Annotated in this window: 95 protein-coding genes (2 of these 95 only partly in view); 60 read left to right on the top strand and 35 right to left on the bottom strand. The window is 68.4% G+C overall.

The window, feature by feature from the left end:
- Positions 1-660, bottom strand: the 5' portion of a protein-coding gene (locus NL241_RS24195) for a BTAD domain-containing putative transcriptional regulator (RefSeq protein ID WP_494395268.1). 468 nt of this gene lie to the left of the window's left edge; 660 of the gene's 1,128 nt are visible here — the first part of the coding sequence; it begins with the start codon at positions 658-660; its stop codon lies beyond the left edge, outside the window.
- A gap of 174 nt (positions 661-834) precedes the next feature.
- On the opposite strand from NL241_RS24195, the gene NL241_RS24190 reads away from it, so the two are divergent.
- Together NL241_RS24190 and NL241_RS24185 are read left to right on the top strand one after the other, a co-directional pair.
- Positions 835-2,877: an NAD(+) synthase gene (locus NL241_RS24190; protein WP_487686924.1), complete on the top strand. Its 2,043-nt coding sequence runs from the start codon at positions 835-837 to the stop codon at positions 2,875-2,877.
- 177 nt (positions 2,878-3,054) lie between these two features.
- Positions 3,055-4,395 carry a TrpB-like pyridoxal phosphate-dependent enzyme gene (locus NL241_RS24185; RefSeq protein ID WP_487686927.1) on the top strand — a complete coding sequence of 447 codons (1,341 nt, stop codon included), beginning with the start codon at positions 3,055-3,057 and terminating at the stop codon, positions 4,393-4,395.
- 79 nt (positions 4,396-4,474) lie between these two features.
- Here the strand turns inward: NL241_RS24185 and NL241_RS24180 are convergent, their stop codons facing one another.
- The 3 genes from NL241_RS24180 to NL241_RS24170 are packed head-to-tail and all read right to left on the bottom strand — an operon-like array spanning position 4,475 to position 6,797.
- Positions 4,475-5,290, bottom strand: a complete 816-nt coding sequence (locus NL241_RS24180) for an enoyl-CoA hydratase/isomerase family protein (RefSeq protein ID WP_487686929.1) — start codon at positions 5,288-5,290, stop codon at positions 4,475-4,477.
- 32 nt (positions 5,291-5,322) lie between these two features.
- Entirely contained in the window at positions 5,323-6,180 is an 858-nt protein-coding gene (locus tag NL241_RS24175) for a ribokinase (protein ID WP_487686932.1), read from the bottom strand.
- Complete coding sequence (locus NL241_RS24170; RefSeq protein ID WP_494395267.1) at positions 6,177-6,797, bottom strand: maleylpyruvate isomerase N-terminal domain-containing protein; 621 nt, start codon at positions 6,795-6,797, stop codon at positions 6,177-6,179. Before NL241_RS24170 ends, NL241_RS24175 begins: the two co-directional genes overlap by 4 nt.
- A 79-nt stretch (positions 6,798-6,876) precedes the next feature.
- Here NL241_RS24170 and NL241_RS24165 point away from each other — a divergent pair, with 79 nt between their 5' ends.
- From NL241_RS24165 to NL241_RS24130, 8 genes are all read left to right on the top strand, one after another.
- Positions 6,877-8,124 carry a glutamate-5-semialdehyde dehydrogenase gene (locus NL241_RS24165; protein ID WP_487686937.1) on the top strand — a complete coding sequence of 416 codons (1,248 nt, stop codon included), beginning with the start codon at positions 6,877-6,879 and terminating at the stop codon, positions 8,122-8,124.
- An 8-nt stretch (positions 8,125-8,132) separates the two neighbouring features.
- Complete coding sequence (locus NL241_RS24160) at positions 8,133-9,008, top strand: AAA family ATPase (protein WP_487686939.1); 876 nt, start codon at positions 8,133-8,135, stop codon at positions 9,006-9,008.
- Positions 9,008-10,453, top strand: a complete 1,446-nt coding sequence (locus NL241_RS24155) for a vWA domain-containing protein (RefSeq protein WP_494395266.1) — start codon at positions 9,008-9,010, stop codon at positions 10,451-10,453. Before NL241_RS24160 ends, NL241_RS24155 begins: the two co-directional genes overlap by 1 nt.
- A 121-nt stretch (positions 10,454-10,574) precedes the next feature.
- Positions 10,575-11,222 (top strand): nicotinate-nucleotide adenylyltransferase, encoded by a 648-nt coding sequence (nadD, locus tag NL241_RS24150; protein WP_487688078.1) that lies wholly within the window; start codon positions 10,575-10,577, stop codon positions 11,220-11,222.
- Positions 11,219-11,608: a ribosome silencing factor gene (rsfS, locus tag NL241_RS24145; protein WP_487686943.1), complete on the top strand. Its 390-nt coding sequence runs from the start codon at positions 11,219-11,221 to the stop codon at positions 11,606-11,608. Before nadD ends, rsfS begins: the two co-directional genes overlap by 4 nt.
- The gene (gene gpgP / locus NL241_RS24140) at positions 11,605-12,300 is read left to right on the top strand and encodes a glucosyl-3-phosphoglycerate phosphatase (protein ID WP_494395265.1); all 696 of its coding nucleotides are present in this window, start codon (positions 11,605-11,607) and stop codon (positions 12,298-12,300) included. The genes rsfS and gpgP overlap by 4 nt, the downstream gene beginning before the upstream one ends.
- Positions 12,290-13,027, top strand: a complete 738-nt coding sequence (gene octT / locus NL241_RS24135) for a diglucosylglycerate octanoyltransferase (protein WP_487686947.1) — start codon at positions 12,290-12,292, stop codon at positions 13,025-13,027. Before gpgP ends, octT begins: the two co-directional genes overlap by 11 nt.
- Position 13,028: 1 nt before the next feature.
- The gene (locus tag NL241_RS24130; RefSeq protein ID WP_487686950.1) at positions 13,029-13,853 is read left to right on the top strand and encodes a DegV family protein; all 825 of its coding nucleotides are present in this window, start codon (positions 13,029-13,031) and stop codon (positions 13,851-13,853) included.
- Positions 13,854-13,887: 34 nt separating this feature from the next.
- Here NL241_RS24130 and NL241_RS24125 read toward each other — a convergent pair whose 3' ends face one another.
- The gene (locus tag NL241_RS24125) at positions 13,888-14,946 is read right to left on the bottom strand and encodes an NAD(P)H-dependent amine dehydrogenase family protein (RefSeq protein WP_487686952.1); all 1,059 of its coding nucleotides are present in this window, start codon (positions 14,944-14,946) and stop codon (positions 13,888-13,890) included.
- A gap of 168 nt (positions 14,947-15,114) precedes the next feature.
- On the opposite strand from NL241_RS24125, the gene NL241_RS24120 reads away from it, so the two are divergent.
- The 5 genes from NL241_RS24120 (at position 15,115) to NL241_RS24100 (ending at position 21,461) form a co-directional block, all read left to right on the top strand.
- Positions 15,115-15,939, top strand: a complete 825-nt coding sequence (locus NL241_RS24120; RefSeq protein WP_494395264.1) for a ComEA family DNA-binding protein — start codon at positions 15,115-15,117, stop codon at positions 15,937-15,939.
- Entirely contained in the window at positions 15,936-17,486 is a 1,551-nt protein-coding gene (locus NL241_RS24115; RefSeq protein WP_494395263.1) for a ComEC/Rec2 family competence protein, read from the top strand. Before NL241_RS24120 ends, NL241_RS24115 begins: the two co-directional genes overlap by 4 nt.
- Complete coding sequence (gene holA / locus NL241_RS24110) at positions 17,483-18,454, top strand: DNA polymerase III subunit delta (protein WP_494395262.1); 972 nt, start codon at positions 17,483-17,485, stop codon at positions 18,452-18,454. Before NL241_RS24115 ends, holA begins: the two co-directional genes overlap by 4 nt.
- A 104-nt stretch (positions 18,455-18,558) precedes the next feature.
- Positions 18,559-21,189, top strand: coding sequence for a LuxR C-terminal-related transcriptional regulator (locus NL241_RS24105; protein ID WP_494395261.1), 2,631 nt, complete (start codon positions 18,559-18,561; stop codon positions 21,187-21,189).
- 77 nt (positions 21,190-21,266) lie between these two features.
- Positions 21,267-21,461 (top strand): hypothetical protein, encoded by a 195-nt coding sequence (locus NL241_RS24100; RefSeq protein WP_487686963.1) that lies wholly within the window; start codon positions 21,267-21,269, stop codon positions 21,459-21,461.
- An 11-nt stretch (positions 21,462-21,472) separates the two neighbouring features.
- Here NL241_RS24100 and rpsT read toward each other — a convergent pair whose 3' ends face one another.
- Positions 21,473-21,733, bottom strand: a complete 261-nt coding sequence (gene rpsT / locus NL241_RS24095) for a 30S ribosomal protein S20 (protein ID WP_487686966.1) — start codon at positions 21,731-21,733, stop codon at positions 21,473-21,475.
- 297 nt (positions 21,734-22,030) lie between these two features.
- Here rpsT and NL241_RS24090 point away from each other — a divergent pair, with 297 nt between their 5' ends.
- The 4 genes from NL241_RS24090 to NL241_RS24075 all read left to right on the top strand — a co-directional run bounded on the left by NL241_RS24090 (position 22,031) and on the right by NL241_RS24075 (position 25,805).
- Entirely contained in the window at positions 22,031-23,620 is a 1,590-nt protein-coding gene (locus NL241_RS24090; protein WP_494398378.1) for a circularly permuted type 2 ATP-grasp protein, read from the top strand.
- Entirely contained in the window at positions 23,620-24,600 is a 981-nt protein-coding gene (locus NL241_RS24085; protein ID WP_487686968.1) for an alpha-E domain-containing protein, read from the top strand. The genes NL241_RS24090 and NL241_RS24085 overlap by 1 nt, the downstream gene beginning before the upstream one ends.
- Positions 24,601-24,629: 29 nt before the next feature.
- Positions 24,630-25,469, top strand: a complete 840-nt coding sequence (locus NL241_RS24080) for a transglutaminase family protein (RefSeq protein WP_487686970.1) — start codon at positions 24,630-24,632, stop codon at positions 25,467-25,469.
- A 132-nt stretch (positions 25,470-25,601) separates the two neighbouring features.
- Positions 25,602-25,805 (top strand): cold-shock protein, encoded by a 204-nt coding sequence (locus NL241_RS24075; RefSeq protein WP_487686973.1) that lies wholly within the window; start codon positions 25,602-25,604, stop codon positions 25,803-25,805.
- Between the two features lie 66 nt (positions 25,806-25,871).
- Here NL241_RS24075 and NL241_RS24070 read toward each other — a convergent pair whose 3' ends face one another.
- The 3 genes from NL241_RS24070 to NL241_RS24060 form a co-directional block, all read right to left on the bottom strand.
- Positions 25,872-26,369 carry a DUF5994 family protein gene (locus NL241_RS24070; RefSeq protein WP_494398377.1) on the bottom strand — a complete coding sequence of 166 codons (498 nt, stop codon included), beginning with the start codon at positions 26,367-26,369 and terminating at the stop codon, positions 25,872-25,874.
- Positions 26,370-26,666: 297 nt separating this feature from the next.
- Positions 26,667-27,515: a ribonuclease Z gene (locus NL241_RS24065; protein WP_494395260.1), complete on the bottom strand. Its 849-nt coding sequence runs from the start codon at positions 27,513-27,515 to the stop codon at positions 26,667-26,669.
- Between the two features lie 45 nt (positions 27,516-27,560).
- A complete protein-coding gene (locus NL241_RS24060; protein WP_494395259.1) occupies positions 27,561-28,553 on the bottom strand; it encodes an aldo/keto reductase in 993 nt (330 codons plus the stop codon).
- Positions 28,554-28,697: 144 nt separating this feature from the next.
- Here NL241_RS24060 and NL241_RS24055 point away from each other — a divergent pair, with 144 nt between their 5' ends.
- Entirely contained in the window at positions 28,698-29,126 is a 429-nt protein-coding gene (locus tag NL241_RS24055) for a CBS domain-containing protein (RefSeq protein WP_487686981.1), read from the top strand.
- A gap of 61 nt (positions 29,127-29,187) precedes the next feature.
- On the opposite strand, the gene NL241_RS24050 is transcribed toward NL241_RS24055, so the two are convergent.
- Positions 29,188-29,826, bottom strand: coding sequence for a type II toxin-antitoxin system PemK/MazF family toxin (locus NL241_RS24050; protein ID WP_487686983.1), 639 nt, complete (start codon positions 29,824-29,826; stop codon positions 29,188-29,190).
- Between the two features lie 116 nt (positions 29,827-29,942).
- Between NL241_RS24050 and lepA the strand changes: the two genes are divergently transcribed.
- On the top strand, positions 29,943-31,802 hold the full coding sequence (gene lepA, locus NL241_RS24045) for a translation elongation factor 4 (protein WP_487688086.1): 1,860 nt from the start codon (positions 29,943-29,945) through the stop codon (positions 31,800-31,802).
- 2 nt (positions 31,803-31,804) lie between these two features.
- Positions 31,805-32,485, top strand: a complete 681-nt coding sequence (locus tag NL241_RS24040; RefSeq protein WP_487686985.1) for a sensor domain-containing protein — start codon at positions 31,805-31,807, stop codon at positions 32,483-32,485.
- 8 nt (positions 32,486-32,493) lie between these two features.
- Here NL241_RS24040 and NL241_RS24035 read toward each other — a convergent pair whose 3' ends face one another.
- The 6 genes from NL241_RS24035 to NL241_RS24010 all read right to left on the bottom strand — a co-directional run bounded on the left by NL241_RS24035 (position 32,494) and on the right by NL241_RS24010 (position 38,204).
- A complete protein-coding gene (locus tag NL241_RS24035) occupies positions 32,494-33,444 on the bottom strand; it encodes a PDR/VanB family oxidoreductase (protein WP_494395258.1) in 951 nt (316 codons plus the stop codon).
- Complete coding sequence (locus NL241_RS24030) at positions 33,431-34,456, bottom strand: Rieske 2Fe-2S domain-containing protein (RefSeq protein WP_494395257.1); 1,026 nt, start codon at positions 34,454-34,456, stop codon at positions 33,431-33,433. Before NL241_RS24030 ends, NL241_RS24035 begins: the two co-directional genes overlap by 14 nt.
- Positions 34,457-34,485: 29 nt before the next feature.
- Entirely contained in the window at positions 34,486-35,250 is a 765-nt protein-coding gene (locus NL241_RS24025; protein WP_494395256.1) for an SDR family NAD(P)-dependent oxidoreductase, read from the bottom strand.
- On the bottom strand, positions 35,247-36,761 hold the full coding sequence (locus NL241_RS24020; protein ID WP_494395255.1) for a C45 family autoproteolytic acyltransferase/hydrolase: 1,515 nt from the start codon (positions 36,759-36,761) through the stop codon (positions 35,247-35,249). Before NL241_RS24020 ends, NL241_RS24025 begins: the two co-directional genes overlap by 4 nt.
- A complete protein-coding gene (locus NL241_RS24015) occupies positions 36,758-37,588 on the bottom strand; it encodes a polysaccharide deacetylase family protein (protein WP_494395254.1) in 831 nt (276 codons plus the stop codon). The genes NL241_RS24020 and NL241_RS24015 overlap by 4 nt, the downstream gene beginning before the upstream one ends.
- A gap of 154 nt (positions 37,589-37,742) precedes the next feature.
- Entirely contained in the window at positions 37,743-38,204 is a 462-nt protein-coding gene (locus tag NL241_RS24010) for an Lrp/AsnC family transcriptional regulator (RefSeq protein ID WP_494395253.1), read from the bottom strand.
- Positions 38,205-38,435: 231 nt separating this feature from the next.
- Between NL241_RS24010 and NL241_RS24005 the strand changes: the two genes are divergently transcribed.
- On the top strand, positions 38,436-39,905 hold the full coding sequence (locus NL241_RS24005; RefSeq protein ID WP_494395252.1) for an APC family permease: 1,470 nt from the start codon (positions 38,436-38,438) through the stop codon (positions 39,903-39,905).
- Positions 39,906-39,912: 7 nt separating this feature from the next.
- On the opposite strand, the gene NL241_RS24000 is transcribed toward NL241_RS24005, so the two are convergent.
- A complete protein-coding gene (locus NL241_RS24000) occupies positions 39,913-40,308 on the bottom strand; it encodes an antibiotic biosynthesis monooxygenase family protein (RefSeq protein ID WP_494395251.1) in 396 nt (131 codons plus the stop codon).
- 222 nt (positions 40,309-40,530) lie between these two features.
- Between NL241_RS24000 and NL241_RS23995 the strand changes: the two genes are divergently transcribed.
- From NL241_RS23995 to NL241_RS23975, 5 genes are all read left to right on the top strand, one after another.
- Positions 40,531-40,782, top strand: coding sequence for a hypothetical protein (locus NL241_RS23995; protein ID WP_487686989.1), 252 nt, complete (start codon positions 40,531-40,533; stop codon positions 40,780-40,782).
- Between the two features lie 63 nt (positions 40,783-40,845).
- Complete coding sequence (locus NL241_RS23990; protein ID WP_487686991.1) at positions 40,846-42,078, top strand: acyl-CoA dehydrogenase family protein; 1,233 nt, start codon at positions 40,846-40,848, stop codon at positions 42,076-42,078.
- Positions 42,075-43,466 (top strand): NtaA/DmoA family FMN-dependent monooxygenase, encoded by a 1,392-nt coding sequence (locus tag NL241_RS23985; RefSeq protein ID WP_494395250.1) that lies wholly within the window; start codon positions 42,075-42,077, stop codon positions 43,464-43,466. The genes NL241_RS23990 and NL241_RS23985 overlap by 4 nt, the downstream gene beginning before the upstream one ends.
- 123 nt (positions 43,467-43,589) lie before the next feature.
- A complete protein-coding gene (locus NL241_RS23980) occupies positions 43,590-45,152 on the top strand; it encodes an APC family permease (RefSeq protein ID WP_487686995.1) in 1,563 nt (520 codons plus the stop codon).
- Positions 45,149-46,120, top strand: a complete 972-nt coding sequence (locus tag NL241_RS23975; protein WP_487686998.1) for a GNAT family N-acetyltransferase — start codon at positions 45,149-45,151, stop codon at positions 46,118-46,120. The genes NL241_RS23980 and NL241_RS23975 overlap by 4 nt, the downstream gene beginning before the upstream one ends.
- 118 nt (positions 46,121-46,238) lie before the next feature.
- Here NL241_RS23975 and NL241_RS23970 read toward each other — a convergent pair whose 3' ends face one another.
- From NL241_RS23970 to NL241_RS23960, 3 genes are read right to left on the bottom strand one after another with little or no spacing between them, the layout of a single operon-like run.
- Complete coding sequence (locus NL241_RS23970) at positions 46,239-48,254, bottom strand: glycoside hydrolase family 15 protein (protein WP_487687000.1); 2,016 nt, start codon at positions 48,252-48,254, stop codon at positions 46,239-46,241.
- A gap of 34 nt (positions 48,255-48,288) precedes the next feature.
- Positions 48,289-49,743, bottom strand: a complete 1,455-nt coding sequence (locus tag NL241_RS23965) for a cytosine permease (protein ID WP_494395249.1) — start codon at positions 49,741-49,743, stop codon at positions 48,289-48,291.
- Positions 49,743-49,907: a hypothetical protein gene (locus tag NL241_RS23960; protein ID WP_487687005.1), complete on the bottom strand. Its 165-nt coding sequence runs from the start codon at positions 49,905-49,907 to the stop codon at positions 49,743-49,745. The genes NL241_RS23965 and NL241_RS23960 overlap by 1 nt, the downstream gene beginning before the upstream one ends.
- Positions 49,908-50,033: 126 nt before the next feature.
- Between NL241_RS23960 and NL241_RS23955 the strand changes: the two genes are divergently transcribed.
- From NL241_RS23955 to NL241_RS23935, 5 genes are all read left to right on the top strand, one after another.
- Positions 50,034-51,431: a flavin monoamine oxidase family protein gene (locus NL241_RS23955; RefSeq protein ID WP_494395248.1), complete on the top strand. Its 1,398-nt coding sequence runs from the start codon at positions 50,034-50,036 to the stop codon at positions 51,429-51,431.
- An 8-nt stretch (positions 51,432-51,439) separates the two neighbouring features.
- Positions 51,440-53,488: an acetate--CoA ligase family protein gene (locus tag NL241_RS23950; protein WP_494395247.1), complete on the top strand. Its 2,049-nt coding sequence runs from the start codon at positions 51,440-51,442 to the stop codon at positions 53,486-53,488.
- Positions 53,485-54,294, top strand: coding sequence for an SDR family oxidoreductase (locus NL241_RS23945; protein ID WP_494395246.1), 810 nt, complete (start codon positions 53,485-53,487; stop codon positions 54,292-54,294). Before NL241_RS23950 ends, NL241_RS23945 begins: the two co-directional genes overlap by 4 nt.
- 37 nt (positions 54,295-54,331) lie before the next feature.
- Positions 54,332-55,495: an acyl-CoA dehydrogenase family protein gene (locus tag NL241_RS23940; protein WP_494395245.1), complete on the top strand. Its 1,164-nt coding sequence runs from the start codon at positions 54,332-54,334 to the stop codon at positions 55,493-55,495.
- Between the two features lie 75 nt (positions 55,496-55,570).
- Positions 55,571-56,164, top strand: a complete 594-nt coding sequence (locus tag NL241_RS23935; RefSeq protein WP_494395244.1) for a TetR/AcrR family transcriptional regulator — start codon at positions 55,571-55,573, stop codon at positions 56,162-56,164.
- Here NL241_RS23935 and NL241_RS23930 read toward each other — a convergent pair whose 3' ends face one another.
- Positions 56,165-57,412, bottom strand: a complete 1,248-nt coding sequence (locus tag NL241_RS23930; protein WP_494395243.1) for an FAD-dependent oxidoreductase — start codon at positions 57,410-57,412, stop codon at positions 56,165-56,167.
- A gap of 35 nt (positions 57,413-57,447) precedes the next feature.
- Here NL241_RS23930 and NL241_RS23925 point away from each other — a divergent pair, with 35 nt between their 5' ends.
- The 5 genes from NL241_RS23925 to NL241_RS23905 all read left to right on the top strand — a co-directional run bounded on the left by NL241_RS23925 (position 57,448) and on the right by NL241_RS23905 (position 61,788).
- Positions 57,448-57,651 (top strand): hypothetical protein, encoded by a 204-nt coding sequence (locus tag NL241_RS23925; RefSeq protein WP_487687024.1) that lies wholly within the window; start codon positions 57,448-57,450, stop codon positions 57,649-57,651.
- A gap of 351 nt (positions 57,652-58,002) precedes the next feature.
- Positions 58,003-59,046 (top strand): sulfate ABC transporter substrate-binding protein, encoded by a 1,044-nt coding sequence (locus NL241_RS23920; protein WP_494395242.1) that lies wholly within the window; start codon positions 58,003-58,005, stop codon positions 59,044-59,046.
- On the top strand, positions 59,043-59,918 hold the full coding sequence (gene cysT / locus NL241_RS23915) for a sulfate ABC transporter permease subunit CysT (RefSeq protein WP_494395241.1): 876 nt from the start codon (positions 59,043-59,045) through the stop codon (positions 59,916-59,918). Before NL241_RS23920 ends, cysT begins: the two co-directional genes overlap by 4 nt.
- A complete protein-coding gene (gene cysW / locus NL241_RS23910; protein ID WP_487687030.1) occupies positions 59,915-60,727 on the top strand; it encodes a sulfate ABC transporter permease subunit CysW in 813 nt (270 codons plus the stop codon). The genes cysT and cysW overlap by 4 nt, the downstream gene beginning before the upstream one ends.
- Positions 60,728-60,735: 8 nt before the next feature.
- On the top strand, positions 60,736-61,788 hold the full coding sequence (locus tag NL241_RS23905; protein ID WP_494395240.1) for a sulfate/molybdate ABC transporter ATP-binding protein: 1,053 nt from the start codon (positions 60,736-60,738) through the stop codon (positions 61,786-61,788).
- Positions 61,789-61,792: 4 nt separating this feature from the next.
- On the opposite strand, the gene NL241_RS23900 is transcribed toward NL241_RS23905, so the two are convergent.
- On the bottom strand, positions 61,793-62,728 hold the full coding sequence (locus NL241_RS23900) for a sterol desaturase family protein (protein WP_494395239.1): 936 nt from the start codon (positions 62,726-62,728) through the stop codon (positions 61,793-61,795).
- 2 nt (positions 62,729-62,730) lie between these two features.
- Positions 62,731-63,366: a TetR/AcrR family transcriptional regulator gene (locus NL241_RS23895; RefSeq protein ID WP_487687036.1), complete on the bottom strand. Its 636-nt coding sequence runs from the start codon at positions 63,364-63,366 to the stop codon at positions 62,731-62,733.
- A gap of 229 nt (positions 63,367-63,595) precedes the next feature.
- On the opposite strand from NL241_RS23895, the gene NL241_RS23890 reads away from it, so the two are divergent.
- Positions 63,596-64,672, top strand: a complete 1,077-nt coding sequence (locus NL241_RS23890; protein ID WP_487687039.1) for a class I SAM-dependent methyltransferase — start codon at positions 63,596-63,598, stop codon at positions 64,670-64,672.
- Between the two features lie 6 nt (positions 64,673-64,678).
- Here the strand turns inward: NL241_RS23890 and NL241_RS23885 are convergent, their stop codons facing one another.
- From NL241_RS23885 to NL241_RS23870, 4 genes are all read right to left on the bottom strand, one after another.
- Positions 64,679-65,434 (bottom strand): sirohydrochlorin chelatase, encoded by a 756-nt coding sequence (locus tag NL241_RS23885; RefSeq protein WP_487687042.1) that lies wholly within the window; start codon positions 65,432-65,434, stop codon positions 64,679-64,681.
- Complete coding sequence (locus NL241_RS23880; RefSeq protein WP_494395238.1) at positions 65,431-66,144, bottom strand: phosphoadenylyl-sulfate reductase; 714 nt, start codon at positions 66,142-66,144, stop codon at positions 65,431-65,433. The genes NL241_RS23885 and NL241_RS23880 overlap by 4 nt, the downstream gene beginning before the upstream one ends.
- 27 nt (positions 66,145-66,171) lie before the next feature.
- On the bottom strand, positions 66,172-67,857 hold the full coding sequence (locus NL241_RS23875) for a nitrite/sulfite reductase (RefSeq protein WP_494395237.1): 1,686 nt from the start codon (positions 67,855-67,857) through the stop codon (positions 66,172-66,174).
- A 120-nt stretch (positions 67,858-67,977) separates the two neighbouring features.
- Positions 67,978-68,073, bottom strand: a complete 96-nt coding sequence (locus NL241_RS23870; protein WP_487687050.1) for an Ms4527A family Cys-rich leader peptide — start codon at positions 68,071-68,073, stop codon at positions 67,978-67,980.
- A 102-nt stretch (positions 68,074-68,175) separates the two neighbouring features.
- On the opposite strand from NL241_RS23870, the gene hemW reads away from it, so the two are divergent.
- Positions 68,176-69,348 carry a radical SAM family heme chaperone HemW gene (gene hemW / locus NL241_RS23865; RefSeq protein ID WP_494395236.1) on the top strand — a complete coding sequence of 391 codons (1,173 nt, stop codon included), beginning with the start codon at positions 68,176-68,178 and terminating at the stop codon, positions 69,346-69,348.
- A gap of 51 nt (positions 69,349-69,399) precedes the next feature.
- Here the strand turns inward: hemW and NL241_RS23860 are convergent, their stop codons facing one another.
- A complete protein-coding gene (locus tag NL241_RS23860; RefSeq protein WP_494395235.1) occupies positions 69,400-70,116 on the bottom strand; it encodes an SDR family oxidoreductase in 717 nt (238 codons plus the stop codon).
- A 126-nt stretch (positions 70,117-70,242) separates the two neighbouring features.
- Between NL241_RS23860 and NL241_RS23855 the strand changes: the two genes are divergently transcribed.
- Both NL241_RS23855 and NL241_RS23850 read left to right on the top strand, forming a co-directional pair.
- Positions 70,243-71,064 (top strand): helix-turn-helix transcriptional regulator, encoded by an 822-nt coding sequence (locus NL241_RS23855; RefSeq protein ID WP_494395234.1) that lies wholly within the window; start codon positions 70,243-70,245, stop codon positions 71,062-71,064.
- Between the two features lie 128 nt (positions 71,065-71,192).
- Complete coding sequence (locus NL241_RS23850) at positions 71,193-76,286, top strand: type I polyketide synthase (protein ID WP_494395233.1); 5,094 nt, start codon at positions 71,193-71,195, stop codon at positions 76,284-76,286.
- 34 nt (positions 76,287-76,320) lie between these two features.
- On the opposite strand, the gene NL241_RS23845 is transcribed toward NL241_RS23850, so the two are convergent.
- The gene (locus NL241_RS23845) at positions 76,321-78,051 is read right to left on the bottom strand and encodes a (2,3-dihydroxybenzoyl)adenylate synthase (protein ID WP_494395232.1); all 1,731 of its coding nucleotides are present in this window, start codon (positions 78,049-78,051) and stop codon (positions 76,321-76,323) included.
- 101 nt (positions 78,052-78,152) lie between these two features.
- Between NL241_RS23845 and NL241_RS23840 the strand changes: the two genes are divergently transcribed.
- From NL241_RS23840 to NL241_RS23805, 8 genes are read left to right on the top strand one after another with little or no spacing between them, the layout of a single operon-like run.
- Entirely contained in the window at positions 78,153-81,656 is a 3,504-nt protein-coding gene (locus NL241_RS23840; protein WP_494395231.1) for a non-ribosomal peptide synthetase, read from the top strand.
- On the top strand, positions 81,653-82,384 hold the full coding sequence (locus NL241_RS23835; protein ID WP_487687066.1) for a thioesterase II family protein: 732 nt from the start codon (positions 81,653-81,655) through the stop codon (positions 82,382-82,384). Before NL241_RS23840 ends, NL241_RS23835 begins: the two co-directional genes overlap by 4 nt.
- Positions 82,384-83,718, top strand: a complete 1,335-nt coding sequence (locus tag NL241_RS23830; protein ID WP_494395230.1) for a beta-ketoacyl [acyl carrier protein] synthase domain-containing protein — start codon at positions 82,384-82,386, stop codon at positions 83,716-83,718. The genes NL241_RS23835 and NL241_RS23830 overlap by 1 nt, the downstream gene beginning before the upstream one ends.
- Positions 83,718-86,708 carry a mycobactin polyketide synthase MbtD gene (gene mbtD / locus NL241_RS23825; RefSeq protein WP_494395229.1) on the top strand — a complete coding sequence of 997 codons (2,991 nt, stop codon included), beginning with the start codon at positions 83,718-83,720 and terminating at the stop codon, positions 86,706-86,708. Before NL241_RS23830 ends, mbtD begins: the two co-directional genes overlap by 1 nt.
- Positions 86,705-91,930, top strand: coding sequence for an amino acid adenylation domain-containing protein (locus NL241_RS23820; protein ID WP_494395228.1), 5,226 nt, complete (start codon positions 86,705-86,707; stop codon positions 91,928-91,930). Before mbtD ends, NL241_RS23820 begins: the two co-directional genes overlap by 4 nt.
- Before the next feature lie 29 nt (positions 91,931-91,959).
- Positions 91,960-96,399: an amino acid adenylation domain-containing protein gene (locus NL241_RS23815; protein ID WP_494398376.1), complete on the top strand. Its 4,440-nt coding sequence runs from the start codon at positions 91,960-91,962 to the stop codon at positions 96,397-96,399.
- Positions 96,396-97,700 (top strand): NADPH-dependent L-lysine N(6)-monooxygenase MbtG, encoded by a 1,305-nt coding sequence (gene mbtG / locus NL241_RS23810; RefSeq protein WP_487687076.1) that lies wholly within the window; start codon positions 96,396-96,398, stop codon positions 97,698-97,700. Before NL241_RS23815 ends, mbtG begins: the two co-directional genes overlap by 4 nt.
- Positions 97,678-97,890, top strand: coding sequence for an MbtH family protein (locus NL241_RS23805; RefSeq protein WP_487687079.1), 213 nt, complete (start codon positions 97,678-97,680; stop codon positions 97,888-97,890). Before mbtG ends, NL241_RS23805 begins: the two co-directional genes overlap by 23 nt.
- A 15-nt stretch (positions 97,891-97,905) precedes the next feature.
- Here the strand turns inward: NL241_RS23805 and NL241_RS23800 are convergent, their stop codons facing one another.
- Positions 97,906-99,015: a DUF1214 domain-containing protein gene (locus NL241_RS23800; RefSeq protein ID WP_487687082.1), complete on the bottom strand. Its 1,110-nt coding sequence runs from the start codon at positions 99,013-99,015 to the stop codon at positions 97,906-97,908.
- A 61-nt stretch (positions 99,016-99,076) separates the two neighbouring features.
- Between NL241_RS23800 and NL241_RS23795 the strand changes: the two genes are divergently transcribed.
- A complete protein-coding gene (locus NL241_RS23795) occupies positions 99,077-100,324 on the top strand; it encodes a sulfotransferase family protein (protein WP_494395227.1) in 1,248 nt (415 codons plus the stop codon).
- Positions 100,325-100,327: 3 nt separating this feature from the next.
- Here NL241_RS23795 and NL241_RS23790 read toward each other — a convergent pair whose 3' ends face one another.
- Together NL241_RS23790 and NL241_RS23785 are read right to left on the bottom strand one after the other, a co-directional pair.
- Positions 100,328-100,774: an STAS domain-containing protein gene (locus tag NL241_RS23790; protein ID WP_487687087.1), complete on the bottom strand. Its 447-nt coding sequence runs from the start codon at positions 100,772-100,774 to the stop codon at positions 100,328-100,330.
- A 559-nt stretch (positions 100,775-101,333) separates the two neighbouring features.
- The gene (locus NL241_RS23785) at positions 101,334-101,966 is read right to left on the bottom strand and encodes a TIGR03086 family metal-binding protein (RefSeq protein ID WP_494395226.1); all 633 of its coding nucleotides are present in this window, start codon (positions 101,964-101,966) and stop codon (positions 101,334-101,336) included.
- 45 nt (positions 101,967-102,011) lie between these two features.
- Here NL241_RS23785 and NL241_RS23780 point away from each other — a divergent pair, with 45 nt between their 5' ends.
- Together NL241_RS23780 and NL241_RS23775 are read left to right on the top strand one after the other, a co-directional pair.
- Complete coding sequence (locus NL241_RS23780) at positions 102,012-102,443, top strand: MarR family winged helix-turn-helix transcriptional regulator (protein ID WP_494395225.1); 432 nt, start codon at positions 102,012-102,014, stop codon at positions 102,441-102,443.
- Between the two features lie 29 nt (positions 102,444-102,472).
- Complete coding sequence (locus NL241_RS23775) at positions 102,473-103,288, top strand: GntR family transcriptional regulator (RefSeq protein ID WP_487687094.1); 816 nt, start codon at positions 102,473-102,475, stop codon at positions 103,286-103,288.
- Between the two features lie 5 nt (positions 103,289-103,293).
- Here the strand turns inward: NL241_RS23775 and NL241_RS23770 are convergent, their stop codons facing one another.
- Positions 103,294-104,052, bottom strand: coding sequence for a maleylpyruvate isomerase family mycothiol-dependent enzyme (locus NL241_RS23770; protein ID WP_494395224.1), 759 nt, complete (start codon positions 104,050-104,052; stop codon positions 103,294-103,296).
- 32 nt (positions 104,053-104,084) lie between these two features.
- Positions 104,085-104,783 carry an HAD family hydrolase gene (locus NL241_RS23765; RefSeq protein ID WP_487687098.1) on the bottom strand — a complete coding sequence of 233 codons (699 nt, stop codon included), beginning with the start codon at positions 104,781-104,783 and terminating at the stop codon, positions 104,085-104,087.
- Between the two features lie 91 nt (positions 104,784-104,874).
- Between NL241_RS23765 and NL241_RS23760 the strand changes: the two genes are divergently transcribed.
- The 3 genes from NL241_RS23760 to NL241_RS23750 all read left to right on the top strand — a co-directional run bounded on the left by NL241_RS23760 (position 104,875) and on the right by NL241_RS23750 (position 110,768).
- Positions 104,875-107,286, top strand: coding sequence for a GcvT family protein (locus NL241_RS23760; protein ID WP_494395223.1), 2,412 nt, complete (start codon positions 104,875-104,877; stop codon positions 107,284-107,286).
- Between the two features lie 86 nt (positions 107,287-107,372).
- Complete coding sequence (locus tag NL241_RS23755) at positions 107,373-108,293, top strand: phosphotransferase (protein WP_487687104.1); 921 nt, start codon at positions 107,373-107,375, stop codon at positions 108,291-108,293.
- Positions 108,294-108,302: 9 nt separating this feature from the next.
- On the top strand, positions 108,303-110,768 hold the full coding sequence (locus tag NL241_RS23750; protein WP_494395222.1) for a GcvT family protein: 2,466 nt from the start codon (positions 108,303-108,305) through the stop codon (positions 110,766-110,768).
- A 186-nt stretch (positions 110,769-110,954) separates the two neighbouring features.
- On the opposite strand, the gene NL241_RS23745 is transcribed toward NL241_RS23750, so the two are convergent.
- Entirely contained in the window at positions 110,955-111,269 is a 315-nt protein-coding gene (locus tag NL241_RS23745; RefSeq protein ID WP_487687109.1) for a type II toxin-antitoxin system VapB family antitoxin, read from the bottom strand.
- Between the two features lie 195 nt (positions 111,270-111,464).
- Between NL241_RS23745 and hrcA the strand changes: the two genes are divergently transcribed.
- The 4 genes from hrcA to NL241_RS23725 form a co-directional block, all read left to right on the top strand.
- Positions 111,465-112,508, top strand: a complete 1,044-nt coding sequence (gene hrcA, locus NL241_RS23740) for a heat-inducible transcriptional repressor HrcA (RefSeq protein WP_487687112.1) — start codon at positions 111,465-111,467, stop codon at positions 112,506-112,508.
- Between the two features lie 75 nt (positions 112,509-112,583).
- Entirely contained in the window at positions 112,584-113,732 is a 1,149-nt protein-coding gene (gene dnaJ, locus NL241_RS23735; protein ID WP_487687114.1) for a molecular chaperone DnaJ, read from the top strand.
- 15 nt (positions 113,733-113,747) lie between these two features.
- Entirely contained in the window at positions 113,748-114,479 is a 732-nt protein-coding gene (locus NL241_RS23730; protein WP_487687118.1) for a 16S rRNA (uracil(1498)-N(3))-methyltransferase, read from the top strand.
- 92 nt (positions 114,480-114,571) lie between these two features.
- Positions 114,572-115,343 carry the 5' portion of a PhoH family protein gene (locus NL241_RS23725; RefSeq protein WP_487687121.1) on the top strand. 254 nt of this gene lie beyond the right edge of the window, so 772 of the gene's 1,026 nt are visible here — the first part of the coding sequence; the start codon lies at positions 114,572-114,574; its stop codon lies beyond the right edge, outside the window.

The raw sequence follows: 115,343 nt of genomic DNA, 5'->3' as shown, positions 1-115,343 counted from the left end.
CCCGTAGGTCTCGAGCGCGTCGCTTTGCCGCTCGGTGAGGTAGTAGGCGCTGATCAGCTGGGCCCACAGCGGTTCCCGGTACGGATGCTCGGCGGTCAGGGTCTCCAGGTCGGCGATCACGTCGCGGGCCCGCCCGCACACGATCTCGGCCTCGGCGAAAGCGGTGGCGGCCATCAGGCGGTCCTCGGTCAGTGCGGTGGCCAGCCCGTCGACGAAGCCAAAATCCTGCAGGTCTTCGAGCACGGGCCCACGCCACTCAGCCAGCGCCGCGGCCAGGTGCCGGCTGGCCAGGCTGAACTCCCCGGCCGCCGCCGCGCGTACGCCGGCGGCTTTCTCAGCGGCGAATCTGCCCAGGTCGAGTGCGGTCTCGGCGATGGTGAGCCGGTAGCCGGGCGGCGCGCTGGCCAGCGCGGCGTCCTCGGTCGGCAGCAGCTTGCGCAGATTGGACACATAGGAGTGCAGGCTCGCCCGCGCACCGGACGGGGGGTCATCCGGCCAGGCCGCGGCCAGCAGCGACTCGACCGCCACGGGCCGATTGCGGTTCATCAGCAACATCGCGAGCACCGCTCGCTGCTTGGGGGTGCCCAGCGCGACCGGGGTGCCGTCGAGGGTGATCTGCAGCGGGCCGAGCACACCGAACTGCGCAGATCTGCCCGTCATCACGCGTGTCCGTGTCCTTTGCCGTCGCCGCCGCTGTGCCCCCTGATTGTGCCGTGTGGCCGCGGCCGATGAGCGAACCGGGCGTGGATTTCATCGCTGCGTGGGCGCGAGATCGCCGGAATCGCCGGATCGGTGGCCATACTTCGGGGCACGGCGGGGAACAATGACACGGTGATGGACTTCTACAGCGCCTACCACCACGGATTCGTTCGGGTCGCCGCCTGCACCCTGCACACCACGATCGCCGACCCAGGCACCAACGCCGAGGCGGTGCTGCAGACCGCACGCGAATGCCACGACGACGGCGTCGGGCTCGCCGTGTTCCCCGAACTCACCCTGACGGGATACTCCATCGAGGACATCCTCTTGCAGGACACGCTGCTCGACGTGGTGGAAGACGCGCTGCGCGACGTCATCGCCGCGTCCGCCGACCTGCTGCCGGTACTGGTGGTGGGTGCACCCCTGCGCTACCGACACCGGATCTACAACTGCGCGGTGGTGATTCACCGTGGCGCCGTGCTCGGTGTGGCGCCGAAGTCCTATCTGCCGACCTACCGCGAGTTCTACGAACGACGACAGATCGCCCCGGGCGACGACATCCGCGGCGAGATCACCTTCAGCGGAGTGACGGCGCCGTTCGGTCCGGACCTGCTGTTCGACGCCTCCGATGTGCCCGGCTTCGTTCTGCACGTCGAAGTGTGTGAGGACATGTGGGTCCCGGTTCCGCCCAGCGCGCAGGCAGCGTTGGCGGGCGCCACCGTGCTGGCCAACCTGTCCGGTAGCCCGATCACCATCGGCCGCGCCGATGACCGCAAGCTGCTGGCCCGCTCGGCATCCTCACGCTGTCTGTCCGCCTACGTCTACGCCGCGGCCGGTGAGGGCGAGTCCACCACCGACCTGGCGTGGGACGGCCAGACCATGATCTACGAGAACGGGGTGCTGCTCGCGGAATCGGAGCGTTTCCCGAAAGGGGCGCAGCGCAGCGTCGCCGACGTCGACGTCGATCTGCTGGTCGCGGAGCGGTTGCGGATGGGCACCTTCGACGACAACCGGCGCCACCATGCGGCGTCGGTGGACGGGTTCCGGCGCATCGAGTTCACCCTCGACCCGCCGGCCGGCGACATCGGCCTCAAACGCAGTATCGAGCGTTTCCCGTTCGTACCGTCGGATGCCGCACGCCTGCAACAGGATTGCTACGAGGCCTACAACATCCAGGTGTCCGGACTGGAACAGCGACTGCGGGCGCTGAACTACCCGAAGGTGGTCATCGGCGTCTCCGGCGGGCTGGACTCCACCCACGCGTTGATCGTCGCCGCCAGGGCGATGGACCGCGAGGGGCGGCCACGCAGCGACATCCTGGCCTTCACCCTGCCCGGATTCGCCACTGGCGACCGCACCAAAGGCAACGCGATCGCGTTGAGCAACGCGCTGGGGGTGACGTTCGAGGAGATCGACATCCGCGACACCGCCAAGCTGATGCTCACCGAGATGGGGCATCCGTTCGGCCGCGGTGAGAAGGTCTACGACGTCACCTTCGAGAACGTGCAGGCCGGGTTGCGCACCGACTACCTGTTCCGGATGGCCAACCAGCGTGGCGGCATCGTGCTGGGCACCGGTGATCTGTCCGAGCTGGCGCTGGGCTGGTCCACCTACGGGGTGGGCGATCAGATGTCGCATTACAACGTCAACGGCGGCGTCCCGAAGACGTTGATCCAGCATCTCATTCGCTGGGTCATCTCCTCGGGTCAGTTCGACGACGACGTCGACCGGGTCCTGCAGTCGGTGCTCGACACCGAGATCAGCCCCGAGCTGGTGCCCGTCGGCGAGGACGAGGAGATCCAGAGCAGCGAAAGCAAAGTCGGACCGTATGTGCTGCAGGACTTTTCGCTGTTCCAGGTGCTGCGGTACGGGTTCCGGCCGTCGAAGGTGGCGTTCCTGGCCTGGCATGCCTGGCATGACGCCGAACTCGGCCACTGGCCGCTGGGGTATCCGCTGGACAAGCGGCCGCAATTCTCGCTGTCCGAGATCCGGCACTGGATGCAGGTGTTCGTGCAGCGGTTCTATTCCTTCAGCCAGTTCAAGCGGTCGGCGCTGCCCAACGGGCCGAAAGTCTCTGCCGGGGGCGCGCTCTCACCGCGCGGCGACTGGCGGGCCCCGTCGGACATGTCGGCCCGCATCTGGCTCGACGAGATCGAACGCGAGGTACCCGCCGAGTAAGCGGGCCGGCCCCGTGTTTTGGGCCGGTCGACGAGCCCGAGGGACGAGGGGGAGAGAGGGCCGGCCCCATGTTTCGGGCCGGTCGACGAGCCCGAGGGACGAGGGGGAGAGAGGGCCGGCCCCGTGTTCGGGACCCGCTAGGCTGGCGCGGTCCCCGGGAACGAAAGGTCATTCGGTATGAGTGAGCAGGTCCGCTATGTGTTGGATGAGTCGGAACTGCCGACCCATTGGTACAACATCGTCGCCGACCTCCCCACGCCGCCGCCTCCGCCTCTGCACCCCGGCACCCACGAACCGGTCGGACCCGATGATCTCGCGGCGCTGTTCCCGCCGGAGCTGATCGCCCAGGAGGTCAGCGCCGAGCGCTACATCGAGATCCCGGAACCGGTGCGCCAGGTCTACCGGCAGTACCGGCCGTCCCCGCTGGTGCGCGCCCGCCAGTGGGAGAAGGCGCTGGGCACCCAGGCCCGCATCTACTACAAGTACGAGGGTGTCTCGCCGGCCGGCTCGCACAAGACCAATACCTCTGTGCCGCAGGTGTATTACAACGCCCTGCACGGCACCACCCGGCTCACCACCGAAACCGGGGCCGGGCAGTGGGGCACCGCACTGGCGTATGCCTGCGCGCTGTTCGGGCTCGAGTGTGAGGTGTGGCAGGTCGGTGCGTCCTTCGACGGCAAGCCGCAGCGGCGCACCCTGATCGAGGTGTTCGGCGGCACGGTGCACCGGTCACCGAGCCGGCTCACCGAGTTCGGCCGCACCCTGGCCCAGGACCATCCCGGCTCGCTCGGCATCGCCATCTCCGAGGCCGTCGAGGTCGCCGCCCAGGATGAGGCCACCAAGTACGCGCTGGGGTCGGTGCTCAACCATGTCCTGCTGCACCAGACCGTCATCGGCGAGGAGGCCCTCAAGCAGCTGGCCCTGGCCGGCGAGTCCGGCGCCGATCTGGTGATCGGCTGCGCCGGGGGCGGTTCCAACCTGGCCGGGCTGACGTTCCCGTTCCTGCGCGAGAAGCTGGCAGGCACGCAGTCGCCCCGGCTGCTGGCGGTCGAGCCCGCGTCGTGCCCGTCGTTGACGCGCGGTGAATACCGTTACGACTTCGGCGACACCGGCGGCATGACCCCGCTGATGAAGATGTACACCCTGGGCCACGACTTCGTGCCCTCGCCGATTCATGCCGGCGGGCTGCGCTATCACGCGATGGCGCCGCTGGTGTCGCATGTGGTGGCCGAGGGCCTGCTCGAGGCCGTCGCGTTGCCGCAGAGTGAATGCTTCGACACGGCAATGCAATTCGCCCGGACCGAGGGCATCGTGCCGGCTCCGGAGTCGGCGCACGCGCTGGCGCAGGCGCGGCGGGCGGCCGCAGAGGGCGGCGAGCAGGTGATCGTGATAGGCCTGTCCGGGCACGGCCTGCTGGAACTCGGCGCCTACGACGCCTACCTCTCCGGTGGGCTCTCCGATGATCCGCTGTCCGAGGATGCGCTGCAGACGGCGCTGGCCGGCGTTGTGCAGCTGTGATGGGTGAGAACGCCGAGCTTGCGCCCGGGGCTGTTGCGGCGCGCGTTCAGCAGCCCGCAGTGCAATCTCGAGAACTCATTTAGAGCCGGCCGTCCACCCGCAGCTGCGGATGCACCCACTCCGGGGAACGCCGGGCCTTGAACGCCCGGAATCCCTCGACGGCTTCGTCGCCGCTGTAGCTGGCCTTCATCCCGATGCGGTCGAACAGGCCCATGTAGTTGTCCAGGCTCGACTTCACCACCGACCGGGCCTTCGGGGCGGTGCGACAGCACTGCGCCAGGACTTCGCGGGCGGCGGACGGCAGGTCGTCGTGCGCCACCACGCGCGCCACCATGCCCCAGTCGACGGCTTCGTGCGCGTCGAGGGTGCGGCCGGTGAACATCAGGTCGCGGGTGCGCACGGGCCCGATCATCCGCGCCAGCATCTGGCTGTAGTAGGTATCGGCGATTCCTCGGTACAGCTCCGGCACCCGGAACGTGGCGCGGTCGCTGACCACCGCCATATCGCTGCACATCGCGATCTGCAGACCGCCGCCCTGACACAGCCCGTTGACCGCCGACACCACCGGTTTCACCGACTGCCGCAGCGTTTCGAACGGAGTGACGTCCATGGACAACGCCGAACCGAAAGTCAGCCAGTTGTCCGAGCCGTCTCCGCCGCCGAGGTCGCCGCCGGGGGCGAACACGTCGCCGGTGCCGGTGATCAGCAGCCCCGCCAGGCTGTCGTCGGCTTCCACCAGCCCCACGGCGTAACGGATCCCGAAGTACATCGCCGGGGTCATCGCGTTGCGGGCCTGCGGCCGGTCGAGGGTGACGACGGCGAACGGTCCCTCGCGTTCGAAGCGCAGGTATTCGGTGCCCAGCCAATCGCCTTCAGGAGGTCGCGGGGTGCTCATGAGTGCTGACTATAACCACAACGGTATGGGTTTCAGTCGCGCGCCAGCGCATCCTCGATGGTCTCGTCATTCGGCGCGCAATCACCGGCGCCGGGTACCAACGTCGCCAACGCGCCCGCCGCGCAGGCCCGCCGCAGAGCGTGATAGCGGTCCGCCAGCCAGCCCGCCGCCAGCACCCCGGCGAATACATCACCCGCGCCGGTGGTGTCGACCGCTTCGACCGCCGGCGCCGGCACTTCGAACTCCTGGTCCTCGCCGATGTAGGTGGCACCACGCCCGCCACGGGTGATCACCAGATGGGCAACGGGCCACTGCCAGTGCTGGTACTCGGATTCGTTGACGATCACCACATCGGTGGCCGCGGCCAGTTCGGCCAGTCCATGCGGGTCGGCTCCGGCAGGTGAGGCATTGACGACCACCGTTGCGCCCGCGGCCTTGGCCACCCGCGCCGCCACCAGCGCCGTGGGCAACGGGATCTCGAGCTGCAGCAGCACGATATCGGCGTCGGCGACCAGGTCGCGCAGGTGGGGCGAGTCCAGTGTCAGATGACCGTTGGTACCCGGGGCCACGACGATCATGTTCTCGCCGTCGGCGTCGACGACGATGGCGGCCGTTCCGCTGGGGCCCGGCAATGTGACCACACCCTCGAGCCCAACGTCGTTGGCGGCCAGGTGCTCTCGTAGGTGCTCGCCGTTGGCGTCCGGGCCGATCGCGGCGATCAACTGCACCTCGGCCCCGGCGCGCGACGCTGCGATGGCCTGGTTACCGCCCTTGCCGCCGGGCACCAACCGCACCCCCGACCCCAACACCGTCTCCCCGGGCCGGGGCAAGGCGGCCACGTCGAACACCACGTCCATGTTGACGCTGCCGACCACGGTCAAGCGGCTCATGCCGTCACCGAGAAGGGTTGCGGCAACGGGGCCCGGCCGGTCAGCGCGCGCAACACGACCTCCCCGTGACCCATCGCCACCGCGATCCGCGCGCCCAGCGACGCGGAAACCCGCAAGGCCTCACCCGGTGGGGCGAAGTCCAGCCCGGTGGCATCAGCGATGTCGAAACCATGCACGGTCAGCTCGAAGATGCGCGTCGGTAGGTAGGCGAACAACCGCATACCCGCGCCCCCCAGGACCGCGATGAGCTCGTCCCCACGTCCGTCGAGTTTTCGCAGAGCCTCGGCCACCATCGCGTCGACCGCGTCGGCCGGCTGCTGTCCCAGGCCGGCGCCGGCCTGGCGACCCCGCTCCAGGACCGCCGCCCCCTCGGTCGCCGCGACGTCGGCCGCCATCCGGTAGTACTCCTCGGGCCCATCGATGTCGACCTGCTCAGCGGGTGAATCGAGGTAGGTGATGACGGTGGCCAGTGACCGCGAGGTGTGGCCGACCAGGGCGCGCAGATCCCATTCGCCCAACCCCGGGCCGTCGAACCGGTCGACAGGAATCCGGCGCACCTGATCGGCGAAGCTCCGGGCTGCGGAAGCGTAGGCGGCAACCACATCCTCTTGGTTCATGCCGACAGAATCTACCGCCGCATCGCCCCCTGCCGGGGTGCGGTCGGCCAATCCGTGTCCGGCCCGATAAGCTGGGCTAATGAGTCTGGAGGCACCGACGCTCACAGGACTGCGCGACACCGTGCACGACGCCGCCAAACACGCCCGCGTAGCGGCCCGCGTGCTGGGCACGCTGTCCACCGTGGCCAAGGATCGGGCACTGCACGCCGCCGCCGATGCGGTGCTGGCCAACAGCGCGGCGATCATCGCCGCCAACGCCCAGGATCTCGACGCCGCCCGAGCTGCCGGAACCGCCGCCGCGATGCTGGACCGGCTGGCCCTCAACCCGCAGCGCATCGACGGTATCGCCGCGGGTCTGCGCCAGGTGGCGGGGCTACCCGATCCGGTCGGTGAGGTGCTGCGCGGACGTACCCTGCCCAACGGGCTGCGGTTACGCCAGCAGCGGGTGCCGCTCGGTGTGGTGGGCATCGTCTACGAAGGCCGCCCGAATGTCACCGTCGACGCCTTCGGCCTGACCCTCAAGAGCGGCAATGCTGTTCTGCTGCGCGGTAGTTCGTCGGCAGCGCACTCCAACGCCGCGCTGGTGTCGGTGCTACGGGAGGCGCTGGTCGGAGAAGGGTTACCCGCCGATGCGGTGCAGCTGCTGCCCAGCGAGGACCGCGCCTCGGTCACCCATCTGATCCAGGCCAGGGGCCTGGTCGACGTGGTGATCCCGCGCGGCGGGGCGGGCCTGATCAACGCCGTGGTGCGCGACGCGCTGGTACCCACCATCGAAACCGGGGTCGGCAACTGCCACGTCTTCGTGCACGGGGCAGCGGATCTCGATGTGGCAGAACGCATTCTGCTCAACGCCAAGACCCGCCGGCCGAGTGTGTGCAATGCCGCCGAAACCCTGTTGGTGGACTCCGCGGTCGCCGGACACGCCCTGCCCCGGCTGGTGAGTGCGTTGCAGAACGCTGGTGTGACCATCCACGCCGACCCCTCCGAGGAAGAGCTGCGCGCGGAGTTCCTGTCGATGGACATCGCCGTCGCCGTCGTCGACGGGGTGGACGGGGCGATCGCGCACATCAATGAATACGGCACCGGGCACACCGAAGCCATCGTCACCACTGATCTTGCTGCGGCGCAACGGTTCACCGATCAGGTGGACGCCGCCGCGGTGATGGTCAACGCGTCGACGTCGTTCACCGACGGTGAGCAGTTCGGGTTCGGCGCCGAGATCGGTATCTCCACCCAGAAGTTGCACGCCCGTGGCCCGATGGGCCTGCCCGAACTGACCTCGACCAAGTGGATCGTCTGGGGAGACGGACAGATCCGACCCGCCTAGGAGCCTCATTGAGTACACCCGCTCGTTCCGTCCCGCTGTTCGCCGATATCGACGACGTGGCCCGGAAGCTGGCCGAAACCGGCTACCTGCCCGACACCGCCACCGCCACGGCGGTGTTCCTCGCCGACCGGCTGGGCAAGCCGCTGCTGGTGGAGGGGCCCGCGGGTGTCGGCAAGACCGAATTGGCCCGCGCGGTAGCACAATCCACGGGCGCGGAGCTGGTGCGGTTGCAATGTTACGAGGGGGTCGACGAGGCCCGGGCGCTCTACGAGTGGAACCACGCCAAGCAGATCCTGCGCATCCAATCCGGATCGGGCGACTGGGATCAGACTCGTGACGACGTGTTCAGCGAGGAGTTCCTGCTGTCGCGGCCGCTGCTGACGGCCATCCGGCGCACCGACCCGACGGTGCTGCTGATCGACGAAACCGACAAGGCCGACATCGAGATCGAAGGCCTGCTGCTCGAGGTGCTCTCCGACTTCGCCGTCACCGTCCCCGAACTGGGCACCATCACGGCCGAGCGCAAACCCTTCGTCGTGCTGACCTCGAACGCCACCCGCGAACTGTCCGAAGCGCTCAAGCGTCGCTGCCTGTTCCTGCACATCGATTTCCCCGACCCCGACCTGGAACGGCGCATCCTGCTGTCCCGGGTGCCCGAACTGCCCGAGAAGATGGCCGAGGAACTGGTGCGCATCATCGGGGTGCTGCGCGGGATGCAGCTCAAAAAGGTGCCCTCGGTCGCCGAGACCATCGACTGGGGCCGCACGGTGCTGGCGCTGGGCATGGACACCATCGACGACGCCACCATTGCCGCCACCCTCGGTGTGGTCCTGAAACACCAGTCCGATCAGCAGAAGGCCTCCGGGGAACTGAGACTGAACTGATGGCCGCCCGACGAATCAGCCCACCACAGCCCCTGGCGCCCCACGGGCTGCCGGGCCACCTCGTCGATTTCGTCGAGGCGCTGCGCAGATCGGGTATCGCCGTCGGGCCGTCGGAGACCGTTGACGCCGGCCAGGTGCTGGCCACCCTCGGCCTGGGCGACCGGGAGGTGCTGCGCGAAGGTCTGGCGTGCGCGGTGCTGCGGCGGGCGGATCACCGCGAGACCTATGACGCCATGTTCGACCTGTGGTGGCCGGCGGCGCTGGGGGACCGGACGGTGGTGGAGCCCGAGGACGGGCCAGCGGACACCCCTCCGCAACTGCCGCCCGAGGACGTCGAGGCCATGCGCGGCATGCTGCTGGAGCTACTCAACAACAACGAGGACCTGGCCAACCTGGATCAACGACTGGCGGCGATGATCGCCCAGATCGTCGAGGCCTACGGCAAGTACAACTCCAGCCGCGGACCGTCGTACTCGTCGTATCAGACCCTGCGGGCGATGGCCCTGGACGAGCTGGAGGGCAAGCTGCTGGCCGGTCTGCTGGCCGGCTACGGCGAACAGCCCACGCCGTCGCAGGAGGAGATCGCCAAATCTCTTGCTGCACAGCGCATCAACCAGATCCGCAAGATGGTGGAGTCCGAGACCAAACGGCGTACGGCCGAGCAGCTCGGTCGTGACCACGTGCAGATGTACGGTATCCCGCAGCTCAGCGAGAACGTCGAGTTCCTGCGCGCCTCGGGCGACCAGTTGCGCTCGATGCGCCGGGTCGTGGCACCCCTGGCCCGCACCCTGGCCACCCGGCTGGCCGCCAAGCGTCGCCGTCACCGCGCCGGACAGATCGATCTGCGCAAGACGCTGCGCAAGTCGATGTCCACCGGCGGCGTGCCCATCGATGTGGTGTTGCGCAAGCCCCGCCCCGCCCGCCCGGAACTGGTGGTGTTGTGCGACGTGTCCGGGTCGGTGGCCGGGTTCAGCCACTTCACCCTGCTGCTGGTGCATGCTCTTCGTCAGCAGTTCTCCCGCGTGCGCGTCTTCGCCTTCATCGACACCACCGACGAAGTGACCCACATGTTCGGTCCCGAAGCCGACCTGGCCATCGCCGTGCAGCGCATCACCCGCGAAGCGGGGGTGTACACCCGGGACGGACACAGCGACTACGGGCACGCCTTCAGCTCGTTCACCGAGCAGTTCCCGAATGTGCTCTCCCCGCGCAGCTCGCTGCTCGTCCTGGGCGACGGCCGCACCAACTACCGCAATCCGGCCACCGACATCCTGGCGCACATGGTGTCGGCGTCGCGGCACGCGCACTGGCTCAATCCCGAGCCCAGGCACCTGTGGGGCAGTGGCGACTCGGCGGTCCCGCGCTACGAAGAGGTCATCACCATGCACGAGTGCCGCTCGGCCAAACAGCTCGCCTCGGTGATCGACCAGCTCCTGCCGGTGTGACCTTGCGCCGAAACTCACGTCTGGGCCCTTTTGTCCGAGTAGCCGCCGGCAAAACGTCGGTCTCGGCACCGTCGACGCTGCCGTAAGCTGCCTATTCGTGACTCGACGCAGGCTGGGTGTGATGGGTGGGACGTTCGATCCCATCCACAACGGTCACCTGGTGGCCGCCAGCGAGGTGGCCGACCTGTTCGGCCTCGACGAGGTGGTGTTCGTCCCCACCGGTCAGCCCTGGCAGAAGGCCGGCCGCCACGTCACCCCCGCTGAGGACCGCTACCTGATGACCGTGATCGCGACGGCGTCCAACCCCCGGTTCTCGGTCAGCCGCGTCGACATCGACCGCGGCGGCAAGACCTATACCAAGGACACCCTGCGTGACCTCCAGGCCCTCAACCCCGACACCGACCTGTACTTCATCACCGGCGCCGATGCGCTGGCATCGATCCTGTCCTGGCAGAACTGGGAAGATCTGTTCTCGATGGCCCGCTTCGTCGGAGTGAGCCGCCCCGGTTTCGAACTGGACGGCAAACACATCGAGGCGGCCCGTTCGGAGCTGCCCTCCGATGCCCTCTCACTGGTCGAGATTCCCGCGCTGGCGATCTCGTCGACCGACTGCCGGGACCGCGCCGAGCGGTCCCGCCCGATCTGGTACCTGGTGCCCGACGGGGTGGTGCAGTACGTGTCCAAGCGCGACCTGTACCGGGACCCCACGCAACAGCCCACCGCACACGGCCGCAGCCTGGCCAAGACGACGAATCAGGAGATTTCGTGACCGCCTCCGACGAAGCCCTCGCGATGGCAGAGGTCGCCGCCCGAGCCGCGGCGGCCAAGATCGCCGAAGACGTCATCGTGATCGACGTGTCCGGGCAGCTGGTGATCACCGACTGCTTTGTCATCGCCTCCGGCTCCAACGACCGTCAGGTCAACGCCATCGTCGACGAGGTGGAAGAAAAGATGCGCCTGGCCGGGTACAAGCCTGCCCGTCGCGAGGGCACCCGGGAAGGACGCTGGGTGCTGCTGGACTACGTCGACATCGTGGTGCACGTGCAGCACCGCGACGAGCGGGACTTCTACGCCCTGGACCGGCTCTGGAAGGACTGCCCGGTGATCCCGGTGAACCTCGACGACGTGGCCGTCGATGCCGAGGGCGGCCAATGAGCACCCCCGCACGGCGCATCCGCCGGCTGGTGATGCTGCGCCACGGTCAGACCGAATGGAACGCAGGCAGCCGCATGCAAGGCCAGATCGACACCGATCTGACCGACCTGGGTCGCACACAGGCGGTAGCCGCGGCGGAGGTGCTGGCCAAACGGCAGCCGCTGCTGATCGTGTCGTCGGATCTGCGTCGCGCCTTCGACACCGCCGCGGCACTGGGGGAGCGCACCGGACTGGCCGTCGGTGTGGACACCAGGCTGCGGGAGACTCATCTCGGTGACTGGCAAGGGCTCAACCACCTCGAAGTGGACGCCATGGCGCCGGGTGCCCGGCTGGCGTGGCGCGATGACGCGCGCTGGGCTCCCCACGGCGGGGAAAGCCGGGTCGACGTCGCCGCCCGCAGCCTGCCGGTGGTCACCGAACTCGTTGCCAGTCAGCCGGACTGGGGCTCCGAAGCCGACGGTACCGATGCCGACCGGCCGGTGGTGCTGGTGGCCCACGGTGGTCTGATCGCCGCGTTGACGGCCGCGGTGCTCGACATCCCGGTGGACAACTGGCCGATCCTCGGTGGCATGGGCAACGCGAGTTGGGTTCAGCTGTCCGGGCATTCGGCCTTCGAGGCGGCACCCGAGGACGTCAAGTGGCGACTCGACGTGTGGAACGCCTCGGCGCAGGTCGCCAATGATGTCCTCTGACCGGCAGCCCACGCTGCTGGTCTTCGCCGACTCGCTGGCCTATTACGGCCCGACCGGCGGTCTGCCCTCCGATGATCCCAGGATCTGGCCCAATCTTGTTGCCGATGCCCTGGGTTGGCGGCTGGAGCTGATCGGCCGGATCGGCTGGACGTGCCGCGATGTCTGGTGGGCGGCCACCCAGGACCCGCGCTCCTGGGCGGCGCTGCCGCAGGCGGGTGCGGTGATCTTCGCCACCGGCGGCATGGATTCGCTGCCCTCACCGTTGCCGACCGCGTTGCGGGAACTGATCCGCTACGTGCGCCCGCCGTGGTTGCGGCGCTGGGTGCGCGACGGCTACGGCTGGGTGCAGCCCCGACTGTCGCCGTACGCGCGGGCCGCGCTGCCGCCCGCGCTGTCGGTCGAGTATCTCGAGATGACCCGCGGCGCCATCGATTTCAATCGGCCCGGTATACCGATGGTGGCCTCGTTGCCGAGTGTGCACATCGCCGAGACCTACGGTAGGGCCCATCACGGCCGTTCCGGCACCGTCGCCGCGCTCACCGCATGGGCCGGCGAGCACGACATTCCGCTGGTCGATCTCAAAGACGCTGTGGCCGAGCACATCTTCGCGGGACGAGGCAACCCGGACGGGATCCACTGGAACTTCGAAGGGCACCGTGCCGTCGCCGACCTGATGCTCGAGGCGCTGGCCGCGGCAGGTGTCGCCGCCCCGCAGTCCGGCAGGTGAGATGACCGTCATCATCGTCACCGACTCCTCGGCGCGGATTCCCCGGGAGCTGGTCGAAGCCAACGACATTCGAGTGGTGCCCCTGCACATCCTGGTCGACGAACAGGACCTGCGCGACGGGGTGGACGAGGTACCGGACGACGTCCACGACCACGCGGCTTCCACGGCGGGGGCGACGCCGGCCGAGCTGCGTGCCGCCTACTCGCGCGCGTGGGAGGACAGCGGCGGGGACGGGGTGCTGGCGGTGCACATCTCGGCAGCATTGTCGAGCACCGTCACCGCCGCTGCGCAGGCTGCCGCGGAGTTCGGCGGACGCGTTCGGGTGATCGATTCACGTTCTGCGGCAATGGGTATCGGCTTTGTCGCGCTGGCGGCGGCGCGCACCGCGGCCACCGGTGCAGACCTCGATGCGGTGGGGGTGGCCGCCGAGTCGGCGGTACGCCAGAGCCACGGGTTCATCGTGGTGCACCGGCTGGACAATCTGCGCCGCAGCGGACGTATCGGTGGTGCCGCGGCGTGGCTGGGCACCGCGTTGTCGCTCAAACCGCTGCTGCGCATCGACGACGGTAAACTCGTTCTGGCGCAACGGGTCCGCACTGCGTCCAAGGCCGTGATGGCGATGCAGGACCGGGTGTGCGAGCTGGTGGGCGAGCACACGGCCTCGATCGCCGTCCATCACGTGGCCGACCCCGCGGCCGCCGACGAGCTGGCCGCCGCCCTGCAGTCGCGGCTGCCGGCCTGCGAGGCGCCGATCGTCACCGACCTCGGCCCGGTGCTGGCATTGCATGTCGGCGCAGGCGCGCTGGCCGTCGTCGTGTCTTTGTGAATTGCGGAGTTCGGAAGCCGCTGAACTCCCCGAATCACGAAAAGAAGCGGCCTGTGACCGGGGGTAGGTCCTTGAGCGTGACGATGCCCGGCTTGGCGGCGACGACGGCGGGCACCGCGTTGGTCACCGGCATCGCGGTGTAGATCATCCCCAGGCCCATGAAACCTGGTTCGCTCCAGCCCTTAGGTGGCAGGCAGTGCAGGACCGTACGCATGTTCGGCACCCCGAAGACCTGGATGACGTGACCGTGCTCCAGCGGTTTGGGCGGGGTGACGTGCTCGCCCATGGTCCAGTTGAACCCGACGCTGACCACATTGCGCTCGCCGACCCACCCACGGTGATAGCCGTACACCGACCCGACCGTGCCGGCCGGGATCTTCATGAACCCCAGATCCGTATCACCGGTGGCGGCGGTGAACTGCACGTCGAAGGTCATCCGGTCCAGCTCGGCTCCGATCGCGTCGGCCATCATGGCTGCCGACTCGGCGAACACCTCACTTTCCCGGCGCACACTCTCGGCCAGGTCCGGGGTGTCGGGGTCCTGGCCGAAACCCATGGCCGACTGGGTGCCCGCCGACTCGTAGGTGGAGCAGTCCACCGATTCCGTGATGCGGATCTCGTCGACGCGCTCGCAGGAACCCGACAGCACCATCCCCACCATGTTCGTCATACCCGGGTGGGCGCCGTTACCGAAAATGGTCGATTTGCCTGTCTCGCACGCAGTCAGAATGCGGTCGAGGTCGGCGGGCGTCTGTTTTCCGCCGGTGATCCACGCCGCGCTGGTGCACACGTTGACCCCGTTCTCCAGCAGGGCCACCAACTCGTCGATGCTGGGCCACAGCGGGTTGTAGCAGCACGCGTCGGCGCCCAGAGCCAGCAGCGCGTCGATGTCGTTGGTGGCCAGCACACCCGTGGGCTCGGGCCAGCCGGCCAGGTCGGCGGCGTCGCGGCCCACTTTCTCCTCGCCATGGGCGTACACGCCGGCCAACTCCATGTCGGGGCGGCCGATGATCGCATGCAGCGACCGTCGGCCGATGTTCCCGGTGGTCCACTGGATCACTCGCAGCGGGCGTCGGCTTGGCGTGGCGTTCATCGGCACTCCCGGTAGTAGACAGTTCTGAGAGTATGTACTCACCTGCCACCGGGCCGGGCCGTAACCGCGGACGAGACTCATCCACAGTCCGCCGCCCATCCACAGGAGGCCCGGGTGCACCGCCGCGACCACGCCGATCGGTCCGCCACCGGTCCTAGCGTCGGGCACATGCCGACTGAACTCGCCACCGACAGACTGCACCGCCGCCTCGGTGAGGGCCCCGACGCACCCGGTGCGGAGGCCCCTGCCGCCGACGACCCCCATGACCTGGTGCCGCGCTGGCTGCCCGACGCCAACGGCAACCGCCCAGGGTGGTGGGAAACGGTGCGCGCGGACCCCGGTCGCGCCGGCGCGCTCGCGCTCGGTGCGGTGGCCGCGGTGGCGGTGCTGATCACCGTGTTCACGCTCATCCGCGACGAGCCGGCACCGGTGTCGTCGGCGAATCTGCCTGCGGTGGAGATGGTGTCGTCGGCCAGTCCGCGGCCGGAGCAGGCGCCGCAGTCGGAGCAACCGGTGGTGGTCAGTGTGGTGGGTCTGGTGCACAAACCCGGTCTGGTCACCCTGGCGGCGGGCGCGCGCGTCGCCGATGCGCTCGACGCTGCCGGAGGTGTCACCGACGGGGCCGACACCATCGGTCTCAACATGGCCAGGCGTGTCGCCGACGGTGAACAGGTGATCGTCGGCATCGCACCGGTGCCCGGGCAGCGTGCCGCGCTGGCCAGTTCGGTGGCCCCCGGTGCGGCTGGGGCCGCCGCGCCGGGCGAGACACCGGCGGCCGCGGAGGCTGCGACGGCGGCGACGGCACCGGTCGACCTCAACACGGCCACCGCCGAGCAGTTGGACACGCTGCCCGGCATCGGACCGGTCACCGCCGCGGCCATCGTCGCCTGGCGCGACGAGCACGGATCCTTCGGCAGCGTCGAGCAACTCAGCGAAGTCGACGGTATCGGGCCGGCCCGGCTGGACAAGCTGCGAGACCTCGTGCAGGTGTGAGCGCCGCGGAACCGGCCCGCTACGACCTGCGGTTGGTGCCCGCCGCGGTGACCGCCTGGGCCGTCACCGCGGCAGCCATCCTCTGGCAGGCCGGTGTGCTGCTCACCGTGGGCTGCGCGGCGGTGGCCGCAGGGTGCATGCTCACGCGCCGGCGCACCGGGTTGCGCGCCGTGACAACGGTGGTGCTGGCTGCCGCCGCGGTGGGCATCGGATTCGGTACTGCTGTCACGTTGCGCGACAACGCGATCCGCGACAGTCCCGTGGTGCAGAGTATCGGCCGCGAGGCCGACGTCACGGTGCTGGTCACCGAGAGTCCGCGGTCGCTCGGCAGCGGGCGGCTGCTGATCCGGGCCGACCTGCGGTTGCTCGCGGACCGCGAAACACGGGGCAGGGTGCTCGTTTTCGCCTCGGCGCACCGATTCGGCGCGGTCACCGCCGGGCAGTCGATCCGGTTCCGGACACACATCGGACCGCCGACCCGACGCGACCTGACCGTTGCGGTCCTGACCGCCTCGGGTCGCCCTACCATCGGTGAGGCCACCGCGGTGCAGCGTGGCGCCCAGTACCTGCGGACCCGCCTCGCCGAGCTGGCCCGCACCGTCCTACCCGCAGATCAGGCGGCTTTGCTGCCGGCGCTGGTGCTCGGCGACACCTCCACGTTGCCGCCGTCGACCGTCAGTGACTTCCGGGCCGCCGGCCTGACACACCTGACGGCGGTGTCGGGCGCCAACGTCACCATCGTCTGCGGCGCGGTCCTGCTGTGTGCGGCGATCGTGGGCCCACGCATCGCGGTGGCACTGGCGGCGGTGGTGTTGGTCGCCTTCGTGGTGGTGGTGCAGCCGACGCCCAGCGTGCTGCGGGCCGCCGTGATGGGCGCCATCACGCTGCTGGCCATCGTGTCGGCGCGGCGCAGGCAAGCCATCCCGGCGTTGTCGGCCACCGTCATCGGCTTGCTCGCGGTGGCTCCGCACCTGGCCGTCGACGTCGGCTTCGCGCTGTCGGTGGCGGCGACGGCGGCTCTGGTGGTCCTGGCGCCGGCCTGGTCGCGCCGCCTGGTGGCCCGCGGCTGGCCGAAACCCCTGGCCGACGCGGTGTGTGTGGCGCTGGCGGCGCACCTGGTCACCGCGCCGCTGATCGCCGGGGTGTCCGGCAATCTCAGCGTGATCGGTGTCGTGGCCAACGTGCTCGTGGCTCCCGTGATCGCGCCGATCACCGTTCTGGGTACCGCCGCCGCGGCCATGTGTGCGGTGCTACCTGCCGGTGCGGCACTGCTGATCCGGTTCACCGGGCCGGAGTTGTGGTGGTTGCTGCTGGTGGCGCAGACGGCGGCCGACGTGCCGAACGCGGCGGTTCCGGTGCCCTCCGGGGTCGGTGGGGCCGTGGGTTTGGCGGCGGCCTCCCTCGCGGCAGCGCTGCTGTGGCGCCGGCGGGTGTTCCGGCTCGTGGCGGCCGGGGCGCTGGTGTGCCTGCTCGCATGGATGGCGTCGGGCTGCCTCACCGGCCACGTTGCCGTGGTGTCGGCAGGTCGTGACACCATCATCGGGTGAGCCAACAGGTCCAAGGACTGCATCTGATCCTGGGCGAGGAAGAGCTGCTCGTCGAGCGTGCTGTCATGTCGGTCCTCAGCCAGGCACGTGACCTCGCCGGCACCCGCGACGTACCGGTGGACCGGTTGCGCGCCGGTGAGGTGAGCACCAGTGAGCTCGCCGAGTTGCTCAGTCCGTCGCTGTTCGCCGAAGAGCGAGTAGTAGTCCTGGAGTCGGCGGCCGAAGCCGGCAAAGATGCCGCGGCCATGATCGCCGACGCGGCGGCCGAGCTGCCCGAGGGCACCATGCTGGTGGTGGTGCACACCGGCGGTGGGCGGGCCAAGGCGCTGGCGGGCCAGCTGAAGGACCTCGGGGCACAGGTGCACCCCTGCCCGAAGATCACCAAGGCCAGTGAGCGCGCCGATTTCGTCCGCGCCGAGTTCCGTTCGCTGCGGATCAAGGTCAACGACGACACGGTCACCGCTCTCATCGATGCCGTCGGATTCGATGTGCGGGAACTGGCATCTGCCTGTTCACAACTGGTCGCAGACACCGACGGGCGTGTCGACGCTGCTGCCGTACGGCGGTACCACAGTGGCAAAGCCGAGGTGAAAGGCTTTGACATCGCCGACAAGGCGGTGGTCGGCGACGTGGAGGGCGCGGCCGAAGCGTTGCGGTGGGCGATGATGAGCGGCGAACCGCGGGTGGTGCTGGCCGATGCCCTGGCCGAAGCGGTGCACACCATCGCCAGGATCGCGCCGCTGTCGGGCGACCCGTACCGCCTTGCGTCGGAGGTGGGATTGCCCCCGTGGCGGGTGCAGAAGGCGCAGAAGCAGTCCCGCCGGTGGTCCCGCGACGGTGTCGCGACAGCTATCCGGGTGGTCGCCGCGCTCAACGCTGATGTCAAGGGCGCGGCGGCCGACGCCGATTATGCGCTGGAGACAGCGGTGCGGCAGGTCGCCGAGATCGCGGCGGCCGGGCGCCATTGATGTCGTGACCCGCTAACCGCGCAACGGCTTGAAGTCATACTGCCAGCAAGTATTTGGTGGTCTAACAGTTCCAGTTGCTCGTTTGAGCGAATAAACTCCGCTGAGTGGGGAGCGGCTCGCCGCTGGTCGGGCGAACTGAAGAAATTGCCGAGATCTCGAGGGCGATAGCCGGATCGGGTGGACTCGTGCTGGCCGGCGCGGCGGGCGTGGGTAAGACCCGGTTGGCCCGCGAGGCGCTGGCGGTCGCCCGCCGAAGCGGACGACCCACCCGATGGGCAGTGGCCACCGGCTCGTCGAACACCGTGCCGCTGGGGGCTTTTGCCGAATTCGCCAGTAGCTTCGGTCGGGACCCGGTGCGGTGGGTCCAGGACGTGATCGATGCCTTGACCGCGGGATCCGCCCCGATGGCCACCGTGGTCGGCGTGGACGATGCGCATCTGCTCGACGATCTGTCCGCGCTGGTGGTCTACCAATTGGTGCGGCGCCGACTGGCCGCCGTGGTGCTCACGGTGCGCACCGGGCTCGGCGCCACCACCGCCGAAGCCATCACGTCGCTGTGGAAAGACGAATCGCTCGTCCGTATCGACCTGCAGCCGTTGTCGGCAGACGAGACCGCGGTGCTGGTGGCCGCCGCCCTCGGCGGTGACGTCGAACCGGCAAGCGCACAACGGTTTTGGCGCTACACCCGCGGCAACGTCCTCTACCTGCGGCAGCTCATCGCCGATGAGTTCGCCTCGGGCCGTGTCACGCAGCGGTCAGGTTTGTGGGTGTGGGACGGGCATCCCAGTTTCTCGCCGTCACTGCTGGAACTCATCGAAGCCAATATCGGCAGGCAGGAGCAGGCGGTCGTCGACGTGCTCGATCTGCTGGCGGTCGCCGAGTCGCTGGAGCTCGGCGTCCTGGAGCGGTTGGTGCCCACCGGGGTAATCGAAGCCGCCGAAGCCAGGGGAGTGATCTGCGTGGACACCGGCGGCGGCTCGGCGACGGTCCGGCCGTCGCACCCGATTTTCGGTGAGGCCCGTCGGTCCCGGCTCGGCACCGTCAGGTTGCGGTCGCTGCGAGGCCGGGTGGCGGTGGCGCTCGGTGAGCGCGGCGAAGCCTCACCGCAGCACAGCGTTCGGCGCGCTGTGCTGATGCTGGGGTCGGATCAGGCGCCCGATCCCGCGGTGTTGGTCGAGGCCGCCCAGGCGGCGATGTCGCTGCTGAATCCTGTTCTGGCAGTGAGTCTCACCGAAAGCGCGGTCCGTCACGGCGGTGGCCGGGCGGCGCAGCTGGCCTACGGGACGGCGTTGGCGTCGCTGCTGAGAATCGACAGTGCTGAGCAGGTGTTACGCCACCTTGCAGACACCTCGACCGACGCCGAAGAACTGACCCGGGTGGCGGTGGTGCGGGCCGCAGGACTGGCCTGGAGTGCCGGTCAAGCCGGCGCTGCGGCCCGGGTGCTCGCCGACGCCGAAACTCACGCCACCGACGCCGGCTTGATGGATTCAATTCTGGCTCTGCGGGTTTCGGTGCACGCAGGTAGCGGTCAGCCGCACCGGGCCGTCGCGGTGGCCGATCGGCTGAACCTCGATGCACTCGACGCGGCGGGCCGGATGCTGTTGGCCTGGGGATTGTCGGCTGCCCTGGGCGAGGCCGGCCGGCTGGACCGGCTGGCTTCGGCGGCTGCCGACGGATACGCCGTGGCCCGCACCGCAGCCGAAGCGTCACATCTGCGGTTCGGTTTGGGCATCCTGCACGTCCATAGCCTCAATCTGGCGGGCTGCATCCCCGAGGCCATGGAGATCGCCGAAGGTCTGCGGCGGGAGTCGCATGACGCCGATTCGGTTCGGCCCATGACGGCGACGGTGATGGGGCAGGCGGCACTGCACGCCGGGGAGCTCGGACAAGCGCAGCGGTATCTGCGGGAGGCCGCGTCGTCGGGAGTCGACGCGGGTGGCGGCCTGGGCGCATTGCTGGGGGTGTGCCTGGCCCGCGCGCTGGCGATGACCGGCGCCCGCGACGACGCGCAGGCTGCGCTGGCGAAAGTGCCTGCCTTCCAGGACTTTGCGTTGTGGGAGGCGGAACGCCTGCTGACCGCCGCGTGGGTGCACGCGGTCAGCGGTGTGGTGAGCAAGGCCGCAGCGGTGGCACGGGAGTCGGCGCGTGGACTGTCCGGTCAAGGCCGGTACGGCGCGGAGGTGCTGGCCCTGCAGTACGCGACCCAGTTCGGCGACAGGACCGCCGCCGCGCGTCTGGCCGAATTGACCAGACTGGTTCAGGGTCCCCGGGTGATCACTGCCGCATTGCATGCCCGCGGTCTGCGCGACCGCGACGCCGACGCCCTGCTGGAGGCGGCGCGCCGTTACGAAGAATTCGGGGATCGGGTCGCCGCCGCCGACGCGGCCGCACAAGCCGCGGTGGCGCTGCGGGAAAAGGGACTGGCGGGATCTGCGATGACGGCGGCCGCGGTGGCGCGGCGTCTCGCCGACGCGTGTGGTTCGGTGACGCCGGCCGTGCGGGCGGCCGCGATGCCGAACCCGTTCACCCAGCGACAGCGGGAAATCATCGCCTTGGCGGCCGCCGGCCTGACCAACCGGCAGATCGCCGCCCGGTTGGTGATGTCGGTTCGCACGGTCGAGGGGCATCTGTTCCGGGCGTCGCAACGCGCCGGCGTGAGTACCCGCGACGAACTGATCGCGCTGTTGGAAGGGCGACTGGACCCCAGGCCGGCAGCGCAGCGCGCGACGGGGTGACGCGACCGTCGTAGGTATGGGTAGTGGGGTAGTGGGCTACCCCTGGCGCTCGATGCGTGGACGCGCATCGTGAAAGAGTGACTGACGATCGTCGACGCCGAGACGACGCACTGGATCGGCTTCCGTTGCCGTATTCGACGGCGCTGCGGTTACGCGACGCCGGAATCGATCCGGAGTTGATCGCCGAGTGTGTGGGCGTCGAACAAGAATCGCTGCCGGCGCTGATCAGGATCGCTGAGGCGAAACTGGCCGCGGCCGGCTACCCGGGCTGAGGCCCGCGGGCTCAGAGCTTGTTGAGCGCGAGCGCCAGAGCCGACTTCTTGTTGGCGGCCTGGTTCTTGTGGATGACGCCCTTGCTGGCAGCCTTGTCGAGCTGACGGCTGGTCTTGACCAGCAGTTCGCCGGCCTTTTCCTTGTCGCCTGCGTCGACGGCTTCCCGGAACCCGCGGACAGCCGTGCGAAGCGAGGACTTCACCGACTGGTTGCGCAGTCGGGCGCGCTCGTTGGTACGGATGCGCTTTTCCTGCGACTTGATGTTGGCCACGCGTGAGTTCCTTCGTACTTTCTGAGCTGATGGTTCTGGCTACCCGGTACGGGCGCCAGCGCGCCCGGCGGCGGGCAGCGACTGTTCAGGCTACCAGCGGGCAGCCGATCTCCCAAAGTCGAGTGTACTAACCTGCCGAAACGCCGATCCTGGTGCAGCATGTGACAGGTGAGTCTTCGAACCTTGCCCAGCGAGACCGGTCGCCAGTCGCGCGCGAGCGCGCAGGCGGCGAAAAAGCACCAGCAGATCTTCGATGGCTACAACAAACGCGGGTCCTACGACCAGGCCTTCGACGAGATGTTCGACGCGCAGGGCAACGTTCGCGGACCGTACAAAGGCATCTACGCCGAGCTGGCGCCCTCCGACGCCTCCGAGCTCGCCGCCCGCTCCGAGGCCCTCGGCCGTGCCTTCATCGACCAGGGCATCACCTTCTCGCTGTCCGGGCAGGAGCGGCCCTTCCCTCTGGACCTGGTGCCGAGAGTGATCTCCGCCGCCGAGTGGTCGCGGCTGGAGAAGGGGATCACCCAGCGGGTCAAGGCGCTGGAGATGTACCTCGACGACATCTACGGCGACCAGGAGATCTTGCGTGACGGGGTGATCCCGCGTCGGCTCATCACCTCGTGTGAGCACTTCCACCGGGAAGCGGCGGGCATCGTCCCGCCCAACGGGGTGCGCATCCACGTCGCCGGTATCGACCTGGTGCGCGACGCCCAGGGCACCTTCCGGGTGCTGGAGGACAACCTGCGCTCACCGTCGGGTGTCTCCTACGTGATGGAGAACCGCCGCACCATGGCGCGGGTGTTCCCCAACCTGTTCGCCAGCCACCGGGTGCGGGCGGTGGGTGACTACTCCTCGCATCTGCTGCGCGCGCTGCGCAATGCCGCGGCCACCAACGAGGCCGACCCGACCGTGGTGGTGCTGACCCCGGGGGTCTACAACTCGGCGTACTTCGAGCATTCGCTGCTGGCGCGGCAGATGGGCGTCGAACTCGTCGAGGGCCGCGACCTGTTCTGCCGCGACAACACCGTCTACATGCGCACCACCGAGGGCGAGCGCCAGGTCGACGTCATCTACCGGCGTATCGACGACGATTTCCTGGACCCGATGCACTTCCGGCCCGACTCGGTGCTGGGTGTCGCCGGCGTGCTCAACGCCGCCCGCGCCGGCAACGTCGTGATCTCCAGCGCCGTCGGCAACGGGGTCGGTGACGACAAGCTGGTGTACACCTACGTGCCGACCATCGTGGAGTACTACCTGGGTGAGAAGCCGCTCCTGGCCAACGTCGACACGTTCCGCTGCTGGCTCGACGACGAACGTGAAGAGGTCCTCGACCGGATCGACGAGCTGGTCATCAAGCCGGTGGAGGGCTCCGGCGGCTACGGCATCGTCTTCGGTCCGGACGCCTCCGAGAAGGAGTTGGCGGCGATCTCGAAGAAGGTTCGCGCCGACCCGCGCGGCTGGATCGCCCAGCCGGTGGTCCAGCTCTCGACGGTGCCGACGCAGATCGACGACAAGCTGGCACCCCGGCATGTCGACCTTCGTCCGTTCGCCGTCAACGACGGAAACAACGTCTGGGTGCTGCCCGGGGGACTGACCAGGGTCGCGCTGCCCGACGGCTCACTGGTGGTGAACTCCAGTCAGGGCGGCGGCTCGAAGGACACCTGGGTGCTGGCGTCGCGGACCTCGGTGGCCGACCGGGAACTCGGCGCCGCCGAGGTGGTGCGCGCGCTGCCCAAGGCGCCGAAATCTGCTCCCGAGCGCAACGGTGACAGCAGCAGTTCCACCCAGCAGCAGCAACAGCAGCAGGCCGGGGTGACCCGCCAGTCCCCAGGCCAGCAGGGGCAGCAACAGCAACAACAACAGCAGCAGCAGGCGGTGATGTACTGATGTTGGCACGCAACGCCGAATCGCTGTACTGGATCGGCCGTTACGTCGAGCGGGCCGATGACACCGCCCGGATCCTCGACGTCACGGTGCACCAGTTGCTCGAAGATTCCAGTGTCGACCCTGACCACGCCTCGCGGGTGTTGCTGCGGGTGCTGGGCATGAAACCTCCGGAGGAAGCACTCGACGTCTGGTCGCTGACCGACCTGGTGGCGTTCAGCCGGGACACCGACGGCGGCTGCTCCATTGTCGAATCGATCTCGGCGGCGCGCGAAAACGCCCGTGGCGCGCGGGAAGTCACCTCCACGGAGATGTGGGAGTGCCTCAACACCACCTACAACGCGCTCGGGGAGCGCGAACGTGCCGCCAAGAGACTCGGCCCGCATGAATTCCTCGGTTATGTCGAGAACCGCGCCGCGATGTTCGCCGGGCTGGCCGACTCGACCCTGTCGCGTGACGACGGCTACCGGTTCATGGTGCTGGGCCGCGCGATCGAGCGGGTCGACATGACCGTGCGTATGCTGCTGGCCCGGGTCGGTGACAGTGCGTCCTCGCCGGCGTGGGTGACGGTGCTGCGCTCGGCCGGCGCGCACGACACCTACCTGCGTACCTACCGAGGGGTGCTCGACGCGGGACGCGTCGTCGAATTCATGCTTCTGGACCGGCTTTTCCCGCGCTCGGTGTTCTACTCGCTGCGGGTGGCCGAGCACAGCCTCGACGAGTTGCTCAACCGCCCGCACAACCGGCTGGGAGCCACCGCCGAGGCCCAGCGGCTGCTCGGCCGGGCGCGCAGCGAGTTGGAGTTCCTGCGGCCGGGCCTGCTGCTGGAATCCTTGGAGCAGCGGTTGGCCAATCTGCAGAAGACCTGCTTCGACGTCGGAGAAGCGTTGGCGCTGCAGTACTTCCATTCCGCGCCGTGGGTCGCATGGACCGACGCGGGACGCAACGGTTCGTTGGCAATAGAGGTAGGCGAGATCGACTGATGAGCGCCTGGTCGAAGAGGGGAGTTTAAATGTGGCGGATGCGGGTGGTGCACGCGACGGGGTACGCCTACAAGTCGCCGGTCACCGCGTCGTTCAATGAGGCCCGGCTGACTCCGCGATCGGATTCGCGACAGAACGTCATCCTCAACCGGGTGGAGACGGTTCCGGCCACCAGGTCCTACCGGTATGTCGACTACTTCGGCACCGCTGTGACGGCGTTCGATCTGCATGCGCCGCACACCGAGTTGGAGGTCACCGCATCGTCGGTGGTCGAGACCGACAAGTCCGAACCGCCCGAAACCGAGGTGAGTTGGGACGACCTGGCCTCCGAAGCCGTCATCGACCGGTTCGACGAATACCTGACTCCCACGCACTACACCCCGGCGAGCAAGCGTATCGAGCGTGTCGGCAGGCGGATCGCGAAGTACCACGAGCCCACCGAAGCGGTCATCGAGGCCGCGCGGTGGGTGCAGGGGGAGCTGAAGTATGTACCGGGAACCACCGGCGTGCATTCATCGGGGCTCGATGCGCTGCGTGAGGGCAAGGGGGTGTGCCAGGACTTTGCCCACCTGACTCTGATTCTGTTGCGTGGCATGGGAATTCCGGCCCGATACGTATCCGGGTATCTGCACCCCAAACCGAAGGCCAAGGTGGGTGACACCATCGACGGCCAGAGCCACGCGTGGCTGCAGGCCTGGACCGGCGGCTGGTGGAACTACGACCCCACCAACGATGCCCACATCAATGAGCAGTACATCAGTGTCGGTGTCGGCCGCGACTATGCCGACGTGACGCCATTGAAGGGCATCTACTCCGGCGAAGGGTCCACCGATCTCGATGTCATCGTGGAAATCACCCGGCTCGCGTAGCCTTACTGCACCCTCATTGCCCGGGCGCCGAATTTTGAAATAAACTAGAAGATTTCGCGTCGGCGCCTCAACAGTGTTACCGTTGGGGGCCGCTGTGATTGGTGCAGCGACTTTGATGAGAGAAGTAAGTAAATGGCACAGGGAACTGTGAAATGGTTCAACGGCGAAAAGGGCTTCGGCTTCATCGCTCCCGACGGCGGCGCGCCTGACGTCTTCGTCCACTACTCCGAGATCCGCGGTAATGGGTTCCGGACGCTGGAGGAGAATGCGCGCGTCGAATTCGAGGTCGAGCAGGGAGCCAAGGGTCCTCAGGCAGTGGGAGTCACCGCAGTCTGATCGACCGGACATTCAGGAGGCTGGTGCGGCACTGCCGCACCAGCCTTTTGTGTTTGGTGCCCACGGTCAGGGTGTCTGATTGCCCTGAGGCACAACGATATCCGCGCTCTGTGCGGGGGGACTCCAGGAGTATTTCGCGCCTTCGATCCGCGCGTGTTCGAGCACGTGGTTCGCGATCTCGAGCAGCTTGGTGTCGGCTGGAACGACGCTGACCGGTTTCTCGGCGGCCCGGCGCAGCACCAGCAGCCCGAGCGGCGGAGACGTCATGTGCGGAACGACAAGCAGTCTCACACAGGCGGTGCGTCCTGCTATCAGCATCACGCGCGGGGGCCGGGCTACCTTGTCCGCCGTCGCCGGCGTGGGTCTGACGAGAGTTTCGAAATCGCGCGGGCCTTCGGTGACCGACCAGTTGATCTCGATTTCGACGATCTCGCCGATCAAGTGCTGCAGCTTCTCGATGAGCTGCGGCAGCTCCGTGGCCACCGACGCGGTATGAGGCCACCACGCGCCGTCGATGCCATTGCCCGGGCGACCCGCGAGAGAGAGTCTGACCGGCCTCGCCAAGCGACGGGAGCCGGTCAATCCAGTCAGGGTGCCCGCGTATCGGACGATGCGTCGTGCCGAGTGTGATCCGAGAAGACGGGCGCCTGCACTCGTTCTTGCGAAGTGGGGCTGTGCTGCGTCTCGGCCTGCTCGGGGTGCGAGAACAGGTCAGATGAATCCATGGAATGTGTCCTTCGAAGCGTTGGGGAAGTGACTGTGGCCGATCCGGAACCGGCGAGCGCGCGGACTCGATACGCCGCGTCTACACAGTGCCACCGCCTGATCCCAGCGTACGCCGTCGCCTCGGCGCCCCGGCGGTCACCCGCGGGTGTGTCCTTCGATCTGCACGGTGTGTAGATCATCACCCAGCTCGATCCGCCCGTCGAACTCCGTCGCCGCCAGGTCCCGCCACTGCTGCTCCTGCCCGGGAACCAGGGCGGGCACGTAGTGGGTCAGAATCAAGGTGCCCACCCCGGCGCGCGCCGCCGTGGCGGCGGCCTGCTCCACCGATGAGTGGTAGTCCACGATGTCCCTGATCCGCTGCAGTGGCACCCGGGCCACCAGGTCTCGGCGAATCACCGTGTGTACCAGCGCATCCGCGCCGGCAGTCAGTTCATCGAGTCCCGGGCAGGGCACGGTGTCCCCGGCCAGCACCACCGCGGCGCCGGCGGCGTCCACCCGGAATCCGATGGTCGGCTCGACCGGACGGTGATCGGTGGGACCTGCGGTGATGCGCACACCATCGGCGTCCCACACCACGCCGCCGGTGTACTCCTGGACCTTCAGTGGTGGCGGCGCGGTCAGGTCGGCGTGGTGGGCGATGCGGTAGCCGATGTCGAAACCGAACGCCTTGAGCATGGCCTCGACCACCTCGGCGGTGCCGGGGGGTCCGATGATCGGCAGCGGCGCGGGATCCGGTGTGAATGTGGTGACCCACCGCGTGATGATGACGTCGCCCAACTCCGCGATGTGATCGGAGTGCAGGTGAGTCAGCAGCAGGGCGGTGATCGTATTGGCGCCCAGGCCCGCTGCGGTGAGCCGCTGCAGGACGCCGCGGCCGCAGTCCACCAGGAAGGCCTGCCCGCCGGTGCGGACCAGCGTCGACGGCCCGGCCCGGTGGGCGTCCGGAATGGGCGAACCCGTCCCCAGCAGCGTCACCTCGATCATGGCCCATACCTAACCGCACGGGGCGGGTCGGTGCCGCCGGATTCGCTACTCGCGTCCCGCCGAGATCCAGGACAGATCCCCGAAGCGCTCGCCCGCGACGTGTTGCCCTGCGGCGTCGAGTGCGCGGAGCTGCCCGGGGGAAAGCTGCACCGACAGGGACGCGGCGTTCTCGTCGACGCGGGCCGCCCGGCGGGTACCGGGAATCGGCACCGACGCGATTCCGAGGGCGTCGGCTCGGTAGCGCAACCACGCCAGCGCCACCTGGGCGGCGGTGGCGCCGACCTCCTGTGCCACCGCCGATATCGCGTCGACGACACTGAGGTTGGCTTCGAGCGCGTCACCGGAGAACCGGGGCAGTGCGCCCCGGAAGGCGCCCAAATCGCTTGCAGAGCGCACGGTTCCGGTGAGGAAACCGCGGCCCAGAGGGGAGTACGGAACGAACCCGACGCCGAGTTCGACCGCCGCCGGCACCACGTTGGCCTCGACGTCGCGGCTCCACAGTGACCACTCGCTCTGCACCGCGGCGATCGGATGCACGGCCACGGCGGCGCGCAACTCATCGGCGGTCACCTCCGAAAGGCCGAGGTGGCGAACTTTGCCTGCGGTCACCAATTCGCCCATCGCGCCGACGGTTTCCTCGATGGGCACTGAAAGGTCCCGCCGATGCATGTAGTAGAGATCCACGACATCGGTGCCCAGCCGGCTGAGGCTCTCGTCGATGGCCTGCCGGACGTAGGCGGCGTCGCCGCGGGAACCGCGATCGCCGGTGGCCGGGTTCCCGGTGATGCCGAACTTGGTGGCCAGCACCACCTCGTCGCGGCGTGTCGCGAGCAGCGTCGCGATGAGCCTTTCGTTGTCGCCGCCGCCGTAGACATTTGCGGTGTCGATGAACGTGACGCCGATGTCGAGGCAGTGATTCAAGGTCGCCAGCGAGTCGGCGTCGTCGACCTGTCCGTACACCGGTGTCAGCGCCATCGCGCCGAAGCCCAGCGCACTCACGGTCAGCTGGTCACCGAGCGTCACGGTGTCGATCGTCATGGGTGAGATCCCTTCGTATCGGCGGCAGAGGTACACAAGGCGCAAGTTCGTGCTGCCGTCAACTATTCCGGCGTACAGCGTCTTCACAGTCGCACGTCGGAGGCTTAGCCTGGTGTGACGTATATCACCGACGGGGAGGTGTCCATGCGCATTGCCGACGTGCTGCGGGCCAAAGGGGACACGGTGGCCACCATCACCCCACAAACCTCGGTGGGGGGATTGCTGAACGAGCTCGCGCTGCACAACATCGGGGCCATGGTGGTGGTCTCACCGGAGGGCGTCCTCGGAATCGTTTCCGAGCGCGACATCGTGCGCAAGTTGCACGAAGTGGGTGCCGACCTGCTCCGGCGCCCGGTCTCGGACATCATGACCACCACGGTGGCCACCTGCGCGCCGGGTGATTCCGTCGACAGCCTGAGCGCGTTGATGACCCGCAACCGGGTTCGTCACGTTCCGGTCATGGACGGCGGCCGGCTGGCCGGCATCGTCAGCATCGGGGATGTGGTGAAAACCAGGATGGAAGAACTGGAAGCCGAGCAGGAGCAACTGCAGGCCTACATCACCCAGGGCTGAAACCCGTCGGGATTTCGGCGCGCTGGTAACCGCTGAGCGGTTACCAGCGCGCCCAAATCGCTCAAGACCAGGAGTACTCGGCGCGCAGCCGCGCGGCCACCAGGTCGAAGGTGGCGCGTTCGACGATGGCGCCTTCGCGCCGGATGCCCTCCTCGGGCACGTCGAGCACCCGGTCGAGGCGCACCCAGCTGGGCCGGCCCTCGTGATCCCACGGCCCGGTGCCGATACCGATCCAGTCCGGATCGTCGGAGTGGTAGTGCTGGCTGGACAGCATCAGGCCGAGCAGGGTCTGCCGGTCCCGTCCGACCACGAGCACCGGCCGGTCTTTGCCGCGGGACGGGTCGTCCTCGAACACCACCCAGGTCCACACGATCTCGCCCGGGTCGGCGCGACCGTCGAGATCCGGGGAGTAGACGATCTTGCGGGCCCGGGCAGCGGTGGGCACCACGTTGTTGGTGACGGGGCGGCCGGCGGGGATGGCTGCCCGCTTCTCCGCGGCCCGCTGTTCTGCGGCGTTGGCTGCGAGCACCTCGATGCCGACCTTGAGGCCGTGCGCCAGGCCCCGCTGCAGCCCCTGCTGGATGTTGCGTTGAACCGACTGCGGGTTCTGCAGCTGCTTGATGATTTTCGGTGCCTCGTTGAACACCACATTCTCGGCGGCTCTGAGAACCTGCTGGAACGACCTCCACTGTGTCGCCATGACAAGCAGCATAGGTGAGGTTCCTTGCCACGATTGGGTCGTGACGGCCGCCTCTCGATACTCTGGACACGCCTAACCGGGCGTTTTGAGGGCAAGCACGACCCAGTATGTAGGAGATTCCCATCAGCAGTTTCGCCGACAAGACCTTCACCGCCCCGGCGCAGATCCGCAACTTCAGCATCATCGCCCACATCGACCACGGGAAATCGACGCTGGCGGACCGGATGCTGCAGCTCACGGGTGTCGTCGACGAGCGCTCGATGCGTGCCCAGTACCTGGACCGGATGGACATCGAGCGTGAGCGCGGTATCACCATCAAGGCGCAGAACGTGCGGCTGCCGTGGACGGTCTCAGACGACGAGGGGGCGACGCCCTACGTCCTGCACCTGATCGACACCCCCGGCCACGTCGACTTCACCTATGAGGTGTCGCGCGCACTGGAAGCCTGCGAGGGCGCGGTGCTGCTGGTCGACGCCGCCCAGGGGATCGAGGCGCAGACCCTGGCCAACCTGTACCTGGCCCTGGATCGTGACCTCACGATCATCCCGGTGCTCAACAAGATCGACCTGCCGGCCGCTGACCCGGACCGCTACGCCGGGGAGATCGCGCACATCATCGGCTGCGAACCCAGCGACGTCCTGCGGGTGTCCGGCAAGACCGGCGAAGGTGTCGCCGAGTTGCTCGACGCGGTGGTGCGGCAGGTGCCCGCCCCGCAGGGTGATCCCGACGCCCCGGCGCGGGCCATGATCTTCGACTCCGTGTACGACATCTACCGCGGCGTGGTCACCTACGTGCGTGTGGTCGACGGCAAGATCGTCCCGCGCGAGCGCATCAAGATGATGTCCACCGGCGCTCACCACGAGCTGCTCGAGGTCGGCATCGTCTCACCCGAACCCAAAGCCACCGCGGGGCTCGGCGTCGGCGAGGTGGGTTACCTCATCACCGGTGTGAAGGACGTCCGGCAGTCGAAGGTCGGCGACACCGTGACCACGGCCCGCCACGGCGCCACCGAAGCGCTCACGGGTTACCGCGAGCCGAAGCCGATGGTCTACTCGGGTCTGTATCCCGTCGACGGCTCCGACTACCCGAACCTGCGTGAGGCGCTGGACAAGCTGCAGCTCAACGACGCGGCCCTGACCTATGAGCCGGAGACCTCCGTCGCGCTCGGGTTCGGGTTCCGCTGCGGCTTCCTGGGTCTGCTGCACATGGAGATCACCCGCGAGCGCCTCGAGCGGGAGTTCGACCTGGACCTGATCTCCACCTCACCCAACGTCGTCTACCGGGTCGTCGCCGAAGACAACACCGAGCGCATCGTCACCAACCCGTCGGACTGGCCGGAAGGCAAGATCCGCGAGGTGCACGAGCCGGTGGTCAAGACGACGATCATCGCGCCCAGCGAGTTCATCGGCACCATCATGGAGCTGTGCCAGTCGCGCCGCGGTGAGCTCGGCGGTATGGACTACCTGTCTCCGGAGCGGGTGGAGCTGCGCTACACCATGCCGCTGGGCGAGATCATCTTCGACTTCTTCGACTCACTGAAGTCGCGCACCCGCGGCTACGCCAGCCTGGACTACGAGGAGGCCGGCGAGCAGGAAGCCGAGCTGGTCAAGGTCGACATCCTGTTGCAGGGTGAAGCCGTCGACGCGTTCAGTGCCATCGTGCACAAGGACGGTGCGTCCGAGTACGGCAACAAGATGACCACCAAGCTCAAAGAGCTGATCCCGCGGCAGCAGTTCGAGGTGCCGGTGCAGGCGGCCATCGGGTCGAAGATCATTGCCCGTGAGAACATTCGCGCCATCCGCAAGGACGTGCTGTCCAAGTGCTACGGCGGTGACATCACCCGTAAGCGCAAGCTGCTGGAGAAGCAGAAGGAAGGCAAGAAGCGCATGAAGACCATCGGCAGGGTCGACGTGCCGCAAGAGGCCTTCGTCGCCGCGTTGTCCACCGACTCCTCTGCCGACAAGGGCAAGAAGTAGCGATGCGCCGTTCACGGCTGTTGCTGTCACTGATCGCGGCCGCCGTCACGGCCTCCGGTTGCACCAATGTCGTTGCAGGGCAACCGCAGCCAGCCGACGCTGCGGGTCCGGACGGGCCCCGTTCGGGAGACTTGGCATCGACGTTGCTCAGTGCCGAAGAGGTCAACTCGATCATGGGCGCAGAGGACATGGAGGTGGTGGAGTCGGGCGAGACCATGCTCGACCACAGTGCCGAGGTGTCCGACCCCGCCTGTCTGGGCGCGTTGTACAACGCCGAAGAGCTGGTCTACGAGGACAGCGGGTGGACCGACGTCGTCGATGAGGTGCTCACGCAGCGCCAGGACAACGCCGATCAGTGGGTGGAGCAGACCGCGGTTCGGTTTCCCGGCGGCGAGCAGGCCTCGTCGTTCTACGAGACGTCGAAGAGCCAGTGGCAGGAGTGCGTCGACCGGGAAGTCTCGGTGTTCGACGGCGAGTACGTCGTCACCTGGGCCTTCGAGGCGATGACCGTGTCCGACACCATGATCAGCCAATCGGCACGACAGCTCGACAGCGGCGGATGGACCTGTCAGCACGCCATGTCGGCGGTCTCGGATGTCGTGGTGGAAGCCTCCGCGTGCACCATGACCCCCAACGACGAGGCTGTCACCATCGTCGAGGCGCTGGTCAAGAACACCGGCTGAGGCCGGCTTTACAGGTCGACCACCAGCCGGCTGCAGCCCTTGGCTCGGGACACACAGATCAGCATGTTGGTACCGGCGGCCCGCTCCTCATCGGTGTAGAGGTCGTCGCGGTGATCGATTTCGCCTGCGAGCACTGCGGTTTCGCACGTTCCGCAAATCCCCATCTCGCAGGACGACGGGTGGTCCACACCTGCGGCGCGCACCGCTTCGAGCACCGACTGTTCCGGTGGCACCGACAGCACGAGCCCGCTGCGCGCCAGCTCGAGCTCGAACGTTCCGTCCGAGTCGGGGTTGACCGGAGGCGTTGCGGCACTGAACCGTTCGAGATGGAGGTCGGTGCCGCGGCCGGCCCTGTCCATCCGGGCGGCCAGCGCATCCATCAACGGTGCCGGGCCACAACAATAAACGACAGCACCGGCGGAGTCGGTGACGAGGCGGTCGAGGTCGATCCGCCCGTCGCGATCCTCCGGCACCAGGCGAACGGTATCCTCGCCCAGCTCGTCGGTGAAGGCCAGGTGGGCTTCGGACCTGGCGCCGTACACCAACTCCCACTTGATACCGCGCGCAGCCACCTGCCGGATCATCGGCAGTAACGGGGTGATGCCGATGCCGCCGGCGACGAACACGTAGCGGTCGGCGTCGATCAGGGTGAAGTTCGAACGCGGTCCGCTGATGTCGACGAGCTGACCGGCGCGCAGTTCGCGGTGCGCCTCAACCGATCCGCCGCGGCCGTCGGGCAGCGCCAGCACCGCGATGCGGTAGCGCCGCCGATCAGCGGGGTCCCCGCACAGGGAGTACTGCCGCACCGCACCCGAGGGCAGGTACACGTCGATGTGCGCGCCGGGCTCCCACGCCGGAAGATCCGACCCGTCGGGGGACACCAGTTCGAAGGACGTGACGGCCCGGGCTTCCAGCCGGGTGGCCGCGACGCGGACCGTGAGCGGTTCAGGAGCCGGCATCGCCGAGGTCTCTCACGCGGTTCATCAACTCGTTGAACGAGCGCCGGTAGTTGAGGGTGAACATGTCGGCCGGCACCGAGAACTCCTGGTATTCGGCGTCCCAGGGGATCTCGCGAGGCTCGACGTGCTCGACGATCGGGATGTCCTCGAGGTAGACCATCTCCTCGATGCGCAGGCATTCCTGCAGATCGGATCCCTTGAACCCGACTTCGTTGGCGACACCCCAGAAGATCTTGACCTGCTCGTAGGAGACCGGCGACGGGAAGCCGGCGACGACGCGCTTGCCGAGGCGCTCGTAGTGGTAGGTGATGGAGGCGAATCCCGGTGCCGAGCAGCGGTAGCGCATCATGCAGTTACCGTCCTCGGCCCATTCGCCGGTGCCCGCGTTGAGCGGCCGGTCCATCCACACGTCGAGGCCGTCGCGCGAGACCGTCAGCGGCTCCACCACTTCCGGGGTAGGGCCCATCGAGACCTTGTGCACAAACGGGAAGTGCGCGACATCGCGGAAGTTCTCCACTGAGATCCCCACGCCGACAGCGGAATCGATCGGGTCGGCGGCCAGCCACTCCAGATCGACGTCCTGCCATTCCTCGACTTCGTACATGTCGCGAATCGGCGCGTCGAGCACCGTCCAGACGTGGCCGAACCGTTCGACCGCCGGGTAACTGGCGATCGCGGCGCGCGGCGGGATCTTCGACTGGTCGGGTAGCGAGGGTATGCGGCTGCATGCGCCGCCGTCGCTGGCGAATTCCCATCCGTGGTACGGGCAGCCGATCGACGCGGCGTGCACCTCGCCGCGGGACAGGTCGCCACCACGGTGCGGGCAGCGGCGCGACTGCACCGTCACACGACCCTGCCCGTCGCGGTAGACCACCAGCTTGACTCCGAGCAGCGTTGCGCGCTGGGGGGTGTCGAGATCGCTGAGGCGGGCGACGGGGAACCAGGAGCGGCGCATGGCGGCCTCGGCCAGTTCACGTTTGGTGACGGTCGGGGGAGCGGCGGTCAGTGTCATCGGGGCTGTCCTTTTCGGGTGGGTGAGGGTCAGGCGGCGGGGATCAGCGCGCCACCGTTGACGGCCAGCGTCTGGCCGGTGATGAATCCGGCGCCGGCGCCGGCCAGGAAGGCGACGGCGGCGGAGATCTCCGCGGGGTCGGCGAGGCGCCCCAGCGGGACGGCGGCCAGCTCGGCGTCGTAGGCCTCGGCGGGGACCATGCGGGTCAGTACCGCTCCGGGCGCGATGGCGTTCACCAGGATGCGGTGCGGAAGCAGTTCGACGGCAAGGGTTTTCATCAACCCCAGTTGTGCGGCCTTGGCGATCATGTACCCGTAGGAATGCCCGTCGGGCACCTGGCCCCACTGCGAGGAGATGAAGATGACCCGGCCGGCCGGACTGCGTTGCAGCAGGGGGAAGACCGCCCGGGTGATTTCGTAGGGGCCCAGGACGTTGACGTCCAGATAGGGCTGCAGGTCTGCCGCCCGGGTGTCGACCAGGGTCTTCCAGTTGTGCATGATGCCGGCGTTGTGGACCACGATGTCGAGTCCGCCGAACACGTTCTCGGCGGTATCACGAACGCGGGCAGCGGCATCGGGTGCGGTGACGTCGAGTTGCAGGACCTCCACCCGCCGGCCGGTGTCGGACCGGATCTGTGTGGCGACCAGTTCCAGTTCATCGGTATCGAGATCGGCCAGCAGCAGGTCGGCGCCACGGTCGGCCAGGGTGGCGGCGTGAGTGGCCCCCATCCCGCGGGCCGCACCGGTGATGAAGGCGACCCGGCCGCCCAGGGCGGTGTCAGGCAGTGCGTTCACGACACGGTTTCGGCGATGTGCGGCTCGGTGATGTAGAGCATGTTGCCGTCCGGATCGAAGAATGGCCGATAGCGGTACCAGGTTCCGCTGGGATGCTTCCACTCGATGCGCTCGTCGACCCATTCCACCTGACCGTCCAGTTCGGCCTCGGCCGCATCGAGATCGTCGACTTCGAAGGCGATGGAGTCGTAACCGGGCGCGTTGTCCGGGTTGACGGCGGTGCGCCGCGGAGCGTGTTCTCCCACTTCGGATTTGAAGAGATAGAGCGTGACATTGCCCAGGTCGATGGCGGCCCACTCCTCGTCCTTCTCGTACGGCAGGTGAAAGGGCAGGCCGAGCACACCGTGGTAGAACTGCACCAGCGTGTCCACGTCTCGGGTGAGAATGTCCATGTTGTCGATGCGCTTGAGGGTGGGCATTGTCTTCTCCTTGGGTGAGGGTGCCGCGAACGCGGCCTGGGCAGTGCAGGCGCCGCCGGGGTGGACGGCCAGGGTGCCGGCGACGACGTCGAGGGCGACGGTGGCCAACGTCTGGAACTGCGCTGCCGAGGGCAGCGAGGGGTCGGTGTGACAGCAGGTCGCTCCGCCGCCGAGCAGATGTGAGGACATCGCGGCCAGGACGTCGGCCATGTTGATGTCGGCGCGACCCGCCAGCGCACGGCGCAGCATGTCGTAGCGCACCACGGTGTCGGGGCCGTTGCGCAACTCGGTGTCACCCAGGTGTGCGGGAGAGCTCAGAAAGTGGTTGGTGTGTACCAGGAGTCCGCCGGCATCGGGCAGGGCGTAACCCACGCCGCCGGGGTGCAGTTCCACGCTCACCGCGGTGGATTCGACGCCGGCCGCCGAGACCAGGGTCAGGGAGGTCGATGCCGACACCGGCGCCTGCGCGGCCCGGACCAGCGCCTGATTCAGATCGCGGGCCTCGTCGAGGATGGACCGTGACAGAACATGCACCGGCACACCGATTCCCGCGCCGTCGTCGCGGTGGTGCAGGATGTTGAAGTGGATGCCCAGGCCGTGGGTGTTCACGCCGATCTTGCCGACGATGCCGTACTCGGTGACGGTGGTGGTCAACCTGCCGTCGGGGTGCGGGATCTCCCACACCAGCCACAGATCGCTCAGCTCGGCGTACCAGTCCCAGGCTTGCACCGCCAGCGGCGGCTCGCCGGGGCGTACCCGCACCACCGTCGAGCACTCGTGCGGGGCCGTGCCGGTCCTGGTGACCGCCGCCAGGATCTCCGTGCGGGCATTGATGGCCGCTACCGAGGTGGCGGGAAGCTCTGCCCCGTGGGCGATTCCGGCGATCTCCTCGGCCAGCGCGGGTGAGAAGCCGGTGATGCTGTCCAGCGCCAGTGTCCCCAAGTGGGTGAGGTCCACCGCCTCGCCGGCGGCTCTGTCGAACAGCCGCTGATAGGCGGCCACCGTGGCCGCAACCTGGCGGCGGTGCGCAGCGCCGAACTCGACACCCCGCTCGTACGGGGCGGCCACGGTCGAGCGGAAGCTGACCGTCACGGTGTCGCCGTCGGTGTCAGCAGGGGAGCGCAGTGGTGGGCCACTTGGTCCATCCGTGCGAACCACACATCGGAGGTGGCCACCATGTGCTCGAGAACCTGCTCGAACTGGGCGAGGCGGTACGGGCGGCCGATCACTTCCGGGTGCATCGTGAAGCTGGTGTGACGTTGTTCGGCACGGGCGGAGGCGAATTCGGCGATCCAGGTCCGGCGCAACTCCTCGGGATCGCAGACGTTGCCGCCACCGTCGATGTTCCAGCCGAATCGGGGCCAGTCGTCCAGGGACCAATGCACGGGGATCTCCAGGATTTCCAGGTGCTCCCAGCGTTCGATGTAGGGGCGATCGTCCCCCATACAACTGGAGTCGTAGGCGAAGCCGTACTGGACCAGCAGTTCCAGGGTTTCCGGCGTCAGTTCCCATGAGGTGGACCGGTAGCCGCGCGGCGTCGGCACGCCGAGGCGCTGGAAGACCTCGAGCCCGCGTTCGATCTCCTCGGTCTGCGACGCGGGGCTCACCTTGTCGCTGCGCAGGTGCAGGTAGCCGTGGTGGGCGACCTCGTGGCCGGCCTCCAGCAGCCGGTCGACCAGGCCGGGATGGTGTTCGGCGGTGTGGCCGGGGACGAAGAAGGTTGCTGGAATACTGTGGCGGGCAAGCAGATTCAGTATCCGTGGCACACCCCGGACCACCCCGTAGCGACCCTCGGAGAGGATCGTGAGGCGGCGGGCGTACTCCTCGCCCTCGCCGAGCCAGCCGGCTTCGGCATCGACATCGAAGGTCAGGGAGACGGCGGTGTTCTTCCCGTCAGGAAAGGTCGACTGGGTGGGCACTGAGCCTCCTGTGACTGCGCAATGCGCGAATAAATTTGGCTGAATCCACGCAATGCGTGGCAGTTGGCACGGTAGCAGTCGGTCCGGACCGATGCAAGGTGAGACCTACGCATCGCGTGTTCTCGGCCCGCGTTGACGACGCAACGCGCGGAGCTCAGTCGGTGGGGGCGGATCCGTATCGCAGCTTGTGCACGTGCACCACGGACATCGTTTCCACGGATCGCACGCCGTCGAGGGTGTTGACCTGGGTCTTCAGGAATTCCCACAGTTCGACGTTGTTGGCGCTGGCGATCTCGGCGCAGATGTCGGCGCGGCCCAGCAGCGTGGACACGTAGGAGATCTCCGGCAGCGTGGTCAGCGCGGCGACGACATCGGCATGTCGGGCCGGATCGACCGTGATCATCGCCAGGGCCAGCTGCTGGTTCCCCAGACGCTCGGGATCGGCGAAGGCGACGATCCGCAGGATCTCCAGATCCTGCATCCGCTTCACTCGGGCGCGCACGGTGGCTTCCGATGTGCCCAGGTTGCGCGCTATTTCACGAAAGGCGCGGCGTCCGTCGTCCTCGAGTTGGCGCAGGATCGCGCGATCGAGTTCGTCGAGACTGTCCTGGGCCATGGTCATGACTGTAGCGAGGCGGCAGCGAGAAGGCACCGTCGTGCCGGGGCGTGACACGTCGATACGCGCCCCGGGTAAATTCTGCGTTTCGCGTAGCCAGGATTGGCATTGCGCCGCGCATTGCGCAGTGTTAGGTTCTGTCCACCCCGCTGCCGTAGCGGTCTACTTCTGCCGATCGGCTGCCCCGATCGCCTGACGGCTCTACTCTCAGCCCTCTACCGGAGACCTTTGATGACCGCACATGATTCGTTCGCCGACGACCACACCTACGAGAAGACTCTGCGGTGGTGGGACGGCTTCACCATCAGCCTCTCCATCCCGGCCGCCCTCTTCGTGGGCATGGGCTACGCCATCGGTTTCATCGGCGCCTGGACGGCGCTGCTGCTGCTCGGCGTGGTGGCGGTGATGGCGTGTCTGCAGAACTTCGTCTACTCCGAGATGGCCAGCATGTTCGTCGACAAGGTGGGCGGCATCTCCATGTACGCCCACGAGGGCTGGCGCAGGCATTCGACGCTGGTGGGCCCGGTGGCGACCTACGGTTACTGGTTCGCCTGGTCGAGTTCCCTGGCGATATACGGCCTGCAGATCGGCAAGCTGGTCCAGACCGAATGGTTCCCCGACCAGACGTGGACCTTCTCCACCGGTCTGGCGACCATCGGTCTGCCCCACGTGATCGCCCTGGGCGTCCTGGTGTTGGGTTGGGCCCTCAACGTTCTCGGGATGCGCCCGGCCATGTGGATCATGTACGCCACCGGCGTGCTGGTGCTGGTTCCCATCGTGGTGTTCGCCGCCGCCCCGCTGTTCTCCAGCGACTGGTCGATGAGCAACATGCACTGGGATCTGGGTGCCAGCGGAGAAGCGGGCTGGCGCACCGCCATTGCCTGGATGTTCGTCCTCGCCTGGTCGGTGTACGGCATCGAAGCAGTGGCATCGTTTGTCCCTGAGTTCCGTGACACCGTGCGCGACAGCCGGATTGCGCTGAGGTTGGCCGGTGTCTTCGTGATCGCCGTGTACATCCTGGTGCCCTTCGGGGTGGGGGGCATGGTCGATCAGGCCGACGTGGCCGAGAATCCGGTCACCTTCTACCTCGACGTGTTCAGCCGGCTCTTTCCCGGCGGTGACGTGGTGATGACCATCTGCCTGATCGCGGGTCTGATGCTGCTCATGGTGATGACCACCGCCGACGGCGGCCGCGTGCTGCACGGCAGCTCCCGCGCCGGGCTGACCATCCGCCAACTCGGCGAACTGAACCGGTTCAAGGTGCCGGGCCGCGCGATGTCGCTGGATCTGGTGGTCAACGTCATCCTCATCCTGTTCGTCGGCGAAGCCCTGGCGGTGATCGTGGCGGGCATCCTCGGTTACCTGGTGTGCCATGTGCTTTCGCTGACCGGCTTCCTGAACCTGCGTCGCGACGAGCCGGATGCACCCCGCCCCATCAAGCTGGGCCGGCAGTGGCTGTACATCGCGGGTTTCCTGGCGCTGTTCGACACCGTGTTGCTGGTGGTGGGTGCGCTGAGCGCCTCGATCACCGGGTACGGGAGTATCCGGGAGCTGGTGATCGGGATCGTGGTGCTCTCGCTGTCGGTGGTGCTGTACGCCTACCGGCGGATGGTGCAGGACAAGCAGCCGTGGATCTGGCGTGACCCGCCCACCGCGGTGGCGGCCGATCTGGCGGACGGCGCTCCGACCGCCACTCGATAGCCCGGCGCTACTGCACCACGATGGCATCCAGCTGACGCGCCCAGTCCGGGTACTTGGCCAGCTTCGCCTGATGAAGGGCGAAGACCCGGGCACCGGTCTCGGGATCACCGTCGTCGGAGAACCTGACCGCCGACAGTGACGCCACGTTCGGCAGGATCACGTCGTCACCCGAAATGTGCACGGGGTCATGCATGTATCTCTCCAACGACTCCAGGTCCGGAATCGCGACCACGTAGCCGATGGTGCGGCCGGTGGGGTCGGTGAAGTCGGGTCCGACACTCGAGAACGCCGCCCACGGCAAAGCAGCGGTACGGCGAAGGGCGGCCAGGGTCTGTTCGCGTTGTCCGGCGGTGAGTCCGTCGATGAGCGTCAGCTTCAACACGTTGATGATCACAACAGGCACAACCGGTGTGTGCGACGTCCGTGTTCCGGCGACCGTCATTGTGCCCAGCGTGATTCTTACTCACCCGGCTCCCTGAGGCTTGCGGGCCACGCCGCTGAACAGCGCGATCGCCTGCGCGGTGGTTCCCGGCGGGACTCCTTGGGCAGTTCGGCGGAGTTGGTGCCGCCGTGCCCGGCTTAGCCTTCGTTCCAGACAGCCGGTCAGTGAGCGGAGGTGGTGCCGATGTCCCCGTTGATCGACGTGCATTCCCTGGGGCAGGTCACGTTCGCCGACGACTTCGGCGGCGCGATGACCGTCGACAGTGACCTCGGCACCGACGGGCGCTGGCCGTGGGTTCTCGCGATCCTGGGTGCCGCGCTGGTGGCGCTGGGAGCGGTGGCGTTCAGCCCCCACAGTGACGAGGGTGTGGACCGGGCGCCGTGTGCGCAGACGGTGTGTGCGCCCGCACCGGGCGGCCAACCGCCGACCCGGTGAGTGCCCGAATCCCCTTTGCATCGCGCCACATTCGGCGAGAAGACCGGTTCGAGAGGCCAATCCATGAACGCCACAGCCGCGGCGGTGTACGCCGGCGCAGACGCCGCTTGGGCGCATGACGCCCGCCTGGTGCGGGACAAGCTGAGAGTGTCCGCCGCGCAGCGGGACAGGTCGCGCAAGGATCCCGTCGAGGAGATCGGCTGGCTGCGGGACGCGGGTCTGCTCGGCATCTTCATCCCCGTCGAGCACGGGGGCGGCGGAGCATCCTGGACCCAGGTCGCCGAGGTGGTCCGCACCATCGCCGAAGCCGACTCGTCGATAGCGCACGTGCTGCTCTACCACTACTTCGGCAGCCTCGCCGGCACCCGGGGTGAAAACGGTTCCCTCGGAGCGGGCCGAGCGCGGCGCATCGCCGCCGGCAATCTGTTCCACGGCACCATCGCTCAGGCTGCCTATCCGCCGTTGATCCTGGCCACCCAGACATCAGATGGTTTCCGCCTCAACGGCTCCAAACCGTTCACCAGCGGTGCGGGCCTCGGTGATGTCCTCGTGGTGTGGTCGGTCTTCGACACCGGCACCACGCTGGACGGTCAGGACGTCTCGGGGCAGCTCGCGACATTCCATGTCGAGGGAACCGCGGCCGGACTGTCTTTCGGCGGCGACTGGGACAACCTCGGTCAACGACTGACCGTGAGTGGAACCGCCACGTTGACCGACGTCGCAGTGGCAGCCGACGACCTGATCGGATACGGCTACGGAGCGGTCGAGACCACCGCCTCGGATCACCTCGACGTACTGCTGATGTACGCCGGATTCGCCAACATCTTCACCGGTCTGGCGGTCGGCGCCCTGACCGAAGCCGCCGAGTACACGCGGGAGCGCTCGCGACCGTGGGTGGAATCCGGGTACCGAAGTGCCACCGAGGACCCGTTGACCCAGGAGAGGTACGGCCACTTCTGGACGCAGGTGCAGTCTGCCGATGCACTCACGTCTCGGGCGAATGCCGCCGTCGATGCCGTGCGTGACCAAGGCGGCCAGCTGTCGTGGTCGCAACGGGCCGAGGCCGTCACGCTGATCAATGCGGCCCGGGTGCATGCCAGCGAGGTCGCCTTGACCGTATCGAGTCGGCTGTTCGAGGTCACCGGCGCCAGGTCCTCCGCGACGGCGGTGGGTCTGGACCGGTTCTGGCGCAATGCCAGAACCCTGAGCCTTCACGACCCCTTGCCCCACAAGCAGGTGCAGATCGGGGCCTACCTGCTCAACGGCACCGAACCGGCCCCCGGCTTCTACTCGTGACCACCGCAGCCGAGAAGCCGCTGGTACTCGCGGCGTTCACGATGTCGACCGTCTCGCACGGCAACTACGGCCTGTGGCGGCATCCGCAGGACCAGACGCATCGCTACACCGACGTGCGCTACTGGGTGGAGCTGGCGCAGCTGCTCGAGGCCGGCGGGTTCGACCTGCTGTTCATCGCCGATGCCGTGGGGCAGCTCGACGTCTTCGGCGGGGATGCGAATGCCGCGCTGACCCGCGCGGTGCAGACACCCGTCACCGATCCGCTGCTGGCGGTGTCGGCCATGGCCGCGGCCACCCAGCGGCTGGGCTTCGGGATCACCGTCTCGACGACCTATGAAGCGCCGTATCTGCTGGCCCGGAAGTTCAGCACCCTGGACCACCTGACGGACGGCCGGATCGGCTGGAACATCGTGACCTCCCTCCTGGACAGCGCGGCCCGCAACATCCTGGGCCGTGAACGCCAGATCCCGCATGACGAGCGGTATGCGATGGCACAGGAGTTCCTGGAGGTCACCTACAAACTGTGGGAGGGTTCCTGGGAGGCGGACGCCGTGGTCAGGGACCGGCGCACCGGGGTGTACACCCACGCCGACAAGGTTCATCCGATCGGTCACGAGGGGCGCTATTTCAGCGTGCCCGGCGCCCATCTGGTGGAACCGTCACCCCAACGCACACCCGTGCTGTTCCAGGCCGGGACGTCCCCCGCGGGGCGCGCCTTCGCCGCGCGTAACGCCGAACTCGTCTTCGCCAGCGATCACCGCCCGGATGTACTGCGTGACAACATCATCGACATTCGCCGCCAAGCCGTCGGTCACGGCCGCGATCCCGGGTCCATCAAGTTCCTCACGTCGGTCGAGGTGGTGGTGGACGAGACCGATGCGGCTGCACACGCCAAGGCCGCCGAACTCGCGGCGCACCACGATCTCGAAGCGGGGCTGGTCTTGTTGTCGGCGCTCAGTGGAGTCGACTGGTCCGGTCACGGGGTGGACCAGCCCATCGACGAGTTCGACACCGACGCCAGCCGGTCGATTCTGGCCGCGGTAACCGACCCCACCGCACGAAAACGGATCACCCTGCGCGACTATGTCGGGGGACTGGGCGGATTCGGGGGCGGCCTGTTCGTGGGCAGTGCGCGGACGGTGGCCGACGAGCTGGAACGCTACGCCGAGCGCACCGGGGTGGACGGATTCAACTTCACCTATCACGTGACCCCGGGAAGTTTCGCCGACATCGCCGAGCACCTGATCCCCGAGTTGCGCCGGCGGGGCAGGGTGCTGCCCCGCCACGGGCGGACCACCCTGCGCGAGCACCTGTTCCCCGGCGGCGGCGCGGTGTTGCCGGCGGACCATCCCGGTTCCGGGTTCCGGAAAAGAATCTTGTCGATTTGATCGCTCGCGCCGGTGTCAATTTCTGCGGCACTGTTATCGCGAGATCAACACCGCGTTAATCGTCTGTGGCTCAACCTGTTCGGGCACACAGCGCGGTTTCGCACGGCCCGAGAGGCGCATCCCATGCCCGAATCCACCAACACCACCGGCGCATCGCCACTGTCATTGTCCGGGCGGACACTCACCTCCGCCGACACGATCGGGTTGCAGCGTGAAGCGCTGGGGCACTGGGGTGTGTTCGCCCAGGGATTGGCTGCGGCAGCCCCCAGCGTCGCCGTGGCCGTGGTGCCGTTCTCACTGTTCGTCGCGGCGGGCAAAGGCGCCGCATGGGCGGTGCTGGTGGGTCTGGCGATCGCCGTACTGATCGCCGTCACCATCAGCTTCCAGGCCAAACGCACGGTTTCGCCTGGCTCGCTGGGCACCTACACCGGTAACGGACTCGGGCCGGGGTTCGCTTACGCGGCCGGCTTCAGCCTGCTGCTGGGCTATATCGGCTTCGCCACCACCGGCACGCTGGGCGGCGTGCTCTACCTGGACTCGTTCCTCTCGTCGATCGGACTGGGATCACACGCGGTCTGGTACCGCCTGCTGCTGGTCCTCGTCGTTGTCGCGTTGGCGATCTACCTGCCCTACCGGGGAGTGGCACTGGCCGCCAAGTACGAGTTGGCGTTCGAGTTGGTGGCCATCGGTTCGATCCTGGTGATCATCGTCGGCTCCTACGTCAGCTACGGGTTCCGAATCGACTGGGAACAATGGAATCCGGCACACCTCGGCACCAGCGCCACCTTCATCGCGGCGGTGTCGGCCGTCGGCTCCTACGCCGGGTTCGAAAGCGTGGCCTCACTGGGTGCCGAAGCAAAAGACGCGCACCGCAGTATCTCTCGTTCACTGATCCGGGTGGTTCTGCTCCTGGGTGTGCTCTACGTCTTCGCCACCTATCCGCAGATCCTGCACTTCGGAGAGATCGACGGCGATAAGGCAGTACTGCCGCAACTCGCCGACACCGTGGGAGTCTCCTGGGTCAATCAAGTGGTCAGCGGAGCCGTCGCCATCGCTTTCATCGTCTTCGTCACCGCCGTCACCACCGCCGCCGCGCGGTCGTTGTTCACCTTCGCCCACGAGGGAGCGCTACCCGCGGTGTTCACGAAAGTTCATGCCCGGCACCGCACTCCGTGGGTGGGGATCGTGTTCGTCGGCGCGCTGGCGTTGGTGTTCTCGGTGGTCGCGACCTTCAGTTCGGCCGGCCGCCTGGTCTTCGACGTCTACGGCGGCTACGTCGCGACATGGGGCTTCCTGATCGCATACTTCCTGGTGGTGATCGCCACCCCGATCTGGCTCCGTAAGATCAACGCGCTCAACCCGGTTCGCCTGGCGGTGTCGGTGGCCGCCGCTCTGGCGCTGGGCTACGTGATCGTCAGCAACGTCTATCCGGTCCCTGACTTCCCCTTCAACATCCTGCCCTTCATCTACGCCGGGCTGCTGGTGGCCGGGCTCGCCTGGTACTGGTACCTCAAGGCGGCGCGACCGGACGTGGCCGCGCGGGTCGGCACCATCCAGACCCTCTCCGACGCTGAGCAGCAGCGTCTGGCCGACGAGGGCATCGTGGAGGTCCTCGAACAGCAGGCCGCAGCCGCAGAGGGCGACGACGATCCGGAGACCCGGCGCGACAAGGAGCCCGTCGCATGACGCTCGCCCAGCGAAAAGACCTGGCGTGGACGCACGACGTGGGCACACCTCGCGATCACCCGGCGGTCGCCGACTTCCTGGCCACCACGAACGGACTGGGCGGACGGAAGTTCAGCGCCGATTCCCGGGACATCGCCGAACAATTCGAGTCGGCGCTTCCCGGTGCGGTGACCGTTGTGCGCGACGACTCCGACCGGGTCCGGGGTTATGCGGCGGTACACCGGCCGCACGGGGCGGAGGTCATCGCAGACTTCGTGTTCGATCCGGCCACCCCGCCCAGGCTGGTCGACGAGGTGGTGCATGCGGCTGTGCACCGCTTCCGCCGAGAGGCCGCGCCCGCAGCGGGAACGTTCCTGCGGGTGTTCATCGGTGACACCCAGCGCCAGGCCATCGACGCGCTGCTGCGGCAGGGTGCCTACCGGGAGGCGCAGTTCATCCGCACCCGCAAACCGCTCGACGAGGAGAGCCCGGCGTTACTCGAGGCGGCCGCCATCGAAGGGCTCGAGGTGCTGGGGTGGCCGGAGGTCATCGAACGCGGCCTGTCCGAACAGGTGCGGCGCCTGCAGTTCGACACGTTCGCAGAGCATTTCGGCAACATGTCCAAGACTCCGGAAGCGTGGCAGCACCACCTGCACAGCAGGTCGTTCGCACCCGATTTCAGTGTCGCGACGGTTGACCAGTCGGGTGAGGTGGTGGGTTACGTGCTGGGGTCGGTGTACACCGCCGGCGCCGCACCGGGGGAGGAGCGGAGCGCCCACACCGATTACATCGGCGTGCGCCGTGACCACCGGCGCCGCGGTATCGCGGAGTTGTTGCTGCGCAAGATCTGGCTGGCGGCGCTACGCCGTGGGCTGACGGTCGCCTCGCTGGGCACCGACATCAACAACAGCAGTAAGGCGCACGAGCTTTATGCACGCCTGGGCTACGTTGCCGTCGAACATGATTCGGCTTACCGGATCGACGGCTAGGAGACGTGCGCGGCTGTCAGCGAGCTGAACACCCGCGCAGCACCCCCGCGGCGCGAGCGCGCGTGTCTGTACGCCACGCCTCGGCGTGCCGCGTACAGACACGCGCGCTCGGCGGGGATCACATGGGGGCGTTGGCCGGCTGGAAGGCGCCGGAGGCGTCGGCCTCCTCTTCGGCGCGGATGACGTGCACGACGGCGTTGATCAACGCCAGATGGGTGAACGCCTGCGGGAAGTTGCCCAGATGCCTGCCGGTACGCGGCTCGATCTCCTCGGCGTACAGATGCAGCGGACTGGCGAACCCCAGCAGCCGCTCACACAGATGCCTGGCACGGTGGATCTCGCCGATCTCCACCAACGCCGACACCAGCCAGAACGAGCAGATGGTGAAGGCGCCCTCTTCGCCGGTCAACCCGTCGTCGGTCTCTTCGACGCGGTACCGCAACACCAGGCCGTCCTCGGTGAGCTCGTCGGCGATCGCCATCACCGTCGCCCGGATCCGCGGATCGTCGGACGGCAGGAACCGGGTCAGCACCGCCAGCAGCAGGGACGCATCGAGGGCGGGGTCGCCGTAGCGCTGGGTCAGCACCCCGCGCTCGTCCACCCCCTTCTCGAGGATGTCGGCCTTGATCTCCTCGGCGATGGCGCGCCACTGCTGGGCGTAACTCTTCTCGCCTTCGAGGTCGGCCAGCTTGGAGCCGCGATCCAGGGCCACCCAGCACATGATCTTGCTGGAGGTGAAGTGCTGCGGCTCGCCGCGCACCTCCCAGATGCCGCGGTCGGGTTCCTTCCAGTGCTTGATGGCCTCTTCGACCTGCTCCTTGAGCACCGGCCACAGGGTTTCGGGGATCTGCTCTCGCGATTTGGTGTGCAGATACACCGAGTCCAGCATGGTGCCCCAGATGTCGTGCTGCATTTGGCTGTAGGCGCCGTTGCCGATGCGCACCGGCCGCGCGTTGTCGTAGCCGGACAGGTGCAGCAGCTCGTCTTCTTCGAGACTGCGTTCCCCGCCGACGCCGTACATCACCTGCAGCGGGTGGCGTTCGCCGTTGTTGGCGCCCGACACGTCGGCGATGAAGGCGAAGAAGTCATCGGCCTCGCGGTCCAGCCCCAGGGTGTAGAGGCCCCACAGCGCGAATGTCGAGTCGCGCACCCAGGCGTAGCGGTAGTCCCAGTTGCGCTCACCCTGCGGAGTCTCCGGCAGCGACGTGGTGCTGGCCGCCAGCAGCGCACCCGTCGGTGAGTACGTCAGCCCCTTCAGGGTCAGGGCGCTGCGCTGCAGGTAGGACCGCCACGGGTGGTCGGGGAAATCGCCGATGTTGATCCACTGCCGCCACATCTCGCTGGTCTGCCACATCTTGTTGGCGGCTTCCTCGTATGTCTGCGGCGCGGGATGTCCCGACCAGGACAGCGCGACGAAGACGTTGTCCCCTTCGGTCAGCCGGGTCCGCGCGCGGGCTTCGTGGCCTTCCAGGCCCAGGCGCAGGTTGGTGGTCAGCCGCAGCGTCGGGTGCGCGTCGGGATCGCGGCTGGCCCGGGCGATCGCCTCGCCGTAGGCCGGGCCGGAGTACTCCCACTTGGCGGGAATGCGGTGATAGTCGAAGGACGGCTCGCAGCTCATCACCAGCTCGACGGTGCCGCTGACGCAGCGGACGGTGCGCAGCAGGATGTGCTCGGCGTCCCAGTCCATCGGCGTGCGGCGGTGGGTGCGCGAGCGCCGCTCGAGGTCATGCCAGGGCCCCTGGACCAGCGCTTCGCGCACGATCACCCAGCCGGTGTGCGTCTGCCAGGTGGTCTCCAGGATGAGGCTGCCGGGCAGGTACCGCCGGGCCGACGGCACCGAGACCCCGTAGGGCGCGAGCCGAAAGTGCCCGGCGCCGCGGTCCAGGATCGCGCCGAACACGCTGGGTGAGTCGGGCCGCGGCACGCACAGCCACTCGATAGATCCGGCAGAGGAGACCAGGCAGGTGGTTTCGCAGTCGGACAAGAACCCGTAGTCGGCGATCGGAGGGAACGGATTGCGCAGCGCCCCGACCGGTGCATAGGGCACCGGGGCGGTGACGGTGAACGGGGCGGGGTCGGCGTGTGGGCGCACGCCGTCCGCTGCGTTGTCTCCGGTCTCGATGTCGAGGGTCATGCCGCCCATCATCGTTTGCAGACGCGGTCGGCGTCTACTTGTGCCGCAGGTGCGTCACATTCGGGTAGCCGCCCAGCCCGAGCCTCTGCACCACCACCTTGGTCAGGACATAGTGCGTGACCCCCGCTACCAGGAAGGCCGGTAGCGACGCCGTGGTGTACCGGAAGAGTTCGGACGGTTCGTACGAAACCGGGTCCAGCAGAAGCGAATACGTGACCGCACCCGCCGCCACCGCTGCGAAGGCGACCAGGTTCACTCCCTTCCAATAGCCGTAGGCCGATTGGTTCGGGGCAAGGAACAGGTCGCGGACGCTGAGTTGCCGGCGACGCAGGATGAAGTAGTCGACGATCTGTACCGCGCAGAGCGGGGCCAGCACAATGGCTCCCCAGGACAGGAAGCGACCGTAGTTGTCGTAGACGGCGGCAGGGAAGAACACCAGGATCGCCGCGGGGACCAGGATGGCGGCGATGAGCCACGGCCAGGCAGCCAGCCGGAACAGCCGGCCGCCGCCACCTTTGAGGGCGACCATCGACGCGTAGCCCTGCGACAGGATGGCGGTGATGTTGGCCAGGCAGACGATGACCAGGGCCACGACGCCGAGACCGACGCCGGCCAGCGGGATGAACCACTCCGTCGGTTCCTCGACCTGGAGCGACAGTGCGGCGACGGCGCCGACCGCGGCCGCCACCACGGACGCACCGAACACGCCGACCCAGTTCGGCCAGAAGGCGGCGCGCGAACTCCTGGTCAGGCGGGCCAGGTTCCCGAGGTTGGGCCACCACGCGAAGCCCCCGGCGATGCTCAGCTCCACCGCCAGGACGAAGCTCAGGTGCGGGTCGTCGCTGACGCCGCCCAAGGGTGCCAGCGACGCGAGCTCCGACCAGGTGTGATGGGTGAAGACGACCACGATTATGCCGACGAGAATCACCAGAAGCATCGGTGCCAGCACCCGGCAGACCGCTTCCACCGACACCGGTCCACGGGCCAGGATCAACGCCGACACCGTGATGGCGGTCAGCGCGAGCAGGCTCGCCGCGGCGCCGGTCTGCGACAGCTCGATACCGAAGACCTGGTTGGCCACCACCACGAGGCCGTGGCCGAACATGATCGCCAGCACCGCGGACCACGCCGCCGCGAGCACCGTCGACACGGCGATCATCACCACCCGCGCGCCCGTCTCCCCGAAGGTGCACCGCAGGCCGACGAACTGTTCGATGCCGTACTTGACCGACGGCATGCACGGCGCCAGCGCCACCGCCAGCACGCTGAGGCCGTACCCGATGGTGATGGTGGCGATGGCCGCCACGATGCCGACGTAGTACGCGACGGCCGCGCCCTGCAGGAACGCCCAGGTGGCGATTGCGAGGCCGACGTTCACCGACGAGTGCTGCCAGAAACCCCAGATGCGTTCGTGGGGGAGAAGCGGCAGATCGGTGAGGGTCGCGTCGGGGCTGCCGTCCCGGGCGGTGGTCTGTGTGGTGTCGGTCATCAGTACGCCCACCACAGCAGTGCGGCGATCGTGACAGCCAGCACGCTCACCGTGAGGACGAGATCCCGAAGGGGCAGGTCGGGGACGGTGACGGCGCCTGCGCTGCCGCTCTCCATCAGAGTCAGCCGGTCCTCGAGCTGCTGCTCGAATGAAGGGTTTTCCACGTCGCCTCATTTCTGATTGGCGGGCCAGTTTAGAAAGTGTGTGTCTGGCGCCACAGCCTGTCAAGCCCCGACTCGAGTTCACAATTCATTCTTGACTGGCGGGCCAATTAACTACAGACTGAGCCCATGAGCATCGACGATTCCGGGCGGCGGCCGTTGCCCGAGGCGGCGGCAACAGTGGTGGTCGGCGCCGGTTACGCCGGTCTGTCCGCGGCGCTTGCCTTGCACGACAACGGTATTGACGTGATGGTGTTGGAAGGTTCCGACCGGGTGGGTGGCCGGGTCCTCTCCGAGCGCCTCGACCAGATGTCGGGAATCGTCATCGACCACGGCGGCCAGTGGGTCGGACCCACACAGACCCGCCTGCTCGCCGCCGCACAGCGGTTCGGGTGCACCACCTTTCCGACCCACAACACCGGCGACCACCTCGAGCTGTGGACCGACGGGGTGTGCCGGCCCTTCCGCGGCGCCGGCCCCGTGGACGGTCACGGTGTCGCCGAATACGAGGCCGCGACCGCAGACATCGATGCGATGGCGGCGACGATCGACCCGGAGAATCCGATCGCCACTGCGGCGATCGCCGCCTGGGACGGCCAGACGGTGCAGTCCTACCTGGACGCCGCCGTGCCCAACGGCCACGCCCGGACACGTTTGGCGCTGGCCGTCCAGGGCGTGTGGACTGTCGAACCGCGCGACATCTCGCTGTTCCACTTCCTGTTCTACGTGGCCTCCGCCGGCGGGTTCGACCAATTGATGGAGACCGAGGGCTGCGCGCAGGAGCGGCGGTTCACCGCCGGCGCACAAGCGGTACCGCTGGCCATCGCCGCCCACCTCGGCGACCGGGTTCACACCTGCGCGCCGGTGCGCCACATCAGCGTCCTCGACGACGGGGGCGTACTCGTCGACACCGCGCGAGGACAGGTGCGGGCGCAACGCGTCGTCGTGGCCGCATCACCGGGAGCGGCGGTGCGGATCCAGTTCAGTCCGCAGCTGCCGCAGGCCCGCAACCGCTGGATGGAACGCAGCCCGATGGGCGACGTCGCCAAGGTCCACACCGTCTACGACACCCCGTTCTGGCGCGCATCCGGCTTCTCCGGCGAGGCGACCGTGTACGGAGAGCACTCGGTGGGCGTGGTGTTCGACAACTCTCCCGAAGACGGCCGCCTCGGGGTGCTGGTGTCCTTCATCTACGCCGACCGCCAACAACGCTGGTCCCGACTCTCGCAGGAGCAGCGCCGGGCCGACGTCCTGGCAACACTGGGCGCCCTGTTCGGCGAGCAGGCGACCACACCGCGGTACTACACCGAGAAGAACTGGCCCGAGGATCCGTGGGCGCACGGCGGATACGCCGCCAACCCCGCGCCCGGACTGTGGTTGGAGCACAGTACAACTGGCTGGCGAACGGCCTGCGGACCCATTCACTGGGCCGGCACCGAGACCTCAGCGGTGTGGAACGGCTACATCGACGGTGCCATCGCCTCCGGACACCGCGCCGCCGCCGAGATCGCGGCGGCCCTGCAGTGACCGCCGTCGTGAGTTCGCCGACGGCACGGCAGGACCTGCGTGTGTTCAGTGACCCGTCGTCGGTCGCCGTCGTGGGGGCCTCCGAAGACCCCGCCAAGTGGGGTTACTGGCTGGCCTCCGGCGCGCTCGCCGGGGCCCACCGCCGCACCGTCCACCTGGTCAACCGCCGCGCGACCTCGGTCCTCGGCCAACCCTGTGCGGCCAGCATTTCCGAGCTCCCGGACGCTCCCGAGCTGGTGGCGCTGTGTGTGCCCGCAGGCCATGTCGACGACGCGGTGGACGCCGCTCTCGAACGCGGCACCCGCGGCTTCCTCGGCATCACCTCCGGCATCGCCGACGACGCCGCGCTGGCCGCCCGCATCACCGCCGCCGGTGCACGCTTGATCGGTACCAACAGCCTCGGCATCTACGACGCCACCAATGAACTCAGGTTGATGTGGGGCGCGCCGACGCCCGGGCCGCTGGCGGTCGTCTCGCAGAGCGGACAGCTGGGTTCGGAGCTGGTGGCGATCGGCCGCAGGCACGGCCTCGGGGTGTCGCGCTTCGTCTCCATCGGTAATCAATCCGACGTCACCGCAACCGAAGTGCTCGCGGACCTCGCCGCCCACGACGGCACCGAGGTGATCGCCCTGTATCTGGAGAGTTTCGCCGGTGGGGTGGCGCTGTTCGACACGCTGGCCCAGTTGCGTGCATCGGGTAAACCCACCGTGCTGCTGACGGTGGGCGCCAGCAGCGCCAGCGCGCGGCTGGCCCAGACCCACACCGGATCACTCACCGCGCCACTCGATGTCGTCGACGCCGCCTGCCGCGCCGCCGGTGTCGTGCGGGTCGCCACCCCCACCGAACTCGTCGACGTGGCACGCGGCTTCCTCGCCGTGGCACCGTCTCGCGGTCGGCGGATCGCCATCGTGGGGGACAGCGGCGGACAGAGCGGGATCGCGGCCGATGTGGCGGCGGCCGCCGGACTCACGGTGCCGCGATTCTCGAACGCGCTGTCCGAACGGCTTGCCGCGCAACTGCCCTCAGGAGCCGCGTGCACCAACCCGGTGGACCTCGCCGGAGCCGGGGAACAGGACCTGCGCAACTATGCCCGTGTCGTCGAGCAGGTCGGAGGCGCAGGCGAGGTGGATGCAGTGGTGTTGACGGGGTACTTCGGCTGCTACGGGCAGGACACCCCCGCCCTGGCCGAGGCCGAGGTGGCCGTGGCCGAGAGCCTGGGCGCGGCAGGCGTGCCCGTCGTCGTCCACACCATGGCCCCGGATTCGGCTGCCGCACAGGCACTCTGGCGCAGCAGTGTGCCGGCCTACGGCAGCATAGAAGCGGTCATGAAGGTGCTCTCGGCACTGGCTGCCGCCGTGCCGACCCCCAGGGCCGCAATCGAACCCGGCGCTGCAACCACCGCGCCCCAGCCCGGATACTGGTCCGCCCGCGCCTGGCTCGGCGCCGCCGGGATCGGTTTCCCGAGGGGAGCCGCAGTGCGCGACGCGGCCGAGTTGGCCGCCGCAGCCGCGGCGCTGCGGGGGCCGCTGGTGCTCAAGGCCGGCTGGCTGGAACACAAGAGCGAGGCCGGCGGGGTGCGCACCCACCTGGCGGACTGGACGCAGATCTCGGCGGCCTTCGATGCCATGCACGCCCGCCTCGGCGACGGCGAGTACGTCCTCGAGGAACAGGACCGGCGGCCGGACGCCGTCGAAGTGCTGGTGGCCGCCCGCCGCGATCCCGACCTGGGCGCGGTGGTGGTGGTCGGCGCCGGTGGCACCGAAACCGAGGTGCACCGCGACATCAGGATGGAGTGCGCACCGGTGTCCCGCGACACCGCCACCGCCATGCTCGAAGCGTTGCGTATCGCGCCGCTGCTGCACGGCTGGCGGGGCCGTGCGCCGGTGGACATACCCGCGCTCGCCGAGGTGATCGTCACGGTGTCACGCCTTATCGCGGCGAATCCCGACATCGCCGAGATCGAACTCAACCCCGTCCGCGCCACCGCCACCGGCGCGCTGGCCGTCGACGCGCTGATCCTGACCCGTTGCACCACAACCGAAGAGGCGAAACGATGACAACCCCCACCCTTCCCGACCTCTCGACCGAGTTCTCCGGCCGCGTCGCGCTGGTCACCGGCGGCGGTTCCGGCATCGGCCGTGCCATCGCGCAACGCTGGGCGCTGGCCGGCGGTCTGGTCGCCGTGCTCGGCAGACGCAAGGACGCTCTCGAGAAGACCGCCGCCCTGATCGACAGCGCCGGTGGGCACGCCGAGACGCTGGTCTGCGATGTGCGCGATCACGAGGGGGTGGCCGCCGCCGTGGACGGGCTGGTCGACCGGCATGGGCGGCTGGACGCACTGGTCAACAACGCCGCAGGCAACTTCGTGGTGCCGTCGGAGCAGCTGTCGCCGGGCGGCTGGAAAGCGGTGACCGACATCGTGCTCAACGGTTCGTATTACTGCACCCATGCCGCGGCGCAGCACATGCTGGCCCGCGGCAGCGGTTCCATCCTCAACATCATCGCCAGCTATGCCTGGCACGGGCATCCCGGCACGGTGCACAGCGCCGCGGCCAAGGGCGGTGTGGTCGCGATGACGCGCACCCTGGCCGTGGAGTGGGGCGGCCGTGGGGTGCGGGTGAACTGCCTGGCACCCGGACCGACCGAGACCGCCGGTGCCGGCGCGGCGCTGTGGGGCAGTGCCGATGCTCGTCGCGACGTGCTCGCCAGCGTCCCGGCCCACCGGTTCGCCGCGCCGGCCGAGATCGCCGAATCCGCGGCCTACCTGCTCAGCGATCGTGCCGGCTACGTCACCGGCGAAGTGCTGGTCGCCGACGGCGGCCAATGGCTGGGCAAGTCCGTCTACACCGACTCGCGCCGCTGAAAACCCAGTCTTCCAACCTCATTCGAAGGAGAACCCCATGACCGTCACCACCAACTTCGCGGCCTGGCCGCTGTCCGATGAGCAGAAGCAGATCATCGAACTGTGCCGCGAATTCGCCGCCAAGGAGATCCGCCCCCGCGGGCGTGAAGTGGACGAGGCCGACACGGTGACCCCGGTGGACATCTTCGCCAAGGCCGCGGCCGTCGGTATCACCGACTTCATGATTCCCGAGGAATACGGCGGTGGCGGTTTCACCGATGTCTTCACCCAGTGCCTGGTCCAGGAAGAACTGTGCTGGGGTGACCCGGGTATCGGAAACCTGGTGTGCTCCAACGGCTTCTTCGCCGACCCGATTTTGGTGCTGGGTACCGAGGAGCAGAAGAAGCGCTGGCTGACACCGCTGACCGGGCCCCACGCGACGATGACCGCGCTGGCCACCACCGAACCGGAATCGGGTTCGGATGCCGCGTCGATCTCCACCACGGCCACCCGCGTCGACGGCGGCTACCGCATCACCGGACAGAAGGCCTGGATCTCCAATGCCGGGGCCGCCGACTCCTACGTGATCTTCGCCAAGACCGACACCACCAAACGCTCGGGTGGTATCTCGGCGTTCCTGGTGGCCAAGGACACCGAAGGGCTGAGCTTCGGCGAACCGATGAAGAAGATGGGGCAGCGGGCCATCGTGTGTCGCGAGATCTTCCTCGACGGGGTGTTCGTCCCCGAAGAAGACCGCCTCGGCGACGAGGGACGGGGCTTCTACGGACTGATGGGAACCTTCGACATCTCGCGGGTGGTGCTCGGTGCGGCGGCGGTGGGCGCGGCCCGCGCGGCGTATGAGTACGCACTCGACTACGCCAAGACCCGCAAGCAGTTCGGCGTGCCGATCATCGACCACCAGGCGGTCGCGTTCCGGCTGGCCGACATGGCCACCCGGATCGAGGCGGCGCGCCTGTTGGTGCTGCACGCCGCGCGCCTCATCGACAGCGGGGTGCCGGCGCGCGGAATCGCCGCGATGGCGAAGCTGACCGCCTCCGAGACGGCCATGTTCGTCACGCACGGCGCGGTCCAGACCCTCGGCGGGTGGGGGTACTCCCGCGAGTACCCGGTCGAGCAGTGGATGCGCGACGCCAAACTCGAGGAGATCGAGGAAGGCACCTCGGACATCATGCGGTTGGTGATCTCGCGCAATCTGGGCTGACATCTGATCGGGCCGCCAGTTATCTGACTTGTACGATCGGGAGGTCTGAGCTGTCCGGACTACTCGGAGGAACCGATGCCGCGCCCCAGTGTGGAAGCCGAGCGTCGGCCGCAGATCCTCGCCGCGGCATGCGAAGTCATCGCCACGGCGGGGATCCCCGCCTTGCGCCTCGCCGACGTCGCGCGCGAGGCCGGGGTCAGTTCGGGCACGGTGCACTACTACTTCGAGACCAAAAAAGAAGTCATCACCGCGGCGTTCGAGTTCAACCTGACCGACTCGTTGGCGCGCCGTCAGGAACTGCTCACCTCGGGCAAGGACAGCCTGGCGATCCTGCACGACCTGGTGGAGTCGTACCTACCCAACGACGAACTCTCGGTACGGGCGTGGAAGGTGTGGCTGGCGCTGTGGGCCGAAGGCAGCCGCGATCCGGTGCTGCAGGAGATCAACGACCGGCTCTACGGTCAGTGGCGTGATGTCGTCGCCGGGGTGATCCGCGACGCTCAGGCCGCCGGCCTGGCCCGGGCCGGCGACCCCGGGCTACAGGCCAACATGCTGATCGGGATGCTCGACGGGCTGGCCGTCCAGGTGGTGCTGGGCTCACCGAACATGTCGCTGGAGGCGATGCGGCAGACCTGCAAGACCTTCATCAGCGAGGTCATCGCCCCGTGATCAGCGCCTCGCGAAGTCCGGTGCGTGCTCCGGGAGCGGACCGATGGCCACCCCGTAGGCGGCGACGCGGGTCAGGACCGGGAACCGGTTCGCCAGGCGGAGGGCTCGCGGCGCCTCACCTGCGGCAGGCGCGCCGGTGACAGGTCCGGTGAAGGCCCGCGCGATCACGTTGTCGTGCACGAACCGCTGCACGCGCTGGATCACCGCCGCAGGCAGCCAGCGGCGCGCCTGCACCGCGGCCAGGTGACGGGTGGACACCGCGCCGGTGCGCAGCGGCACCGCCAGCAGCCGGGCGGCGGCCACCGCGTCGGCGACGGCCAGGTTGATGCCGACGCCACCGACCGGCGACATGGCGTGGGCGGCGTCGCCGAGGAACAGGATCCCGTCGCCGTACCACTTGCGTAGCCGATTCAATTGCACGTCAAGCAGTTTCACGTCGTCGAACGACTGGAGCTGATCCACCCGGTCGGCCAGCCAGGGCACCAGGGCCGCGACGCGCCGGCGAAGCGAATCGATGCCCTCGGCCCGCATCGCGGCATCGGAACCCTTCTTGATCAGGTAGGCGATCTGGAAGTAGTCGCCCCGGTCGATCAGCGCGACGGCCTGGCCGCTCTCGAACCTGCCGTTGAGCCCGCTGGGATCATCGTGGTGGCGCGGTAACCGGAACCACCACACGTCCATGGGTGCGCCGAAACTGCGCGGGGTGAAACCGGTGGCGGCCCTCAGGGTGGAGGCGCGCCCGTCGCACCCGACCGTCAGCGCGGCCCGCATCTGGCGCTCGTGGCCGTCGGCGTCGCGGTAGCGCACCCCGGTGACCCTGGCGCCCTCGTACCGGGGTCCGAGCACTTCGGTGTTGCGAAGAAGCCGGAACGACGGTTCCCGGGCGGCCGCCGTGGCAAGCATCTCCAGGAAATCCCACTGCGGCACCAGGGCGATGTGCTGGTGCGGACCGGGCAGGTGCGCAAGGCTCAGGGACAGCGTGGTGCCCTGCACCGCCAGGTTCACCCCGGAGATCAGCCGGTGCGGCACCGCCGTGAACGCCGACGCCAAGCCGAGTTCGTCGAGCAGGCGCAGCGTGCTGGCATGCACCGTGTCCCCGCGGAAGTCGCGCAGGAAGTCGGGGTGCTTCTCCATGACGGTGACGTCGACCCCGGCCCGGGCCAGCAGCAGACCGAGCATCACTCCGGCCGGGCCGCCGCCGGCGACCAGACAGGTGGTGGATTCGTCACCGGTTTCGGCCGTTCCCACGCGTTGATCGTAGGGTGGGATGCGATGCAGGGACGGTGTCTTTGATGGATGGGTTACTCAGTTGGTGGGACGGCGTCGAGCTGTGGCTCTCCGGCCTCGACTTCGTTCTGCAGACGGTCGTGGTGATGCCGGTGGTGCTGTTGCTCGCCTACGCCATCGCGGTGTTGCTGGACGCCCTGCTGGGCAACGGGGTTCGATTGCTGCATCGGCTGCGCGGGGGAGAGGACGGACAGCGGTGAACGGCATGCCTCGCTCGCGCGTGACATTGATCCTGGTCATTCTCGTGGTGCTTGTTGTCGTCATGTGGTTCGTCACCCGGTAACCAGCACGTTGCCGACGGTGGTGGTCGGCGGAAACTCTGCTACTCTTCCGGCCATGCGCGCGGCGTCCGGGGGCAACAGAGGTGGCCAGATGCTGGCTTCCTCCGTCCAGGGACACTGCGCCGTTGTTGATGTTTGTTGTTGTCGCTGACCCTTGCCCGCCTGCGGTTTGGAGTCGGTGACGGACTGCGCATAGCGCCATCATCTGAGCCCTCATCCTTTCCGCCGTGGCGGGTACCGATCCCGTACTCCGCCCTGGAAAGGTCCTCCATGCCGAACATTCTGACGTCCCCGAAGCGCTGGCGGGCGGCCGCTGCGCTCGCTGTGACCGCATCGATGCTCGCTGCCTGCGGTGGCGGCGGATCCAGTGACGTCGCGGGTGAAGAGGGCGGCGCCACCGACGCCGAGACCACCCTCACCCTGGTGGCCTACGCGGTGCCGGAGCCGGGCTGGAGCAAGATCATCCCGGCGTTCGCCGCCACCGAAGAAGGCAAGGGCATCGCCGTCACCACCTCCTACGGCGCCTCCGGTGATCAGTCCCGCGCTGTGGTCGACGGCAAGCCCGCCGATATCGTCAACTTCTCCGTCGAACCCGACGTCACCCGCCTGGTGAAGGCCGACAAGGTGGCCGCGGACTGGAATGCCGACGCCACCAAGGGACTCCCGTTCGGCTCGGTGGTTTCGCTCGTGGTCCGTGAGGGCAACCCGAAGAACATCCGCGACTGGGACGATCTGCTGCAGCCTGGCGTCGAGGTGGTGACCCCGAGCCCGCTCAGTTCTGGCTCCGCGAAGTGGAATCTGCTGGCGCCGTATGCCGCCAAGAGCAACGGCGGCCAGGACCCGCAGGCCGGAATCGACTTCGTGAACAAGCTGGTGTCCGAGCACGTGAAGACGCGCCCCGGCTCCGGTCGTGAGGCCACCGACGTCTTCCTGCAGGGCACCGGCGACGTGCTGCTCAGCTACGAGAACGAGGCCATCTACGTGGAGCGGCAGGGCAAGCCCGTCGAACACGTCAACCCGCCGCAGACGTTCAAGATCGAGAATCCGGTGGCCGTGGTGTCCACCAGCGCCCACCTGGAGCAGGCCAACGCGCTGAAGAACTTCCTGTACACCCCCGAGGGGCAGAAGATCTGGGCCGAGGCCGGTTTCCGTCCGGTCGATCCCGCGGTGGCCGAGGAGTTCGCCGCCGACTTCCCGACCCCGGAGAAGCTGTGGACCATCGCCGACCTGGGTGGCTGGGGTGAAGTCGACCCGGCGCTGTTCGACAAGGACAACGGCACCATCACCAAGATCTACAAGCAGGCCACTGGATGACGCAGAGCGTCTCGGCGGCGGTGCGGCCCGAGCCAGGCGGTGACGCCGGCCCGGGCCGGGCCGCCGCCCGGCTGGGGCGCCGGCACGGCAGTACGTCGCTGCGGGTCGGGGCGGCGACGCTGTGGCTGTCGGTGATCGTGCTGCTGCCGCTGGCCGCGATCCTGTGGCAGTCCGCCAAAGGTGGGTGGACGGCGTTCTGGGAGGCGGTCACCTCGCCCGCGGCGCTGCGGTCGTTCGAGGTCACCCTGACGGTGTCGATCGGCGTCACCGTCATCAACGGCGTGTTCGGGCTCTTGGTCGCGTGGGTGCTGACCCGCGACGACTTCCCCGGCAAGCGCCTGGTCGATGCCGTGATCGACCTGCCGTTCGCGCTGCCGACGATCGTCGCCAGTCTGGTGATGCTGGCGTTGTACGGCCCGGCCAGCCCCGTGGGGCTGCATCTGCAACACACCAAGTGGGGTATCGGGGTGGCGCTGCTGTTCGTGACGCTGCCGTTTGTGGTGCGGTCGGTGCAGCCGGTGCTGCTCGAACTCGACCGGGAGGTCGAAGAGGCGGCGGCGTCGTTGGGTGCCAACAACCTGACCATCTTGACCAGGGTGATCCTGCCCGCGCTGCTGCCGTCGCTGCTCTCGGGCGCCGGACTGGCGTTCTCCCGCGCTATCGGGGAGTTCGGTTCCGTCGTGCTCATCGGCGGCGCGGTGCCGGGCGAGACCGAGGTGTCGTCGCAGTGGATCCGCACCCTGATCGAGAACGACGACCGCACCGGCGCCGCGGCCATCTCGATCGTGCTGCTGGCGATCTCGTTCATCGTGCTGTTCATCCTGCGGGCCCTCGGCTCGCGCGCGGCCCGGCGCGAGGAGCAGGCGCGATGACGCTCTCGCCCAGAATTCGTTATCTGCTGCGCTTCATCGCGCTGGCCTACATCGGCATCCTGGTGATCATCCCGGTGGGGTTGATCCTGTGGCGCACGCTGGCCCCGGGTGTCGGCGAATTCGTCGCGTCCATCAGCACACCGGCGGCCATCTCTGCGCTGCAGCTGTCGCTGCTGGTCGTGGCCATCGTGGTGCCGCTGAACGTGCTGTTCGGCGTACCCACGGCGCTGGTGCTGGCGCGCAACAAGTTTCGTGGCAAGAGCGCGCTGCAGGCGGTCATCGACCTGCCGTTCGCGGTGTCTCCCGTGGTGGTCGGTGTCGCGTTGATCCTGTTGTGGGGATCGGCCGGGTTGTTCGGGTTCGTCGAGAACGACTTCGGGTGGAAGATCATCTTCAGCTTCCCCGGCATCGTGCTGGCCAGCATCTTCGTCACCGTGCCGTTCGTGATCCGCGAAGTCGAACCGGTGCTGCACGAACTGGGCACCGATCAGGAAGAAGCCTCGGCCACGCTCGGCGCGCAGTGGTGGCAGACCTTCTGGCGGATCACGCTGCCGTCGATCCGGTGGGGTCTCACCTACGGCATCGTCTTGACCATCGCCCGCACCCTCGGCGAGTTCGGTGCCGTGATCATGGTGTCGTCCAACCTGCCGGGGCAGTCGCAGACGATGACCCTGCTGGTGGCCGACCGTTACAACCGCGCCAACGAGTACGGCGCCTATGCCATTTCGACCCTGCTGATGGCTGTTGCGGTGCTGGTGTTGGTGGTGCAGGTCGTCCTCGACGCCCGCCGCGCCAAGATCGAGAAGTAGGAGATCTCATGACGAACGCGATCACCGTCGCCGGTGCCAACAAGCATTACGGCGAATTTGCGGCCCTGGACAACGTGGACTTCGTGGTGCCGGCCGGCTCACTGACCGCCTTGCTGGGTCCCAGCGGTTCCGGTAAGTCCACCCTGTTGCGCGCCATCGCGGGGCTGGACGAACCCGATACCGGATCCATCACGATCAACGGCCGTGATGTGACCCGCGTGCCACCGCAGAGACGCGGCATCGGATTCGTGTTCCAGCACTATGCCGCGTTCAAGCATCTGAGTGTCCGCGACAACGTGGCGTTCGGGTTGAAGATCCGCAAGCGGCCCAAGGCCGAGATCAAGGACAAGGTCGACAACCTGCTCGAGGTGGTGGGACTCGCCGGCTTCCAGAACCGTTACCCCAACCAGCTTTCCGGCGGCCAGCGCCAGCGCATGGCCCTGGCTCGCGCACTCGCCGTCGACCCCGAAGTACTGCTTCTCGACGAACCCTTCGGCGCGTTGGACGCCAAGGTGCGCGAGGATCTGCGCACCTGGCTGCGCCGGTTGCACGACGAGGTGCACGTGACGACGGTGCTGGTGACCCACGACCAGGCCGAGGCGCTCGATGTGGCCGACCGCATCGCGGTGCTCAACAAAGGGCGCATCGAGCAGGTCGGTTCACCCACCGAGGTCTACGACCAGCCGGCCAACGCTTTCGTCATGTCCTTCCTGGGCACGGTGTCCTCGCTCAACGGAATCCTGGTGCGCCCGCACGACATCCGGGTGGGGCGCAATCCCGAGATGTCGATCGCGGCCGGTGACGGCACCGCGGAGTCCACGGGTGTCACGAAAGCCACCATCAACCGGGTGGTCGTGCTGGGCTTCGAGGTCCGGGTGGAGCTCACCAGCGCCACCACGGGGACCCCGTTCACCGCACAGATCACCCGCGGTGACGCCGAGGCGCTCGGTCTGCGCGAGAGTGACACCGTCTACGTGCGGGCCACCCGGGTGCCCCCCATCGCGGGCAGCCTTCAGGTGCCGAAGGCCGACAAGGCCGACGAGGAACTCAGCAACGCCTGACGGCTCAGCGACTTTCGTTGCCCACCAGGGTGGGTGCCGGTTCGGCGTGTGGTGCTGTCTCCGCCCAGCCGGGCGGTTGCAGCAGGTAGCCGATCCGGCCCCGCCACGTCTTGGCGCGTCCGACGTCGCGCACCATGGCGACGAATTCCGCGAAGTTGATCTTGACCGGATTGTAGGTGTCGATGTTGTGCGTCAATCCGTAACGGATGGTCTCCACCTCGTCGGCGTAGCTGCGGAAGATCCGATCCCACAGGATGAGGATGCCGCCGTAGTTCTTGTCCAGGTAGGGATTGTTGGCGCCGTGGTGCACGCGGTGATGTGACGGCGTGTTGAAGATGTACTCGATTGCGCGCGGCAGTGTTCCGATGCGTTCGGTGTGCAGCGGGAACTGGTACAGCAGCACGACGGCCTGGCACAGGAAGATCATCCACACCGGGATACCGGCCAATGCCATCGGGATGTAGACCACCGAGGTGAGGAACCGCCCGGGAATCAGCCACGGCAGCCGCACCGCGGTCGACATGTTGAAGTGCCGGCTCGAGTGATGCACGCTGTGCGCCGCCCAGAACAGCCGGACCCGATGCTGCATCCGGTGTTCGGCGTAGTACGCCAGATCGGCCCCCACGATCGCGAGCACCCACACCCACCAGTCCGACGCGGACAACGCCCACGGCGCGAAGGCGGCCGCCAGCAACACGATGGGCAGCTCGATGAAGTCCTCCACCAGATTCGCCACCCGGCCCAGCCCGTAGACCGACAAGCTGGCGAAGGTGTCACGGGTGGAGAAGCCGACCTTGTTCCGCGGCTGGGCATCTCGGCCCTCGCGACGGTCCCGGCGCCGTTCCAGGCGATCGCCCAGCAATTCGATGCCCAGCAGCAGGAGAAACGCGGGGATCGCGTACAGCCCGATGTTCCCGATCCAAGCGGTGTTGGCCTCCACGGTCAGTTGTTCCCTTTCTTCGGCATCCCGGCGATCTGGCGGCGCAGCGCGCGGCCGAACATCTCCTGATTGACGCGCTCGGGGTCGATACGCCGTTGCCGAATCAGACCGCTGAACATCGCCAGCGTGGTGGTGGCGAATTCGTCGACGTCGACGCTGTCGTCAACGTCGTTGCGCGCCAGCATGTCTGCCAGGATGCCGCGGATCGCCGCCAGTGTGGTGGCCGTCGAGTTGGCCTCGATCTGCATGAGTTCGGGGTTGCGCACCGCGTGCAGCCAGAACTCCGTGCGCAGGACGGCGACGTCGATGTCCTTGTCGGCGATGGCGATCAGCATCTCGCCCAGCGCCTGTAACGGATCGGCGGACTGGGCGCGTGACGACTCGATGATGTGCGCGACTTCGCCCATCTGGTTGACGGCACGGTCGGTCATCAACGCCGAGAACAACTCCTCCTTGTTGGCGAAGTTCGAGTACACCGCGCCGACGGAGAACCCGGCTGCCTCGGCGACCTCGTCCACCGACGCGGCGGCGTAGCCCTTGCGGGCGAACACCGACGCGGCGGCGTCCAACAGCCTGCGTCGCGTCAGTTCCTTGCTCTCCGCGCGGGTCAGGCGACGCGGCTTCTGATTGCGATCCATATTCAGATAGTAGCTGTTATTTGAATTCGTGGCACTATCGGTTCACGAAAGGGGTGTCACGAGTGGTGATCGCGAGGTTGTATCCAAGGCGCACAGACTTTTTCGGGAACTGCGAAGTCGAACTCGCGACCCGCTCCAGCGGCGTAACTTCGAGTCGATCGGTGCGGCCGGCGACGGTTCCGTCCTGTGACCGACCGGCCCCGGTCGCGACTGGGAAAGGACACTCGAGATGGACACCACAAGCACCGCCGCCGTCAACGAGGATCAGCTGATGGCGTTTGTCATGCGCGCCGTGGAAGAAGCCGGCGCTGCCCTGAACTGCGCGTTGGTCGTGATGGGGGACCGGCTCGGCTACTACACCTCGCTGGCCGGCCATGGTCCCAGCACACCGTCGGAACTGGCCGAACGCACGGCCACCGACGAGCACTACACCCGGGAGTGGCTCAACGCACAGGCGGCAGGTGGTTTCGTCGAATACGACCCGGCGTCGGAACGCTATTTCCTGCGGCCGGAGCAGGCAGTGGCGCTGGCCGATGAGAGCAGCCCGGCATTCGTGGTGGGACTGTTCCAGACCGCGCACGGAACCGCCCGCGACGCCACCAAGGTCTTCGACGCCGCCGCAACCGGAGGTGGCGTGCACTGGGGTGATCACAACTCCGACGTCCACGTGGGGTGTGAGCGCTTCTTCCGGCCCACCTACGCCGCACACCTGGTCGCCGACTGGCTCCCGGCGCTCGAGGGTGTGACGGCCAAGCTCGACCGCGGTGCCCGGGTGGCGGACGTCGGCTGTGGGCACGGCGCGTCCACCATCCTGATGGCGCAGTCATTCCCGCGCTCGGAGTTCACCGGTACCGACGTTCACGAGGGCTCGATCGTCACCGCCAGGGAACGTGCCCGGCAGGCGAACGCCGGGGCGCGCATGCACTTCGAATGCGCGCCGGCGGACGCGTTTTCCGGCGGCCCCTTCGATCTGGTCACGATGTTCGACTGCCTGCACGACATGGGGGATCCGGTGGGAGTCGCCCGGCACGTGCGTTCGGTCATCGACGACGACGGCACCTGGATGATCGTCGAACCGGCCGCCGGCGACCGGGTCGAGGACAACTTCACCCCGGTTGGACGCGCCTACTACGGATTCTCGACGTTGTTGTGCACACCGTCGTCCCTGGCTCAGCCGGTCGGGTTGGCGCTCGGCACGCAGGCCGGTCCGTCCCGCATTCGTGACGTCGTGACCAGTGCCGGCTTCACCCGGTTCCGGGAGGCGGCCCGGACCCCGTTCAACATCGTGTTCGAGGTGCGGCCCTAGCTCGCCTCAGGCGGCGACGAGCTTCGCGGCCACGGCGTCGTCGTAGCGATCCAGTACGGTGGCCGCCACCAGATTGTGCGAGCCCAGCGGCTCGCACATCGAAATCTGTTGCCGGGCAGCGAAAGCCGCCACCCGATCGGTGATCTTGCCGTGCGCCAGGAACCACGGTGCGATGACGACGCGGGAGGCGCCACGCTCGCGCAGCTCGGCGACGGAGTCCGGGAGGTTCGCATAGGGCCCGGTGGCGAAGGCGGTTTGTGTTCCGGCCCAACGGGTTCCGCGAGCCAGCGCCGCAGCCACCGTCGCGGTGCGGGCGTTGGCGGCCGGCTTCGAGGAACCGACCGCCACCAGCACCACACCGAGGCCCTCGTCGTCGGCCGACACCCCGGACTCGGCCAGCCGGTGCCGCAGCACCGTCAACAGCGCGGGGTCTTCGCCCAGCGTGTCGGCCTGCTGGACGTAGCGGCCCGACTCGGCGACCACCGCCGGGATGTCGACACGCGCGTGATAGGCCGACGCCAACAGAAACGGTGTCACCACCGCATCGCCGGTCTCGGCCAACACCTCACCCAAGCTCGGTGCGGTCCGTTCCAGGAATGCCGCGCGCACATCGAGCCACGGGCGCAGCCGCCGGATCCGGCCCGCCACGGCATACGTCACCGCCGCCGACCGCGGGTCGACGCTGCCGTGCGCGGTCAGGATGAGGCCGGGCGGGGTGGCGGGAGAGGGCCCGGGCGGGGTGGTGGGAAAATACGCCGTCACGAAGCGTGCAGTCCGCACTCCGTCTTGGCCAGCCCCTGCCAGCGCCCGCTGCGCGGGTCGGCGCCGGGCTCGGGCTTGGCCGTGCACGGGAAGCAACCAATCGACGGGTAACCCTCGTCGACGAGGGGGTTGACCAGCACGCCGTTGGTGGTGATGTAGTCCTGCATGTCATCGTCCGACCACGCCGCAATCGGGTTGATCTTCACCAGCTTGAACGCTTCATCGAAGCTGATCAGCGGCGCGTTCGCCCGGGTGGGGGCCTCGACCCGGCGGATACCGGTCACCCAGGCCGTGTAGCCGCGCAGCGCTTTCGACAGCGGCTCGACCTTGCGCATCCGGCAGCACGCGCCGGGGTCGCGGGCGAACAGGTCCTTGCCCAGCAGCGCATCCTGTTGCGCGACGGTGTTCTCCGGCGCGACGTTGACGACGTGCACGTCATACACCGATTCGACCGCGTCGCGGGTGCCGATCGTCTCGGCGAAGTGGTAGCCGGTGTCCAGGAACAGGATGTCCACCCCCGGGCGCACCTTGGCGGCCATCTCGACCAGCACGGCGTCCTGCATGTTGGAGGCGACGACGTAGTTGCCGCCGAAGTGCTCGTCGGTCCAGCGGAGCAACTCCTCGGCACTGGCGCCGTCCAGTTCGGCAGCGCCACGGGCGGCCAGCTCCCGCAGGTCCGTCTCCGTCAAACGACTCACCTCAACAGTCATCGTTCATCACCTTCGTCCCAACACGCATCAGCGCAGATCAGCTTCGTCGGCTCGCAGAGCCCACTTCGCGAAACGCTCTCCGGTCTCGCGTTGTTTCACGAAATTGCGCACAACCCGGTCGATGTAGTCACCGAGTTCGTCACTGGTGACCTTGTGCTGGCGCAATTTGCGACCGAATCCGCTGTCCAGGCCCAGGCTGCCACCCAGATGCACCTGGAAACCCTCGACCTGGCCACCGTTGCCGTCGTCGACCATCTGGCCCTTGAAGCCGATATCGGCGATCTGGATGCGTGCGCACGAGTTGGGGCAGCCGTTGATGTTGACCGTCACCGGCACGTCGAGCTGCGCGTTGATGTCCTCGAGCCGCTTCTCCAGCTCGGGCACCAGGCTCTGGGACCGCTTCCGGGTCTCGGCGAAGCTGAGCTTGCAGAACTCGATGCCGGTGCAGGCCATCAGGTTGCGCCGCCAGTTCGACGGATCCGACGGCAGGCCCAGCTCGTCGAGGCCGGCCCGCAGCTCAGCGAGCTTGTCATCGGGCACATCCAGCACGATGAGCTTCTGGTAGGGGGTGAACCGGACCCGGTTGGAGCCGGCCGCCTCGGCCAGGTCGGCGACCTTGGTCAGGATCGTGCCGGACACCCGGCCGGCGATCGGCGCGACGCCGACGGCGTTGAGGCCGTTCTTGAGTTTCTGCACACCCACGTGGTCGATCGGGCGCAGCACCGGTTCGGGTGCCGGGCCGTCGATCAGCGGGCGCTTGAGGTACTCCGTCTCGAGAACCTCACGGAACTTCTCGATACCCCAGTCCTTGATGAGGAACTTCAGCCGCGCCTTGGCCCGCAGCCGCCGGTAGCCGTAGTCACGGAAGACGCTGACCACGCCCTCCCACACATCGGGCACCTCGTCCAGGGGCACCCACGCGCCGACGCGCTGGCCCAGCATCGGGTTGGTGGACAGGCCGCCGCCGACCCAGAGGTCGAAGCCGGGGCCGTGCTCGGGGTGGTTGACGCCGATGAACGCGACGTCATTGACCTCGTGCACCACGTCCTGCAGACCCGAGATCGCGGTCTTGAACTTGCGCGGCAGGTTGGAGTACTCCTTCTTGCCGATGTAGCGCTTGACGATCTCGTGCACCGCGGGGGTGCCGTCGATGATCTCGTCGAGCGACTCACCGGCCAGGGGCGAGCCCAGCACGACGCGGGGGCAGTCGCCGCACGCCTCGGTGGTCTGCAACCCCACTTCGTCGAGCCGGCGCCAGATCTCCGGCATGTTCTCGACCTGGATCCAGTGGTACTGCACGTTCTCGCGGTCCGACAGATCGGCGGTGTCGCGGGCGAACTCGGTGGAGATGCCGCCGAGGGTGCGCAACGCGGCCGTCGTCAGGGCGCCGCCATCGGAACGCACCCGCAGCATGAAGTACTCGTCTTCGAGCATGTCGGTGTTGTCGTCACCGGTCCAGGTGCCGTCGTACCCGGGCTTGCGCTGGGTGTAGAGCCCCCACCAGCGGAACCGGCCGCGCAGGTCGCCCTTGTCGATGCTGTGGAAGCCGCCCTTGGCGTAGATGTTCTCGATCCGGGCGCGGACGTTGAGCGGATTGTCGTCCTTCTTGGACTGCTCGTTGGGATTGAGCGGCTCGCGGTACCCGAGGGCCCACTGCCCCTCGCCGCGGGGGCGCTTGGCCTTCGCCGGGCGCTTCGTGGGTGTTTCTGTCATTGTGTGCTCCTTGTCGGGGAGCCGGCGACCGCTGCAGATACCACCGGTGGGCTGAACCGGCGGCGCAGATCCGGCGGCCAGCTGTTTTGTCTCGGGGGCAGGCTGGGGCAGATCAGGCCGTCAAGGCAGACAGCAACAGCTACACACACGCTTGAAATCGACATGCCGCCGAGCGACGAGGGCGACTCGAAGCTGGGGCAGGCGTGCGGCGATCACCGGGCCATTCTGCCACGCCGTTCCTGCAGGTCCCAATCAGGCCAGATTTCGGCTCACCCTGAGTGAAATCGGTGTCGCGCGGACTCTGGGAGACTGGACGCCATGACAGCCGGCATCGCTTCGCGCGAGATCCCCGATCTCGCCATGACGCAGGGCGGGGCGTTCGGCATCTACATTCATGTGCCGTTCTGCGCCACCCGCTGCGGATACTGCGATTTCAACACCTACACCCCAGGTGAACTGGGGGGAGCCAATCCCGACGGCTGGTTGGCCGCGGTGCGGCGGGAGCTGCGGCTGGCCGCCGAACGGCTCCCGGGGCCCGCGGTCGACACCGTCTTCGTCGGCGGCGGCACCCCGTCGCTGCTCGGAGGGTCCGGGCTTTCCGCGGTGCTCGACGCGGTCCGCGAGTCGTTCGTCCTGGCTCCCGACGCCGAGGTCACCACCGAAGCCAACCCGGAGTCCACCTCGCCGGACTTCTTCGCCGCCATCCGGGCCGCCGGCTACACCCGGGTGTCGCTGGGCATGCAGTCCGCCGTGGCGCACGTCCTGCGGTTCCTGGACCGCACACATTCCCCGGGCCGGGCGGTGGCCGCGGCGTCCGAGGCGTTGGCCGCGGGTTTCGAGCATGTCAACCTCGACCTCATCTACGGCACGCCGGGGGAGTCCGACGACGACCTGAGGCGTTCCGTCGAAGCGGTGCTCGGTGCCGGCGTCGACCACATATCGGCCTACGCCTTGGTGGTCGAGGACGGCACCGCGCTGGCGCGACGGGTGCGCCGCGGCGAGATGGCGGGCGTCGACGACGATGTGCTGGCCGCCCGCTACGAACTGCTCGACGGCATGGTCCGCGACGCCGGCTTCGACTGGTACGAGGTGTCCAATTGGAGCCGCCCCGGAGGCGAGTGCCGGCACAATCTGGGCTACTGGGGCGGCGGCCAGTGGTGGGGCGCCGGCCCGGGTGCGCACGGCTTCATCGGCGCCACCCGGTTCTGGAATGCCAAGCACCCCAACACTTATGCCGCCGAGCTCGAGCAGGGTCAGCTGCCCATCGCCGGCTTCGAAGTGCTGGCCGCCGAGGACCGGCATGTCGAGGACGTGCTGCTGGGCATCCGGCTGCGCGACGGGCTGGCCCTCGATCAGCTGCGGCCTGCCGAGCGCGAGCGGGTGGACGCGGTGCAGGCCCAAGGTCTGGTGACCGTGGTTGCCGGCCGGCTGGTGCTCACCGACCGCGGCCGTCTGCTCGCCGACGGCGTGGTGCGCTCGCTTCTCGAGTGATTTGGGCGCGCTCGTAACCGCTGAGCGGTTACGAGCGCGCCCAAATCACCCTCACCGTTGGGCGGCCGGCCGGATGATGATCTCGTTGACGTCGACGTCCGCGGGCGTGCCGACGGCGTAGGCCACGGCATCGGCAATGGCCTCGGGTGCGATGGCGTTGCGGCGGTACTCCGCCATGGCCGCCTGGGCCACCGGATCGCTGATGGTGTCGGCCAGCTCACTGGTCACCACGCCGGGTGACACGGTGGTCACCCGCAGCCACGGCGGGGACTCCAGCCGCAGACCTTCGGTGATCGCCCACGCCGCGAACTTGGTGCCGCTGTAGACGGCGTACGTCGGGCCCACCTCGTGGGCGCCCACCGAGGCGATGGTCACCACATGGCCGCGCTCCTGGCGGGTGAACTGCGGCAAGGCCGCCGCGATACCGTGCAGCAACCCGCGGATGTTCACGTCGATCATCTGGTCCCACTCGTCGACCAGACCCGCATCCAGCCGCGACAGCGGCATCACCCCGGCGTTGGCCACCAGCACATCGAGACGGCCGTGCCGGGACACGATCTCGTCGACCGCGCGCTGCACGGCGCCACGGTCGGTGACGTCCAGCTCGTAGGGCTCGATGGTGCCGGACTGCTCGGCGGCCAGGTCACGCAGCCGGTCGATCCTGCGGGCCGCCGCGATCACCGTGGCGCCCTCGGCGGCCATCCTGCCCGCGATGGCCCGGCCGATGCCGCTGCTGGCCCCGGTCACCAGGACCACTGAGTTCTCCATGTCGTTCTCCTCTCCAGGTGTGTCGTCCTCCACTGTCGGGCCCGGACCGGTGCGGCACGAGGACGCAGTGTTCCTGGGTGCGCCAGACCCAGGTTCGCGGCCACACCGCTCACTACCATCGCGAATGTGGCAACAGGAGAACTCGGCGATTACCTGCGGGCCCGCCGTGCGCAGGTGACGCCCCAGGACGTCGAGCTGCCCAGCTACGGGCAGCGGCGTGTCGCCGGCCTGCGCCGCGAAGAGGTGGCGCTGCTGGCCGGGTTGAGCGTCGACTACTACACCCGCCTCGAACAGGGCCGGGAACGGCGCCCGTCACCGGCGGTGGTGGACGCCCTGGCCGGGGCGCTGCGCCTGCCCGAAGACGGCCGCCAGCACCTGTTCCGCCTCGCCGGGCTGAGCCCGCGGCAGCTCAGCGGGTCCACCACCCGCGTCGACCCGGCGCTGCTGCAGCTGATGAGCATGTGGCCGCACAACCCGGCGCTGGTGTACAGCCGCGCCTACGACGTGCTGGCCGCCAACGCGATCGCCGACGCGATGTTCGGGCAGTGGGCGCACTCGAAGAACCTGATGCACGTGGTGTTCACCGAACCGACTGCGCGCAGCTTCTACGCCGAATGGCAGACGGTGGCCCAGGATGCGGTCGCCGGGTTCCGGCACGGTTACGGCCAGGCGCCGGGCGACCCGCGGATCCGCGCGGTGCTCACCGAGCTGCTGGAGGCCAGTCCCGACTTCGCCGAGATCTGGACGCGCCACGACGCGCGGGGAAAAACGGCACAGGCCAAGCGTTTTCGTCACCCCGAGGTAGGGGAGATGACGTTGACCATGCAGACCTTCGATGTGCGGTCGAGTCCGGGCCAGGAACTGGTGGTCTATCACGCCGAACCCGGATCGCCCAGCAGCGATGCGTTGACGTTGCTGGGCGCGCTGGCCGCCGACGTGTCCAGCTGAGCGGCTGACGCGGATCACAGTCGGGTAGCCGGCCTGTGAACCGGCTGTGTATGTCACGATTACCCGCATGCACGTGTACTTAGGCAAGCCTACCCAGACTCCCGTGAGAGGCCACGGGACCGCCTGACGTGACACCACACCGCACCCCGGGCGACGCCCCCGAACCGATCGCCATTGTCGGCATCGGCTGCAGGCTGGCGGGCGACGTCACCACCCCTGCCGAGTTCTGGTCGTTTCTCCTGGCCGGCGGAAGCGCGGTCCGGGAGATCCCCGCCGAGCGCTGGGCGCCCTATCTGCGCCGGGACCCACGCAACGCCGCGGTGCTCAAGGAGACCACGCCCTGGGGAACCTTCCTCGACGATCTGCCCGCCTTCGACGCCGAGTTCTTCGGGGTGTCACCGAGGGAAGCCGAGCTGATGGATCCCCAACAGCGCCTCGCCGTCGAAGTTTGCTGGGAAGCGCTCGAACACGCCGGCGTGCCGCCACGCTCGGTCGCGGGCAGCGACACCGCCGTGCTGATGGGCGTCAACTCTGACGACTACGGCAAGCTCATCATGGAAGACCTGCCGGGGATCGAGGCCTGGAGCGGTATCGGGACGTCACTGTGCGGGGTCGCCAACCGGGTGTCCCATCTCCTCGACCTGCGCGGACCCAGCGTGGCTCTCGACGCGGCGTGCGCGGCCTCCCTGGTCGCGGTGCACCAGGCCTGCCAGTTGCTGCGCGACGGCGAGACCTCGCTGGCGCTGGCCGGGGGTGTCAGCGCGCTGATCGGGCCCGGCCTCACCCGGGTGCTCGACGTGGCCGGGGCCACCGCCCCCGACGGCCGTTGCAAGACCTTCGACGCCTCGGCCGACGGCTACGGCCGTGGCGAGGGCGCCGCCGTGGTGGTGCTCAAACGCCTGGCCGACGCCCAGCGCGACGGCGACCGGGTGCTGGCAGTGGTCCGCGGGGGAGCGGTGGCCCAGGACGGGCGCACCGTCGGCATCATGTCCCCCAACGGCGACGCCCAAGCCGATCTGTTCCGCCGCGCCTGCGAGGTGGCGCACGTACCGCCGGGCAGTGTCGATTTCATCGAGGCGCACGGCACCGGCACTCCCACCGGCGACCCGGTGGAACTCAACGCGCTCGCCGCGGTCTACGGGGCTGCCCGCCCGCCGGAAGACCCGTGCGCGGTCGGTTCGGTCAAACCGAACACCGGTCACCTCGAAGGTGGTGCGGGTGTCGTCGGCCTGATCAAGGCCGCATTGGCCCTGCACCACGAAGCCGTCCCGCCCACGGCGGGGATTCGCACGCTCACCCCGGCCGTCGACTGGGCCTCCAGCGGGCTGCGGGTGCCCACCACGGCGCAGCCCTGGGCCCGCCGCGCCGGCGCACCGCGGCGGGCGGCGGTGTGCAGCTACGGCTACGGCGGCACCATCGCCCATGTACTGCTGGAAGAGGCGCCGCCGTCGGCGCCCCTGGAAACCGTCAAAGCCCTTGCACCTGCGGTGGTTCCGCTGTCCGCCCGGTCGCAGAGCCGGCTGGTGCGGCAAGCCGAGGTGCTGGCGTCGCACCTGACGGATCAGCCGGTCGCGCAGATCGCCACCACGCTGTGGAACCGGCGCTCCCACGAGCCGGTCCGGGCCGCGGTCGTCGCCGACGACACCGCCGATCTGGTAGCCGGGCTCAGCGCGCTGGCCGCCGGCGACCGTGACCCCCGCGTGCTGACCGGGACGGTGGTCGACAACGCCGAGAACGGTGCGGTGTGGGTGTTCTCCGGGCACGGATCGCATTGGGCGGGAATGGGTTCCGAGCTCCTGGACACCGAGCCCCGCTTCGCCGAGGTCATTGATGCCGTCGCCCCGGTGTTCCGTGCCGAACTGGGCTTCTCGCCGCGCGAGGCGCTGCGCACCGGTGACCTCGGCGGCACCGACCGGGTGCAGGCCCTCACCTTCGCCATGCAGGTCGGGCTCGCCGCGGTACTGCGTGAGCGGGGCGCGCGGCCGGCCGCCGTGATCGGGCATTCGGTCGGCGAGGTCGCCGCCTGCGTGGTGTCCGGCGTGCTGAGCCTCGAGGAAGGCGCCCACGTGGCCTGCTACCGGGCCCGCGGATTCCGTGCCGTGATGGGCCAGGGCGCCATGGCGCTGGTGCGGCTGCCGTTCGCCGAGGCCGAGCAGCGGCTGGCTGCCCACCCCGACGTGGTGGCCGCCATCAGCTCCTCCCCGGAGTCCACGGTGATCTCCGGTGCCGCCGCCGCCGTCGACCAGGTGTCCACGCAGCTGACCGATCAGGGGATCATGGTGCGCCGGGTGGCCACCGATGTGGCGTTCCACAGCCCGGCAATGGATGCGCTGACCGGCGAATTGGCCCGTCTCACAGCGTCATTGCCGCGATCGCGGGACGCGGTGGTCCCGCTCTACACCACGGCTTTGTCCGATCCGCGGTCGACGGCCCCGCGCGACCCCGACTACTGGGTGGTGAATCTGCGGGGCCGGGTCCGGTTCGCCGAAGCCGTCACCGCGGCGGCCGACGACGGGCACCGCCTGTTCCTCGAGGTGTCCGCCCACCCTGTGGTGTCACACTCCGTGGTCGAAACGCTGACCCAGCTGGGTATCGCCGAACCGGCCGTCATTCCGGTGCTCCGCCGCGACCAGCCGCAGACACGGGCGCTGTCGGCCGCGGTGGCGGCGCTGTACTGCCACGGCGCCCCGGTGAACGCCCCCGGGCACGCCTGGGCACCCGACCTCCCGGGCACCCAGTGGCAGCACCGGAACTTCTGGCGCACCCCGACACCACCGCCCGGTGGCCGCGGCGTCCACGACATCGGCAGCCACACGCTGCTCGGCGGCCCGCTGGACGTGACGGGCGCCGTCCCGGCCCGGGTCTGGCAGACACGGGTGGACATGGACACCCGGCCGTATCCGGGTGATCACCCCGTGCAGGGCACCGAGATCGTTCCTGCCGCAGTGCTTCTGAACACCTTTCTGGCTGCCGCCGGTACCGATCTGGTGGACGTACGGCTGCGCACCCCGGTGGCCCCGGGTCGCGCCCGCGACGTCCAGGTGGTGCTGCAGGACCGGGCGTTGAGCCTGTCGACCCGACTCCTCGACGACGACGGGGGTTGGCTGACGCATTGCACCGCGGCCACCGCGGCCCCCGACCTTGCGGCGATACCCGGCGTGGCACCCCGGTGCCCGGAGTCGTTGCCGCCCAACCATGTGGTGTACACCCTGGCCGGGCTGGGCGTCGCGGCCATGGGATTCGGTTGGGAGATACTGGATCTGCGCCGCGGTGACGGTGAACTGTTGGCCCGGGTGTCCGCCGAGGACGACGGCTCGGTGCCGTCCAGTTGGGCGGGTCTGCTCGATGCCGCGACATCGGCGGCGTCGACGGTGTTCTCCGGTCCGTCCGAGGGCCTTCCCCGGCTGCGGATGCCCGCGCGCATCGACCGCGTGCACGTGCGGGGGAATGCGCCATCGGTCGCGATGATCCACGTGCGGCGCCGCCCCGGCACCACCACCACCGATGTCACGATCAGTGATGCAACGGGTGCGGTGCTGGTGTGGCTGGACGGCATGACGTTCGAGGAACTGGAGAATCCGGCCGGTACCGATACCGGCCGTCTTCTGCATGAGTTGGTGTGGAACGCAGTCGATTTCGACGATGAGCGCCGGCCCGACGAAGTGGTCCTGGTCGGCGGCGACGCCGGCACGCTGGCAGTGGTGGTACCCGACCTGGCAGCGGATGCCGTGCCGTACCGGGTGGTGACCGAACCGGAGCAGGTGCCCACCGGCCTCGCCCGTGGTGCAGTGGTGCTGGTGCTACCGCGGGCCGATGACACCCCCGAGGCCTCGGTGGAGTTGGTGCGCCGGACCTTGACGGGTCTGCATGTGGCCGGCAGCCAGGCGCGGTTGTGGGTGTTGACCCAGCGGGTGCACGAAGGCCACAACGTGACCCATGCCCCGCTGTTCGGGCTGGCGCGGGTGGCCGCCGCCGAACATCCTCGGCTGTTCGGTGGCGTGCTGGATCTGGCGGATGCCCGAATCCCGTTCAGCGCCTTGGCGTCACTGTCGGGTAACGGCGTGGTGGTGATGCGCGACGGGGTTGCCCGGGCAGCGCGACTGGAGTTCGCGACCCCCGGCGACGGGGCGCCGCTGAGCTGCTCACCGGGCGGCACCTATGTGATCACCGGCGGCACCGGGGCACTGGGCCTGCGGTTGGCGCAGCGACTTGCCGACCTCGGCGCGCGGCGGCTGCTGCTGCTGTCGCGGTCGGGCATACCCGAGCGCGGCGCCTGGCCCGACCTTGCCGACAACGACGCAGTCCGGACGGTGACGGCCCTCGAAGACCGCGGGGTGTCGGTGCACGTCGCCGCCGTCGACATCGGCGCACCCGGGGCCGCCGACGCGGTGCGGGCAGCACTGCGTGATCTGCCCCCGGTGCGCGGTGTCGTCCACGCCGCAGGCGTCGAGGCCGGCGCGCTGCTGGTCGACACCACCGCAGGTGATTTCGCCGCGACCATGCGCCCCAAGGTCGACGGCGCGCTGGCCCTGCACCAGGTGTTCGCCCCCGGACAGTTGGACTGGATGGTGCTGTTCTCCTCGTGCGGCTACCTGCCCGGCTTCCCCGGTCAGGGCGCCTACGCCAGCGCCAACGCGTTCCTGGACACCTTCGCCCAGCACCGCCGCAACCTCGGGGACCGCACCACCAGCGTCGCGTGGACGGCGTGGCGCGGACTGGGCATGGGCTCGACCTCCGGCTTCATCGCCGCCCAGCTCGAGGCGTTCGGTATGGACACCGTCGGAGCCGACGACGCTCTGCGGGCGCTGGATGCCGCGATCCGGGCCGACCGCGCGCATCTGGTGGTGTTACCGGTGTTGCCCGCAGCGGCGTCGGTGCCGATGCTCGCCGCTGTCGCCCCAACCGCCGAACCCGACACCGCGGCGCCCGCCGGCGCGGTGGGCCCCGGTGAGGTCGACACCGCGGTGTGGGCGGCCCAGCAGGTGCTGGCGGCGGTGGCCGGCGAGCTCGGCCTGCCCGAGGACGGCGTCGACCCGAGGATGCCGCTGGTGGAGATCGGGGTGGACTCGATCATGACCGTGGCGGTCCGGCGTCAGCTGGAGAAGCAGACCGGCCTCGCGCTGCCGCCCACCCTGCTGTGGGAGCACCCGACCGCGGCGGCCGTCACCGCACGTATCGTCGAGCTGTTGGACGGGGCCGACCAGCCTGCGGCCGTTTCCTGAAACCACGAGTCCCATGGGTTGGGAGGGCCGCCGCTCAGCCCAGCAGCTGCGTGATCAGCCTCGGTTTGTCCACCTTGCCCACGGCGGTCTTGGGCAGCGACGGCAGCGGCACCAGCACATCCGGCCGCGCGTGTGCCGACACCCCCCGCTCGTCCAGGTAGGCGTTCAGCTCGGCCAGTGTGATCGGCGCTCCACTGAAAACCACTGCCGCGCAGATCTTCTCGCTCAAGTACTCATCCGGTAGCGGTACGGCGGCGGCAAATACGATCTTCGGGTGGGTGTGCAGATGGTCTTCGAGGTCGGTCGCCGAGACCGTCTCGCCGCCTCGGTGGATGACGTCCTTGAGGCGCCCCACGACTTCGACGTAACCCGCCTTTGGTCCGTCGGCGAAGACGCGCACCCGGTCACCGGATCGGTAGAAGCCGTCCGGGGTGAACGACCGGGCGTTGGCATCGTCGGCCCGGTAGTAGCCATTGATGGTGTACGGCCCGCGCACCAGCAACTCGCCGTCCTGTCCGGCAGGCACCGGGGCACCGGTCTCGTCGACCACCCGCATCTCGTCCATCGGGCTCATGGGCCGGCCCTGGGTGTGCAGCACCACCTCACGCGGGTCGCCCACGTAGGTGAAGTTCAGCATGCCCTCGGCCATTCCGAAGATCTGCGACAAGCCGGGGGTCAGCCCGTCGAGGATGTACTCGGCCTCCTGCGGCGACATCCGGGAGCCACCCACCTGCACCCACCGCAGCGAGGTCGGCAGCACCGGTTCCCACTCGCAGGCCTGCGTCCACACCTTGGCCAGCGCGTTCACCAGCCCGGTCACGGTCACCTGGTGTTCGTCGATCAGGGCGAACGCGGCCTCCGGGCTGGGGTCGGCGGTGAACACCGTCTTGGCGCCGACGGACATGGAGCCGAGCAGGCCCGGGCAGGCCAAAGGGAAATTGTGCCCGGCCGGCAGCACCACCAGGTAGGTGTCCGCCTCCGTCATCTCGCAGGCCCGTGCGCAGGCGCGCGTGTTGTAGAGGTAGTCGTCATGGGTGCGCGCGATCAGCTTCGGCAGGCCGGTGGTCCCCCCGGAAACCAGCAACAGCGCGGGCAGTGACGGGTCGACGGGTGCACGCGGCGGGGCCGGCGGCCCGCTGAACTCGGTCAGTGACGACCACGAGATGAACCCGCCCGCCCCTTGCCCCGATTGCGGGTTGCTCTCAGCCCCCTGGTTCCTCGGGCGTTTCGTCACCCCGGAGTCGATGATGACGTGCCGCAGGCCGGCGTGGTCGGCAACCAGCTGGGCGGCCATCCCGCGGTAGTCGAATGCCTTCGTACTGTCGGCGATCACCACGCCGACTGCGCCGCTGAGTTCGGCGAAATGTCCCATCTCGGCGAGGCGATGCCCGGGCAGGCACATCACCGGCACCACGCCGGCCCGCAGCAAGCCGAACAGCGCCACCGCGAACTGGCAGGTATTGGGCAGCTGCAGCAGCATCCGGTCGCCGGGGACGACGCCCAGCGCGGCGATACCGGCGGCGATCCTGTCGGCCACGGCATCCAACTCAGCGAATGTGTAGCTGCTGTCGACGTCGACGATCGCAGTTCGCTGGGGCCACCTGGCGGCCCCGTCGCGCAGGATCGAGTCCAGCGGTTCGCCGGTCCACAAACCCGCCTGCCGGTACTGCTCGGCCCGGTCGGCGGGGAACGGCACAAACCCGCGGATCAGGTCCGCGTAGTGGTCCGGCTCTCCGGTCTGCTGACGCTCGAATGCCGTGCTCATCGCTCGGTTTGGCCCCTCTGGGTAGGAGTGTTCGGTCACCCGAATATAAGGTAGCGTCTTCGAAGTTAGGGCAGCCTGTACTAATTGTCGGAGGTAGTGAAGTGGGTGTTGCTGCGACGGGTGCAGACACCGTTCGTGACGAGGTGGCAGAACTCCTCGGCATCAGCTCCGACGCCCTCGACCCGCACGCTGACCTGATCGCCTCCGGCCTGGATTCCATCCGCATGATGGCGCTGTCCGGGCGCTGGCGTAAGCAGGGAATCGACGTCGGATTCGCGGCGCTCGCCGAGAATCCCACTGTTGCGGCATGGATCGATCTGGTCACCGAACGCACCGCGCCGGCAACGTCGAAGGTGGTTGCGGGCGACGTCGGGCGGGAACCGGACGACCCCGCCGAGCCGTTCCCGCTCGCCCCGATCCAGCACGCGCTGTGGGTGGGCCGCAACACCGATCAGGAACTCGGTGGGGTGGCCGCCCACCTGTACGTCGAATTCGACGGCGCCGGTGTCGATCCCGACCGGCTGCGCGTCGCCGCCAAGGCGCTGTCCGATCGGCACCCGATGCTGCGGGTGCAGATCCTGCCCGACGGCACCCAGCGCATCACCGACCGCACCCTGGTGCCGAAGATCACCGACCTGCGCCACCTGGACGCCGCGGCGGCCGACGACCAACTCGAGCTCATCCGCGATCAGAAGAGTCACCAGATCCTCGACGGCGAGGTCCTCGAACTCGCGCTCACCCTGCTGCCCGGCGGCCGCACCCGCGTGCACGTCGACCTGGACATGCAAGCCGCCGATGCGGTGAGCTACCGCAATTTCATGGCCGACCTCGCAGTGCTCTACAAGGGTGACGAGCTGCCGGCGCTGGGGTACACCTACCGCCAGTATCGGTCGGCGTTCACCGCCCAACACCCGGCGCCCACCGAAGAAGACAAGCGGTGGTGGGCCGAGCGCATCCCGGAGTTGCCCGAGCCGCCCGCCCCGCCGCTGGTGCCGCCGTCGGAGCAGGTCAATCCGCGCCGCAACACCCGGCGTCACCACTTCTTCGACGCCGCGGCCAAGGCGGCGCTGTTCGCCGCCGCGCAGCGCCGCGGCATCACCCCGGCCATGGCGGTGGCCGCGTCCTATGCCGGTGTCCTGCGGCGCTGGTCCACCAACTCCCACTTCATGCTGAACCTGCCGATGTTCGGGCGCGAGCCGTACCACCCGGACGTCGACAAGCTGGTCGGTGACTTCACCTCGTCGCTGATGCTCGACATCGACCTGACCGGCACCAGCACCGCGGCCGAACGCGCACAGGTGGTCCAGGACAGCCTGCACACCACCGCCCGGCACTCCAGCTATTCCGGTTTGTCGGTGCTGCGTGACCTCACCCGACACCGCGGTACCCAGGTGTTGGCGCCGTTCGTGTTCACCAGCGCGCTCGGCCTCGGCGACCTGTTCGCCGGGGACGTCACCGAACAGTTCGGCACCCCGGTGTGGCACATCTCGCAGGGTCCGCAGGTGCTGCTCGACGCGCAGATCACGCCGTTCGACGGTGGTCTGCTGCTCAACTGGGACGTGCGCGAGGAAGCCTTCCGGCCCGGCGTCATCGACGCGATGTTCGCCTACCACCTGGCCGAGATCAACCGTCTCGCCGCCGACGACGCCGCCTGGGACCTTCCCGACCCGCCCTCGGTACCCGCCGGCCAGCAGCAGATCCGCGACCAGCTCAACGGTGTCACCACCGCCCCGAGCGGAGATGCGTTGCCCGACGGTTTCTTCCGCTGCGCGGCCACCCATCCCGACGCGCCCGCGGTCTTCAGCAGCCTCGGTGACTTCACCTACGCGCAGCTGCGTGAGCAGGCGCTGGCGGTGACGGCCACGCTGCGAGCGCGCGGTGTGGGGGCCGGTGACGTGGTGGCCGTGATGGGACCCAAGAACGCCGAGCAGATTCCGGCGTTGCTGGGCATCACCGCCGCCGGCGCGGCGTACCTGCCGATCGGGGTGGACCAGCCCGCCGACCGCGCCCACCGGATCCTGCAGACCGCCGGTGTGCACTCGGTCCTGGTGTGCGGCAATCGGGTTGACCCCCTTCCGGTTCCCGCGCTGACGGTGGCCGACGCCATCCAGGAGGGCCTGGCGACGGCCGCCGGAACCGAGGCGCCTCGCGTCGACCCGAAGACACTGGCCTACATACTCTTCACCTCCGGCTCCACCGGAGAACCCAAGGGCGTCGAGGTCACTCACGACGCGGCGATGAACACCGTCGAGTTCATCAACCGCCACTTCGGCATCGGGCCCGGGGACCGCAATCTGGCGTTGTCCACGCTCGAAGGCGACCTGTCGGTGCTCGACATCTTCGGGATGCTTCGCGCGGGCGCCTCGATCGTGGTGGTGGACGAGGACGACCGCCGCAATCCCGACGCCTGGGCGCAGTTGATCGCCGAACACCGGGTGACCGTCCTGCATTTCATGCCGGGGTGGCTGGAGATGCTGACCAAGGTCGGCCACGGCAAGCTGGGTTCGGTTCGTGTGGTACCCACCGGCGGTGACTGGGTGCGCCCCGAGCTGATCCGGGTGTTGCGCGCCGAGGCACCCGGTGTGCGTGCCGCCGGCCTGGGCGGTGCCACCGAGACCGCGACGCACAACACCATCTGCGAACCCGCCGAGCTGCCGGCGGACTGGTCGTCGATCCCGCTGGGCGTGCCGTTGCCGAACAATGCCTGCCGCGTGGTGGCCGCGGACGGAACAGACTGCCCCGATTGGGTTCCCGGTGAGTTCTGGGTGTCGGGACGCGGCATCGCGCTCGGCTACCGCGGGCGCCCGGACCTGACCGCGGAACGTTTTGTCGAACACCGCGGCCGCATCTGGTACCGCACCGGCGACCTGGTGCGGTATCGGCCCGACGGCGCACTGGAATTCGTCGGCCGCGCGGACCACCGGGTCAAGGTCAGCGGTTACCGGGTCGAACTCGGTGAGGTCGAGGGCGCGTTCAACCGCATCGATGGTGTCGACGGCGCCGTGGCCGCTGTGCTGCCCGTCCCGGGTGACCGCGACGGTCAACAGCAACTCGCCGCCATCGTGCGCGTCACCGATACCGCGCTCACCGTCGAACGGCTCCGCGCCGAAGTGGCGGGATTCGTTCCCCCGCATATGGTTCCGACCCACATATCACTGGTGGAGGCCATCCCCTTCACCGCGGGCGGCAAGATCGACCGCACCGCGGTCGCTGCGATTCTCGAGCGGAGCTCGGCTGAACTGGGCTCCGCCGACGCGGCCGCGTTCACCGCTCCGTCGACGACGCTGGAACGCGCGCTGGCTCGTATCGTGTCCGAGGTTCTCGGCGCAGACGGCATCGGCGTCGACGACGACTTCTTCGGCCGCGGTGGGGATTCGGTGCTGGCAACACAGACCGTGGCACGCGTGCGGGAGTGGCTCGACGCGCCGCACGTGGCGGTGTCGGACATCTTCGCCGCCCGCACCGTCGCCGCTCTGGCGCGGCTCCTGATCGACCACGAGAAGGACAGCACCCGCCTGGAGGGCGTGGCCGAGCTCTACCTCGAAGTCACCCAGATGGACAGCGCGGAGGTCTTGACGGCACTCGACTCCACGCCGGCGTCATGACGAATCAGCTCGGGTTCACACCGTGGATCAAGCGTTTCCCGGGAAGCGCGGACCGTTCGGTGATCGTCTTCCCGCACGCCGGTGGCGCGGCCGCGGCCTACCGGACGTTCGCGTCGGCGGTGGCCGCCGGCGGCGCGGACACCTACATCGTGCAGTACCCGCAGCGCGCCGACCGGCTGGCCCACCCCGCGCCGGACACCATCGAGGAACTGGCCGCCGAGTTGGTCGACGCCGGTGACTGGTCCACCGTCGGTGAGCTCCGGTTGTTCGGTCACTGTATGGGTGCGCTGGTGGCCTTCGAATTCGCCCGCATCGCCGGGGAACGGGGGATCCCCGTGACCCACCTGTGGGCGTCGGCAAGCCAGGCACCGTCCGCGGTCGCCGCTTCGGCGCGCGTTCCCACCACCGATCGCGAGCTGCTGGCCGACATGGTGGCTCTCGGCGGCACCGACCCCCGGCTGTTGGCCGACGAGGATTTCATCGACCTGTTGCTGCCGTCGGTGCGCGCCGACTACGCGGCGTGGAATCGCTACACCCGCGACACCACGGTGACCGTCAGCGCCGACATCCACGCGCTGGGCGGCGCCGCCGACCGCCGCGTCGACGCGGACTCCTTGCGGCAGTGGGAAATCCACACCACCGGCGCCTTCAGCTTCGAACTGTTCGACGGGGGCCATTTCTACCTCAACGACCACAGCGACACCCTGGTTCGGCAGGTGAATGCCTGATGCCGGCCGGCGCCGCCCACGATGCCCGCGTTCCGGGGTCCGATGAGGACCCCATCGTGATCGTGGGCATGGCGCTGGAAGCTCCCGGTGGCGTGGACTCCGCCGACACCTACTGGGAACTGCTGTCCGATCAACGCGAGGCGCTGGGCCCGTTTCCCACCGACCGCGGCTGGTCACTGCGTGACCTGTTCGACGGCTCCCGGCGCGACGGCTTCAAACGTATCCATGACATGGGCGGATTCCTCTGCGACGCCGCGGTATTCGATCCCGAGTTCTTCGGCATCTCACCGCGCGAAGCGATTGCCATGGACCCGCAGCAACGGGTGGCGTTGCGACTGGCCTGGCGAGCGCTGGAGAACAGTGGCATCAACCCCGACGACCTCGCCGGCCATGACGTCGGTTGTTTTGTGGGCGCCTCGGCGCTGGAATACGGCCCGCCACTGTCGGAGTTCTCCCATCACAGCGGACACCTGATCACCGGAACCTCTCTCGGTGTCATCTCGGGCCGCATCGCCTACACCCTGGATCTGGCCGGCCCCGCGATGACCGTCGACACCTCGTGCTCGTCGGCGCTGGCCGCGTTTCACACCGCGGTGCAGGCGGTACGAAGCGGGGACTGCGATCTCGCGATCACCGGTGGCGTCGCGGTGATGGGCAGCCCCGGCTACTTCGTCGAATTCTCGAAGCAGCACGCGCTGTCCGATGACGGCCACTGCCGGCCCTACAGCGCACACGCCAGTGGCACGGTGTGGGCCGAAGGAGCCGGGATGTTCGTTGTGCAGCGCAGGTCCCGCGCGCTCGCCGACGGCCGGGTGGTGCTGGCCGAAGTCCGCGCCAGCGGCGTCAACCAGGACGGCCGCACGACGGGGCTGACCGCACCGAGTGAGTCGGCGCAAGCCAGATTGTTCCGCCGCACTCTGCAACGCACGGGCCTGCAGCCCGAGGACGTCGGCATGCTGGAAGGACACGGCACCGGCACCCGGCTCGGTGATCGAACCGAGCTGCATTCGCTGGTCCAGACCTACGGGGCCACCGCGCCGGGCCGCGGTGCACTGCTCGGATCGGTGAAATCCAACCTCGGGCACGCCCAGGCCGCTGCCGGGGCGCTGGGGCTGGCCAAAGTACTGGTGGCCGCCGAGCACGCCACGGTGCCACCCACGTTGCACGCCGACGAGCCGAGCCGTGAGATCGACTGGGAAGCGCAGGGTTTGCGGCTGGCGGAGAAGTTGACGCCGTGGCCGGCGATCGACGGCCGCCGCACCGCGGCGGTGTCCGCCTTTGGGATGAGCGGTACCAACACCCACGTGATCGTATCGATGCCGGAAGCGGTCTGATGACGTACGACCAGTGGCCGGACGGGCGCGTACCCGTGCTGCTCAGCGCGCATGCCGAGGACCTCCTGCGGGACGACGCGCGGGCCATCGCGCGGTACCTGGACCAGACACCCGCGGTGGCCTCGGTGGCCGCCGTGGCGGCGCATCTGGCGCGCACCCGCCGGATTCGCCGGTACCGCACGGTGATTCGTGCTGCGGATATCGACGAGCTGGCGCTGGGGTTGCACGCCGTGGCCCAGGGACACCACCACCTTCTGGCCGCCACGTCGGCTCGGGGTGCGGCCACCCGCACCGCGTTCGTGTTCCCCGGACAGGGCGGCCAGTACCCGGGGATGGGCGCCGACGCCTACCGGGAGCTGCCGGTCTACCGGGCGGAGGTCGACGCCTGCGCGGCGGCGTTCCTCTCCGCCGGCTTCGCCTCCCCGGTGCCCTACCTCCTCACGAGCGCCGACCCGGACGTGTTCTCCGAGATCGAAGTCCAGGGCGCTCAGTTCCTGCACGCCGTCGCTCTGGCGGCGGTGTGGCGATCCTGCGGTGTGGTACCGGATCTCACCGTCGGGCACAGCCTCGGCGAGGTGGCCGCGGCCTACCTGGCCGAGACGATGACCCTCGAAGACGCCGTCGCGGTTCTCGGCGCCCGCGCCGGCGTGGTCGAGCTGCTGCCCGGCGACTACGCGGTCGCCGCACTGGGGCTGCCCGAAGCCGCCGCGCATGACCTGATCGCCGAGACCCCTGGCTGGCTGGAACTCTCGGTGATCAACGCCTCGGCGTCGGTGGCCGTGTCGGGTGACCGCGCCGCTGTCACGGCTGCCGTCGACACCGTTCACGCGCGGGGCCAGCGGGCGCGCGAGATCACCGTGAACTTCCCGGTGCACACCAGCGTGCTGGAACCGTTGCGGGCAGGAGTGCAGCAGGCGTTGCCCGACGGGAGCTTCGCCGACAGCGCCGTGCAGTTCGTCGGATCGGTGACAGGCGACGTGGTGGCCGGGGGCACCGAATTCAGCGAATACTGGTACCGGAACCTGCGCAACACCGTCCGCTTCGACCTTGCTGTCGACACGGCGATCCGTTGTGGGGCAACACAGTTCGTCGAGATTTCGAACCACCCTGCGCTACTGCACGCCATCGAGGACCGGATCGAACACGCCGGACTGGCGCCGGGTTCGGCGCTGCTGGTCGGGACGGGGGAGCGCACATCGGCACTGGCCGGGCGGCTCGCCGAGAACATCGCCACCGTGGCGGTCTCCGATCCCGGCTACCGCTGGCGGGACCGGCACGCAGAACCCGGACTACCCGTACTGCGGAACTTCCCGAACGCACCGATGCGCCCGACGCCCATGTGGGCGCAGCCGGACCCGCTGCCCGCGCGGCCCCGGGTCACCATCGCCGCCGAGAAGTGGCTCGCCACACGAGTCTTCACACCGAAGGCGGTGCGCAGGGTCGCGGTGGTCCAGCTCGGTGAGACGGGCCGGCTCGGTGAGCGTGTCGTCGCCGCGGTCGGCACCCACGGGCTCGCGGTCACAGTGCCCCTCGCCGAGGCCGATCTGGTGATCGCCGTCGCCCCGCTGCTGGACGACCCGGACGCGGTGCCGTCGGCCGCCGGGCTGGCGGCGGCCGTCGGCACCGGGCTGTTCGATTACCTCGCCGACCTCGGAGCCGAATGCCGCGATGTCTGGTTGCTGAGCGCGGGCGGTGAACAGTGCGCCCCGGGTGACCCGCTGCCGTTGCCGGCGCAGGCCGCGCTGGCCGCCATGCACCGCAGCCTGGCCTTCGAACATCCCGACCAGAACTTCCACCACTTGGACCTGCCGGCAGGCGATTTCGACGGCTGGCTGGTGGCCGTCGACGCGCTGCTCGCCGGTGGTGGCGACCTGGCGGTGCGCGCCTGCGAGACCGGCACCGTGCTGTACCGGCGGGAGCTCCACGACGCCGCCGATTCGCAGGCGTACACGCCGCCCGCATGGACGCTGCCCTCGGTGCTGGAGAATGTGGTGATCACCGGAGGTGCCGGCGCCATCGGGATGCACTACGCGCGATACCTGGCCGCGCACGGCGCGAAGCGGATCGTGCTGCTGAGCCGGCGCAACGCCGATCCGGCCACGCTGGCCGAGTTGGCGCACCGGCACGGCGTCGACATCGTCTCACCGCGTTGCGACATCACCGACCGTGACCGGCTGGCCGCCGTCGCCGCCGACTTCGCCGGAGACGGCGCCTCGCTGCTCATCCACGCCGCGGGCACGGCCGGCTGGGACACCCGCGATCAGTTCACCGCGGCCGCGGTCGGGGACACGCTGTCCGCCAAGGTCACCGGGCTGGCCACCGTCACCGATGTGTGGCCGCTACGCGACGATGCCCGAATCGTGTTGTGTTCCTCGGTGATCGGCGCCTGGGGCGGCAAAGGCACCGCCGCGTACGCGGCCGCGAACCGGATGCTCGACGTGCAAGCGGCCCAGCTGCGCGGACAGGGCCGACGCTGCGTCGCCGTCCGGTGGGGGCTGTGGCAGCACAGCGGCATCGTCGACGCGGCCGAGACGGTTCGCGTGCAGCGCGCCGGACTGCTTGCCATGGCACCGGAGCTGGCCATCGAAGCCAGCCTTTACGATCACCCGGTCGATCCGCTGATCTTCGACGCCGATCCGGACCGGTTGTCACGGTTCCTCGGTACCCCGGACGCCGCGGAACCGGTTGTCGCTGCGTCGCAGCGTCGCGCGACCACCGCTACCGATCCCGGCGACGTGGTGCGGGCCGAACTCGCGGCCGTTCTCGACGTCGCCGACCCGGCGACGCTCGACCTGGACGCCTCGCTGTTCGATCTGGGCGTGGACTCGCTGCTCGCCCTCGATCTGCGCAAACGCATGAAACGACGTACCGGCCAGACGGTTTCACTGGCCATCCTGCTGGGCGGTGTCACCGGCAGCGAGCTGATCACCACGCTTGCCGCGGCCGCACCGCCCGCAGACCCAGAAAGCGCACAGAAGGTGGATACGTGACTGACACCCACACCGCAGGCCGGATCGATGAACAGCGGCTGGAACTGCTGCGGCGCAAGCTCGCCGAGCGCGGGCTGCGGGCCGAGCCGGGGGCGCCGGCCGCGGCACCACCTGCCGGCACGCTGTCGGAGGGCCAGCTGCGGATGTGGTTCACCCACGCCGCCGACCCCAGCGGCGCGCTGCTCAACGTGTGCCTGTCGTACCGGATCACCGGCGATGTCGACGTGTCCCGGCTGCACCAGGCAGTCGACGCGGTGGCACGCCGCCACAGCGTGTTACGCACCACCTACACCCCGGATGAGAACGGCGAACCGCACGCCCGGGTGCATGCCGGCCTGCGGCCGGGGTGGGCCGAACACGATCTCTCGGATCTGGCCGAACATGCCCGCAAACTGCGACTGGAGGTACTGGCGCAGCGGGAGTTCGCCGCGCCGTTCGATCTGACCGCCGACTCGCCGCTGCGCATCACGGTGGCCCGCGTCAGCGACGACGAACTGGTGATGCTGCTGGTGGCACATCACATCGCCTGGGATGACGGTTCCTGGGAGGTGTTCTTCGCCGACCTCACCGCTGCCTACACCGGCTCAGATCTCGGCGTGGAGCCGCCGCACGTCGTGCGTGACGACAGCGCCGCCGCGGAAGCGGACGCCGAGTACTGGCGGCGGGTGATGGTGAACATGCCCGAGCCGCTGGAGCTTCCGGGCCCGTCGGGGTCCGCGGTACCGAGTAGCTGGCGGTCGGCGCGCAGTACCGTACGACTCACCGGGGACACCGCTGCGCGGGTCGCCGAACTCGCCCGCACAAACGACACCACACCCTATGCGGTGCTGCTGGCGGTGTTCGGCGCCCTGGTGCACCGCTACACCCACGCCGACGACTTCCTGGTGGTCACCCCGGTGCTCAACCGCGACGCCACCACCGAACATGTCATCGGCTACCACGGCAACACCGTCGCGATGCGGCTGCGCCCCCGGGCCACCATGACGTTCCGGGATCTGCTGACGCAGACCAGCGAGACCGCGCTCGGGGCGTTCGCGCACCAGCGGGTGGGCCTGGACCGGATGGTGCGCGAACTCAATCCCGACCGACGCCACGGGGCTGAGCGGATGACGCGCGTGAGTTTCGGTTTCCGCGGTCCTGACCGGTTCGGCTTCACCCCACCCGGCGTGCACTGTGAACGTGCCGAGCTGCGAGCACATCTCACTCAACTGCCGCTGGGCTTCATGGTCGAATTCGATGACAGCGCGATCATGATCGAGGTCGAGCACCTGGTCGAGATCATCGATTCCGGTCTGGCGGCACAGATGCTCGACCACTTCGCTGTGCTGCTGGAGGCGGTGCTGGCGGAGCCGGACACCGCCTTGTCGCGGCTGCAGTACATGACACCGGCGGAGGCCGACTGGCTGCGCACGGTGTCCTACGGCGAGGTGTTCGAAACGCCGGCCAAGACGCTCGCCGAACTGGTGGAGGAGCAGGTGGCGCGCACGCCGGAAGCGGTGGCGATGGCCTACGAGGGCCGCTACCACACCTACCGCGAGGTCAACGAGGCCGCCAACAAGGTGGCGCACTGGCTGATCGCCCAGGGCATCGGCGCCGAGGACAGGGTGGCGGTGCTGCTGGACAAATCACCCGAGCTCGTCATCACCGCGCTGGGGGTGGCCAAGGCGGGTGCGGTGTACCTGCCCGTCGACCCCACCTACCCCGAGGATCGGCTGACATTCATCCTCGGCGACTGTGACGCCAAACTGGTACTGCGGGAAGCGGTTCGCGAGGCAGCCTCTTACCCGGGCACCAACCCGACCGACGCCGACCGGGTGCGGCCGGTGACACCGGAGAACACCGCGTACCTCATCTACACCTCCGGCTCCACCGGTCTGCCCAAGGGTGTTCCGGTGCCGCACCGCCCCATCGCCGAGTACTTCGTGTGGTTCAAGGGCGAGTACCACGCCGGCGAGAACGACCGCCTGCTCCAGGTGGCCTCACCGAGCTTCGACGTGTCGATCGCCGAGGTGTTCGGCACCCTGGCGATGGGTTCGCGGTTGGTCATCCACAAACCGGACGGTCTGCGCGATATCGGGTATCTGACCGATCTGCTGCGTAACGAGGGCATCACCGCCATGCACTTCGTGCCGTCACTGCTGGGACTGTTCCTGTCGCTGCCAGGGGTGAACGAATGGCGCACCCTGCAGCGGGTGCCCATCGGTGGCGAACCCCTGCCCGGCGAGGTGGCCGACAAGTTCCACGCCACATTCGACGCCCTGTTGCACAACTTCTACGGGCCCACCGAAACCGTGGTCAACGCAAGCCGTTTCAAGGTCGAAGGCAAGCAGGGCACCCGCATCGTGCCCATCGGCACCCCCAAGATCAACACCCAGTTGCACATCCTCGACGATGCGCTGCAGCCGGTTCCCGTCGGCGTGATCGGCGAGATCTACATCGGCGGAACCCATGTCGCCCACGGTTATCACCGGCGGCCGGGGCTCACCGCCGAACGCTTCATCGCCGACCCCTTCACGCCGGGGGCGCGGATGTACCGGTCGGGTGACCTGGCGCGGCGCAACGCCGACGGCGACATCGAGTTCGTCGGCCGCGCCGACGAACAGGTCAAGATCCGGGGCTTCCGCATCGAGTTGGGGGACGTCGCGGCCGCCATCTCCGTCGAACCCACCGTCGGACAGGCCGTCGTCGTGGTCAGTGATCTGCCGCAGCTGGGCAAGAGTCTGGTCGGATATCTGACGCCGGTCAGCGGCGAGGGGCCGGGTTCGGTGGACGTCGACCGCATCCGGGCCCGGGTCGCCGCGGCGTTGCCGGAGTACATGGTGCCCGCCGGCTACGTGGTGCTCGACGAGATCCCGATCACCGCGCACGGCAAGATCGACCGCAAGGCGCTGCCCGAGCCCGAGATCATCGCGGCCACCGAGTTCCGCGAGCCCGGCACCGATACCGAACGTGGCCTCGCGCAACTGTTCTCCGAACTCCTCGGCCGCGACCGGGTAGGTGCCGACGACTCGTTCTTCGACCTGGGCGGGCATTCACTGTTGGCCACCAAGCTCGTCGCCGCCGTGCGCGCACAGTTCGGCGTGGAGGTCGGGGTCCGCGAGATCTTCGAGCTCGCCACGGTGTCCGCTTTGGCGGAGCACATCGACGCTGCCGCCGCCGGCGAATCTGCCCCCGCCAGGCCCAGGCTCGTTTCCACCCCTCATGACGGCCCCGCCCCGCTGTCGGCGTCGCAGCTGCGGAGCTGGTTCGCCTACCAGATCGACGGCCCCAGCCCGGTGAACAACATCCCGTTCGCCGCGGAGCTGCACGGGCCCGTCGACACCGAAGCGCTGGCCGCGGCCGTCGGCGACGTGGTCGACCGCCACGAGATCCTGCGCACCAGCTACCGCGAAATCGGCGGTGTCCCATACCAGATCATCGCCCCACACGCCGATGTCGAGGTGCGTCGACTGCAGGGGGACGGCGACGACTGGCTGCGCGCCGAATTGGACCGTGAACGCAAGCAGATCTTCGATCTCGAGCACGGGTTACCCATCCGGGCGGCGGTACTGGCCACCCCGGACAAGCATGTGCTCTCGCTGGTGCTGCACCACATCGCCGGTGATCACTGGTCGGCGACCGTCCTGTTCACCGACCTGCTGACCGCCTACCGCGCACGGCGGACCGGGGAGCACCCCTCCTGGGCGCCGCTGCCGGTGCAGTACGCCGATTACGGCGCCTGGCAGGCCGAGTTGTTCACCGACGACGCCGGCGTGATGGGCCCGCAGCGCGAGTACTGGAAGCAGACCCTGGCCGGTCTTCCCGAGGAGACCGGGCTGCGCCACGACTTCCCGCGTCCGCCGGTGCCCAGCGGCGCCGGTGATTCCGTCGAGATCAACATCGACGCGGCCACCCGCGACAAGCTGGCCGCGATCGGCCGTGAACTAGGCGTCACCGAGTTCATGGTGCTGCAAGCTGCGGTGGCGGTGGTGTTGCACAAAGCCGGTGGCGGCCCGGACGTGGCGATCGGTACCCCGGTGGCCGGCCGCAGCGAGGCCGAACTGGACCAGCTGATCGGGTTCTTCGTCAACTTCGTCGTGCTGCGCAATGATCTGAGTGGAAACCCCACGGTGCGTGAGGTTCTCACCCGGGCCCGCGAGATGGCTCTGGCGGCCTACGCCAACCAGGACCTGCCGTTCGATCAGGTGGTGGACGCGGTGAGCCCGTCGCGGTCGCTGTCGCGTAACCCGGTGTTCCAGGTGGTGGTGCACGTCCGTGAGCAGTTGCCGGCCGGACGGGTGGTGGACACCTCGCCGGAGGGCGAGACCACCTTCACCGCGCTGGAGCCGCCGTTCGACCTGGCGCAGGCCGATCTGTCGCTGAACTTCTACGCCACCCCCGGGGCAAGCGAGGACGGCTACCGCGGTCACATCATCTACCGTCCCGAGTTGTACCGCCGCGACACCGTGCAGCGGCTCTCGGAATGGCTCGGCCGGGTGCTGACGGCGTTCGGTGACCATCCCGACCGCACGCTGGCCCAGATCGAGCTCACCGACGCCGACGAGAAGCGGCGCATCGCGGATTTCGGTGAAGGTCTGGTGCTCGTCCTGGACGACGATCTGAACCTCGCGCCGATCGGCGTCGTCGGTGACGTCTATGTCGGGGGTGGTCCACTGGCCGATGCCCAGTGGACCTCGCCGGCCCGGACGGCAACACGTCTGGTTCCCAATGCGGTTGGCGGGCAACCCGGCTCGCGGGTCCACCGCAGCGGTGACCGGGCCCGGTGGACGGCGGACGGCCGGCTGGAGTTCGTCGACCACATCGGGCACCGGGCCGACCCACCCACCTCGGCACCTGTTGCCGTGCCGGCCGAACCACCCGGCACCGACACCGAACGGGCGCTGGCCGGGCTGCTGACCGAAGCGCTGGCAGTCAGCGGCGACATCAGCCGTCACGACGACTTCTTCACACTCGGCGGCGACAGCATCCTCGCGGTGCAGATCGCTTCGCGCGCCAAGGAAACCGGGCTGCCGCTGACCGCGCGCATGGTGTTCGAACACCCGGTGCTGGCGGATCTGGCCGCCGCGGTGGATGCCAGAGCCGCCGAAGCCCACGACACCGCCGAACCCGACGATGTGCACCATGCGCCGATGAGCGCATCCGGTCTGTCCGCCGACGAACTCGCCGAATTGGCGGCGTCCTGGTCGACCGCGCCGTTGTCGAACACGGATTCGGGCACGTGAGCGCGGCCGAACCGGCCATTGAAGATGTGATGGCGTTGAGCCCGCTGCAACAGGGGCTCTACTCGCTGGCGGCGCTGACTGCCGATGAGTCGCAGGAGGACCCGTACATCATCGCGATGGCGGCTGATGTCACCGGGGCACTGGATGTGGTGTTGTTGCGCGACTGCACCGCCGCCATGCTGGCGCGGCACCCCAATCTGCGGGCGAGCTTCTTCCGCGGGAACCTGAGCCGGCCCGTCCAGGTGGTGCCGACGCGGGTCGACGTGCCGTGGCGACACCTGACCGCCGATGCGGACGAGGTGGCGGCGCTGGAAGCCGAAGAGCGTCGGCGGCCATTCGCCCTCGAGAACGGCCCGCTGATCCGGTTCCTTCTCATCGAGGTGCCCGGCTCGCAATGGCGGATGGTGGTCACCGCGCACCACATCGTCATCGACGGCTGGTCGCTGCCGCTGTTCGTCGGCGAGTTGATCACGCTGTACCGCTCCGGCGGCGACGTCACCGCGTTGCCGCCCTCGCCGCGGCCCTACCGTGACTACATCGGCTGGCTGGCCGGCCGTGACCCGGAGGCCAGCAGGGCGCTGTGGCGTGAACACCTCAAAGGTGTGGACGGTCCCACCTTGCTGACACCGGCTCTGACCGCCACGCAGCCTCCCGCCGGGCGGCCCGCGCGCACCGAGGTACGGTTGGACCGCGACGCCACCACCGTCCTGGCCGCGGCGGCCCGCGGGTTCGGCGTCACCGTCAACACCGTGGTCCAGATGGCCTGGGCGACAATTCTTTCCGGGATGACCGACCGCGATGACGTCATCTTCGGTGTGACGGTCTCGGGGCGGCCGGGCGAGCTCACCGGCGTGGAGGCCATGGTCGGGTTGTTCATCAACACCGTCCCGCTGCGGGTGCGGCTGGACCCGCGCGCACCCGCCGGCCGGCAGGCCCTGGCGTTACAGCGGGACGCGGCGGCGCTGCGTGACCACAGCTACCTCGGGCACTCGGAGCTGCGTGCGCTGGCCGGGGTGGGGGAGCTGTTCGACACCCTGCTCGTCTACGAGAACTTCCCGCCCGGAGGGATCGTCGGGACCGCCGAGTTCACCGCGGGCGCAGCCACTTTCCGGCCGGCTGCGTTGGAGAGCCTCTCGCATTTCCCGGTCACCATCGCCGCACACCTCACCGACGGGGAGCTGACGGTGTTCGTCGAAATTCTCGACGGCGCCCTGGGTCCGATGCCGGCCCATGACATGGGCAGGCGCCTGCTCGCGACGGTGCAGAACCTGATCGACGGGTGGGAGCGCCCGCTGCGCGAGGTCAGCATCCTGCTGCCGGATGAGGCTGCCCGCGCCACCCGCGGCCGACCCGTCACCCACCAGCCGGCCGGCATACCGCGGAGTTTCACCGAAATCGCGCTGGCGCAACCGGATTCGACCGCCATGACGTGGTGCGACGGTGCCATGACCTACCGCGAGCTCGACGAGGCCGCCGACCGGGTGGCGGCGGGGCTCGCCGCACGTGGTGTGGGGGCCGAGACACCGGTGGCCGTCAACCTGCCCCGCGGCCCGGAATACGTGGTCACGATGTTCGGTGTACTCAAGGCCGGCGGGGTGGTGGTGCCGCTCGAACCCGGCATGCCGGGCGAGCGTATCGCCGACATCCTGGACCAGACCGGCCCAGTGGTACTGGTGGACCCGAACGTCTACCGCGAGCTGATCTCGTCGACAGCACCGCCTCACCCCGTCCCGGCGGTCCACCCCGATCAAGCGGCCTACGTGGTCTTCACCTCGGGGACCACCGGCCGGCCCAAAGGTGTCATCGGCACTCACCGGGCCGTGCTGGCCTATGCGGCCGACCATGCCGACCACGTGTTACGGCCGGCGGCAGCAAAATTGGGCCGGGCCCTGCGGATCGCGCACGCGTGGTCGTTCACGTTCGACGCGGCCTGGCAGCCGTTGGCCGCACTCCTCGACGGGCACGCCGTGCACATCGTCGGCGACGACGCCCAACGCGACGCCGAGGCGCTGGTGGCGATCATCGACCGCTTCGGACTCGACATGATCGACACCACTCCGTCGATGTTCGCGCAGCTGAAGAGTTTCGGGTTGCTCACCGATGTTCGGCTGGCGGTGCTGGCTCTGGGCGGCGAGGCCGTCGGCATCCCGGCGTGGCGGCAGATCACCGCCGAATGTGCCCGCACCGGGATGGCCGCGTTCAACTGCTACGGCCCCACCGAGACCACGGTGGAGGCGGTGGTCGCCGCGATCGATCACCACGGCTCACCATCGATCGGCTATCCCACCGCTCCCACCTCGGCGCACATCCTGGACTCCTGGCTGCGGCCGGTGCCCGACGGCGTGGCCGGCGAACTGTATCTCTCCGGGGCTCAGCTGACGCGGGGTTACCTCAACCGCCCCGGCGACACCGCGGCGCGTTTCGTCGCTGACCCTTCCCGCCCGGGGGGACGCATGTACCGCACCGGGGATGTGGTGCGCCGGGGGCCGGACGGCGGGCTGCAATTCCTCGGCCGTTCCGACGATCAGGTCAAGATCCGCGGATTCCGCGTCGAGCCCGGTGAGATCGCCGCGGTGCTGTTGCAGCATCCCGGGGTGCACAGCGCCCACGTCGCGGTCCGCCGGCACGGCGGCGGACACCGGTTGACGGCGTACGTCGCCGCCGACGACATCCCCGCCTCCGACCTGCGGGCCCGGCTGCTGGCCCGGCTACCGCGGTACATGGTTCCCCACCACATCGTGCTCATCGACGAACTACCGCTGACGGGCAACGGCAAGGTCGACGAAGCCGCCCTGCCCGCAGCCGGTCTCGACGACCAGGCGTTCAGTGCGCCGCAGACCCCGACCGAGTCGGTGTTGGCGGAGCTGCTGTGCGAGGTGCTGGAGTCCGCGCACGTGGACGTCACCTCCGAGTTCCTGGAGATGGGTCTGGACAGCATCGCCGCACTGTCGCTGGTGCAGGCCGCGCGCAAACGCGGAATCGAGCTGCGCGCCCGGCTGATGCTGGAGTGCAGCACCATTCGCGAGCTCGCCGCCGCGATCGACAGCGGTGCCGGCAGCGCGCCGCCGGCGGCGGTCGAGGCGGAGCGGTTCGGTGAGGTGCACCCGGCACCCATCGTGGCGTGGATGTACGAGGCGGGTGGGTTCCGGCGGTTCACCCAGAACCTGCTGATCGCGCTGCCGCCGACCATGAGTGCGCAGCGTCTCGAGGAAGTGCTGCAGGCCCTGCTCGACCGCCACGACATGCTGCGGTCCGTGCTGGTCACCGACGACGACGGGCACCACCTGCTGACCCGCGCTCCCGGAGCCGTCCGGGCCCGCGACATCCTGTCCGCGGCCGAAGGCCCGGCCGCAACGCAGCTGACCGCCGAAACCGTGGAGGCGCTCGAGCGCATCGACCCGGCCGCGGGCACCATGGTGCAGGCGGTACGGTTCGGCGGTTCAGCGCCGACGCTGCTGATGTGTGTGCATCATCTGGCCACCGATGTGGTGTCGTGGTACGTGATCCTGGCTGACCTGGCGCAGATCGCCGCCGAGCTGGACGCCGGGACGGTGCCTGCGCTGGAGGCCGAGTACACCACCTATCGCGAATACGGCCGGATCCTGCAGCAACGCAGCGACTCCGACGAGGTCACCGGTCAGCGCCGGTACTGGCTCGATGTGCTGGCCGGTCCGGACCCGCTGCTGGGCAGCAGGGCGCCGGACCCGGCCGTCGACACCTGGGCGTCGCTTCGCCAGCACAACCTCATCACCGGTGTCGAGGAAACCCGCGCGCTCCTGGGCAAACTCGATGCCGCAGGAGTGGAGCTGCGTGACTTCCTGCTCTCCGCCCTCACTGTCACGATCACCTCGTGGCGGGTGGCCCGGGGTGAGCCGGCTTGCGCGGGTGCGCTGGTCGCGCTGGAAGGCCACGGCCGCGAAGACACATTGCTGGGCGAGGCGGTGGACACCTCGGCGACGGTCGGCTGGTTCACCTCGGTGTTCCCCGTACGGCTGGGCGCCGACGAACGGCCCGTCGACACCGAGCTCGCACGCCGGGACCCGCCGCGGGCCCGCGCCCTGATCCGATCGGTGGCCGAAAGCGTTGCCGCCGTGCCCAATCGTGGTCTCGACTACGGTGTGCTGCGGTATCACCGCCGCGATCCCGACCTGCTGGCCGCTCCGCAGCCGCAGGTGGAGTTCAACTACATGGGCCGGTTCGACCTGAGCTCCGACGGGGCGGGAGAGCAGGGCACGCCCTGGTCCCTGGTCACCGATCCAGAACTCAATCAACAGCTCCCCACATCGTCGGAGCCGGATCTGCCCCTGCGCTACACCTTCGACGTCATCGCGGTCGTGACGCCGACCGCGTCGGGGCCACACCTGCTGACCAGCTGGCGCTGGAGTGATCGGCTGTCCACCGCAGAGGAGATCGATCAGTTGTCCACCCTGTGGCATACGGCCATCACCGTTCTCGGAGAAGCGCTGTGACCGGCACACTTGCCATCATCGGCGCCGGTGCGAAAGCAGTGGCGGTAGCGGCCAAGGCGGCGGAGATGCGGGCCATGGGCGTCGATGCGCCCGATGTGGTGGCCGTCGAGCGGACAGCGGTGGCGGCCAACTGGCAGGCCAGCGGAGGGTGGACCGACGGCGAGCACCGCCTGGGGACCAGCCCGGAGAAGGACGTCGGCTTCCCGTACCGGTCAGCGGTGGTGCCGCGACGCAATGCCGAACTCGACGAGCGGATGACCCGGCACAGCTGGCAGTCCTATCTGATCGGCACCGGACAGTTCGCCGAATGGATCGACCGCGGCCGGCCCGCACCCACCCACCGGCGCTGGAGCCAGTACCTGCGCTGGGTGGCCGACGCGGTGGGCATGGCGGTGGTACGCGGTGAGGTGGAAAGCCTTGCGGTGCGCGAGGGTCCGGCCGGCCGGCGGTGGGCGCTGCACACGCGCGAGACGACGGTGCACGCGGACGCTGTGATGGTCACCGGTCCCGGGCAGGCCGAACGTTCCATCCTGCCGGGCAATCCCCGGGTGCTGTCCATTGCGCAGTTCTGGCATCGCGCCTCCGAACACGACCGGATCACCGCCGAGCGGGTGGCCGTGATCGGGGGCGGCGAGACCGCCGCGTCGATGCTGAACGAGCTTTTCCGGCACCGGGTTTCGTCGGTCACCGTCATCTCACCGCAGGTCACCTTGTTCACCCGCGGGGAGAGTTACTTCGAGAACGCGCTGTTCTCCAACCCCACCGGCTGGACCCAGCTGACGGCGGCCGAGCGCCGTGACGCGATGGCGCGCACCGACCGCGGCGTGTTCTCCTCCCGGGTGCAGGACGCGCTGCTCGCCGACGACCGGATCCGGCACCTGCGTGGCCGCGTCGCACACGCGGTGGGCCGCGACAACCAGATCCGGCTCACACTGTCCACCAACCGCGGCGGTGAGCACGTCGAGACCGTGCACGGATTCGATCTCGTGATCGACGGGTCCGGTGCCGACGCGCTGTGGTTCACCCAGTTGTTCAGCCAGGACACCCTGGACCTGCTGGAGCTCGGTCTGGGGGGGCCGCTGACCGGTGAACGCCTGCAGGAGTCCATCGGCTATGACCTGGCCGTCGCCGAGGTGACACCGAAACTCTTCCTGCCCAATCTGTCCGGGCTGAACCAGGGCCCCGGGTTCCCCAACCTCAGCTGCCTGGGTCTGCTGTCCGACCGAGTGCTCGGTGCCGATCTCGGCGTCGAGCCCCACCACACCCCGAGGAGCATCAATGAGCAGCAATCCGTTCGATGACGAGTTCGGCACCTTCTACGTCCTGATCAACGACGAAGAGCAGCACAGCCTCTGGCCGACGTTCGCCGATGTGCCGGCGGGCTGGAAGATCGTGTTCGGCGAGGCAGGCCGGGCCGAATGCCTGGCCTACGTCGAGCAGAACTGGACCGACATGCGTCCCAAGAGCCTGCGCGACTCGCTGAGCTCATAGGCCCCCTCGCGTCGCTCAGGTCACCCTGGTCGGCGCGTCCTCGACAGCCACCAACTGCACCTGCGGGCGGTCGGGCAGCGCGTCGACGAGGAACCACCGGAAGGCCAGATTGCCTCGCGGATAATCCAGGGTGGTCACCGAATTCGGGTGTGCGGTCAGCCCACGGGAGACGACGATGGTCACGGTCCCGTCTGAGTTCGGCACTGCGCTGTGATTGTTCACCGAGCTGCGGGCGTCGTCGGCGCTGTGCGCGGCCATGAACTGGTTCCACACCACCAGGTTCCAGAACCGGCACTGCGGCGGGCGGTGGGTGATCACCAGAGCCTCGGCGTCGTCGAGCACAAAACTGCCGTAGGAGTAGCAGGCGTCTCGTGCCGACCAGCCGAAGTTCGCGTCGAGTACCTGGTAGGGCGCCGCGAATTCGTTGGCGGCGTTGTTGATCTGGTGTCCCAGGCGGTGCTCGTCGTCCACCCGGGCTCCGACGGTCAACGGCAGTATCGCGAACATGGTCCGCATCCAGGCCGCCGTCGCGCGCAGCTTGGCGGCGGTCTCGGCGTCGCCGTGGCGGATCGGGTCGGGTTCGTCGAGGGCGTCGATGCGCCAGCTCACCGGGCGTCCCGTCCGCGGGTCAGCCTGGTAGTCGCGAGTCATCAACACCGCGGCATCCGGCAGGGGCCCGATGTCGAAGGAGAAGTCGCCGTCGGCGCGCAGGTCGAGCTCGCTGTCGCGCCACAGGCCCACCACCCGGTCCGACCAGGCGCCGGGGGTGGGCTCGTTGTAGGCGGTCAGCGAGAAGTACACGCTGTCACCGGAATTGCCGCTGATCCGGTAACGCCGTTTCTCGTCGATGGGGCACAGCAGGTAATAGGCGTCGGTGTTGTCGCCGCCCCAGCGGCGGTCGCGTCGGTACGGTGTGTTGACCTCGACGAACGTCGGTCTGCTGGGTTCGGCGAACAGGTAGGTGTCGAAGGCCACGCCCAACGTGGTGGCCAGCATGCGGTATCCGTCGGCGATGTGCCGATCGTCGGTGACTGCTCGGTCACCCGCGATGAACGCGCGGTCCAGCTCACCCAGTGTGCTCAGGAGGTCCCGCCACGCCGCGGTGGACTGGTGCTCGGTTGTCATGCCCGCTTCCTCTCACCGATTCTGCCCGGCCATTACGTGTCACACTGTAACGTATCGGAGTATGACCGACGTCACACCGGCCGTTGTCGAGCTCGATGACCTGTCCTGGCCACGCTTCGGGGCTGAGGCGCAGGCACTGCGCGCGGTGATGGCGGCCATGGCGCCGGACTGCCCACTGGACTCAGAAGCGCTGCACGCCAGAGCCATTGCCGAAACCGGTCTGGCCGACTTCGGCGCCGGTGACTATCGCGAGCGCCTCGAGGTGCTTCTGGCCGCGATCCGGGAGATCGCCGGACTCGACGACGCGGGCATCGTGAACTTCCACGCCCAACTGCTGCAGATGCTGAAGAACCGGCTGCTGCTGACCGACCTGTTGACCCGGCACCCCGAGATCCACGACATCGAACTGCTACCGCCCGTCGTGATCGCCGGGCTCCCGCGATCCGGCACCACCCACCTGCACAACCTGCTGGCCGCCAGCGGAACCTTTCGGACCCTGCCGTACTGGGAGAGTTGTGAACCGGTGCCGTTGCCGTGCGAAGTGGGTGTGGAACCGGACCCGCGGCTGGCCCGAATGCACAGCGCCACCGCGGTGGTGGACCTGATGATGCCGCACTTCGCGCTCATGCACGAGATGACCTTCGATCATGTGCACGAGGAGATCCAGCTGCTGGCAAACGACTTCTCCACCATGCTCTTCGAGACGCTCGGCGACGTACCGCGTTGGCGTGACCACTATCTGGCCCACGATCAGACATCGTCGTACGGGTTCCTCGCGACGCAGCTCAAGGTGTTGCAGTTCCTGCGCGGTGGGCGTCGGTGGCTGCTCAAATCGCCGCAACACCTCGAGCAGCTGCCCACTCTGGAGCGGGTGTTCCCCGGCGTGGTCGTGGTCTGCACCCATCGGGATCCCGTGCCGGTGGCATTGTCGATGATCACCATGCTGACGTACTCCGCGCGCATGCACCGCGCGCCGGTGCCCGTCGCCGACATCGCCGCATCGTGGGTGGACCGACTTGAGTTGATGCTCGACACGTTGGTGCGCGACCGCGACGTCATCGCAGCCGATCAGTCGATCGACATCCGCTTCGACGAATTCATGAGCGACGAAATGGCGGTGGCTCACCGCGTTTTCGCGTTGACGGGGGAGAGTCTCGGCGACGACGGCCGCGCCGCCCTCAGCGATTATCTACAGACGCATCAGCGGGGGCGGTTGGGGCGCGTGCACACCTCATGCGAGAAGTTGGGTCTCGACGAAGGGCAGCTGCGTCGACGCTTCGCCCGCTACACGCAGCGATTCCTGACGTAGCCGCTAGCCGACCGAGACGGTGCGCATGCGGCGGCGTGCCAACTGATTGAGTCGTGCGATCGCTGCCTCGTAGTCGACGGCCAGCGGCAGTTCGCCGGCCGGATCGCAGATCGACAGGAGGCGGCGCACCGGCGGACTGCCCAGCAGCATCCAGTCCACGTCGCTGCGGGTGCAGTGCACGCTGATGTAGAACAGCGCGGTGAAACCCTGGCTGCCGAAGAAGTCGACAGCGCGCAGGTCGAGAAGCATCTGGCTGGAGGTGGCGGTGTGGCGCTCGACGTAGCTGCCCAGTGAGCGCCCGTTGAAGGCGTCGACTTCCCCCGTGACCGTGATTTCCGAGCGGACCGGACTGCGCCGGTGAACCGCGAAGGTCGCTCCTCCGCACTGGGTGGTTTGTTCGGCTGATGTTGGATCCGGTCGGTACAGCCGAGTGGTGCCGGAACCGGGCATGACGCCCCCTGCCTGTATTGGTGCCTGTATCGAATCGGACGCGTGCGTTCGATTCGCTGGATCGGCGACAACTTTCGTCGCCCCGGGAATTCATTCAGTCAGCGGCTGTGACCTCAACCTGCGGACAAGGCTACTGCGGAATCCGTACTGGGTACAACGACTTCAAGAAACCCTCATAAACCGCATGTGAACTGTGGATTTCATCCCATCGCGGGGCTGATGACCGCCGGTATCAGTTGTCAGATGCGGGTTTGTCAACTGATTACTCTGTATTTCCAAGCAACGACGGATGATATCGACTGCCCTAGCTGGCGGTCGCTGTGGAGTTCGTCGTCCGCCGCGGTGTCCCGGTGGCTTTCGCTGGAGACATCGACAGCAAAGGGAGGCATCGCCGTCGCCTGTGCTCACACCTGCGGCGCAACCGAAGTGTCGGCACGTCAGCACAGTGGCGGCGCGTATTGACGCGGGTGTAGACGCCGATCGGCGGAAAACCGTGTTGTCCAATCGTTTTCAGTTCCTGGCCGCGCGCGTACGGTGCGCCGCACGCCTCGTCCTGCCGTCACGGCGCCGAAGCGCACCGCTGCTGAGCCCACTCGGGGTTGCGGCCCAGGTGGCGCAGCACCCGGTCGAGTTTGGTTGCACTGGCTCCGGTGACGGCGCGTGCGAAGGGCGACTCCTCACCGTCGCGGCCGTCGCCGTCCGGGACGGCCAGGGCAAGGGGTTCCACGGCGTCGATGACCTCGTCGGGAAGGGCGTAGGCCACGCCGAGCGACTGCGCGACGTCCCATCCGTGGACCACGTAGTCGACGAAGTGGAAACCGATGGCGACGGCGCCGGGGAAGACGGCGTGCGGTCCGAACTCGGCGAGGGCGAACGGCGCGTCCAGCACCGCGTTGTCGGCGAATGCGGTCAGTACGTCACGCGCCGCGTCGGCATAGGTGGTGCCGGGGTTGGTGGCAATCGCATCCCTGACGGCTTCGGCGCGCCATACTGCGGGGTCGTCCCCCAATCCCCGTGCGGCCGCCGCGAATCCGCGGTGCTGGGCGGTCATGTGGGTGAGCAGGTCGGCCAGAGTCCAATGGGCGCACGGCGTCGCAGCGCCGAGATCGGCGACCGAAACGGAGTTGACGAGGGTGACGGTGTTGGACACCGCACGGTGATGAAGGGCTCGAATATCGGTATGCATATGCATATCGTATGCGTCTGCGTATTATCTGGCAACGCTTAACATGTGCCGATGCCATCGAAGCCCCGGCGCGACGACCTCGCCGCGATGCTGCATCCGTTGCTCAGAGATCTCGTGGCGGCCGAGCTCCCGATCCTCGCCGCCCACGACCTGAGCATGTGGGGGTACGCGGTGCTCAGCGCACTGGACAGGTCGCCGGTACGCACCCAGGCCGCTTTGGCCGACGCCATCGGCGCCGACAAGACGAGGATCATCGCCACGCTCGACGAGCTGCAACGGCGAGGTCATATCGAACGACGTCCCGACCCCGACGACCGGCGGGTCCGCCTGCTCGAGATCACGCCGGCCGGTCGCGCCGCCAAAGATGCGGTGCAGTCCGACATCCAGCGCGCCGAAGAGGAACGGCTCGCGGCGTTGACCGCCGAGGAACGCCGGGTTTTTCTTCGTGCACTTGCCCGGTTGAGCCGAGCAGAAACCCAGTGACTGCGGTGCCGGGCCGTAGCATCGACGCTGTGCGCGCGCTGACCATGGAGGACCCGGTGCTGGCGGACCGCCCGGACCTGGCCGGCGCCGGTGACCTGCCCGCGCACATGCGCATCGGGTACTGGCTGGAGCGGTTGATCGTCTCCCGCGCGCTGGCGCCGGGCGACAAGCTGCCCTCCGAGATCGAGATCGCCCACGCGCTCGGTGTCAGCCGTATGACGCTGCGCCAGGCGCTCAGCTCGATCGAGGCCAAGGGGCTCATCGATCGCCGGCGCGGGCGATTCGGTGGAAACTTCGTCGCGGCGCCGCGGTTCGAGTTCGACCATGCCGGACTGCCCGGCTTCACCGAACAGATGCGCCGGATCCAGGTGGAAGCGGGTGCGCACGTGCTGCGCGCCACCACCCGGCGCGCGGCCGCCGACGTGCGCCGGCAGCTGGGCCTCAAGCGTGGCGACCAGGTGCACGAGGTGCTCCGCGCCCGCTCGGCCAACGGCGAGCCAATTGTGCTGGAGGAAACCTACTTTCCGGCGACGGTGTTTCCCGGCCTGCTGTCTGCGACACTCACCGGCTCCCTGTATGCGGTGATGCGCGAGTATGGCGCGGCGCCGTGCACCGCCGACGAGCACATCGAGGCCACTCCGGCCGGGGAACAGCACGCGGAGATCCTGCATGTGGATCCCGGCTTCCCGCTGTTGCTGATCACCCGCACCTCCTACACGGAAAGTGGTGTGCCCGTCGAGTTCTCGCGCGACTACCACCGGTCCGACCGGAGCCGGATCCGGATCAAGTCGCGGGTCGACAGTGACACCGAAAGCCGGGTCGACACCTTCCCGGCGTCATCGTGACCCGGCTACTGCATACCCTCGGTCAGCAGCGCGTCCAGCGTCACCGATTCACCTGACACGGTCACCGACCCGCCGCGCCGCCACGCCCACAACGCCAGGTCCGCCGCGGGCGCGCTGACGGAAACGGCGGGCTCGCCCGACTGGGCGCGAACCGCGCGCGGCACCTCCGAGCCGTCCCGGGCTCGCCACGAGCCCACCTCGACGAGCCAGTGCCGGCCGGTGTCGGAGGCGACGAATTCGACCACCTCATCCGGCCGGTAGCTCGCACCGTCGGGCAGCCATCCCCACATGACGTCCACCGCGTGGTCCACCGCACCGGCGGCGACGTCGGCGTCCACCGGCGTGACGGGTAGGGCCGCCGTCAGTTCGGCGTCGATGCGGTGCATGGTCGCCTCATAGGTCTGCATGCGTCGGGTGAACCCCACGCTCTGATCGGGCGGCCACCACGACCAGCACGCTTCGGCGTCCTCGCGCGACGCGAGTTGGGCCAGCAGTGCCGAGGTGGCCTGTTCGCGGAGGGCGAGGATGTCGGGGACGGTTTCCGGGCGTGCCGGTTTGGCCGCCTCGACGTCGGCCACGCCGTCCGTGGACAGCACTCGGCGGGACAGGATCTGCGACCAGAAGAAGTGCACCTCGGTCAGATGCCACAACAGATCAAGGGCTGACCAGTCCGGACAGGTGGGGCACGGTCGGGCCGGGTCGGCCGCTGCGAGAGCCTCGGCGAAGCGGGCGGACTCGGTGTCGATGATCCGGAGGCGGTCCATGCCTCCAGCATGCAGGCCGGCCCGCGCGTTTTCTAGGCCGATGCACGACCCGACAAGGCGCCGGCGACCAGGTCGGGGGACAGTCGTTCCACGATCACCGGGGCGACATCGTGCAGCGCCGGGGTGGGATCGGCGCTGACTGCGACACAGTGCATTCCGGCGGCCAGCGCTGCCTGCACCCCGGGGACAGAGTCCTCGAACACCAGGATGTCGCCGGGGTCGCGCTGCAACAGCCCCGCCGCCGTCAGGTAGCCCTCGGGGTGTGGCTTGCCGTTCTCGACGTCTTCCTCGGCGATCAGGACCGGGATCAGCGCCCCGGCCGGGCTGTGCGCCAGCACCGCCAGCACGTCGTCACGCTGCGCACCCGTCACGATGGCGACCGGAATGCCTTGTGCGTCAAGGAGTTCCACCAGTGCCACGGCGGCACCGGTGATGGGGTTGTTCCCGGCAACCCGCTGCTTGTAGCGGTCGTGTCGCAGTCGCAGGAGATCATCGACGTCCGGTGCGGCCGAGCCGCCGTGCCTGCGCACCGCGAACTCGATGATCTCGCGGTCGGACTTGCCCAGCAGCTCGCTGCGATAGTCGTCGGTTGTCATCGCCCACCCGAGATGGGTACGGAACAGCTCGCCGAAGATGTCGAACAGGATCGGCTCGTCATCGGACAGGGTGCCGTTGAAGTCGAAGATCACTGCCGGTGAGGCGGCGCGAGCCCACTGTTGGATGACATCCACGCGACCGAGCCAACCATCCGCCCGAGCTGCGGTCAATGGTCTAGTCTTTTAACATCAGGTCACGGGTTGTTCTCGGCGAAAGTTGACCACCATGGCCCTTCCCGGGCGCAGTGAAATCGTCGTCGTCGGTGGCGGAGTCGTCGGCGTCAGCGTCGCCTACCACCTGGCCCGGCGCGGCAAGACCGATGTCACCGTCCTGGAACGCCGCGCCCTGACCGAGGGAAGCACCTGGCACGCCGCGGGTCTCGTCGGTCAGCTTCGGAGCAGCTCCAGCCTCACCCAGCTGATGCAGAAGAGCGTGCAGACCTACCAGGGGTTGGAGGCCGTCACCGGATACCCCACCGGTTGGCACGGTGTCGGCGGGCTGCGGGTGGCGTCCAGCCCCCAGCGCTGGGAGGAGCTCCAGCGGGTCTACACCCAGGGCAAGAGCTACGGCTTCGACATCCACCTCGTCGACGCCGCCGAAGCCAAGCGAATTTTCCCGCTGCTCAACACCGCCGGCGTCTACGGCGCCACCTGGACACCCACCGACGGCTACGTCGACCCCAGTCAGCTGACCCACTCGTTCGCCGCCGGTGCGCGGGCGGCGGGGGTACGGATTGTCCAGCAGTGCCGAGTCGACGGGGTGGAACGACACGGGCGCAGGGTCACCGCGCTGCTGACCGATCAGGGGCGCATCGAATGCGACGTGATGGTCAACGCCACCGGCATGTGGGGCGCCGAAACCGCGAAGCTCGCCGGCGTGAACGTCGCGGTCAACGCCGTGGAGCACCAGTACGTCGTCACCGAGAAGGCTGCCGGCCTGCCCGCCGATCTGCCGACGTTCCGCGATCCCGACGCCCGCTTCTACCTCAAGCCCGAAGCGGGCGCACTGGTGATCGGCGGCTGGGAACAAGGCACCAGGGCATGCTGGCGCACGATCCCACGTGACCTAGGCCCCGAGTTGTTCCCGCCGAATCTCGATCGCTTCGAGGGCATCGCCGAAGGTGCGGCCAACCGGCTGCCCGCTTTCGCCGATATGGGCATCCACACCTGGGTCAACGGACCCATCCCGTTCTCGCCGGACGCCGAGCCGCTCATGGGCCTCACCGAGGACATCGACAACCTCTTTCACTGCTGCGGCTTCTCCGCCGGTATCGCCGCGGCCGGCGGTGCCGGCGACGCCATGGCGAACTGGATCGTCGACGGTGATCCGGGCCTGGATCTGTGGCCCTTCGACGTGCGCCGCTTCGGCGTGCCGCACAACGTGCCGGCCGTGCTCGACCTGGCCTCCGTGCAGGCGTACGGGCACTACTACGAGATCGCCTTCCCCAATCGTGCCGGCCACCCGCCGCGCGGGCAACGCCGCAGCGCGGTTCATGACCGTCTGCGCGATCGCGGGGCCGTGTTCGGCGCCAAGTTCGGTTTCGAGCGCGCCCTGTGGTTTGCGCCGGGAACCGTTGACGCGGAGGAGATTCCGACGTTCGGGCGGAGCAACGCCTGGGGCTTCGTGGCCGCCGAACACCACGCAGTGCGCACCGCGGTCGGCATCGTCGACCAGAGTTCGTTCTCCAAGTTCGACATCAGCGGAGCGGGTGCGCTGGCGTTGCTTCAACGAGTCGCCGGCGCGGACATGGACACCGCCGTCGGCAAAGTCACCTACACCCAGTTGCTCAACGTGCGCGGCGGTATCGAGGCCGACGTGACGATCACCCGGCTGGCTCCCGAACGGTTCTACCTGGTCACCGGTAGCGGTTTCGGGCGCCACGACGTCACGTTCCTGCTGCAGCACGCCCCCACGGACGGCTCGGTGGTGATCGCCGATGTCACCTCCGCCTTGGGGGTGCTCAACGTCTGCGGGCCTCTGTCCCGCGAGGTGGTGTCGGCCCTGAGCGCTGACGATTTCTCCGCCGCCGGCTTCGGCTACATGACGGCCCGGCAGACCGATCTCGGCTGGGCTCCGGTGCTGGCCCTGCGTACCACCTATGTCGGCGAGCTCGGCTGGGAGTTCCACATCCCGGCCGAGTACGTGCCCGACCTCTACGACAAGATTCTGGAAGCCGGTGCGGCCCTGGGTATTCGCGATGTCGGCTACCGTGCGGTGGAGACCCTGCGGCTGGAGAAGCAGTATCTGGCGTGGGCCACCGACATGCGGTCGGACAACAATCCGTTCGAGGTGGGGCTCGGCGCACGGGTGCACCTCGACAAGCCCGAGTTGCTGGCCGGCCCGGCGTTGCGGGTGATCGCCGATTGCGGCCCGGCCCGACGGCTGCACTGGTTCCGCACCGGGGCCGACGTGACGATGCACGGCGGCGAGATGCTGGTGCACCCGCAGACCGACACCCGGGTGACCGTGCGCAGCGCCGGATATGGCCACACCGTTGATGCCACGGTGTTTTCGGCCTATCTGCCTGCCGGTGTCACCGGTACGGAGTTCGAGGTGGAAATCATGAATGTGCGCCACCCCGCGGCCAGGCTGTCGGCGCCCCTGTACGACCCGGCGGGGGAGCGTGTCCGGACGTGACGCAGTGGTTACATGAATGTCTAGACCTTTGGCGCGCAGCGGGTCTACTCTGAGGTGGACCATTCGCCGGCTGCGAGGAAGTCCGCATGTCGTTCCTGTCCACCGAGGGTGAGATAAACGCCCTGTTCGACCAGATTCCCGCGTTGACCGGTCCACGCCAGATCGAAGAACTCTCCGGGGGTCTTACCAATCTGAACTTCAAGGTCACCACCGCCAACGGCCGCTTCGTGGCACGTTGCGCCGACACCGAGCGCAACCTGCTCGAGATCGACCGCGACGCCGAGTACTTCAACACCTGCGCCGCCGAAAAGGCCGGGGTGGGGGCACCGGTCATCGACTACCTGCCCGAACTCGGCGTGTTGTTGCTCGGCTTCGTCGACGGCACGACGCTGACCAATGACGACTTCCAGCGGCCGGGTGTGGTGGCCAAGGCCGCGCGCAGCTGTCGCGCCCTGCATGCCGGCCCCCGTTTCAAGGGCGACTTCGACATGTTCGAGCGGCAGCCCGCCTACCTGAAAACGGTGCAGGAGAACGGCTTCAAGTTACCGGCCGACTACCTGCGCTACGCCGACAAGTTCGCCGACATCGGCGCCGCTCTGCGGGCCACGGATCAGACCACGGTCCCCTGTAACAACGACCTGTTGGCCGCCAACTTCATCGAGGACGGCGACACCGTGTGGTTGATCGACTACGAGTACTCCGGCAACAATGACCCCTGCTTCGAGCTCGGCAACATCTGGAGCGAATGCGCGCTGACGCTGGATCAGCTCGATGAACTCGTCACCGTCTATTACGGTCGCCGGCTGCGGCACAAGATCGCCAGGGCCCGGCTGCAGGGGATCGTCGCCAAATACGGCTGGACACTGTGGGGTTGCATCCAGAATGCTTCGTGCCCCATCGATTACGACTTCTGGGGCTGGGCGATGGAACGCTACGAACCCGCCGTCGAGGAGTTCAACGGGCCCGATTTCACCCGCTTGCTCAGCGACGTCACCGAATCCGACTGAAAGGTTGCCATGGCCCGCAACACCCTGCCCGACCGTGCCCACGTCGTCATCATCGGCGGCGGTGTGATCGGCACCAGCGTGGCCTACCACCTCACCAAACTCGGCTACACCGACGTGGTGCTGCTCGAACAGGGGCAGCTGTCGTCGGGCACCACCTGGCACGCCGCCGGCCTGGTCGGTCAGTTGCGCGCCTCCGAAAGCGCGACGCGCATCGTGCAGTACTCCACGCAGCTGTACGCGGAACTGGAGGCCGAAACCGGGCTGTCGGCGGGCTACAAGCAGTGCGGGGGTGTCACGGTCGCACGCACCGAAGACCGGATGATCCAGTTGCGCCGCACCGTCGCCAACGCCGCTGCCTACGGCATGGAATGTGAACTGCTCACCCCGGAGCAGGCGCTGGAGCACTACCCGGTGATCCGGATCGACGACCTGGTGGGCGCCATCTGGCTGCCCGGCGACGGCAAAGCCAACCCCACCGATCTGACGATGGCGCTGGCCAAGGGGGCGCGTAACCGCGGTACACGGGTATTCGAAAAGACCCGTGTCACAGCCGTACTCACCGAATCGGGGCGCGTCACCGGGGTGTGCACCGACGCCGGCGATATCGAGGCCGAGATCGTCGTCAACTGCGCCGGGCAGTGGGCCAAACAGGTGGGCGCGATGGCCGGGGTCAACGTGCCGCTGCATTCAGCCGAGCACTTCTACGTCGTCAGCGAGCAGATCGACGGGGTGCACCCCGACCTGCCGATCCTGCGCGACCCCGACGGCTACACCTACTTCAAAGAAGAGGTGGGCGGATTGGTCATCGGCGGGTTCGAACCCGAGGCCAAACCCTGGGTGTCGCCCGACAAGATCCCGTACCCGTTCGAATTCCAACTGCTGGAAGAGGACTGGGAACACTTCGAGATCCTGATGAACAACGCGCTGCTGCGCATCCCGGCGCTGGAACAGACCGGTATCAAGAAGTTCTACAACGGACCCGAGAGCTTCACCCCGGACAACCAGTTCATCCTCGGTGAGGCGCCCGAGTGTGCCAACTTCTTCGTCGGCGCCGGATTCAACTCCGTGGGCATCGCCACCTCGGGCGGTGCCGGGCGCGCCCTGGCGGAGTGGATCGCGGACGGCGCCCCCAGCGGCGATATGACGGGTGTGGACATCCGGCGCTTCGCCCCGTTCAATGGCAACAACCGGTGGCTGCACGACAGAGTGGCCGAGATTCTCGGCCTGCACTACGAAGTGCCCTGGCCCAACCGGGAAATGACCACCGCGCGACCTTTCCGTCGTTCACCGGTGCATCATCTGCTGCAGGACGCCGGCGCCAACTTCGGCAGCAAGATGGGCTGGGAGCGCGCCAACTTCTTCGCCCCCGCCGGCGAGCAGCCGATCATCGACTACACCTGGGGCAAACCCAACTGGTTGCCGTGGTCGGCCGCCGAACAGACCGCCACCCGGGAAGCCGTCACGGTGTTCGATCAGACGTCGTTCTCGAAGTACCTGATGGTCGGCCCGGACGCCGAGGCGGCGCTGCAGTGGCTGTGCACCGCCGACATCGGCGGCGAGATCGGGCGCGCCGTGTACACGGGCATGCTCAACGCAGGCGGCACCTACGAATCCGATGTGACCGTGACCCGCACCGGCACACAGGAATTCCTGATCGTCTCCAGCGCGGCCACCACCGAGCGCGACAAGGACCACATACGGAAGAACCTGCCCGCAGGGTCGAACGCCACGCTCGTCGACGTCACCTCCGCGTACGCGGTGTTCGGGGTGATGGGCCCCCGCTCACGCGATCTGCTGTCGGTGTTGACCGACGCCGATCTCTCCGATGCGGCGTTCCCGTTCGGGGCAAGTCGACTGATCGCACTCGGATATGCCACGGTGCGGGCCACCCGCATCACCTACGTCGGCGAATTGGGTTGGGAGCTCTACATTCCCGCCGAGTTCGCCGTCGGTGTGTACGAGGATCTGCTGGCCGCCGGTGCGCAGTTCGGCGTCGGTCGCGGGGGCTACTACGCCATCGACTCCCTGCGCCTGGAGAAGGGTTACCGGGCCTTCGGCCGGGAGCTGACTCCCAGTGAGAATCCCGTCGAGGCCGGCCTGCTGTTCGCCTGCAAGCTTGAGACCGACATCGACTTCCTGGGCCGCGCGGCGCTGGAGAAAGCCAAAACCGAGGGGCCTCGCAAGAAACTGGTGAGCTTCGCGGTCGACGAACCGGCGGCGATGTTGTGGGGTGGTGAGCTGATCCTGCGCGACGGTGCCGCGGCCGGCCAGGTGACGTCGGCGGCGTGGGGGGAGACCGTCGGCGGCAGTGTCGGCCTGGCGTATGTCCGCAACGGCGGTGCGGTGATCGACGCGGCCTGGGTGAACTCGGGCAGCTACCACGTCAACGTCGGCGGCACGCTCTACCCGGTCTCGGTGTCACTCAAGCCGCTCTACGACCCGGCCAACGCCCGTACCCGCACCCGTACCCGCTGACCCCCCAACCCGCGAGCGAGCGTGTCTGTGCGGCCTCGCTCGGCGTGTCGCGTACAAAAGCGTGCGCTGGCGGCACGGTCCAGGGCCGGCGCCACCACGTGTCGAGGTGCGTGAGCGCACGCGTTTGTACGGCCACGCCCGCGTGTTGGTGTACAGACACGCGCGCTCGCCGGAAAGGGAAGGGGGTCAGGCGGTGGACGGCGCCAGCAGGTCCATGTCGAACACCCGCGCGTGCAGCACCGTGCGGTTTCGCAATGCGGCGCGCACCGCGCGATGCAGGCCGTCTTCGAGGTAGACGATGCCCTTCCACTTGACCGCGTGGGGGAACAGGTCGCCGTAGAAGGTCGAATCTTCCGACAGCAGCCGATCGAGAGCGAGCACGGTGGTGGTGGTGACCAACTCGTCGAGGCGGATCTGGCGCGGCGGGATCTGCGACCAGTCGCGATAGGACAACCCATGCTCGGGATACGGCTTGCCCTCCCGGACGCCCTTGAAGATCATCGGCGGAACATTCCTAGCGTGTCGGCCCCCCGACGTGACCCCCCGATCATTTCGGCCATTGGAAAAGGCTAGTCGTTACAGCGCGGAATGCCACCGATACGTCGACTTGTGCCGCCACAACACCGCCACGGCAGCATCAGTGCTGTATAACGCCGTAAAATGGGCTGGCTCGGACGATCCAGGAGGTGCAACAGTATGAGCAGTGCCGATGACCGCCGCTTTGCGGTGTTGCAGGCCATCGTCGCCGACTTCGTGTCCACCAAGGAGCCGATCGGTTCCAAGACCCTGGTAGAACGCCACAATCTCGGCGTATCCAGCGCCACTGTGCGCAATGACATGGCGGTGCTCGAGGCTGAGGGATACATCACGCAGCCGCACACCAGCTCCGGCCGGGTGCCCACCGAGAAGGGCTACCGCGAATTCGTCGACCGCATCGACAACGTCAAGCCCATGTCGGCGTCCGAACGTCGGGCCATCCTGACGTTCCTGGAATCAGGAGTTGACCTCGACGACGTGCTGCGCCGCGCGGTGCGGTTGTTGGCGCAGCTCACCCGTCAGGTCGCCGTCGTGCAGTACCCCACGTTGTCCACGTCGACGGTGCGCCATCTCGAAGTGGTGGCGCTGTCCCCGGCGCGGCTTCTGCTGGTGGTCATCACCGATTCGGGCCGCGTGGACCAGCGCATCGTCGAGCTGGGCAACGCCATCGACGACCACCAGCTGTCCCAGCTGCGTGAGATGCTCGGCGGAGCGCTCGACGGCAAGAAGCTGGCCGCCGCCTCGGTGGCGGTCGCCGACCTGGCCAGCCAGCTCGACGGCTCGGGAGGCCTCGGGGACGCCGTCGGCCGGTCGGCCACGGTGCTGCTCGAAACGCTCGTCGAGCACACCGAGGAGCGGCTGCTGATGGGTGGCACCGCCAACCTGACCCGTAACACCGCGGATTTCGGTGGCTCGCTGCGATCGGTGCTCGAGGCGCTCGAGGAGCAGGTGGTGGTACTCAAGCTGCTCGCCGCCCAACAGCAGGCCGGCAAGGTGACGGTCCGCATCGGTCACGAGGCCCAGGTCGCTTCGGGAGCCGAGCAGATGGCGGGCACGTCGGTGGTGTCCACGACATACGGCACAATGGACAAGGTCTATGGCGGTATGGGCGTCCTCGGGCCCACCCGGATGGACTATCCGGGCACCATCTCCAGTGTTGCGGCGGTCGCCTTGTACATCGGTGAGGTCTTGGGCGCCCGCTAGTGGGGGCTCGACGCGCCCGACCGCAAGGCTGGATTCTCGACAAGGCTGGATTTTCGACAAGGAAGTGTGAACAGCGTGGCACGTGATTACTACGGTCTGCTCGGCGTGAGCAAAGGCGCGAGCGATTCGGAGATCAAGCGTGCGTACCGCAAGCTCGCCCGTGAGCTGCATCCGGACGTCAATCCTGATGAAGCCGCTCAAGTCCGGTTCCAGGAGATCTCCGTCGCCTACGAGGTGCTGTCCGATCCGGAAAAGCGCCGCATCGTCGATCTCGGCGGTGATCCGATGGAGAACGCCGCGGCCGGTGCCGGGAACGGTTTCGGCGGTTTCGGCGGGCTGGGCGACGTCTTCGAGGCGTTCTTCGGGGCCGGCACCACCTCGCGCGGCCCGGTGGGCCGGGTGCGGCCGGGCTCGGATTCGCTGCTGCGGATGCGACTCGATCTCACCGAGTGCGCCACCGGCGTGACCAAACAGGTCACCGTCGACACCGCCGTGTTGTGCGACCTGTGCAAGGGCAAGGGCACCAACGGCGACTCCACCCCGGTGTCCTGCGATACCTGCGGTGGCCGCGGCGAAGTGCAGAGTGTGCAGCGCTCGCTTCTCGGCCAGGTCATGACCTCACGGCCGTGTCCCACCTGCCGCGGGGTCGGGGAGGTCATCCCCGATCCGTGCCATCGCTGCGGTGGTGACGGCCGGGTGCGCGCCCGCCGCGAGATCAGCGTCAAGATCCCCGCCGGTGTCGGTGACGGCATGCGGGTGCGGCTGGCCGCGCAAGGCGAGGTGGGCCCGGGTGGCGGACCCGCCGGTGATCTGTACGTGGAGGTTCACGAGGAGCAGCACGACATCTTCGTCCGGGACGGTGATGACCTGCACTTCACCATCGACGTGCCGATGGTCGACGCCGCGTTGGGCACCACCGTGACCGTCGACGCCATCCTCGACGGCCTCACCGAGATCACCATCCCTCCGGGCACCCAACCCGGTTCGATCACCACCCTGCGCGGGCACGGCATGCCGCACCTGCGCTCGGGCGTGCGCGGCGACCTGCACGGTCACATCAACGTCGTGGTGCCGGCCAAGCTGGATCACCGTGACGCCGAGCTACTGCGCGACCTGAAGAAGAACCGCTCCCGCGACGTGGCCGAGGTCAAGTCCACCCATGCCTCCGCGGCGCACAACGGCGGCATCTTCAGCCGGCTGCGTGAGACGTTCTCGGGTCGTTGAGCAAGTCGCTGACTGTTGTCTGACCCGCTGTTCTTCATCGACCGCGTTCCCGAGGTCGGGCAGCTGGCCACCGTCGACGGCGACGAAGGCTTTCATGCCGCCAGCGTGCGCCGGCTCCGGGTCGGAGAACGTGTTGTCCTGGGCGACGGGGCCGGCACGGTGGCCGACTGCGTCGTCGACCACGTGGAGAAGCGGGGCCTGCAGGCCCGCGTGATCGATCGGCGTGACGTGGTGGCGCCCGTCCCTCCCGTCACCGTCGTGCAAGCCATCCCCAAGGCCGAACGTTCCGAACTGGCCGTCGAATTGGCCACCGAGGCCGGCGCCGACCGCTTCCTGGCCTGGCAGGCGTCGCGCTGCGTCGCCCGCTGGGACGGCCCGAAAGCTGACAAGGGTTTGCGGCGCTGGCGCGCGGTGGCGCGGTCGGCGGCCCGGCAGTCCCGGCGGGCGTTCATCCCCGACGTGTCAGGGGTGGCCTCGACCGCCGACGTGCTGGCCTGTGTTTCCACCGGGTTGACCCTCGTTCTGCATGAATCCGCCACCGTTGCGTTGACGGACGTCGGTGTGGGACAGGCAGAGTCGATCACCCTCGTGGTGGGTCCGGAGGGCGGTATCGCCGACGACGAGGTGGCCGCGCTGATCGGTGCCGGCGCGCACGCGGTGCGGCTGGGCCCGACAGTGCTCCGGACCTCGACTGCGGCCGCCGTTGCGCTGGGCGCGCTGGGGGTACTCACCCCGCGGTGGGCCTGAGTTATCCATTGGGCCGTAACAGTTGACAAAGGTAGACTGAAGTGTCCGAACCGACAGCAGTACGTGTGTAGAAAGCAGGCTCGAAACTCCACGTGACGCCCCGCGAGACGAACGCTGGCACCACGGATGACACCGTGAGAAGCAGCATCAATGTTCCGCCTGACCTCGTGGTGGGCCTGCTCGGCTCCGCTGACGAGAATCTGCGCGCACTCGAACGCTCTCTGGCCGCCGACCTCCATGTCCGCGGCAACGCCATCACCCTGTCCGGTGATCCGGCTGACGTCGCCCTGGCTGAACGCGTCGTCACCGAGTTGCTGGCGGTGGTGGCCAGCGGCCAGCCGCTGACGCAGGACTCGATCCGTCACAGCATCTCCATGGTGACCGGGTCTGACGACGCGTCACCGGCTGAGGTGCTGACGCTGGACATCCTGTCGCGGCGCGGCAAGACCATCCGGCCCAAGACGCTCAACCAGAAGCGTTACGTCGACGCCATCGACAACCACACCATCGTCTTCGGCATCGGGCCCGCCGGCACCGGCAAGACCTACCTCGCGATGGCCAAGGCCGTCAACGCGCTCAAGACCAAGCAGGTCAACCGGATCATCTTGACCCGGCCCGCGGTGGAAGCCGGTGAACGCCTTGGCTTTCTACCCGGCACGCTCAGCGAGAAGATCGACCCGTATCTGCGTCCGCTGTACGACGCGCTGCACGACATGATGGATCCGGAGGCCATTCCGAAGCTGATGGCCGCCGGGGTCATCGAGGTGGCGCCGCTGGCATACATGCGTGGCCGCTCGCTCAATGATGCATTCATCATCCTGGACGAGGCGCAGAACACCACCGCCGAACAGATGAAGATGTTCC

Source organism: Mycolicibacterium sp. SMGY-1XX (assembly GCF_059132455.1).
This window is presented reverse-complemented; position numbering and strand designations above follow the sequence as displayed.

Bases quoted from the DNA above. Each gene is read 5' to 3' on its own strand.
- NL241_RS24190 (WP_487686924.1), top strand. From the start codon at position 835: ATGGACTTCTACAGCGCCTACCACCACGGATTCGTTCGGGTCGCCGCC.
- NL241_RS24185 (WP_487686927.1), top strand. From the start codon at position 3,055: ATGAGTGAGCAGGTCCGCTATGTGTTGGATGAGTCGGAACTGCCGACC.
- NL241_RS24180 (WP_487686929.1), bottom strand. From the start codon at position 5,290: ATGAGCACCCCGCGACCTCCTGAAGGCGATTGGCTGGGCACCGAATAC.
- NL241_RS24175 (WP_487686932.1), bottom strand. From the start codon at position 6,180: ATGAGCCGCTTGACCGTGGTCGGCAGCGTCAACATGGACGTGGTGTTC.
- NL241_RS24170 (WP_494395267.1), bottom strand. From the start codon at position 6,797: ATGAACCAAGAGGATGTGGTTGCCGCCTACGCTTCCGCAGCCCGGAGC.
- NL241_RS24165 (WP_487686937.1), top strand. From the start codon at position 6,877: ATGAGTCTGGAGGCACCGACGCTCACAGGACTGCGCGACACCGTGCAC.
- NL241_RS24155 (WP_494395266.1), top strand. From the start codon at position 9,008: ATGGCCGCCCGACGAATCAGCCCACCACAGCCCCTGGCGCCCCACGGG.
- nadD (WP_487688078.1), top strand. From the start codon at position 10,575: ATGGGTGGGACGTTCGATCCCATCCACAACGGTCACCTGGTGGCCGCC.
- gpgP (WP_494395265.1), top strand. From the start codon at position 11,605: ATGAGCACCCCCGCACGGCGCATCCGCCGGCTGGTGATGCTGCGCCAC.
- octT (WP_487686947.1), top strand. From the start codon at position 12,290: ATGTCCTCTGACCGGCAGCCCACGCTGCTGGTCTTCGCCGACTCGCTG.
- NL241_RS24130 (WP_487686950.1), top strand. From the start codon at position 13,029: ATGACCGTCATCATCGTCACCGACTCCTCGGCGCGGATTCCCCGGGAG.
- NL241_RS24125 (WP_487686952.1), bottom strand. From the start codon at position 14,946: ATGAACGCCACGCCAAGCCGACGCCCGCTGCGAGTGATCCAGTGGACC.
- NL241_RS24120 (WP_494395264.1), top strand. From the start codon at position 15,115: ATGCCGACTGAACTCGCCACCGACAGACTGCACCGCCGCCTCGGTGAG.
- NL241_RS24090 (WP_494398378.1), top strand. From the start codon at position 22,031: ATGTTCGACGCGCAGGGCAACGTTCGCGGACCGTACAAAGGCATCTAC.
- NL241_RS24085 (WP_487686968.1), top strand. From the start codon at position 23,620: ATGTTGGCACGCAACGCCGAATCGCTGTACTGGATCGGCCGTTACGTC.
- NL241_RS24080 (WP_487686970.1), top strand. From the start codon at position 24,630: ATGTGGCGGATGCGGGTGGTGCACGCGACGGGGTACGCCTACAAGTCG.
- NL241_RS24075 (WP_487686973.1), top strand. From the start codon at position 25,602: ATGGCACAGGGAACTGTGAAATGGTTCAACGGCGAAAAGGGCTTCGGC.
- NL241_RS24065 (WP_494395260.1), bottom strand. From the start codon at position 27,515: ATGATCGAGGTGACGCTGCTGGGGACGGGTTCGCCCATTCCGGACGCC.
- NL241_RS24060 (WP_494395259.1), bottom strand. From the start codon at position 28,553: ATGACGATCGACACCGTGACGCTCGGTGACCAGCTGACCGTGAGTGCG.
- NL241_RS24055 (WP_487686981.1), top strand. From the start codon at position 28,698: ATGCGCATTGCCGACGTGCTGCGGGCCAAAGGGGACACGGTGGCCACC.
- NL241_RS24050 (WP_487686983.1), bottom strand. From the start codon at position 29,826: ATGGCGACACAGTGGAGGTCGTTCCAGCAGGTTCTCAGAGCCGCCGAG.
- NL241_RS24040 (WP_487686985.1), top strand. From the start codon at position 31,805: ATGCGCCGTTCACGGCTGTTGCTGTCACTGATCGCGGCCGCCGTCACG.
- NL241_RS24035 (WP_494395258.1), bottom strand. From the start codon at position 33,444: ATGCCGGCTCCTGAACCGCTCACGGTCCGCGTCGCGGCCACCCGGCTG.
- NL241_RS24030 (WP_494395257.1), bottom strand. From the start codon at position 34,456: ATGACACTGACCGCCGCTCCCCCGACCGTCACCAAACGTGAACTGGCC.
- NL241_RS24010 (WP_494395253.1), bottom strand. From the start codon at position 38,204: ATGGCCCAGGACAGTCTCGACGAACTCGATCGCGCGATCCTGCGCCAA.
- NL241_RS24005 (WP_494395252.1), top strand. From the start codon at position 38,436: ATGACCGCACATGATTCGTTCGCCGACGACCACACCTACGAGAAGACT.
- NL241_RS23995 (WP_487686989.1), top strand. From the start codon at position 40,531: ATGTCCCCGTTGATCGACGTGCATTCCCTGGGGCAGGTCACGTTCGCC.
- NL241_RS23990 (WP_487686991.1), top strand. From the start codon at position 40,846: ATGAACGCCACAGCCGCGGCGGTGTACGCCGGCGCAGACGCCGCTTGG.
- NL241_RS23980 (WP_487686995.1), top strand. From the start codon at position 43,590: ATGCCCGAATCCACCAACACCACCGGCGCATCGCCACTGTCATTGTCC.
- NL241_RS23975 (WP_487686998.1), top strand. From the start codon at position 45,149: ATGACGCTCGCCCAGCGAAAAGACCTGGCGTGGACGCACGACGTGGGC.
- NL241_RS23970 (WP_487687000.1), bottom strand. From the start codon at position 48,254: ATGACCCTCGACATCGAGACCGGAGACAACGCAGCGGACGGCGTGCGC.
- NL241_RS23965 (WP_494395249.1), bottom strand. From the start codon at position 49,743: ATGACCGACACCACACAGACCACCGCCCGGGACGGCAGCCCCGACGCG.
- NL241_RS23955 (WP_494395248.1), top strand. From the start codon at position 50,034: ATGAGCATCGACGATTCCGGGCGGCGGCCGTTGCCCGAGGCGGCGGCA.
- NL241_RS23945 (WP_494395246.1), top strand. From the start codon at position 53,485: ATGACAACCCCCACCCTTCCCGACCTCTCGACCGAGTTCTCCGGCCGC.
- NL241_RS23940 (WP_494395245.1), top strand. From the start codon at position 54,332: ATGACCGTCACCACCAACTTCGCGGCCTGGCCGCTGTCCGATGAGCAG.
- NL241_RS23935 (WP_494395244.1), top strand. From the start codon at position 55,571: ATGCCGCGCCCCAGTGTGGAAGCCGAGCGTCGGCCGCAGATCCTCGCC.
- NL241_RS23920 (WP_494395242.1), top strand. From the start codon at position 58,003: ATGCCGAACATTCTGACGTCCCCGAAGCGCTGGCGGGCGGCCGCTGCG.
- cysT (WP_494395241.1), top strand. From the start codon at position 59,043: ATGACGCAGAGCGTCTCGGCGGCGGTGCGGCCCGAGCCAGGCGGTGAC.
- cysW (WP_487687030.1), top strand. From the start codon at position 59,915: ATGACGCTCTCGCCCAGAATTCGTTATCTGCTGCGCTTCATCGCGCTG.
- NL241_RS23905 (WP_494395240.1), top strand. From the start codon at position 60,736: ATGACGAACGCGATCACCGTCGCCGGTGCCAACAAGCATTACGGCGAA.
- NL241_RS23895 (WP_487687036.1), bottom strand. From the start codon at position 63,366: ATGGATCGCAATCAGAAGCCGCGTCGCCTGACCCGCGCGGAGAGCAAG.
- NL241_RS23890 (WP_487687039.1), top strand. From the start codon at position 63,596: ATGGACACCACAAGCACCGCCGCCGTCAACGAGGATCAGCTGATGGCG.
- NL241_RS23880 (WP_494395238.1), bottom strand. From the start codon at position 66,144: ATGACTGTTGAGGTGAGTCGTTTGACGGAGACGGACCTGCGGGAGCTG.
- NL241_RS23875 (WP_494395237.1), bottom strand. From the start codon at position 67,857: ATGACAGAAACACCCACGAAGCGCCCGGCGAAGGCCAAGCGCCCCCGC.
- hemW (WP_494395236.1), top strand. From the start codon at position 68,176: ATGACAGCCGGCATCGCTTCGCGCGAGATCCCCGATCTCGCCATGACG.
- NL241_RS23860 (WP_494395235.1), bottom strand. From the start codon at position 70,116: ATGGAGAACTCAGTGGTCCTGGTGACCGGGGCCAGCAGCGGCATCGGC.
- NL241_RS23845 (WP_494395232.1), bottom strand. From the start codon at position 78,051: ATGAGCACGGCATTCGAGCGTCAGCAGACCGGAGAGCCGGACCACTAC.
- NL241_RS23835 (WP_487687066.1), top strand. From the start codon at position 81,653: ATGACGAATCAGCTCGGGTTCACACCGTGGATCAAGCGTTTCCCGGGA.
- NL241_RS23830 (WP_494395230.1), top strand. From the start codon at position 82,384: ATGCCGGCCGGCGCCGCCCACGATGCCCGCGTTCCGGGGTCCGATGAG.
- mbtD (WP_494395229.1), top strand. From the start codon at position 83,718: ATGACGTACGACCAGTGGCCGGACGGGCGCGTACCCGTGCTGCTCAGC.
- NL241_RS23815 (WP_494398376.1), top strand. From the start codon at position 91,960: ATGGCGTTGAGCCCGCTGCAACAGGGGCTCTACTCGCTGGCGGCGCTG.
- NL241_RS23805 (WP_487687079.1), top strand. From the start codon at position 97,678: ATGAGCAGCAATCCGTTCGATGACGAGTTCGGCACCTTCTACGTCCTG.
- NL241_RS23800 (WP_487687082.1), bottom strand. From the start codon at position 99,015: ATGACAACCGAGCACCAGTCCACCGCGGCGTGGCGGGACCTCCTGAGC.
- NL241_RS23795 (WP_494395227.1), top strand. From the start codon at position 99,077: ATGACCGACGTCACACCGGCCGTTGTCGAGCTCGATGACCTGTCCTGG.
- NL241_RS23790 (WP_487687087.1), bottom strand. From the start codon at position 100,774: ATGCCCGGTTCCGGCACCACTCGGCTGTACCGACCGGATCCAACATCA.
- NL241_RS23785 (WP_494395226.1), bottom strand. From the start codon at position 101,966: ATGCATATGCATACCGATATTCGAGCCCTTCATCACCGTGCGGTGTCC.
- NL241_RS23780 (WP_494395225.1), top strand. From the start codon at position 102,012: ATGCCATCGAAGCCCCGGCGCGACGACCTCGCCGCGATGCTGCATCCG.
- NL241_RS23770 (WP_494395224.1), bottom strand. From the start codon at position 104,052: ATGGACCGCCTCCGGATCATCGACACCGAGTCCGCCCGCTTCGCCGAG.
- NL241_RS23760 (WP_494395223.1), top strand. From the start codon at position 104,875: ATGGCCCTTCCCGGGCGCAGTGAAATCGTCGTCGTCGGTGGCGGAGTC.
- NL241_RS23755 (WP_487687104.1), top strand. From the start codon at position 107,373: ATGTCGTTCCTGTCCACCGAGGGTGAGATAAACGCCCTGTTCGACCAG.
- NL241_RS23750 (WP_494395222.1), top strand. From the start codon at position 108,303: ATGGCCCGCAACACCCTGCCCGACCGTGCCCACGTCGTCATCATCGGC.
- NL241_RS23745 (WP_487687109.1), bottom strand. From the start codon at position 111,269: ATGATCTTCAAGGGCGTCCGGGAGGGCAAGCCGTATCCCGAGCATGGG.
- hrcA (WP_487687112.1), top strand. From the start codon at position 111,465: ATGAGCAGTGCCGATGACCGCCGCTTTGCGGTGTTGCAGGCCATCGTC.